Source organism: Enterococcus sp. AZ188 (genome assembly GCF_050544075.1).
Lineage (GTDB): Bacteria > Bacillota > Bacilli > Lactobacillales > Enterococcaceae > Enterococcus_D > Enterococcus_D entomosocium.
The window spans coordinates 3,323,402-3,410,000 of record NZ_CP172943.1 but is presented as its reverse complement, the minus strand read 5'-3'; the positions used below and the strand labels follow the sequence as shown (position 1 = coordinate 3,410,000).

81 protein-coding genes, 12 tRNA genes, 1 other RNA gene, 1 riboswitch and 1 other annotated feature (2 of these 96 cut by a window edge) are annotated in these 86,599 nt (G+C 44.8%); of the genes, 74 read left to right on the top strand and 20 right to left on the bottom strand.

Annotated features, from left to right (window positions below; genetic code table 11):
* The 15 genes from IGI86_RS15710 to IGI86_RS15640 form a co-directional block, all read left to right on the top strand.
* Positions 1-37: transfer RNA gene (locus IGI86_RS15710), tRNA-Asp, on the top strand; it begins 40 nt to the left of the window's first position.
* A 1-nt stretch (position 38) separates the two neighbouring features.
* Positions 39-109, top strand: a tRNA-Gly gene (locus tag IGI86_RS15705).
* Positions 110-126: 17 nt separating this feature from the next.
* Positions 127-200 (top strand) — tRNA-Ile (locus IGI86_RS15700).
* A 21-nt stretch (positions 201-221) separates the two neighbouring features.
* A tRNA-Ser gene (locus tag IGI86_RS15695) sits at positions 222-309 on the top strand.
* A 10-nt stretch (positions 310-319) separates the two neighbouring features.
* A tRNA-Glu gene (locus IGI86_RS15690) sits at positions 320-391 on the top strand.
* Positions 392-403: 12 nt separating this feature from the next.
* Positions 404-493 (top strand) — tRNA-Ser (locus IGI86_RS15685).
* Positions 494-559: 66 nt separating this feature from the next.
* Positions 560-633: transfer RNA gene (locus tag IGI86_RS15680), tRNA-Met, on the top strand.
* 39 nt (positions 634-672) lie between these two features.
* Positions 673-746: transfer RNA gene (locus IGI86_RS15675), tRNA-Asp, on the top strand.
* A gap of 8 nt (positions 747-754) precedes the next feature.
* Positions 755-827: transfer RNA gene (locus IGI86_RS15670), tRNA-Phe, on the top strand.
* Between the two features lie 7 nt (positions 828-834).
* Positions 835-905: transfer RNA gene (locus IGI86_RS15665), tRNA-Gly, on the top strand.
* A gap of 16 nt (positions 906-921) precedes the next feature.
* Positions 922-995: transfer RNA gene (locus IGI86_RS15660), tRNA-Ile, on the top strand.
* A gap of 15 nt (positions 996-1,010) precedes the next feature.
* A tRNA-Glu gene (locus IGI86_RS15655) sits at positions 1,011-1,082 on the top strand.
* A 91-nt stretch (positions 1,083-1,173) separates the two neighbouring features.
* Positions 1,174-1,255: riboswitch (SMK box riboswitch) on the top strand.
* Positions 1,253-2,437, top strand: coding sequence for a methionine adenosyltransferase (gene metK, locus IGI86_RS15650; protein ID WP_005233362.1), 1,185 nt, complete (start codon positions 1,253-1,255; stop codon positions 2,435-2,437). It overlaps the preceding riboswitch by 3 nt.
* A gap of 66 nt (positions 2,438-2,503) precedes the next feature.
* Positions 2,504-3,961: an MDR family MFS transporter gene (locus IGI86_RS15645; protein ID WP_086298745.1), complete on the top strand. Its 1,458-nt coding sequence runs from the start codon at positions 2,504-2,506 to the stop codon at positions 3,959-3,961.
* A 22-nt stretch (positions 3,962-3,983) separates the two neighbouring features.
* Positions 3,984-4,763: an alpha/beta hydrolase gene (locus IGI86_RS15640; RefSeq protein WP_086316636.1), complete on the top strand. Its 780-nt coding sequence runs from the start codon at positions 3,984-3,986 to the stop codon at positions 4,761-4,763.
* Between the two features lie 24 nt (positions 4,764-4,787).
* On the opposite strand, the gene IGI86_RS15635 is transcribed toward IGI86_RS15640, so the two are convergent.
* From IGI86_RS15635 to IGI86_RS15625, 3 genes are read right to left on the bottom strand one after another with little or no spacing between them, the layout of a single operon-like run.
* Positions 4,788-5,366, bottom strand: a complete 579-nt coding sequence (locus IGI86_RS15635; RefSeq protein ID WP_176273436.1) for a tRNA (mnm(5)s(2)U34)-methyltransferase — start codon at positions 5,364-5,366, stop codon at positions 4,788-4,790.
* Positions 5,341-6,324, bottom strand: a complete 984-nt coding sequence (locus IGI86_RS15630; RefSeq protein WP_430617532.1) for a TIGR01212 family radical SAM protein — start codon at positions 6,322-6,324, stop codon at positions 5,341-5,343. Before IGI86_RS15630 ends, IGI86_RS15635 begins: the two co-directional genes overlap by 26 nt.
* Before the next feature lie 14 nt (positions 6,325-6,338).
* A complete protein-coding gene (locus IGI86_RS15625) occupies positions 6,339-6,989 on the bottom strand; it encodes a phosphatase PAP2 family protein (protein WP_086372401.1) in 651 nt (216 codons plus the stop codon).
* 291 nt (positions 6,990-7,280) lie between these two features.
* Between IGI86_RS15625 and IGI86_RS15620 the strand changes: the two genes are divergently transcribed.
* Positions 7,281-8,804 carry a LysM peptidoglycan-binding domain-containing protein gene (locus IGI86_RS15620; RefSeq protein ID WP_430617531.1) on the top strand — a complete coding sequence of 508 codons (1,524 nt, stop codon included), beginning with the start codon at positions 7,281-7,283 and terminating at the stop codon, positions 8,802-8,804.
* Positions 8,805-8,846: 42 nt separating this feature from the next.
* Positions 8,847-9,066, top strand: a binding site (T-box leader).
* A gap of 86 nt (positions 9,067-9,152) precedes the next feature.
* Positions 9,153-11,567, top strand: a complete 2,415-nt coding sequence (gene leuS / locus IGI86_RS15615) for a leucine--tRNA ligase (protein ID WP_144331056.1) — start codon at positions 9,153-9,155, stop codon at positions 11,565-11,567.
* Positions 11,568-11,673: 106 nt separating this feature from the next.
* On the opposite strand, the gene IGI86_RS15610 is transcribed toward leuS, so the two are convergent.
* Entirely contained in the window at positions 11,674-11,904 is a 231-nt protein-coding gene (locus IGI86_RS15610) for a hypothetical protein (protein WP_005233376.1), read from the bottom strand.
* A gap of 220 nt (positions 11,905-12,124) precedes the next feature.
* On the opposite strand from IGI86_RS15610, the gene IGI86_RS15605 reads away from it, so the two are divergent.
* A complete protein-coding gene (locus IGI86_RS15605) occupies positions 12,125-12,424 on the top strand; it encodes a DUF5960 family protein (RefSeq protein ID WP_008382014.1) in 300 nt (99 codons plus the stop codon).
* A gap of 72 nt (positions 12,425-12,496) precedes the next feature.
* Here the strand turns inward: IGI86_RS15605 and murE are convergent, their stop codons facing one another.
* Complete coding sequence (murE, locus tag IGI86_RS15600) at positions 12,497-14,017, bottom strand: UDP-N-acetylmuramyl-tripeptide synthetase (RefSeq protein ID WP_430617530.1); 1,521 nt, start codon at positions 14,015-14,017, stop codon at positions 12,497-12,499.
* Positions 14,018-14,216: 199 nt separating this feature from the next.
* Between murE and IGI86_RS15595 the strand changes: the two genes are divergently transcribed.
* Both IGI86_RS15595 and IGI86_RS15590 read left to right on the top strand, forming a co-directional pair.
* On the top strand, positions 14,217-15,863 hold the full coding sequence (locus IGI86_RS15595) for a putative polysaccharide biosynthesis protein (RefSeq protein WP_008382016.1): 1,647 nt from the start codon (positions 14,217-14,219) through the stop codon (positions 15,861-15,863).
* A gap of 69 nt (positions 15,864-15,932) precedes the next feature.
* A complete protein-coding gene (locus IGI86_RS15590; protein ID WP_008382017.1) occupies positions 15,933-16,652 on the top strand; it encodes a pseudouridine synthase in 720 nt (239 codons plus the stop codon).
* A 68-nt stretch (positions 16,653-16,720) separates the two neighbouring features.
* On the opposite strand, the gene IGI86_RS15585 is transcribed toward IGI86_RS15590, so the two are convergent.
* The gene (locus IGI86_RS15585; protein ID WP_196043840.1) at positions 16,721-17,674 is read right to left on the bottom strand and encodes a GNAT family N-acetyltransferase; all 954 of its coding nucleotides are present in this window, start codon (positions 17,672-17,674) and stop codon (positions 16,721-16,723) included.
* Between the two features lie 310 nt (positions 17,675-17,984).
* On the opposite strand from IGI86_RS15585, the gene IGI86_RS15580 reads away from it, so the two are divergent.
* Complete coding sequence (locus IGI86_RS15580) at positions 17,985-19,061, top strand: M23 family metallopeptidase (protein WP_016620004.1); 1,077 nt, start codon at positions 17,985-17,987, stop codon at positions 19,059-19,061.
* Positions 19,062-19,157: 96 nt separating this feature from the next.
* Here IGI86_RS15580 and IGI86_RS15575 read toward each other — a convergent pair whose 3' ends face one another.
* A complete protein-coding gene (locus IGI86_RS15575) occupies positions 19,158-20,012 on the bottom strand; it encodes an RluA family pseudouridine synthase (protein WP_016620005.1) in 855 nt (284 codons plus the stop codon).
* A 191-nt stretch (positions 20,013-20,203) separates the two neighbouring features.
* Between IGI86_RS15575 and IGI86_RS15570 the strand changes: the two genes are divergently transcribed.
* From IGI86_RS15570 to IGI86_RS15550, 5 genes are all read left to right on the top strand, one after another.
* Complete coding sequence (locus IGI86_RS15570; RefSeq protein WP_008382020.1) at positions 20,204-22,366, top strand: PBP1A family penicillin-binding protein; 2,163 nt, start codon at positions 20,204-20,206, stop codon at positions 22,364-22,366.
* Between the two features lie 70 nt (positions 22,367-22,436).
* Positions 22,437-22,778 carry a YlbF family regulator gene (locus IGI86_RS15565; RefSeq protein ID WP_005227708.1) on the top strand — a complete coding sequence of 114 codons (342 nt, stop codon included), beginning with the start codon at positions 22,437-22,439 and terminating at the stop codon, positions 22,776-22,778.
* 193 nt (positions 22,779-22,971) lie between these two features.
* Entirely contained in the window at positions 22,972-24,162 is a 1,191-nt protein-coding gene (locus tag IGI86_RS15560; protein WP_430617529.1) for a metallophosphoesterase family protein, read from the top strand.
* Positions 24,159-26,834 carry an AAA family ATPase gene (locus tag IGI86_RS15555; protein ID WP_430617528.1) on the top strand — a complete coding sequence of 892 codons (2,676 nt, stop codon included), beginning with the start codon at positions 24,159-24,161 and terminating at the stop codon, positions 26,832-26,834. Before IGI86_RS15560 ends, IGI86_RS15555 begins: the two co-directional genes overlap by 4 nt.
* A 16-nt stretch (positions 26,835-26,850) precedes the next feature.
* Positions 26,851-27,795 (top strand): 3'-5' exoribonuclease YhaM family protein, encoded by a 945-nt coding sequence (locus IGI86_RS15550; RefSeq protein WP_430617956.1) that lies wholly within the window; start codon positions 26,851-26,853, stop codon positions 27,793-27,795.
* A gap of 169 nt (positions 27,796-27,964) precedes the next feature.
* On the opposite strand, the gene IGI86_RS15545 is transcribed toward IGI86_RS15550, so the two are convergent.
* From IGI86_RS15545 to IGI86_RS15535, 3 genes are all read right to left on the bottom strand, one after another.
* Entirely contained in the window at positions 27,965-28,999 is a 1,035-nt protein-coding gene (locus tag IGI86_RS15545) for a peptidylprolyl isomerase (RefSeq protein WP_218193034.1), read from the bottom strand.
* 115 nt (positions 29,000-29,114) lie between these two features.
* On the bottom strand, positions 29,115-29,489 hold the full coding sequence (locus IGI86_RS15540) for a YtxH domain-containing protein (protein ID WP_005227717.1): 375 nt from the start codon (positions 29,487-29,489) through the stop codon (positions 29,115-29,117).
* The gene (locus IGI86_RS15535) at positions 29,490-29,915 is read right to left on the bottom strand and encodes an HIT family protein (protein WP_005233401.1); all 426 of its coding nucleotides are present in this window, start codon (positions 29,913-29,915) and stop codon (positions 29,490-29,492) included. It lies immediately after the preceding gene.
* Positions 29,916-30,126: 211 nt separating this feature from the next.
* On the opposite strand from IGI86_RS15535, the gene IGI86_RS15530 reads away from it, so the two are divergent.
* From IGI86_RS15530 to IGI86_RS15460, 15 genes are all read left to right on the top strand, one after another.
* Positions 30,127-30,606 carry a hypothetical protein gene (locus IGI86_RS15530; protein WP_005233404.1) on the top strand — a complete coding sequence of 160 codons (480 nt, stop codon included), beginning with the start codon at positions 30,127-30,129 and terminating at the stop codon, positions 30,604-30,606.
* 84 nt (positions 30,607-30,690) lie between these two features.
* Positions 30,691-31,425, top strand: coding sequence for an ABC transporter ATP-binding protein (locus IGI86_RS15525; protein ID WP_005233406.1), 735 nt, complete (start codon positions 30,691-30,693; stop codon positions 31,423-31,425).
* A complete protein-coding gene (locus IGI86_RS15520; RefSeq protein ID WP_430617527.1) occupies positions 31,422-32,633 on the top strand; it encodes an ABC transporter permease in 1,212 nt (403 codons plus the stop codon). The genes IGI86_RS15525 and IGI86_RS15520 overlap by 4 nt, the downstream gene beginning before the upstream one ends.
* Positions 32,634-32,737: 104 nt before the next feature.
* On the top strand, positions 32,738-33,517 hold the full coding sequence (locus tag IGI86_RS15515) for a phosphotransferase family protein (protein ID WP_005233409.1): 780 nt from the start codon (positions 32,738-32,740) through the stop codon (positions 33,515-33,517).
* Between the two features lie 57 nt (positions 33,518-33,574).
* Complete coding sequence (gene trmB / locus IGI86_RS15510; protein ID WP_005233410.1) at positions 33,575-34,231, top strand: tRNA (guanosine(46)-N7)-methyltransferase TrmB; 657 nt, start codon at positions 33,575-33,577, stop codon at positions 34,229-34,231.
* 88 nt (positions 34,232-34,319) lie between these two features.
* Positions 34,320-35,282, top strand: a complete 963-nt coding sequence (comGA, locus tag IGI86_RS15505; protein WP_061053364.1) for a competence type IV pilus ATPase ComGA — start codon at positions 34,320-34,322, stop codon at positions 35,280-35,282.
* Positions 35,236-36,264 (top strand): competence type IV pilus assembly protein ComGB, encoded by a 1,029-nt coding sequence (comGB, locus tag IGI86_RS15500; RefSeq protein ID WP_016612983.1) that lies wholly within the window; start codon positions 35,236-35,238, stop codon positions 36,262-36,264. Before comGA ends, comGB begins: the two co-directional genes overlap by 47 nt.
* On the top strand, positions 36,261-36,566 hold the full coding sequence (comGC, locus tag IGI86_RS15495) for a competence type IV pilus major pilin ComGC (RefSeq protein ID WP_005233413.1): 306 nt from the start codon (positions 36,261-36,263) through the stop codon (positions 36,564-36,566). Before comGB ends, comGC begins: the two co-directional genes overlap by 4 nt.
* Positions 36,550-37,014 carry a competence type IV pilus minor pilin ComGD gene (gene comGD / locus IGI86_RS15490; RefSeq protein WP_430617526.1) on the top strand — a complete coding sequence of 155 codons (465 nt, stop codon included), beginning with the start codon at positions 36,550-36,552 and terminating at the stop codon, positions 37,012-37,014. Before comGC ends, comGD begins: the two co-directional genes overlap by 17 nt.
* Positions 36,995-37,309 carry a hypothetical protein gene (locus IGI86_RS15485; RefSeq protein ID WP_005233415.1) on the top strand — a complete coding sequence of 105 codons (315 nt, stop codon included), beginning with the start codon at positions 36,995-36,997 and terminating at the stop codon, positions 37,307-37,309. Before comGD ends, IGI86_RS15485 begins: the two co-directional genes overlap by 20 nt.
* Positions 37,299-37,724: a competence type IV pilus minor pilin ComGF gene (gene comGF / locus IGI86_RS15480; RefSeq protein ID WP_005233416.1), complete on the top strand. Its 426-nt coding sequence runs from the start codon at positions 37,299-37,301 to the stop codon at positions 37,722-37,724. The genes IGI86_RS15485 and comGF overlap by 11 nt, the downstream gene beginning before the upstream one ends.
* The gene (comGG, locus tag IGI86_RS15475) at positions 37,687-38,058 is read left to right on the top strand and encodes a competence type IV pilus minor pilin ComGG (protein ID WP_008382038.1); all 372 of its coding nucleotides are present in this window, start codon (positions 37,687-37,689) and stop codon (positions 38,056-38,058) included. Before comGF ends, comGG begins: the two co-directional genes overlap by 38 nt.
* A 167-nt stretch (positions 38,059-38,225) precedes the next feature.
* Entirely contained in the window at positions 38,226-39,230 is a 1,005-nt protein-coding gene (locus IGI86_RS15470; protein WP_005233418.1) for a class I SAM-dependent methyltransferase, read from the top strand.
* A 24-nt stretch (positions 39,231-39,254) separates the two neighbouring features.
* Positions 39,255-40,439, top strand: a complete 1,185-nt coding sequence (locus tag IGI86_RS15465) for an acetate/propionate family kinase (protein WP_005233419.1) — start codon at positions 39,255-39,257, stop codon at positions 40,437-40,439.
* A 357-nt stretch (positions 40,440-40,796) separates the two neighbouring features.
* Positions 40,797-42,257, top strand: a complete 1,461-nt coding sequence (locus IGI86_RS15460) for a peptide MFS transporter (RefSeq protein ID WP_194199183.1) — start codon at positions 40,797-40,799, stop codon at positions 42,255-42,257.
* 95 nt (positions 42,258-42,352) lie between these two features.
* Here the strand turns inward: IGI86_RS15460 and abc-f are convergent, their stop codons facing one another.
* Positions 42,353-43,936 carry a ribosomal protection-like ABC-F family protein gene (abc-f, locus tag IGI86_RS15455; RefSeq protein ID WP_430617525.1) on the bottom strand — a complete coding sequence of 528 codons (1,584 nt, stop codon included), beginning with the start codon at positions 43,934-43,936 and terminating at the stop codon, positions 42,353-42,355.
* 313 nt (positions 43,937-44,249) lie between these two features.
* Positions 44,250-46,250 carry a KUP/HAK/KT family potassium transporter gene (locus tag IGI86_RS15450; RefSeq protein ID WP_008382045.1) on the bottom strand — a complete coding sequence of 667 codons (2,001 nt, stop codon included), beginning with the start codon at positions 46,248-46,250 and terminating at the stop codon, positions 44,250-44,252.
* Positions 46,251-46,520: 270 nt separating this feature from the next.
* Between IGI86_RS15450 and IGI86_RS15445 the strand changes: the two genes are divergently transcribed.
* A complete protein-coding gene (locus IGI86_RS15445) occupies positions 46,521-47,276 on the top strand; it encodes an ABC transporter ATP-binding protein (RefSeq protein ID WP_005233426.1) in 756 nt (251 codons plus the stop codon).
* Entirely contained in the window at positions 47,277-48,857 is a 1,581-nt protein-coding gene (locus IGI86_RS15440; RefSeq protein WP_194199184.1) for an ABC transporter, read from the top strand. It abuts the gene before it with no gap.
* Positions 48,858-49,142: 285 nt separating this feature from the next.
* Here the strand turns inward: IGI86_RS15440 and IGI86_RS15435 are convergent, their stop codons facing one another.
* From IGI86_RS15435 to IGI86_RS15420, 4 genes are all read right to left on the bottom strand, one after another.
* Positions 49,143-49,622: a universal stress protein gene (locus IGI86_RS15435; protein ID WP_008382048.1), complete on the bottom strand. Its 480-nt coding sequence runs from the start codon at positions 49,620-49,622 to the stop codon at positions 49,143-49,145.
* A gap of 64 nt (positions 49,623-49,686) precedes the next feature.
* On the bottom strand, positions 49,687-49,977 hold the full coding sequence (locus IGI86_RS15430) for a hypothetical protein (RefSeq protein WP_005233435.1): 291 nt from the start codon (positions 49,975-49,977) through the stop codon (positions 49,687-49,689).
* A gap of 168 nt (positions 49,978-50,145) precedes the next feature.
* Positions 50,146-50,340, bottom strand: a non-coding RNA gene (gene ssrS / locus IGI86_RS15425) — 6S RNA.
* 85 nt (positions 50,341-50,425) lie between these two features.
* Entirely contained in the window at positions 50,426-51,703 is a 1,278-nt protein-coding gene (locus IGI86_RS15420) for a replication-associated recombination protein A (protein WP_008382049.1), read from the bottom strand.
* 216 nt (positions 51,704-51,919) lie between these two features.
* Between IGI86_RS15420 and IGI86_RS15415 the strand changes: the two genes are divergently transcribed.
* From IGI86_RS15415 to IGI86_RS15295, 25 genes are all read left to right on the top strand, one after another.
* Positions 51,920-52,618 (top strand): DNA-3-methyladenine glycosylase, encoded by a 699-nt coding sequence (locus tag IGI86_RS15415; RefSeq protein WP_430617524.1) that lies wholly within the window; start codon positions 51,920-51,922, stop codon positions 52,616-52,618.
* Complete coding sequence (locus IGI86_RS15410; protein ID WP_034872159.1) at positions 52,554-53,042, top strand: DUF3013 family protein; 489 nt, start codon at positions 52,554-52,556, stop codon at positions 53,040-53,042. The genes IGI86_RS15415 and IGI86_RS15410 overlap by 65 nt, the downstream gene beginning before the upstream one ends.
* Before the next feature lie 11 nt (positions 53,043-53,053).
* Positions 53,054-54,001: a 50S ribosomal protein L11 methyltransferase gene (gene prmA / locus IGI86_RS15405; RefSeq protein ID WP_005233456.1), complete on the top strand. Its 948-nt coding sequence runs from the start codon at positions 53,054-53,056 to the stop codon at positions 53,999-54,001.
* 1 nt (position 54,002) lies between these two features.
* Positions 54,003-54,758 carry a 16S rRNA (uracil(1498)-N(3))-methyltransferase gene (locus tag IGI86_RS15400; protein ID WP_430617523.1) on the top strand — a complete coding sequence of 252 codons (756 nt, stop codon included), beginning with the start codon at positions 54,003-54,005 and terminating at the stop codon, positions 54,756-54,758.
* A gap of 4 nt (positions 54,759-54,762) precedes the next feature.
* Complete coding sequence (locus IGI86_RS15395; protein WP_194199187.1) at positions 54,763-55,428, top strand: deoxyribose-phosphate aldolase; 666 nt, start codon at positions 54,763-54,765, stop codon at positions 55,426-55,428.
* Positions 55,429-55,615: 187 nt separating this feature from the next.
* Positions 55,616-57,826: a RelA/SpoT family protein gene (locus IGI86_RS15390; RefSeq protein ID WP_087664552.1), complete on the top strand. Its 2,211-nt coding sequence runs from the start codon at positions 55,616-55,618 to the stop codon at positions 57,824-57,826.
* Between the two features lie 6 nt (positions 57,827-57,832).
* Positions 57,833-58,279, top strand: coding sequence for a D-aminoacyl-tRNA deacylase (gene dtd, locus IGI86_RS15385; protein ID WP_008382058.1), 447 nt, complete (start codon positions 57,833-57,835; stop codon positions 58,277-58,279).
* Positions 58,280-58,592: 313 nt separating this feature from the next.
* Positions 58,593-60,143 carry an ABC transporter permease gene (locus IGI86_RS15380; RefSeq protein ID WP_140966116.1) on the top strand — a complete coding sequence of 517 codons (1,551 nt, stop codon included), beginning with the start codon at positions 58,593-58,595 and terminating at the stop codon, positions 60,141-60,143.
* Positions 60,144-60,155: 12 nt separating this feature from the next.
* Positions 60,156-60,830: an ABC transporter ATP-binding protein gene (locus tag IGI86_RS15375; RefSeq protein WP_005227776.1), complete on the top strand. Its 675-nt coding sequence runs from the start codon at positions 60,156-60,158 to the stop codon at positions 60,828-60,830.
* On the top strand, positions 60,823-62,370 hold the full coding sequence (locus tag IGI86_RS15370; RefSeq protein WP_430617522.1) for a PASTA domain-containing protein: 1,548 nt from the start codon (positions 60,823-60,825) through the stop codon (positions 62,368-62,370). The genes IGI86_RS15375 and IGI86_RS15370 overlap by 8 nt, the downstream gene beginning before the upstream one ends.
* A gap of 186 nt (positions 62,371-62,556) precedes the next feature.
* Positions 62,557-64,296, top strand: a complete 1,740-nt coding sequence (locus IGI86_RS15365; protein WP_034878268.1) for an ABC transporter ATP-binding protein — start codon at positions 62,557-62,559, stop codon at positions 64,294-64,296.
* A complete protein-coding gene (locus IGI86_RS15360) occupies positions 64,235-66,157 on the top strand; it encodes an ABC transporter ATP-binding protein (protein WP_422709003.1) in 1,923 nt (640 codons plus the stop codon). Before IGI86_RS15365 ends, IGI86_RS15360 begins: the two co-directional genes overlap by 62 nt.
* A 201-nt stretch (positions 66,158-66,358) precedes the next feature.
* Entirely contained in the window at positions 66,359-66,853 is a 495-nt protein-coding gene (locus IGI86_RS15355; RefSeq protein WP_005233483.1) for a methylated-DNA--[protein]-cysteine S-methyltransferase, read from the top strand.
* Between the two features lie 103 nt (positions 66,854-66,956).
* Positions 66,957-68,462, top strand: coding sequence for a phosphomannomutase/phosphoglucomutase (locus IGI86_RS15350; RefSeq protein ID WP_194199190.1), 1,506 nt, complete (start codon positions 66,957-66,959; stop codon positions 68,460-68,462).
* Between the two features lie 19 nt (positions 68,463-68,481).
* Entirely contained in the window at positions 68,482-68,685 is a 204-nt protein-coding gene (locus IGI86_RS15345) for a hypothetical protein (protein ID WP_005227790.1), read from the top strand.
* Between the two features lie 159 nt (positions 68,686-68,844).
* Positions 68,845-69,519, top strand: coding sequence for a two-component system response regulator SapR (gene sapR / locus IGI86_RS15340; RefSeq protein WP_005227794.1), 675 nt, complete (start codon positions 68,845-68,847; stop codon positions 69,517-69,519).
* Positions 69,516-70,553, top strand: coding sequence for a two-component system sensor histidine kinase SapS (gene sapS, locus IGI86_RS15335; RefSeq protein ID WP_016621950.1), 1,038 nt, complete (start codon positions 69,516-69,518; stop codon positions 70,551-70,553). The genes sapR and sapS overlap by 4 nt, the downstream gene beginning before the upstream one ends.
* Positions 70,554-70,668: 115 nt before the next feature.
* A complete protein-coding gene (locus IGI86_RS15330) occupies positions 70,669-71,535 on the top strand; it encodes a GRP family sugar transporter (protein WP_008379298.1) in 867 nt (288 codons plus the stop codon).
* Positions 71,536-71,558: 23 nt separating this feature from the next.
* Positions 71,559-72,944: an APC family permease gene (locus IGI86_RS15325; protein ID WP_005233503.1), complete on the top strand. Its 1,386-nt coding sequence runs from the start codon at positions 71,559-71,561 to the stop codon at positions 72,942-72,944.
* Positions 72,945-73,216: 272 nt separating this feature from the next.
* Positions 73,217-74,671: an ABC transporter permease gene (locus tag IGI86_RS15320; protein WP_060792591.1), complete on the top strand. Its 1,455-nt coding sequence runs from the start codon at positions 73,217-73,219 to the stop codon at positions 74,669-74,671.
* 12 nt (positions 74,672-74,683) lie between these two features.
* Positions 74,684-75,358, top strand: coding sequence for an ABC transporter ATP-binding protein (locus tag IGI86_RS15315; protein ID WP_008379303.1), 675 nt, complete (start codon positions 74,684-74,686; stop codon positions 75,356-75,358).
* Positions 75,351-76,664 carry a PASTA domain-containing protein gene (locus IGI86_RS15310; protein WP_061053358.1) on the top strand — a complete coding sequence of 438 codons (1,314 nt, stop codon included), beginning with the start codon at positions 75,351-75,353 and terminating at the stop codon, positions 76,662-76,664. Before IGI86_RS15315 ends, IGI86_RS15310 begins: the two co-directional genes overlap by 8 nt.
* A 40-nt stretch (positions 76,665-76,704) precedes the next feature.
* A complete protein-coding gene (locus IGI86_RS15305) occupies positions 76,705-76,863 on the top strand; it encodes a hypothetical protein (RefSeq protein ID WP_005233508.1) in 159 nt (52 codons plus the stop codon).
* A 74-nt stretch (positions 76,864-76,937) separates the two neighbouring features.
* Positions 76,938-77,624: a response regulator transcription factor gene (locus IGI86_RS15300; protein WP_016612966.1), complete on the top strand. Its 687-nt coding sequence runs from the start codon at positions 76,938-76,940 to the stop codon at positions 77,622-77,624.
* Entirely contained in the window at positions 77,618-78,949 is a 1,332-nt protein-coding gene (locus tag IGI86_RS15295) for a sensor histidine kinase (RefSeq protein WP_430617521.1), read from the top strand. The genes IGI86_RS15300 and IGI86_RS15295 overlap by 7 nt, the downstream gene beginning before the upstream one ends.
* A gap of 84 nt (positions 78,950-79,033) precedes the next feature.
* Here the strand turns inward: IGI86_RS15295 and IGI86_RS15290 are convergent, their stop codons facing one another.
* Together IGI86_RS15290 and IGI86_RS15285 are read right to left on the bottom strand one after the other, a co-directional pair.
* Positions 79,034-80,227 carry a toxic anion resistance protein gene (locus tag IGI86_RS15290; RefSeq protein ID WP_005233515.1) on the bottom strand — a complete coding sequence of 398 codons (1,194 nt, stop codon included), beginning with the start codon at positions 80,225-80,227 and terminating at the stop codon, positions 79,034-79,036.
* A 97-nt stretch (positions 80,228-80,324) separates the two neighbouring features.
* Complete coding sequence (locus IGI86_RS15285) at positions 80,325-80,966, bottom strand: 5-bromo-4-chloroindolyl phosphate hydrolysis family protein (RefSeq protein WP_008379306.1); 642 nt, start codon at positions 80,964-80,966, stop codon at positions 80,325-80,327.
* A gap of 218 nt (positions 80,967-81,184) precedes the next feature.
* Here IGI86_RS15285 and IGI86_RS15280 point away from each other — a divergent pair, with 218 nt between their 5' ends.
* Positions 81,185-81,763, top strand: a complete 579-nt coding sequence (locus IGI86_RS15280; protein ID WP_008379307.1) for an NUDIX hydrolase — start codon at positions 81,185-81,187, stop codon at positions 81,761-81,763.
* Positions 81,756-82,052: a cell wall synthase accessory phosphoprotein MacP gene (macP, locus tag IGI86_RS15275; protein ID WP_005233519.1), complete on the top strand. Its 297-nt coding sequence runs from the start codon at positions 81,756-81,758 to the stop codon at positions 82,050-82,052. Before IGI86_RS15280 ends, macP begins: the two co-directional genes overlap by 8 nt.
* Before the next feature lie 57 nt (positions 82,053-82,109).
* On the opposite strand, the gene IGI86_RS15270 is transcribed toward macP, so the two are convergent.
* Complete coding sequence (locus IGI86_RS15270; protein WP_008379308.1) at positions 82,110-82,712, bottom strand: class I SAM-dependent methyltransferase; 603 nt, start codon at positions 82,710-82,712, stop codon at positions 82,110-82,112.
* A gap of 152 nt (positions 82,713-82,864) precedes the next feature.
* Between IGI86_RS15270 and IGI86_RS15265 the strand changes: the two genes are divergently transcribed.
* Genes IGI86_RS15265 through IGI86_RS15255 form a run of 3 tightly spaced genes read left to right on the top strand, consistent with a single transcriptional unit; the run spans position 82,865 to position 84,467 of the window.
* The gene (locus IGI86_RS15265) at positions 82,865-83,560 is read left to right on the top strand and encodes a 5'-methylthioadenosine/adenosylhomocysteine nucleosidase (protein WP_005227823.1); all 696 of its coding nucleotides are present in this window, start codon (positions 82,865-82,867) and stop codon (positions 83,558-83,560) included.
* Between the two features lie 43 nt (positions 83,561-83,603).
* Entirely contained in the window at positions 83,604-84,167 is a 564-nt protein-coding gene (locus tag IGI86_RS15260) for a cysteine hydrolase family protein (protein ID WP_144331041.1), read from the top strand.
* The gene (locus tag IGI86_RS15255) at positions 84,168-84,467 is read left to right on the top strand and encodes a hypothetical protein (protein WP_430617520.1); all 300 of its coding nucleotides are present in this window, start codon (positions 84,168-84,170) and stop codon (positions 84,465-84,467) included. It begins immediately after the preceding gene.
* 50 nt (positions 84,468-84,517) lie between these two features.
* Here the strand turns inward: IGI86_RS15255 and IGI86_RS15250 are convergent, their stop codons facing one another.
* The gene (locus IGI86_RS15250; RefSeq protein ID WP_430617519.1) at positions 84,518-86,410 is read right to left on the bottom strand and encodes a M13 family metallopeptidase; all 1,893 of its coding nucleotides are present in this window, start codon (positions 86,408-86,410) and stop codon (positions 84,518-84,520) included.
* 140 nt (positions 86,411-86,550) lie between these two features.
* Here IGI86_RS15250 and IGI86_RS15245 point away from each other — a divergent pair, with 140 nt between their 5' ends.
* Positions 86,551-86,599 carry the 5' portion of a C39 family peptidase gene (locus IGI86_RS15245; protein ID WP_005233534.1) on the top strand. 491 nt of this gene lie beyond the right edge of the window, so only the first 49 of its 540 coding nucleotides appear in the window; the start codon lies at positions 86,551-86,553; its stop codon lies beyond the right edge, outside the window.

Sequence of the window (86,599 nt, the reverse complement as noted above, 5' to 3'; positions counted from 1 at the left end):
CAGGAGGTCGCGGGTTCGAGTCCCGTCCAGACCGCCATGCGGGTGTAGTTTAGTGGTAAAACCACAGCCTTCCAAGCTGTTGTCGCGAGTTCGATTCTCGTCACCCGCTTTAGCTTTTATTTTTTGGGGCCTATAGCTCAGCTGGTTAGAGCGCACGCCTGATAAGCGTGAGGTCGATGGTTCGAGTCCATTTAGGCCCATCAAAATGTAGTCATACATTTGGGGAAGTACTCAAGTGGCTGAAGAGGCGCCCCTGCTAAGGGTGTAGGTCGGGAAACCGGCGCGAGGGTTCAAATCCCTCCTTCTCCGTTTTTTTATTGGTCCGTTGGTCAAGTGGTTAAGACACCGCCCTTTCACGGCGGTAACACGGGTTCGAATCCCGTACGGATCATTTTTTACTTTTGGAGGATTACCCAAGTCCGGCTGAAGGGAACGGTCTTGAAAACCGTCAGGCGGGTAAAACCGTGCAAGGGTTCGAATCCCTTATCCTCCTTAACTGTCTCTTTTGTTGCGAGCAAAAGAATCACAGTCCTTTAATTACTGAAAAGTAATTACTTATCGCGGGATGGAGCAGTCTGGTAGCTCGTCGGGCTCATAACCCGAAGGTCGTAGGTTCAAATCCTGCTCCCGCAATCGCTTTGTTTAACGGCAAAGCAGCAATACAAAGCTTCTGGTTTGGTAGTTCAGTTGGTTAGAATGCCTGCCTGTCACGCAGGAGGTCGCGGGTTCGAGTCCCGTCCAGACCGTTGTTTTTGGCTCGGTAGCTCAGTTGGTAGAGCAATGGATTGAAGCTCCATGTGTCGGCAGTTCGATTCTGTCCCGCGCCATAGGAATGCGGGTGTAGTTTAGTGGTAAAACTACAGCCTTCCAAGCTGTTGTCGCGAGTTCGATTCTCGTCACCCGCTTTGCATTTTTTATTTGGGGCCTATAGCTCAGCTGGTTAGAGCGCACGCCTGATAAGCGTGAGGTCGATGGTTCGAGTCCATTTAGGCCCATTACATTTTCAAACTGGTCCGTTGGTCAAGCGGTTAAGACACCGCCCTTTCACGGCGGTAACACGGGTTCGAATCCCGTACGGATCATGCAAACACTCTTGAGAGTGTTTTTTTATTACCCAAAAATGATCTTTTTTATCATTTTTCAACTACGAAGGGTCAAAATTTGTTATAATCAGTCCGTTGCAAGTTCCCGAAAGGATTCGCAGCTGCGAAGATGCCTTGTAACCGAAACATATATTAGGGGGAATACAAAAATGACAGAGAAACACTTATTTACATCAGAGTCCGTTTCAGAAGGACACCCAGACAAAGTAGCCGACCAAATCAGTGATGCCATCTTAGATGCGTTGCTTGCCGAAGATCCAATGGCTCGGGTTGCTTGTGAAACGTCAGTTACCACCGGATTGGTTTTAGTTTTTGGAGAAATTTCTACTTCTGCTTACGTAGATATCCAAAAAGTCGTCCGTGAAACCATCAAAGAAATCGGCTATACACGAGCAAAATTCGGATTTGACGGCGATACGGTTGCTGTTTTAGTAGCGATCGATGAGCAATCACCAGATATCGCTCAAGGCGTTGACGATGCTTTAGAAAGTCGGGGAGAAACGGATAAAGAAGATATCGGTGCCGGTGACCAAGGCTTGATGTTTGGTTTTGCCGTTGATGAAACACCTGAATTGATGCCTTTACCAATCGCATTGAGTCATCGGTTAGTCCGTCGATTAGCAGAGTTGCGTAAAAACAATGAACTAAGCTACTTGCGTCCAGATGCAAAATCGCAAGTAACTGTTGAGTATGATGATAACGATCAACCACAAAGAGTGGACACCGTCGTTATTAGTACCCAGCATGATGATGCGGCTGATAATGAAACGATCCACCGTGATGTCATTGAAAAAGTGATCAAAGAAGTGATTCCTGCCGATCTTTTAGACGAGCAGACAAAATATTATATTAATCCTACTGGTCGTTTTGTGATCGGCGGTCCTCAAGGGGATGCCGGTTTGACAGGCAGAAAAATCATCGTTGATACTTATGGCGGCTATGCTCGTCATGGTGGCGGTGCGTTTTCTGGAAAAGACGCAACCAAAGTTGACCGTTCAGCCAGCTATGCGGCTCGCTACATTGCCAAAAACATCGTAGCAGCAAAGCTAGCCAAAAAAGTGGAAGTCCAATTAGCCTATGCGATCGGTGTGGCACAACCCGTGTCGATCAGCATCAACACTTTTGGTACAGGAACCGTCAGTAACGAGCGCTTGATTCAAGCGGTGCGGGAAAACTTTGATTTGCGACCAGCAGGAATTATTGAAATGTTAGATTTGCGCCGTCCGATTTATCGTCAGACTGCCGCTTACGGACATTTCGGTCGTACAGATATCGATTTGCCATGGGAACGCACCGACAAGGTGGCGGCACTTTTGGCAAGTGTGAAGGATTAAAAGAGGCGACCTCTATTGATGACTATCAATAGGGGTTCTTTTTTTTGGAGTAAAAGGAGGAGTTACATGCGAACCAATGTAAAATTAGTCACTATTGCGGTCTTTGTCGCAACGTTTATGACCGCGATCGAAGGAACGATCATTACGACAGCGATGCCTACCATCGTTAGTTCATTGAAAGGAATCGAGATCATGAACTGGGTCTTCTCGATCTATCTTTTGACCAGTGCGATGTTGACCCCGATCTACGGCAAGTTTGCCGATAACATCGGCCGCAAACCAGTCTTTCTATTTGGTACGCTGCTGTTTATTATCGGGTCGGCTTTTTGTGGGATGGCCAACACAATGTTGACGTTGATCATTGCCAGAGCATTGCAAGGATTAGGCGCAGGGGCCATGATGCCCGTTGCCCTAACGATCATTGCGGACCTGTATCCCGTTGAAAAGCGGGCGAAAGTCTTAGGGCTCAATAGTACTGCTTGGGGGATCGCCAGTGTCGTTGGTCCCTTAGCCGGTGGATTGATCGTAGATACGATCGGGTGGCATTGGATCTTCTTTATCAACGTGCCCATCGGATTAGGGTTGATCGCCTTAATTTGGTTTTATTTTCATGAAGAAAAAAAGGCCTTTGCTGCAGTCAACATTGATTATGCAGGCAGTCTCTTGTTGATGTTGACGTTAGTAGGGCTCCTGCTAGGCTTCCAATTGCTTGGAGATTATGGGGTAAGTCTGCCTGTTATCGGTCTGTTCGTTTTTTCTGTCCTCACGTTTATCGGCTTCATTCGTGTGGAGAAAAAAGCAGCAGATCCGATTATTGATCTGAAGCTGTTCCACTCAAAATTGTTTGTGGTGGTCAACATCGTAGCAGCTTTGGCTAGCGGCTTCCTGATGGGGATCGATGTTTATATCCCAATGTGGATGCAAGGGGTCTTAGGCATGAGTGCGGGGATTGGCGGGCTTGTGTTGGCACCGTTGTCGATTTTATGGATGATTGGTTCCTTCTTAGCCAGCCGTTGGTTGACACAGCACAGTGTCAGCTGGGTCTTGACGGTTAGCTTGTTGATCACGGCTACCGGTGCTTTGTGGTTGTTTTTGACACCGGCACAGACTTCATTCTGGTTGTTCTTGGTGATTTCTTCTATTACGGGCGTCGGATTAGGGGCAACGATGGTGGTTTGTACCGTTACTGCCCAAACCAGCGTTGCACCCACCCAAGTCGGCGTGGCGACTTCTTTTAATACCCTGCTGCGAACGATCGGGCAAACCATTATGGTGGCGGTCTTCGGTATCGTTTTAAACACCAGCAATAGCGTGGGCTTGGCACAGGCGCAAGTCACTGATAGCAGTGTCATGAATCAGCTGGTAGATCCAGCCGCCGCGCGTCAGCTGCCAACAGCCTTATTAGGGCAATTACGGGAGATTCTTTATAGCGGTCTACACTGGGTTTTTGGGATCGGTGTTTTGTTGATTGTTTTAGCGATTGGTTTGACCCGCACGATTTCGCGAGAATCTGGTACAATATAAAAAAAGGATCGCAGGTGATTGTATGGCTTTTTTACAAGCAAATATCTATTCAAATGTTCTTGAAATGGAGGTAATGATCGATGTGATCTTGCCTCAAAGTACCAAGAAAAAAATCGGCACCCAAAGCCAATCGACGGGCACAGATCTCCCGGTGCTTTATTTATTGCATGGGATGAACGGAAATCATAGTGTCTGGCAGCGACGGACGTCAATCGAGCGATATGCCGCAGAGTATCAACTAGCGGTCATCATGCCGTCTACAGATCTGGGCTGGTATACCGATACGACCTACGAAATGAAGTATTGGACATTTATCGCCGAAGAATTACCACAAATTTGTCATGAACTGTTTCCTCAACTGACGCAAAAACGAGAAAAAACTTTTGCAGCAGGTCTCTCGATGGGGGGCTATGGTGCAGTAAAACTTGGGCTGCGCAAGCCTGACCAGTTTGCGGCGGTAGCGTCTTTGTCTGGCGCGTTAGCGCTGGCTGAAAGCATGGATTCCTTGCTGCAGCTGCGAAGCCAAGCTTATTGGGAAGGAATCTTTGGCCCTTTAGAGCAATTCAAAGGGTCAGAAAATGATTTGATCCATCTGATTGAGACCATCGATCCAAGCACCGCGCCGCGCTTTTTTATTAGCTGCGGAACCGAGGATCAACTGTACCCGGCAAGTGAGTATGCGGTGGACAAGCTGCAAAAACGCAAAATAGCCGTAACGTTTGAATCGGGAACTGGGGATCATGATTGGAATTTCTGGGATCAATGGATCCAACGAGTCCTGCAATGGCTTTTTAGTGAATAAAAAAACCATCAGTCGATCGACACCTTAACGTGCCGAGGACTGATGGTTTTTTCGTTCGATACAAAATAAGATCGGCGGCTGGTTGCGCTGATTGATAAATTGATAGGAAAGGACATTGTATTCCTCTTGCGGCAGCTGCTGACAAAAGGAGTGGACTTCTTTCAGCTCTGCTTCGCCGCCAGCGTGTCCATAATAGCAGACGAGGATGATTCTACCTTTCGGGGCTAAACGTGTCAGTAAAGCTTCTAAAGCCGTTTTCGTTGTATCAGGCAGCGTGATGATCGCTTTGTCCCCTTTCGGCAAGTAGCCTAAATTGAAAATGGCGGCGTGAACCGGACCGCTCACAACATCTGCCAACGTCTCATGGCCTTGATGGATCAGCTGGACTTGCGCCAACAGCTCTTTTTCAGTCAAACGTTTTTTGGTGGCTTGGAGGGCTTGTTCTTGAATATCAAAAGCAAACACCTGACCAGTCGGCCCAACTAAGGAAGCCAGTAATTCCGTGTCAAAGCCGTTGCCCATCGTGGCATCAACAGCGGTATGTCCCGGTTGCACAACTTCTTTTAAAAGGGTGTGGCTATAGCGCATGGCGGTCGGCAGCATTGACAAGCTCCTTTCGCACGTTGAATTTCCCTTGATAGGAGTTGCGGCGTAGCATTTCTTGATCAATCTCATTCAAGACTTCCCATTTTTTCAAACTCCACATTGGACCTACCAGAGAATCCCATGGTGCATCGCCTGTCAAGCGATGAATGATGATCTCTGGGGGGATTATTTCTAACTGATCGCAGATCAATGACACATAGGTATCGCGCCGCATCAATTGCAAACGTCCCTCATGATAATCCCGCAGCATCCGAGTATTGCGCATCAAATGCAGCAGGTGCAGTTTGATGCCTTGGATATCAGAATCTTGAATGGTGCGTCGGACGTTTTCTTGCATCATCTCGATCGTCTCGCCTGGCAGGCCATTGATCAAATGGGTACAGACACGAATATTGTGTTTGCGCAGGCTGGCGACGCCGTCTAAGTAGGTTTGATAATCATGGGCGCGGTTGATGGCATTGCTCGTGGTTTCAAAAGTCGTTTGCAGTCCTAATTCGACCCATAAATAAAAGCGTTGATTGAGCTCTGCCAGATAGTCAACGACATCTGCTGGTAAGCAGTCTGGTCGGGTCCCAATGGAGATCCCGACAACACCAGGTAGTTTCAGTACTTGCTCGAAGCGCTCGCGGATCACTGCCACCGGTGCGTGGGTGTTCGTAAAATTTTGAAAATAGACAATGTATTTGTCCACTTGCGGCCACTTTTTGTGCATCATGGCGATCTCTTTTTCAAACTGCTCTGGTAGCGGGGCTTCAGGTGCTACGATCATATCGCCAGAGCCGGACACACTGCAAAATGTACAGCCGCCTTTGGCAACGGTGCCGTCACGATTGGGGCAGTCGAAGCCCGCATCGATGGGAACTTTAAAGATTTTTTCGCCAAATTCTTGCCGCAAAGCAAAGTTCCATGAATGGTATCGTTTGTTTTTATCTTCTGCATAAGGAAATGGATTCATTTTTTTACCTTCTTTTATAATTGTTTACGCGTGAAGCGCCAGACAAAACGTTTTTGCAAGTAGTAAGGGTAGGTCAACAGTAGCCAAGACAGGCCGACACAAAAACCGCCTAACACATCACTGGGAAAATGCACGCCAACATAGATGCGGCTGATGCCGATACAACTGATCAATAGGCCTAACAGAATACGGAGTCCCCATTGCCAAAAAGGCTGCTTGAAGAAAACCGGGACCAAGAAGAGCAATGTCCCATAAAAAACCATACTGCCTGTCGAGTGTCCGCTGGGGAAACTAAAACTTGATTCCGTGACTAAGTGTTCAAGGGTTGGTCGCTCCCGTAAAAAAACCAGTTTGATCAATGGATTAAAGAGCCCGGCAATCCCGATGGTGCCGATACTGAGCCATAGTGCTTCTGTATAATATTTATTGATCACTAAAACGGCTAAAACAGCAAGAAAGAGCAAGATGATCGTGGTAGGATTCGCAAATTTTGTGACCCATAGAAAAAACGGTGTCCAAAACGGATAGCCGGTACGGATGATGCGAGTCAAGGTTTCGTCAAAGGAGACCAACCAAGTAGGATAAAATTTCACGAGATAGCCGAGAAAAACGAACAGCAGTAAAAAGCAACTGCCGGCAAATTGAAAATAAAGTTTTTTATGCATGGAAAAGCCTCGTTTCTAGAGAATTTCTGCCCCTTCAAGCAAAGAGACATCTAGAAGGTATTATAGCATTTATCGCAAGACGGAAAAAGCAGGGAACCATTCAGGGAGCATCCCACTGCCAAGGAATATTTTTCGTTGGGTTAAATACAAACTCTTCATTTCAATAAATGTTCGTTTGATTACAAAGAGTTTACAGTTTCTGAAATCGGCTCAAATACCTTTTATAAATTCTTAAGAAATTGTATACTAAACCTACGTTCACTATAAGGAAAAAACGGAGGAATAACGGACATGAACACGAGTCAATCAAGAAAAGTACATCGTCAAGCAGACCAATCGGGCGATAAGTATCGAGTGATCAAAAAAAGTGCAGTTGTTTTAGGAACGACACTGACTGCTTGCTCTGTTGTAGCTCCATTGGTGTCATCGGTTCAAGCAGAAGCCGTAGAGACCTCGATCGCCCAAGTTTCTACTAGCAATTTTGCCGCGCCGAATACTTCCGCATTTATTGCCGAAATCGCTACTTACGCTCAGCCCGTGGCACAAGCCAACGATTTATATGCTTCTGTGATGATCGCACAAGCCATTTTAGAAAGTGGTTGGGGCCGAAGCAGTTTATCAAAAGCACCGAATTATAATCTATTCGGGATCAAAGGCAGCTACAACGGTCAAACCGTTTATATGAGTACTTTGGAGTACTTGAACAATCAATGGTTGACTATGAATGAACCCTTTAAGCGCTACCCATCATACACGCAATCATTCGAAGATAACGCACGTACTTTACGCTCAACCTCTTTACAAAGCGGCGTTTCATATTATTCTGGCGCTTGGAAAAGCAATACGACTTCATATCTTGATGCAACCGCATGGCTAGCAGGCCGCTATGCGACTGCACCCAATTATGCTTCTTCCCTGAATGCAGTGATCCAACAATTTGGTTTGACGCAATACGACACACCTGCTTCTGGCAATGCCGGTGGTGGTGCCACAGCTAGCGCATCAACCAATACTACGACTACAACGGCGGCTGTCAGCACGAGCGGCAGTCAAACGTATACAGTCGCTTCGGGCGACTCTGTATGGTCGATCGCTAACAAATATGGCATCTCCATGGACCAGTTGCGCAGCTTGAACAACATCAAAAATGATTTTGTTTATCCAGGGCAAACGTTGAAAGTCAACGGCAGCACCCAAAGCACTTCGGCAACTTCTACGGTATCGATCGTCAATCGTAATACTTCAGCAACTACATCAGGCAACACCTATACCGTAGTTTCTGGTGATTCAGTCTGGTCGATCGCCAATAAACATGGGATCTCAATGGATCAATTCCGCAGTTTGAACAATATCAAAAATGACTTTGTCTACCCAGGACAAAAAGTTGTCGTCAGCGGTGGTTCGTCTACGAATACCAGCAGTACCACGACCGTCAGCACTGCATCAACTGCTAGCCAAAGCAGTGGCGGTACCTATACAGTTGCAGCGGGTGATTCAGTCTGGTCGATCGCCAACAAACATGGGATCTCCATGGATCAATTTCGCAGTTTGAACAATATCAAAAATGATTTTGTCTACCCAGGACAAAAAGTTGTCGTCAGTGGTAGTTCCGCAACGAGTACAAGTACAACAACGAGCACGACCGTCAGCAGCCAAACCAGCAGCAGTGCTGCAGGCAACACCTATACGGTGGCAGCGGGTGATTCCGTTTGGGGGATCGCAGATAAGTTTGGCATCACGACGGATCAATTTATTCAATGGAACAATATTCAAAATAACTTTATTTACCCAGGACAAACAGTTAGGGTAAAATAGATTGCTATTCCTAATGATTTTTGTTAGGATAAGTGCAAAGAAACTTTCACGTTTGAGAAGGAATAGTAGAATTACGGTGGGACTTTTAGAGAGTGCATGGTTGGTGGAAATGCACAGCACACCTTTCGAACTCGTCTTCGAGTGATATCTGACTGAACCTGATTTGGCTAGGCAGATACGGCGATGGCCGTTAAAACATCGAGGTCTGCTTTTTTGAGGAGCAGATAAACTTAGGTGGTACCACGTTGATAACGTCCTATAAAAATCATAGCGATTTTTATAGGACTTTTTTTAAGTTTTGCTGGTTGATTTGACGAGCAAAGCACCAATTTTTAGGAGGAGTCCATCGTGAATTACAATCACAAAGAAATCGAAAAAAAATGGCAAAAATATTGGGCAAAGAAAAATGAGTTCAACACCCATGATGAGCCGGACAAACCAAAATTTTATGCGCTAGATATGTTCCCATATCCATCCGGACAAGGATTACATGTCGGACATCCAGAAGGCTATACGGCTACGGATATCTTGAGCCGCTTCAAACGCAGCCAAGGGTACAATGTACTGCACCCAATGGGCTGGGATGCCTTTGGTCTGCCTGCCGAACAATATGCACTAGATACAGGAAATGATCCAGCGGAATTTACGAAGAAAAATATTGAGACCTTCCGCCGTCAAATCAATGCGCTAGGGTTCAGCTATGACTGGAATCGTGAAATCAATACGACAGATCCTGAATATTACAAGTGGACGCAATGGATCTTTACCAAGCTTTATGAAAAAGGGTTAGCTTATGAAGCCGAAGTTCCGGTAAATTGGGTACCAGAGCTTGGAACTGTGATCGCCAATGAAGAAGTCATTGACGGCAAGAGCGAACGGGGCGGCTATGATGTGATCCGCAAACCGATGCGCCAATGGATGCTAAAAATCACGGCATATGCTGATCGTTTATTGGACGATTTAGAAGAAGTTGATTGGCCAGAAAGCATCAAAGAAATGCAACGCAATTGGATCGGACGTTCTGTCGGAGCCAACGTAACGTTTAAAGTGGCAGGGATGGAAAAAGACTTTACCGTCTTTACGACTCGACCAGATACCTTGTTTGGTGCGACCTACGCTGTATTGGCACCAGAACATGAGCTAGTGGCCCAAATCACTACCCCAGAACAAAAAGCAGCCATTGATGCCTATGTAGAAGAAGCATCGAAAAAATCTGATTTGAACCGAACAGATTTGGCCAAAGAAAAAACCGGTGTCTTCACTGGTGCCTATGCCATCAATCCCGTGAATGGCAAAGAGATCCCGATTTGGATCGCCGATTACGTTTTGGCTTCTTATGGAACAGGTGCGATCATGGCGGTTCCTGCCCATGACGAACGTGACCACGAATTTGCCAAAACATTTGGCTTAGAGATCATTCCTGTATTGGCAGGGGGCAACGTGGAAGAATCTGCCTATACCGAAGATGGACTGCATATCAATTCAGACTTTTTGGATGGGCTAGACAAAGAGACAGCCATTGAAAAAATGGTCGCATGGTTGGAAGAAAACCATGTTGGGAAAAAAGAAGTCAGCTATCGTCTTCGCGATTGGTTGTTCTCTCGCCAACGGTATTGGGGTGAACCAATCCCAATCATCCATTGGGAAGATGGGACGACCACAGCGCTTTCTGAAGATCAGCTGCCATTGCGTTTGCCAAAAACCGACAATATCAAACCAAGCGGTACTGGGGAATCGCCATTAGCTAATGTCACGGATTGGGTCAATGTCACCGATCCAGAAACTGGGAAAAAAGGACGTCGCGAAACCAATACGATGCCACAATGGGCAGGAAGCTCATGGTATTTCTTACGCTTTATCGATCCTCATAATAAGTCTGTTTTGGCAGACTATGATAAATTGAAACGCTGGATGCCAGTCGATATTTATATCGGTGGGGCGGAACACGCTGTCTTGCATTTGCTTTATGCTCGCTTCTGGCATAAATTCTTGTATGATATCGGTGTCGTACCAACGAAAGAACCATTTGAAAAATTGTTCAACCAAGGGATGATCCTTGGGGAAAACAATGAAAAAATGTCGAAATCCCGCGGCAACGTCGTCAATCCAGATGATGTCATCAATCAATACGGTGCAGATACTTTGCGTCTATATGAAATGTTTATGGGACCATTGGATGCATCGATCGCCTGGAATGAGAATGGCCTTGAAGGCAGTCGCAAATTCTTGGATCGCGTGTGGCGCTTGATCGTCGATGAAAATGGCAAAATGCGCGACCGCATCACGACATTCAACGATGGAAAATTGTCGAAGGTGTATAACCAAACGGTTAAAAAAGTGACGGAAGATTATGAACAGCTGCATTTCAATACAGCGATTTCCCAATTGATGGTCTTCGTCAATGAAGCGTATAAAGCTGATGCCTTACCTTACGAGTATGTCGAAGGATTTGTGCAGCTATTGGCTCCAATCGCACCGCATATCGGTGAAGAGCTCTGGTCGATCCTCGGGAATGACCATGGGATCTCTTATGTGCCTTGGCCAACCTATGACGAAAGTGCCCTAGTGGAAGATGAGATCGAAGTCGTCTTTCAAGTCAACGGCAAAGTTCGTGCTAAAGCAATGGTTCCAGCAGACGCAGAAAAAGCTGTGCTTGAACAATTGGCCCAAGAAAACGAACTTGTCCAAGAACAGCTGCAAGGAAAAACAATCCGCAAAGTGATCGTCGTACCCAATAAATTGGTCAATATCGTTGCAAACTAAACGCTAAAAAAGTAGCTGCCTAACAGGTCAATGGTCTGTTAGGCAGCTTTTTGGTAGCGACAAAGAAAAAAAGTGTTACTGAGTGGTTCTCAGCAACACTTTTTTGTTATTTTTTGCGAATGATACCATAGAACAAAGCGGCTGTTGCGACCAATGGAATCAAGATCACTAGTAGAAAGCCGTTTGGATACGTAGCGCGAGTGAAAATTTCTGATGAAGCATCACTTCCGCCAAATAGATGATTGGAAATCATGAACTGAGCCATCATAGCAACGATTGCGACAAAACCAATTGCAGCACCAGTACCGACGAATAATTTTTTCTTTGCGTTGTTCATTACATTTGCCCCTTTTATAGTCTCTATGTATCATTATACAAAATTTGGATACGTGTTCAATCTGATTTTGTCAAATAATTGATTCGTAATACACTTGAAATGTTTCTGACATATTTAAGCGCTAAAAAAGCCAAATTTCCGCTTGTTAGCGATCATATTATTCGCTGATCCTCACAGACTCTCGTATAATAAAGAAAGAGAAAAGAAAGAGGGGACTTACATGGAGTATCAATCATTTGAAGGCCAAACGGCTTTTTTTGAAGATTATGCACGGATTGCCAAACCTGGCTATGAAGAAGAGGCAGTCACTGCCGATGTCTTGGAACAGTTGAATCAACAATTAACAGAAGAAGAGCTGTTTTACCGTTTAGCAGCCGAAGATGCCAAAGAAGGGCAAGTCTTTTTGTTTCCTTTCAGCAAGCGAATGTTTACCGAAGACCTTGACGCTGCCATTTCAACAGAATTCCGTTATGATGGCGCACCCTATGTCTATGAGACTTACGAAGATGAACAACCTTAATCACACAGGAAAAAAGCTTTCAGATGATTTAATGGATCATCTGAAAGCTTTTTTTGTTGAGACAACTTGTTGCTATTGGTGCTTGGCTTGCTGCTGCGCTAAGGTCAAGTCACCGATGTAAGGGACTTTTTTTCCAGCGACTTTCAAGTATTGTTCGGCGCCTTTGCCCGCAATAATCACGATATCACGACCGTCTGCTTCAGCGATCGCCAATTTGACGGCTTGAGCCCGATCCATCTCATGAATGATGGCAACTTCAGGATTGGTGATAGCATCTGCAATTTCTTTTGCGATCGCAGCTGCTTCTTCAAAATCAGGATCATCGCTGGTCAGGTAGACTTTGTCCGCATATTCTCCTAGCGCTCGTCCCATATCTGCTCGGCGAGATTGGGCTTTTCCGCCAGCACTGCCAGTGACAAAAAGCAGGCGGCCATCTGGGCGTAATTGACGGGCAAGTTCACTTAATGATTGGAAGCTCAGGTAATTGTGGGCATAGTCAACGATCATGACGGCGCCATTTTCTTTTTCTAAAACGATCATTCGTCCAGGGATGATCACTGTCGGCAGGACTTTCTGAGCGTCCTTACGAGAGGCACCCGCTAAGCAGGCAGCCAAAATCGCCGCTGCGGCATTCTCATGGTTGAAAGAACCTAAGATCCCCAGTTGATATTCACCAGAGACCTGCAAGACATCAGAAGCAGCTGTCAGGGCAAAACTCTTTAGGTCCATTCCTTCTTGGACGACATAATCGGCGTCTGAACGTCCGTAGGTGATATAAGGAACTTGATGGACTTCACAAGTTTCTCGCAGCAAGTGGTAGTGATCGCTTTGACGATTTAAAATCATTTGTTTGCTGTTGCGGATCAGTTCCCGTTTGCAGTAAAGGTAATCATCATAAGTCGGGTGTTCCACCGGTCCAATGTGATCAGGCGAAATATTCAAGAACGCGCCAATATCAAAGGTAATGCCGGCGACCCGTTTGGTTTTATACGCTTGAGAAGAAACTTCCATTACAAGATGGGTCATGCCGTTTGCAACAGCCTCAGCCATCATTTTATAAAGATCCAGTGTTTCGGGAGTCGTCAACACTGCTTCATTAAAGGTTTTTCCATCGACTGAGTTTTCCTCCGATGAAAAGAATGCTACTTTTTGACCCGTCGATTCTGCTAAAATCGCCCGAGCAAAATAGGCGCAGCTGGTTTTGCCTTTTGTGCCAGTGATGCCGATGGTCACTAGCTGTTCTTGCGGGTTACCATAAAACGCTTGAGCGATCACTGCCATCGTTTCTCGAATGTCCGTAACAATGATCCCGTAGGTTGCGAAGTTGTCATAAGGTATTTCTGAAATGTAGCACTGAATGCCTTGATCAATGGCGGCGGCCAGGTAGCTTTCTTTAAAAGAAGCCCCTTTACAGAAAAAAAGCGTTGCCGCATTGGCCGTTCGCGAGTCGTAACTTAAGGAGGTAAAGGCAATATCAGTCATTTCTTGCGGCACGGTATAAACCCAATCAGTGGGGGTGATGATTTCTTTTAGTAGGTTTTCCTGCAATAAGAGTTTGCGGATCTGTGGCACGGTAATGAGTTCCTTTTGCATCGTTGTTCTCCTTCATTCCTCTAAAGATTTCTCTTATTATAGCATAACTCCTAAAAACCGCCGTTTAGGAGGGAAAAGTTTTCTTTTTTTTCTTCTTATTTTGAAGAAACTTTAAGATGTTGCAAAAATAGATTGCGACCAACTCTTTTTCGAATTAAAATGGAAGGGATATGTTTGTAGAAAGTTGGAGATAATGGCGATGGATAATCACATGCGTTCAGTGTCAAAAGAATTAACTACACAAGAAAAAATGGCTCAAGGATCTGCTTGGATGACAATGGGCAATATCGGTTCACGTTTGCTTGGCGCCATTTACATTTTACCTTGGTATTATTGGATGGGGGCAAATGCAGATAAAGCAAATGCGTTATTTGGGATGGGCTATAATGTTTACGCCTTATTTTTAATGATCTCAACTGCTGGGATTCCATCGGCAATTGCCAAGCAGATTTCTTTTTATAATTCTCGCCAAGAATACCGCACCAGCCAGAAGCTCTTTTTAAGGGCCTTCCAATTGATGGCAGGCTTTGGCGTGGTGACCGCCGGAATCATGTATTTGGCAGCCCCATGGTTGGCAACGGCTTCAGGTGGCGGGGAAGAATTGATTCCTGCAATGCGCTCATTGAGCATTGCACTATTGGTCTTTCCTTGTATGAGTGTTATGCGAGGATACTTCCAAGGAAACCAAGACATGAAACCTTTTGCGATCTCGCAAGTTGTCGAACAAATCGCCCGCGTCTGCTATATGCTTTTGGCGACCTTCATCATTATGCGGGTTATCGAAGGCGAATACACGGCGGCTGTGACGCAATCGACCTTTGCCGCCTTTATCGGTGTCTTAGCCAGTATTTTGGTTTTAGGCTATTACTTCCAAAAGCAACGGGTACGGATGGACGTCTTAGTCGATATGAGCAAAGAAGAAACCGTGTTGCAAACCAAAGAATTGGTTTTAGCGACCATCAAAGAAGCGATCCCTTTTATTATCGTTGGTTCTGGGATCACGATTTTAAAATTGGTGGATCAATACACCTTTGTGCGGATCATGAGTAGTTTTACTGAATTTTCAAATGATCAGCTCTTAGAATTAATGGCGATTTTCGGTAGCAACCCTGATAAGTTGACGATGGTGGTTATCGGATTAGCTACTTCCATGGCTTCAACAGGCTTGCCTTTGATCAGTGAAGCAGTCGCCAAAAAAGACAAAAAGAACTTAGCTAAATTGATCAGCAATAACTTACAATTGTATTCCTTTGTAATGTTCCCAGCGACCTTTGGGATGATCGTGCTGTCTTATCCCTTATACACCTTGTTTTATCGTCCAGATGCGTTAGGAGCGAGCGTTTTAGTCGCTGCCTGTCTGTCTGGTCTGGTCTTGGGCTTGTTTATGCTTAGTTCTAGTATGCTGCAAGGAATGTACCACAACAAAGAAGCCGTTGTTTTCTTCTTTGTAGGGTTGCTGGTGAAGTTGATCCTGCAGTATCCAGCGATTCGGTTGTTCCAAGTTTATGGCCCATTAGTTTCCACGACGATTGCTTTAGGGATCGTCTGCTGGCTGAACATTCGCAAGATGATACGCAAAGGCCATTTCAATGTAAACTTAACGTTGCGACGGACGTTATTGATTGGCGCGATGACGATCATTATGGTGATCGCAGCGTTGATCGCCCGCCAACTCTTTGGTCTCATCTTTAGCTCTGAAAGAAAAGTCCAAGCCTTTATCTTGAGCTTGCTAGTAGCAGGAGTCGGTGGCAGTGTGTACATCTACATTGCGCTGAAATTGCGTTTAGCTGAAAAACTACTCGGCTCATCAATGGTTCGTTTACGCCAGAAATTACACATCAAATAAAACTAGAAGCAGCCGCTGAGCCTCCTTTGTGAGACCTTGGCGGCTGTTTTATATGAAAGGAAGAAACCGATGCGTTTAGACAAGTTTTTAGCGGATATGGGTTATGGCTCCCGCAAAGAAGTGAAACAGTTGATCAAAAAAGGTCTCGTGACCGTCAATGGACAAGTCATCAAGAGTGACAAAGCGCAAGTACTAGAAACACAAGATACCGTTTGTTTTGAGGGGGAACCCATCGTCTATCAAAGCCAGTTTTATTATTTGCTGAATAAACCCGCTGGAGTGATTTCGGCAACCGTCGATTCCTATGAAGAGACGGTCTTAGATTTGTTTTCTGAAGAAGCGTTTCGCGAAGATTTGTTTCCAGTAGGACGGTTGGATAAAGACACCGAAGGCTTTTTGCTGATTACGAACGATGGCGGATTGGCGCATCAATTATTGTCGCCTAAGAAGCATGTGGAAAAAGAATATTATGCCCAAGTCGAGGGAATCATGACAGCGGAGGATCAAAAAACCTTTGCCAAAGGCATCAAATTAGACGGCGAGTGGACCTTGCCGGCTGAACTGCAGATCCTCAACGTCGATGAAGACGAAACGCGCAGCGAAATCAAACTGATCCTCCATGAAGGCAAGTTTCATCAAGTCAAACGGATGGTCCATGCAGTAGGAAAAGAAGTCGTTTATTTGAAACGGATTCGCATGGGAGGCCTGTCCCTGCCAGATGATTTGGCATTAGGCGAGTATCGGGAATTGACTCCTGAGGAATTGGCGAAGCTGCAAGAGCGAGGATAAGTATACGCTTTGATAGAGATACTAAATGATTAAAAGCCTCAAACTCATTGCAGAGTTTGAGGCTTTTATTAAAATAGTATTTTTTTCATCAAAATTTTGTTTACACCTTGGTGTCCCACATGAACAAAACCGAATTTTTGATAAAAGTCTTTGGCTTGTTCGTTAGAGGCGTTGATCGATAAAGTTATGTCTGGTACTCCTCGATGGAGAAAGTGATTGATGATTATAGGCATTACTTTTTCAGCATAGGCTTTACTTCGATCACTTTTCTTAATAGTATACTGGCATAACCAGTTTCGATTCTCTGATTTTAAATCAGTTTCATCGAAAGCAAGAGAAGTATAACCGACCACTTCGTTATTTAAGCAAATCAAGTATGAGATCATAGTAAGATTTTTACTCGCTTCTTTGATTGCCTCGGGTACGGATAATGCAAAAGTAGCATCTGTTTGTTTTTCTGAAAGAATCAGTTCACTTCTCGATAAATTATTTACTCTTTCAAAAGGCAGCAGAAGGACAATATCCTTCTCATGAAATGAATAATTTTTTTGTAGTTCAAGTTCTGTTGAAAACGACCCAATTTCGTCGGGCTTATAAACATCGATGATTTTGTCAAAACCGACTGATTGCCAGAACTTTAGACCAACAAAGTTTACGCCAGATACGACCAATTCAGCTGTTTTTAATTGTTGATTGTAGTAGCTGTTTTCAAGTTCCCTAAGAGCAAGTTTGCCAAAACCTAAATTTCTATATTGTTCACTGATATAAAAATGCAGAATATAGAAACTTGTCGGAGAGTCATCAAATACCCATAAATAACCGATCAGTTGCTCAAAGTAGTAAATACTCAAACAGTGACAGGCTTCTTTGGGAATCTCGGGAATGACTTTGTTAATATCAACTAAGGGAGCAAGAGGCTCGCGTCCTTCTATTTTAAAAAAATGTTCTTTTGATTCAATAAACAATCGTTTTAATAATTTATTCTCAGATAAAGTAGATTCATTAAGTGTTATCAGTTTCATGTCGTTTCTCCTTGTTAAATAATGTGGAATTATTTAACAGAAAATGTTGGTCTATCCATATTTTTCTCCTTTCAACGTGATCTCTTTCCCCATTCTACGATACCCATGACCTTTTGAAAACCTTTTCTTTTCCAGGTGTTAGAATATTCGTTTTTCATCGATAAGAAAGACCGTTAGGCGAGCTAAAGAAATTCTTATGAAAGTTGTTATTCGGCTGCAATATTTGTAAAAAAAGCCCGTTTTATAGGTGATTTACATGAAAGTTTGCAACAATAGACTTTAAACTGTTGGAAAAACCCTCTTTTTTTTCATGAATAAGCATGTTAAAGTAGCCAAGCTACTAAAAAAAGAAGGAGTTACCTCATTGAAGAAAAAGATTTTTTTATTGCTCGCCCTTACGTTGCCGCTTTTCCAGCCAGCTATCAGTTATGCTGCTGAAACCAAGAGCAGCGAGGAACTGACGGTTTTGACCACAGAACTAGCCTCTTATGAAGACGAAGTCACCACCAGCCAACAGAAAGTCACAGCGTTGGAAAGTCAATTAGCGGATTATCAGGAAGAATTAAGCCAATTGGCAGAAGAAAGCAAGGAAGTTCAAACGCAGATCACTGCACTAAATGATCAAAAAGCCCAGCACCAAGGAAGCCAAGCGCAAAGCAGTCTGGTAGTCGATGGACCGCAAGCCACGATCCAGCAACTACGCAAGTTTAGTGAACAACAAGCGGCTTTACGGGAAGTGAACCAACAATTGGCGGAAAAAGAAGCCGAACAACAACGAATCACTTCGTACCAAACCTTGACGCAAGCCCAATTAGTACATAGCGAAGAACAATTAGCAACAGCCAAAAAAGAATTGCAGTCCCAACAAGAGCAGCTGCAGCAGACGCAAGCCCAAGTGCAAGACCTACAAGAAAAAGTGGAGCAAGAAGCAAAAGCAGCTGAAGAAGCGAAACAAAAAGCCAAAGAAGCAGCGGAGAAAGCGGCAGCCAGTGAATTTTCACTGCCAATCACTGGCTCCGTGTCGATCTCCAGCGGTTTTGGTACTCGAGCAGACCCGACTGGTTTTTCAGGGACGCAGCATGACGGGATCGACTTCACAGGTCAAGCGGGGGAGAAAATCGTCGCCGCTCGTGATGGACAGGTAGAAGATGCTGGCTATGGCCCAAGCACTGGAAATTACGTGATTTTGGCTCACGATAATGGCTTTTACTCGTATTATTTTCATTTAACAGCTGTCAGTGTCTCAAAGGGGGCGACCGTTGCAGTCGGCGACCAAGTCGGTACGATGGGGACGACTGGAAATTCGACAGGCGTCCATCTGCACTTTGGACTGAGTAAGACGTTGTGGTCAGATTTCGTTGATCCAGCAGCTTACTTACCGCTATAAACCAAAATACCAAGTAGAAGCATGGAGAAAATCATCTGAAACCAAAAAGCATGACTGACAAGAGGGATTCCTCAAGTCGTCATGCTTTTTGGTTGCTTACCACAAGCCCGGTTGAGCGATGATCACTAACTGTTCTTTGGTAAAAGGATGCTCTAGATGCAATTCGTAGCCATGCAGCAGCAAACGTGGCGCTGGTTTGTTTTGGTAAAGCGGGTCGCCAACGACTGGATGACCGATGCTGGCAAGGTGGACGCGAATTTGGTGGGTCCTACCAGTTTCTAACACACAATACACATTGGTTGTCTTTTGTTGGGCGTGGGCGATGGTTACATGGGTGACGGCTGACTGACCGTTGCGGGAGTCAATGATCCGCTTGCGACGATCGTGACGGTCACGACCGATTTTTTTGGCGATCGTTTGATCTTGCGTAAGTTTCCCCAAAACAGTGGCTTGATAGCGACGGAAAATCTGTTTGTTTTCCAGCATTCGGCCCAAGATCGGCAACACCAAAGGATTTTTTGCAAATAAAACCACACCGCTGGTTTCTTTGTCTAGACGATGGACCACATAAGGCTGCTGCTGTTTCGGCGCAAGGTAAGCAGCTGCATCATTCAACAGAGTATCGGCTTCTAATGGCTGATTTGGGTGCGTCTTGACCCCGGCCGGCTTGTTCAGCACCAATAAGTGTTCATCTTCAAAAAGTACGTCGACTTTGTCCGCTTGGCCTAACTGGATCGGCTGGTAGCTGTAATCACTGTCTTCAATGATCAAAGTGATTTGATCGCCGCCACGAACTTCTTGATGAAACATCGCGGGCTGCTGATTGACGGCCACATTTTTCCGTGTGCGCAGAAAATGGCGCACTTTTCGTGGAACGAGCCACTCCTGTTCCAACAAATCGCGAAGCGGCATGGGCGGGTGATTTTCGGGTAAAGTCATGGTGTATTCCATAATAACGTCCTTTCTTTGCTATTCGCTACCGACTATTATAGCATCTTTAAGCTTTTCTTATAAAAAAAACAATAAAAAACAGAGTATTCAATGCTAGAATAATAAAGCATTCTTTTCGAATGAAATTACGTCTAGAGCCGTATAACAAAGAAAGTCATTTATGCTACACTTAACCAAAGGAGCGTGAAGTAATGGATTGGAAACACATCCTTCACAAAATAAAGACCGGTTGGCTGACCTTTTGGCGCTGGTTAAAACCGTATTTGCAGCAATTTCATCAATGGCGCAAGCGGGTTTGGAAAAAATACCACGTAAATAAAATTTTTATTTTACTTAGTTTAGTTGCTATCTTAATCATGAGCGGGTATTTATTTTATATCGCCAAAAATACGAAAGTCAGTGAATTAGAGTCAGGTCTGAAAGAATCGACGGTGATTTTTGATGCCAATGGTGATGAAGCAGGGCAGTTGTACTCGCAAAAAGGCACGTACGTTTCTCTTGATGCCATCTCCAGTGATGTGGTCAACGCCTTGATCTCAACTGAAGACCGCAACTTCTATAATCACCACGGGTTTGATATCAAAGGGATCGCTCGGGCAGCCCTACGTATGCTGGTCAACCGCAGTGCCGAAGGCGGTGGGGGAAGTACCATCACCCAGCAGCTTGCTAAAAATGCCTATCTGTCCTTGGATCAAACCTTTAGTCGAAAAGCCAAGGAGCTTTTCTTAGCGATCGAGATCGAGAAGAAATATTCTAAAGATGAGATTTTAGAAATGTATTTGAACAGTTCCTATTTCGGTAACGGGGTTTGGGGCATTCAAGATGCCTCGCTAAAATATTTCGGTGTCAATGCTTCTGAACTAAGCGTGGGAGAAGCTGCGACGTTGGTGGGGATGCTCAAAGGTCCTTCGATCTATAACCCGATCGACAATCTGGAAAACGCCACGAACCGTCGCGACACTGTTTTGAGTTTGATGGTGGATAACGGCAAGTTGGACCAGTCCGTTGCTGACCAAGAATCACAAGTTGCCTTAGCCAATTTACTTTATGATGGATTTGGCAATTCAGAATCTGGCTATAAGTATCCTTATTATTTCGATGCGGTCATCGACGAAGCCGAATCCTATGGGTTGGACGCCGATGATGTCATGAATCGCGGCTACAAGATCTATACAGCCCTGGATCAAAACTACCAAGCACAAATGGAAGCTGCCTATAAAAACGATGCCTTGTTCCCTGAAAATGCCGCTGATGGCACGATGGTGCAATCTGGCTCTGTCGCACTTGATCCGAATACCGGTGGGGTGCAAGCGGTGGTGGGTCGTCGTGGTGAGCACGTCTTTAGAGGATTTAATTTTGCCACGCAAATGAAACGTTCACCAGGTTCCACGATCAAACCGATCAGCGTCTTCGCCCCTGCCCTAGAAGCTGGGTTTGAACCGGACAGTGTCCTGAAAGACGAGCCCCTTGATTTTTATGATGCTCAAAACTTTGACGGGACCTATGCTGGCGAAGCAGTCATGTATCAAGCCCTCGCCCAAAGTTTGAATCTGCCAGCAGTTTGGCTGCTGCATGAGATCGGCTTAGATCGCGGGTATAGCAAAGCACAAGAATTCGGTCTTTCCTTGACCGAATCCGACAAATATTATGGCTTAGCATTAGGTGGTTTGGAAAAAGGGGAATCTCCAATGACGATGGCAGCAGCGTATGGCGTTTTCGCTAATGGCGGGTATTACTACAAACCGCATTTGATCACCAAAATCGTTGATTCAACTGGTGCCGTGATCGTTGACAATACGTCTGTGCAAGGCAAACGCGTGATTTCTAAAGAGACCGCTGATAAAATGACGAGCATGATGCTAGGAACCTTCTCTAACGGGACGGGGGTTAGTGCTAGTCCGTACGGCTTTACGATCGCCGGTAAGACGGGTACGACAGAGACCAACTTTGATGCTTCTAAGGTCAATGACCAATGGATCGTCGGCTATACTCCTGATATGGTTCTGTCAACCTGGCTAGGATTTGAACATGTGAGTGAAGATCATTACTTAACGGGAACTAGCGGACAAGTTGTTGGGAAAATATTTAAAGCAGAGGCCGAAAGCTTACTGCCTTATAGTCAAGGCACCCAATTCCAAGTTGCAGACGCTTATTGGACAGGCGGAAAATTAATGGCAGCCGATGAGGTACCAGATCCTGATAGCAGTACGTCACAAAATAGCAATGATTGGCAACAAACCATCGATGACTTTGCCGAAAGCGCCAAAGAAGGTATGAAGGAATTCGGCAGCAAGATCAAAGAAGGAACGAAAGAATTGTTTGGCGGCTTGTGGAATTCCATTAGTGGAAATTAAAGGAATTAGGCAACTGCTAGTCTAGAACCTGAGAAGAATGGTATACTAGAAAAAAAGAGGAGGCGTCAAAATGGCAAATATTTATGATACAGCAAACCAATTAGAACGTGAATTACGGGAGTCAGAACAATTTCAAGATCTGAAAGGTTCTTTCGACCGTTTGAAAGCAAATGAAGAAGCGTACGCGTTATTCAAAGAGTTTCAAGAGTTGCAACAAAGCCTGCAACAAAAAATGATGGCTGGCGAAGAAATGACGGAAGAAGAAGCGCAAAAAGCCCAAGAATTATCGCAAAAAATTCAACAAGACGGCATCGTTTCTGACTTGATGCAAAAAGAGCAAGCCTTCAGTTTAGTGGCCAATGACTTGAACCGCATCATCATGGGTCCTGTAAGAGATCTATACGAAGCGTAATCGCCAACAAACAAAGACCAAAGAAGCAAGTGAAACTTCAGAGAAACCGGCTGCAACTGCAAGAGTCGTTTCCAAAGAAGTTTCAAAAGCGCTTCTTTGGTTTTTTTTATGAAAAAGGCGAACAAATTTTCGTATTTTGCTGACGAAATGACTGATAAATGTTATGATAGAAGCATTAAGGAGGGAGAAAGAAATGCGATTTTTACATAGTGCAGACCTGCATATCGACCGGTCATTTGAAGGGGTCCATCTGTTATCTGAAAAAGTGAAGACCCAACTCCCTGCTATCAATCAAAAAATCATCCGTAATTTGGTGGATGTTGCTTTAGAAAAAGCGGTCGATTTTGTTTTGCTGGCTGGGGATACATTCCATCAAGCACGGCCGAGTCTAAAAGTGCAGCATGACTTTTTTGCCCAACTGCAACGACTGGGAGAAGCAGAGATCCCAGTCTATATGATTTTCGGCAACCATGATTATTATGATCCGCAACGGTATTGGTTTGCTTTTCCAGAAAACGTCATTCTCTTTTCATCGGAAGAAGTTCAAACGGTACAAGGAACAACGAAAAACGGTGAAACCTATGCAATCAGTGGATTTAGCTACCAACATCCTTGGATCGCTGAAAATAAAGTAACAGAATTTCCCGCAAGAGCAGCGGTGGATTACCATATTGGGCTTTACCACGGGGATCAAGCCGGTGAACGGTATGCCCCCTTTTCAATCAGTGGAATGAAGCAAAAAGGCTATGATTATTGGGGCTTGGGGCACATCCATGTACCTAAGACGCTCTCAGAGCAACCACCGATCCTCTATCCCGGTACGCCTCAAGGAAAGACCAAGAAAGAGCAGGCGACTGGGGTGATTTTGGCAGAATTATCGCCACAAGGACCAACAATCGAGCGCTTGGAGATTGCGGAAATCGCTTGGCAAAAGCAAGTGGTCTCCTTAGCGGATGTGACCGCCTCGAATGCCGTATTGCCAGCGATCATCGAGCGCTTAAAAAGTCCTCGTTCGCGCTTGCTGCATCTGGTGTTGACCGATGTGCAGCAGCTGCCGCCAGATTGGTTTCCAGCTGCGGAAAAAAATGAATGGCTGACCTACCTCAATGAACGGTTGGCACAAACAGAGCCGCTGCAAGTAATCTATGCCCTTGAAGTCGAGCAAGCCAATGAAGACAAGATCGCATTGGCGGTACCACAAGACTATATGCTGCAGTTTTTAGCGATGTATGAGTCACCAGAGATCTTTGCGGACCGACTGTCCGATCTATTGCAGCATCCGCTGATCCAGCGGGGGATCACCCATGAATCATTTCAAGAAGAAGTCTTGCAGCAAGCCAAGCAATTGTTGAAAGACGACTTTCAATGGGAGGAGCAGTCATGAGAATTTTAAAAGCAGAGATTACCGGTTTTGGGAAATACCATGAACAAAGCTTTGCCTTTCATCCGCAAAATCAGCTGCTCTTTGGGCACAACGAGATCGGAAAATCGACATTGTATCAATTTATTGCCGCCATCTTATTTGGCTTTCCGAAAAAGACAGCCAAGAAAAAAGACTATACCCCCAAAAACGGTGCAGCTTACGGTGGCAAGTTATGGTTGGCGCTGGAACCCTTCGGCGAAGTGATCGTGGAACGCTATCGGCATGTAGACCGCGGTCGTGCCAAAGTCCATGTCGCTGGTCAGACGGTCGATGAGCAATGGCTGGCACAACACCTGCAGCCCCTCAATCGAGCATTGTTCTTCGATGTCTTTACCTTTCAGCAAGAGCAATTGACCCAGATCGATAAGCTAGAAGAAAATGAGCTGCACCAAGCGTTGATTTCTCTGGGAATCAGCGGCAGTCAAAAAATGCTGCAGCAAGTGGCACAATATGAAACCATCAATCAGCAGCAATACAAGCCACGGGGGCAAAAGCTGCCTTTGAATCAGGCGTTAAAACAATTAGAAAAACTGCAAAAAACGATTGCGGAAAAAGAAAGCGAAGAAAGCCGCATCCAACAGCAGTATCAGCAGATCGCCCAGTTGCAAGAACAGATCCAAGACTTGCGACACCAGTTTCAAGCATTGAATGAAGCCTATCAGGAAAATCAGCAGCAGATGAGTCATTGGGGTCTTTATGAAGAGTGGCAGCAAATGGCACCAGCAGATACGTTAGCCGATCCTCAGCAAGTCCAAGCCATCAAACAGTTTTATCAGCAGTATCAGCAGCTGACGGAAGAAATTCGCAAAAAAGAAGCTGAATTAGATCAGTTGGAGCAAGGAAAAGAATCAGATAAGTATTTCTTTTACCTTGATCACGAGCACCAAATCAATCACTTGCTGCAGCAGCAAGTGACGATGGTGCGTTTGGCAGATCGTGAAGCAGCGGCCAATCATCAAGAAGCCGTCGCCATCACGGAGCTGAATCGCTTGGTCGAAAAGCGCCAATGGAGCAGAGAATCGCCGCCGCTAGTAACGGCTTCGATCCATGAACAAACCACACGTTTACTACAAGAACGTGTGCAGTTAGAAGAGCTCGAAAAGCGCATGATGCGTTTAGAAGAAAAAGCGCAGCCTTTGCAAGCCACCGCAGCTCGCTTAGAACAGCAGCATCCTCAATTGATTGGCCGCAAGCCGGTTTCTCGCCCGCTATGGCCGCTAGGGATCGTCGGTGGGCTGCTAGTAGTGATCGGTATCTTTTTGCCGAGTCCGTGGCGCTGGCTTGCTCTAGGTGTAGGGATCGCAGCGATCATTGGCAGTGTTTTGCCGTTGATGAAAGCAGCGCCAAACAAACAACAAGGCATCAAACAGGAATGGCAGACGGTTCTCATGCAGCTGGATCTGCTGGGCGAAGAGTTGGCGCAGCTGGGAAATGAACAGCAGCAAAAGCAGCAGCAGATCGATCGTGCCCACCAAGCCCTGACACCCTTTTTTGGTAATTTGCCGGTGGAAAGCTGGCAGTCGTATTTATTAGCCTATGATGAAGATGTTGCTAGCTATCAAGCCTACTCACAGCAGCGCAAACAAGCCTATCAAGAACGGCAAGCCGTCGCAGAAGAACTGGCACCCTTTGACGAGCAGTTCCGACCTTATGCTGAGTGGCTGCCGTTGCAAAACAAAACCTTGTTAGAAAAAGCAGCGATCTTGCAGAGGTTTAATGAAGAGATGCAAACAATCAAGCTTTCACGACTGCAACAACCTAGCACGCTGCTGGCCCAACAGTTGACCCGCACCCGCAATGAACGCGACCAGCTGCTTTCCCAGGCCAGTGATCTCTTACAGCAACAAGGCTTAGATCACCCTGCAGAAATCAGCCTCTGGTTGAAGCAATGGGAAGCGGCGCAACGCACGCAGCAGCGAGCAGAAGAATTGGCGGTGATGTTAACACCGATTTATCCTAAACCAGTGACGCAAGCAGAATTGCTGCAGCAAAAAGACCAGATCAAGCAGCAGCAAACACAGCTTCAGGCACAAATACAGCAGTTGACGGAGCAAAAACAGCGTTTGGAATTAGAAGCAGCAGCTAGTCAAAAAAATGGCACCTTGAATCAGCTTTATCAAGAAGAAAGTGAGCTAAAGGCGGTCATTGAAGAACTTGCTGTGGCATGGGGGAGTCGTCAGTTGGCGGCTTCGATTTTAACGGATGTTACGACCGAGTTGTCAGAACAGCAATTGCCGCAGCTATTGTCGGCTGCTTCAACCTATTTTGAACAGCTTTCAAACGGACGTTATCAAAAGATTCTTTTGGAAAATGGCTTGTTGGTAGCGGCAAATGCCAGCGAGACGTTTTCGATCATCGACCTGTCCACAGGCACGAAGGATCAGTTAATCATGGCGTTACGCTTCGGTTATCTAGCGCTGCAAAAAAATCACCCATTGTGTCCAATCATTATTGATGATGGTTGGTTGCATTATGACAGTGTTCGTAAGGAACGCTTTGCCGCACTGTTAAAAGAGTTTGGGCAAAGTTATCAAGTAATTTGTTTGTCTTCTGACCAAGAAATGGTAAGCTATTATCAGAAGTACCAGCAGCCTATCCAGGATCTGAGTAAAGGAAGTGAAAGATTTGGCTGATCGGCCAAATAAGCCCATGAAAAAAATTCGTGAATTAACTGTTGATGAAACGTTTCAACTTTTCTTGCTGATCAAGAATGCCGATGTGCGGATCGCGAAAAACGGCAAAAAATTTATTGCCTTCACCTTTCAAGATACATCCGGCACGATCGACGGAAAGTTCTGGGATGCATCAGATGAAGAAATCGCCCGTTTTGAACCCGGGAAAGTAGTACTGCTAGATGGAAAACGGGAGGTCTACCAAGGCAATCCGCAAGTTAAAATCATGCATTTGCGTTTAGCGAAACCGGAAGAGCCCCATGAACCAAGCCAATACATGGAAAAAGCACCCTTGCGAAAAGAAGAGATGGAAGAAGAAATCAGTCAAACCTTGTTTGAGATCACGAATCCTCACTGGAATCGGATCGTCCGTTTCTTAATGAACAAGTATAAAAAGGAATTCTTTGACTTTCCAGCTGCGAAGCGCAATCACCATGCCTTCGCTAGTGGATTGGCGTATCATACGACCACTATGCTGCGGTTAGGAAAAGCAATCGTCAAAGAGTATCCTGAATTGAATGCTTCACTACTGTATGCGGGTATCATTTTGCATGATTTAGGAAAAGTGATCGAGTTGACAGGTCCGATGACGACAGAGTATACCTTGGCGGGGAATCTAGTAGGGCATTTGGTCTTAGTGGATGAAGAAATCACGCAAGCCTGTATGGCTTTGAAATTTGATGACAAAGAAGAAGATATCGTTGTTTTGCGGCATATGGTTTTAGCCCACCATGGCTTATTAGAATATGGGTCACCTGTTCGCCCCCGCATAATGGAAGCGGAGATCCTCCATCAGATCGATAATTTGGATGCTTCCATGCAAATGATGCTGACGTCGATTCGTTTAACGGAACCAGGTCAATACACAGACCGAATTTTTGGCATGGACAATCGGAGTTTTTATGTACCGAAAGAAGTGTAGCCGTGACCTTGTAGCACGATCAACCAAAGTGAATGACGGAAAGAACAAAAACCACGCTAGGCTTGCTTAGCGTGGTTTTTCAGATGTTGGAAAAAGTAGCTGAATCGGCAATATTAACCTAATTAGCATAAAAAAAGAAGCGCCGCTACGACGGCACTTCTTTTTTCGTTTATTCAGCAGAAGAATCTGTAGCACTTTCACTCGTTGCAGTAGAATCATCGGTTGCATCAGTAGCAGAAGAATCTGCCGCTGAGCTGTCCGTTGCATCGTTAGCAGAAGAGTCAGCAGTTGAATCTTCTGTTTCGGCCGCTGTGATGTAATCAGAAAGCAAGTCTGCTAAGTCAGAGTCTTTCATTTTCACATTAGCTGCTTGCAATTCTTGACCGATCGTTGCTGCCATAAAGGTTGAATCATTCAACAAAGTGTTTTGAGCAATTTCAGTCAATTCATCTTTGTATTTATCCATATCGTTGCCTTTGTCTTGGTTTTTCACCATTTTCACAATATAGTATTCCGTCGTGTAAGTTGACGTGTTGGTTGCAGAGATCACTTCAGAGATTTCACCATCTTTTAAGTCAAAAGCGGCTGTTTTTACTTCACTTGGTACAGCTGATGAAGTAGAATCGAATTTGATCGTTCCGCCATCTTCTTTTGTTGCCGCATCCGTTGATTTTTCTTTAGCGATTTCGCCAAAGTCTGCATCATCTTTTTTCGCTTCTTCTAAGACGTCTTTGGCATCATCTTCACTTGCTACTTTGATGATTTGTGCTTCTACTTCAGGGTGGAAAGAATCCCAAGCAGTTTTCATGTCTTCATCAGTGATATCCATGTTGGCTTTTAAGCCTTCACGTAACGCAAGTTGTTGTTTCAATTCTGCACGGTAAGATTTCACCGTATAACCAGAGGCAGTCAATGTTGATTCAAAGGAATCACTGCCGCCATATTGTTCAGCCACATTATTGAATTGTTCGTCGATCATTTCTTCTGTTACGTCATCACCGTATTTTTCATCAAACACTTTTAAGACGATCATTTGACGCAACGCTTGTTGATTTTCTGAACTTGTTTTTGCTTGGTCATAAAAATCTTGAACAGTGATTTTACCGCCCTTCATTGTTGCGATTTCCTCACTTGAGTTACCACAAGCCGCTAATGCAAAAAGACTCATTGCACTGACTGCTACTAAAATTAATTTTTTCTTCATTCGTTTAAGCACTCCTAATTCTAAAAAGATTCATAATAATCACTGCACCTACTATACCACTTCTAGAAATGGTTGGAAAGAAAACAGCGGATGTTTCAAACAAAATTCATAAAAACTACAAATTTTCGATTTGTTTGTCATCCTCGGCGCTTTGAGCTTGAATCGTCGTGATGTGCTGATTCAATTGTTCCATTTGGGTTTTTATCCGAGCAAGGCGCGGTTGTGCTTGGAATTTGAAGGCTTCCAAATCTTTCGTGAAAGATTCGGTCACAACTGGGATCGTTTCGTCGATCGTTTTGCGGGTTACCATCACAGCATCTTTGAGCTGTTTGACACTGTCATTGAATTCTAAGGTCGCTTCTGTCGTGTCATCTAAATAGCGAATCAATTCTTCACGGGTTTCATTGCCGCTTTTTGGTGCAAAAAGCAAACCGCCTAAACCGCCGGCGATGGAACCGAACAAAAGTCCTTTAAGAAAATTACCGATCATTTAGTTCACCTGCTTTCCAATTTTTTCGGCGATTGCCGCCAGCTCTTCCCCCGTGTAATTCTCTGCATGATTGCCAAAATGGATCTTGAAATCATCGTCTTTGCTGTAGCGAGGAATCAAATGGACATGGGAATGGAAGACGGATTGGTACGCCAATTCTTTATTGTTGTTGATGATATTTAAGCCTTCGATCTCAGGGAATGCTTTTTCGATCGCCCGAGCAATCTTAGGGATACGGGCAAAAACCGCTGCTGCCAACGTTTCATCGTACTCGAAAATATCCGTCACATGCGTTTTGGGAATGACCAATGTATGACCAGGGGTGACTTGGGAAATATCTAAAAAGGCATAGACTTGCTCATCCTCGTAGACTTTGTAGCTAGGAATCTCACGATTATTGATTTTACAAAAAATACAATTTTCCATTGTAAAAAACCTCCTTGATCTATTACCTCTACTTTACCATATTTTGCTTTTTTTCGTCTGGTTTCCTCTTTGAAAAAGTCGCAACAAGGCAACTGTTCCTTCAACAAAGGCGCTTTTTTAAAGAAATGCGAAAAGCGAGCGAGAAACGCTTGCATTTAGATTCCAACAACCCTAGACTTAATATCAGAAATCATTTGGAAAGAAGGAACCTATGAAACCGATCATTAAAGAAACCTTACAGAAAAAAACAACGACTTCAGCGAAGCTTCGCTACTTAGCCTATGCCTATAAAGAGTGGTTGATCGCGATCACGCTGTTTGTGGTGTTTGCTGGTTCAATCACTTATTCTCTGACACGTCCGCAAGAAGAAGTAGTCAATGCCGCCATTGTCACTGAAACAGCAATGGACCCTGCGGTGCAAAGTGAATTGGAAGCAGCCGTTGAAGCATGGGCAATAGACCAAGGGTATCAAAAAGAAGAGCTGAGGATCAGCCTGGTTTCTTATGCCGAACCAGCCGCTGTCCAAGCCTTTACCACCCGTCTTGCCGCTGGTGCGATCCAAATGGTCGTTTTTCCAGCCAGCGAAGCACAAACGTGGCAAGAGCGCTTTGGCAGCCAAGAACTAGCGCAAGAAATCATTACAGTGGGAGAAAATGAATTTATCCTGCAAGTCACGAATAAAGAAAAATAAACAACTGTTTTGCCAGCTGACTGAATTGAACAAAAAGAGCCTACGTTGACAAAGAGCCATAATCAGGCGAATCGGAGGGAAAAAATGACTTTACAAGTAGCAAACGTGACAGGCGGCTATAATCAGCTGCCAGTCTTAAAAAATATTGATTTTACGATCGGCGATGGGGAGCTCGTTGGCTTGATCGGCTTGAACGGGGCAGGGAAGAGTACGACGATCAAAGAAATCATCGGTTTACTGCAACCTCACAGCGGCACCATCACGATTGACGGCTTGACCCTTAAAGAAAACCCAGAGCAATACCGCAAACAAATCGGGTATATCCCCGAAACCCCTTCTTTATATGAAGAATTGACCTTAAGAGAGCACATTGAAGTGACGGCGATGGCCTACGATCTTCCACAAGAAGAAGCCATGAAGCGAGCAGAACGCCTGCTAAAAACCTTTCGCTTAGAAAACAAACTCGATTGGTTCCCGGCAAACTTTTCAAAAGGGATGAAACAAAAAGTCATGGTACTGTGTGCCTTTTTGATTGAGCCGAGTGTCTACATCATTGATGAACCCTTTCTAGGATTAGATCCTTTAGCGATCAATGCGTTATTGGAACTGATGAATGAGATGAAACAAACCGGGGCATCTATTTTGATGTCCACCCACATTTTAGCAACCGCAGAGAAGTATTGTGACAAATTCATCCTCTTGCATAACGGTGAGATCCGCGCACAAGGGACATTGGCGGAACTAAGAAGCCAATTTCAAGCACCAGAAGCCTCCCTTGATGATCTGTACCTCGCACTGACAAAGGAGAGTCAAGCATGAAGCAGTTTTTCTCGCAACGCTTACAGCGGCATCAAAAACAGATGACACGCTATTTGCGCTATGTCTTCAATGATCATTTTGCTTTGATCAGCACCTTCTTAGTCGGAGGTCTGGGGCTCTATTATTCTGAATTGCTAAAAACATTGCCGCGGCCGTTTCCATTAGGCGGCATCATCGTGGTCGCTGTTTGGCTCTTTGTTTTACCGCTGGGACGCTTAGCGACACTGACGAAACCGGCAGATTTGATTTTTCTGTTAGCCAAAGAAGGACAAATGACAAGTTATCTCAGCCAAGCGTTACGTTATTCCCTCTGGCTGCCCTTTGGGGTTTTATTTTTAGCCGTAGGGGCAACGATGCCTTTGGTCGTGGTCACAGCAAACAGCACCTTTGCCTCATTCCCATACTTTTTAGGGATGATGTGGCTCTTAAAACTGGGGGATCTTTCACTACAACGGATTCGTTTGTATCAAGAAACTCAGCAGCAAGTCAAACAGCAGCGAGGCATCTGGTTCGCAAGTATGTTTGCTGCCACACTTGCCAGTATTTATGTAGCACCTTGGCTAGGATTGGGGATCAGCATCCTCCAAGCAATCTGGTTCCTCTTTGGACTGAAAGCCAATAGCCAGCTTTTGGATTGGGACTATATGATCCAAGCCGAACAGTCGCGCTTAATGCGTATCTATCGTTTTATCAACTTATTTACAGATGTTCCCCAAATCACGACGGAAGCCAAACGGCGCAAATACCTCGACTGGCTGCTGGCAAAGATCAAACCAGTGCACAGCAATACGTACCTCTATCTTTACTTGCGCCGAGTGATCCGTGGGGGGCAATATGGCGGGCTTTATGTCCGTTTGACTTTGATTGGTGGGTTCGTCTTATTCTTTGTCGATGAGCTTTGGATCAGTCTGCTGATCGGCTGCTTGTTTCTTTATCTGATCGGTTTCCAACTGATTCCTTTGATCAATGAGTTTCAATACATGGTTTTGACACATCTGTATCCCGTGCCAGAAAAACAAAAAGCCGCAGCGATCAAAAAAATTCTTGGGGCACTCTTACTGGTGACCGCAGTTCTTTTCGGTGTGATCTGTTGCTTGCGCTTGCCTTTTGTTTGGCAAGGCGGTATCGCGTTTCTTGGCTTCTTAGGGTTTGCGGGTCTTTTTTTAGGCATCTACTTGCCAGAGCGATTAAAGAAAATGCACGCCTGATCCACAAGTGGCCTCTCTTACAAAAAGCGAACGCATATGCGCTTGACGGCGACCCATTAGGAAGCTAGAATAAGAGGTACTGCGAAATAAGGAGAGAAGCTAGGATGGATATTCGCTTGGATCAAGATTGGCGTATGCGGCCAATCAAAGGCGACACCGGGAAAGCCTATATCGGGCTCAAGGACAACGACAAAGTCTTTATCAAACGAAATACGACCCCGATGCTTGCGGCACTCTCTAAAGAGGGCATTGCACCCAAACTCGTCTGGACGAAACGGACGGGAAATGGGGATACGCTCTCCGCACAAGAATGGCTGGATGGACGGGTCTTAGATCCCGATGAAATCGGCCAAAGAAATGATGTCATTGATGTGTTGTATCACTTGCATCATTCAAAAACGTTGGCACAGATGCTAAGCAAAATCGGCGGACAAGTCAGATCGCCTGAACAGATGCTGATGGATTATCAGGATCAGCTGCCTTCTGCGGTCGCCCAAAACCGTTTTATTCATTTGGTCACCGAGTATTTAAAAACCAATATTCCAGCTTTTGACGAGCAGAAAGCCGCGGTCGTCCATGGCGATGTCAATTATCGAAATTGGCTAGTTTGTCAAAACTATTTGTATTTAGTCGATTGGGATTCCGTGATGTTTGCAGATCCGGCAATCGATATCGGCACTATTTTAGGTCACTATGTGCCATTATCTGGCTGGTCTCATTGGCTCGTGCGCTATGGTATCCACAGCAGCAGCGAAGTGATCGAAAAGATTTATTGGTACGCATTGTTGAGTATGCTGCAAGAGGTCAAAAAATATTATCTGCGAGGCGATTACAAAGCCATGAATGCAGAGATTTTACAATTAAAACGAATTTATAGCGAATGAAGAGAAGATGGAGCGAGGCAATTTGGTTCCATCTTGTTTTTTCGGAAAGGAAGAAACATGAGAGTAAGAAAACGTGCAGGTGCAAAAGAGCTGATTGACGCTCATCCAGAATACGTCGTGGCAGAGCCTACTGAATGGAAAGGGCGTTGGCATGAACGCTTTGGCAATGATCACCCGCTGCATATCGAAATTGGAATGGGAAAAGGCCAATTTATTACGGAAATGGCGAAAGCTCATCCCGAGATCAATTATATTGGTGTGGAAATGCAGATTAGTGTCGTTTCGATCGCATTAGATAAAATGATCGAGCAGGAGATCCCGAACTTGCAACTGCTGCATGTCGATGGTTCCGCATTGACCAACTATTTTGCAGACAATGAAGTAGACCAGATCTATTTGAATTTTTCTGATCCATGGCCTAAGAAGAAGCATGAGAAGCGCCGTTTGACTTCCAAAGCCTTTTTAGCAGTCGACGAGCAGATTTTACGTCCCAACGGCGAGATCCATTTCAAAACGGATAACCAAGGATTGTTTGAGTATTCCTTAGCGAGCTTTTCTCAATACGGCATGATTATCAAACAAGTTTGGTTGGACTTGCATAACAGTTCCTTTGAGAACAATATCATGACGGAATATGAAGAAAAATTCTCAAGCCGCGGGCAGCGGATCTATCGGGTGGAAGCCCAATTTGTGGCAAAAGAACCACAGAAATAAACGAATGATGAAAGATGAAGCAAATTTGCTTCATCTTTTTTTTCTATTCTCAAAGCGTTTGCGTATTTCTTTTTAGGAGGGATAAGTCGTGGATATTCGAGCATTCTCAGACGAGTTGATTCTTTATGGAAGACAAGAACGCATGCAGGATCTGACCATTTTGCCTAGCGGTACACAGATGGAGGTGATTTTCAGTAAAAGCTATCTCAGAAAGACCTATCAAGTACTGACCAACGAAGAAGCTCAGCAGCTGATCACCCGCTTCAAATTTTTAGGAGGAATGGAGGTGGGAGAACGGCGCAAAGCTCAGTTAGGCGCAGTCAGCTATCTGTTAGGCGATCAGCTACAGCGGTTGCGCGTCTCAACGGTGGGTGATTATCAAGGGCGTGAAAGTCTCGTGATGCGGTTTCTTTATCCTTTGAACAAGGAGCATCTGCGCTATTTTTTTGCAGAAGACGTCCAGCAGATCCAACAGACAACCAAACAAAGAGGCCTATATTTATTTTCTGGTCCCACTGGCTCAGGAAAATCGACCCTCATGTATCAATTAGCACGGGCAACCAAGGGACAAGTCATTACCATCGAAGATCCTGTGGAGATTGAAGAGCCGCATTTTTTGCAGCTGCAGACCAATTTGAAAATCGGACAAGACTATGATGAATTGATTCGCTTGTCTTTACGGCATCGTCCGGACCTGCTTTTGATTGGCGAGATCCGTAACAAAGAGACGGCGCAAGCCGCTGTACGAGCCGCTCTGACAGGTCATCGAGTATTTGCCACGATCCATGCACGAGGCGTAGCAGAAACCAAGACACGGCTGCTGGAATTGCTAGGGGCAGACGATCTTCTGGCGCACGCGTTGCAAGGGATCGTTTATCAGCGATTGTTGCCGAATGAAGTCAACGAACCCCATGGATTGCTGGCGTATCACTTTTATGAGGGGCAAGTGGAAAAACAGTGGCAGCACGTATTAAAACGAGTGAAAGAAAGTGGGTGGATCACCGATGAAGTTTATGAAAAAGAAGCCCCAGCTACCACGCCGTGCAACTGAAGCCCTCTTGGTCACCTTCACGGTGTTATTGGAGAGTGGCTTTTCCCTACAAGAAAGCCTCCAAGTGTTGCTGCGCAGTCGCCAGTTTTCTGAACCTGTGATCGAACAGCTGATTGCCCATCTTGCCCAAGGGCAAAGCTTGGCAGCAGCAGTAGCGCCGTTGTCTTTATCGGCTACCGAAAAAAATCAGCTTTATTTAGCAGAAAGTCATGGGAATCTCACGACGACCTTGCGGCGGATGGTCGACTACCACAAATTGGTCAACAAGCAAAAACAGCTGCTGTACAAAGTAGCGGCCTATCCGCTTTTGCTACTGGTCTTTTTAGTGGCGGCTCTCTTTGGCATGCATCGCTTTTTAATGCCTCAATTGTTAGCCTCTGGCATGATCGACGAAGGTCATTGGGGCATTCGCGCCATCACTTGGGCACCAGCAGTACTTATCCTCTTCTTGTTGGTAAGTGTGCTGCTTTTTGTGATCAGCCGCTGGGTATTTGCCCGCCGCACTGCCTTGCAAAAAGCTGTATTCTTCAGCCACCTGCCATTGTTCGGAGCATTGTACACGAGTTATCACACGAGTTTTTTCGCATTGGAATGGGGCAAGTTGTTTCAGCAAGGGTTAGATATCCAACAGATCATTGAGTGTATGGAGCACACCAATAAAGCTACCTTGATCCAAGAATTAGCGCGAGAGTTGCGAGTGACCTTGACACTTGGCGGAGAACTCCCAGAAAAACTTCGTCATTTCTCGTTTCTCACACCAGAATTTTCTTTGATCGTCTTTCAAGGAGAAGTACGGGGAAAGTTAGGAGAAGAGCTTTTTTTATACAGTCAATTATTGATGGATCGCTTGTTTCAACGAATCGAAAAAGCTATTCACTGGGTTCAGCCTCTGATTTTTTTGTTGGTTGCTTTAATGATCGTTGGGATCTATGCCGCTATGTTTTTACCAATCTATGGAAATATCCAAGGAGTGATCGAATGATAGAAAAGAAAGTCGCATCTTCTCGCAAGCAGGGGATTTGGCGTGTCAAAAAAGGCTTTACATTGGTTGAAATGTTGGTTGTTTTATTAGTGATCAGTATTTTGGTTTTGTTGTTTGTCCCAAATCTTGCCAAGCAAAGAGGAATCATTGATGAGAAAGGAAATGCGGCCATCGTGAAAGTGGTGGAAACCCAGATCGAACTCTTTCGTCTGAATGAAAATCGGGAGCCCTCGAGAGAAGAATTGATCGCTGAAGGGTATGTATCTGAGGAGCAATATGCGATTTATGAGCAAGGGGACTAAGGGCTGTCGACGTTGCTCTTTTGCTGGTTTTACTTTAATAGAAAGCCTTTTGGTCCTCATGGTCAGTAGTATGTTTCTCTTTTTTCCCGTCGTGGCCATCGAGTACTATCAACGATCTGCTGAAGTCTTAGGCTTTTGTGCACGCTTAGAAAAAGGCCTCTATACCATACAGCAATCGGCCATCATCGATAACACACAAACCCGAGCCGTTTATCAAGCAGCGCCAACGCCAACTGTTTCATTTTATGGCGCTGCAACTGAGCCGGTCACCAAGATCGAAGTCCCTCCTCAACTAGCGATGCAGGCGTTTCCCGATATTCTTTTTAGTAGTCAGTCCGGCAACAATAGCAGTCTGCGAAGGATCATTTTCTATTGGCAGGAGAAAAAGCAAACCATCAGCTATAAGTTTTTATTTGGGAGCGGACGCTATGAAAAAATCGTTGAATAGCGGGTTCATCTTAGCAGAAAGCCTGATTGGCTTTGGGGTGTTGGCAACCTGTGTGTTATTGTTTTTAGCGATGCAGACCGCTTCACTGACGCAAAGTGCGGCATTGCAGGAAAAAGCCCAAATGCTGCGGGTGCTGTATGAAGAAGTCCAGAACCACTCCTTTGATGCGTCAACCATTACCTACACGACGCAGCGTCAGACGGTCTATCAAGTTCGCTTTTGGCAAGCAGCGCAGCATCAACAGGCACGCATCCAAAGTGGCGAACAGCTCTGGGAGATTGTGTATGAAGAGTAAAGGCTTTACTTTGTTGGAGTGTCTGTTGTCTTTATGGGTATTGGCGATCTGCTTATTGATGATCAGCGGGATCGTCAAGCACCTCGCACCGGTCAATCAGCAGATCATGGCTCGCAAAGATCAAGAATGGCATGTTTTTTTGTTTCAGTTGGAACGGGAATTAAGTACCTGTGTCTATCTATCAGTCAGCGAGAACACGCTATATTTGCGAAGCAGTCAAAACAATTCGGTAACGATCGATCGCATCAACCGCGTGTTGCGGAAACGGGACAACAATGGCTATCAACCGTTGTTGACAGAAGTGGCAGATGTGTCTTTTGAGAAAATTGGCGCAGCGATCCGCTTTACCGTTTCCTTTGAGAATGGAGACCAGAAAATTGGACAATGGAAAATACACTCACAAGAGGCGGCATAAAGGCGGTATTTTACTCACAGCATTGTTGTTTGTGCAGCTGTTGAGCTTGATGTTATTGCTGGTGTTAGAAAACAGCCGCACAACAGCCCTTTTTTATACAAAAACCATTGAAACCTATGAAGCCCGTATTATGAGTGAACTTTTCCATGCGGAATTCTTGCAAAACGAGTTGGAAGATCGAGGGACACGGTTTTATAATGTAGGAAAGTTGACTTATGAACGGCAAGGACAGAGCTTACAGATCGAATGCTATGTCAAAAGTCGGCGATTTACTTTTACCTTTTTGTTGCCTGAAGAGCAGCCTGAAATAGACACAGATGACCAAGAAGAATAGTACAGGAAAAGGATGGTTGTTTCGACCATCCTTTTTCATACAGAAATAGAAAAAGAATGTTTACAGCTTCACAAATTATTCTAAACGAAAGCGATTGATTATTTTGGATGAATCGGCTAAAATTAAACAGGTATATATGTTGTTATAGTTTTGAAAAGAGGTGCAAGATGTCCGCAGAAAAAATGGAAACGTCTTTTCATTTGACCGTTGAAGCGATCCAACTGCTTCAAAACGCATTGGAAACGTCTTTTTTTGATGCTTACGTAGAGACGATCGAAAATTTTGTTGATCAATACCAAGTTCGCGTGATCGATGGGGTACCAGATGAAGCAACTGCTGCTCGTTTAGAAACCATCTATCAAGAAATTCGAGCAATGGAACTATCGGCAGAAGAAAAACGCAAGCTTGCGCAGTTGGTTTTGTTGAAAGGCAGCCAAACGGAGCGCCTGCAGGCCAATCACCAACTGACACCAGATAGTCTTGGGTTTTTATTCGTCTATTTGATCGAGCAGTTGAGTAGTGCCGATCAACCAGTGAAACTTCTTGATTTATCGGTAGGCATGGGGAATCTCTTATTGACAGTCTTGCTGAATCTGCAATTAGCCAAGCGTCCAGTAGAAGGAACCGGTGTGGATATTGACGAAACCTTGTTGGCGATCGCAGCTGCAACTGGCGAATGGACCAAAGCGCCCTTGCATTTGTTCCATCAAGATGGCTTGCAAGAGCTTTTGATCGAACCGATGGATCTGGCGATCAGCGATCTACCGGTGGGCTATTACCCACAAGATGACAAAGCCCGCAGCTTTATTACGGCGGCTCCAGAAGGACACAGTTACGCCCATCATTTGTTGATGGAACAAGCGATGAACTATGTCAAAGCTGGCGGTTACGGTTTGTTCTTACTACCAAGCAATTTCTTGGAAACGGAACAGAGTGAATTTTTGAAAAAATGGCTGAAAGAAAAGGTTTATTTGCAAGGAATGATTCAGCTTCCTGAAGAACTCTTTAAAAATGAACATTCACGTAAAAGTATATTGCTTTTACAAAACCACGGAGGGACAAGCAAACAAGCAGAAGAAGTCTTGCTGGTCAAGCTAGCCTCACTGAAAGAACCAAAGAACATCACAAAACTTTTTGAACAATTTGCGGCTTGGAAAGCAGCAAATCTGTAATATAATTCGGATAAGGAGATCATCATGTCAAAAACAATCGCAATCAATGCTGGAAGTTCAAGTTTAAAATGGCAATTATATCAAATGCCAGAGGAAACAGTTGTCGCTAAAGGAATCGTTGAACGAATCGGTTTGAAAGATTCTATCTTTACCATCAAATATGGGGAAGATCAAAAATTCGAACAAATCATCGATATCAACGATCACGAAGTAGCTGTAAAAATGTTATTGGATCAACTGATCGAATTAAACATTTTAGGTGCTTATGATGAAATCACTGGCGTCGGTCACCGCGTCGTTCACGGCGGAGAAGATTTCCCTGATTCAGTTGTGATCACAGACGAAGTGATGGAACGCATCCAAGCATTGGCTGAATTTGCGCCATTACACAACCCAGCAAACTTGATGGGGATCACTGCTTTCAAAAAAATCTTGCCTGAAATCATCAGTGTCGCTGTTTTTGATACTTCTTTCCATGCAACGATGCCAAAACACAATTACCTATACAGCTTGCCATTAGAGTACTATAACGAGTTTAAAGTACGTAAATACGGCTTCCACGGTACAAGCCACCGTTATGTTTCTGAGCGTGCGGCAGAAATGTTAGGCAAACCAATCGAAGAATTAAAAATCATCACTTGCCATCTAGGGAACGGTGCGTCGATCACTGCAGTTGACGGCGGAAAATCAGTAGATACATCAATGGGCTTCACGCCGTTAGCTGGTGTAACGATGGGAACACGTTCTGGTGACATCGATCCTGCTGTTTTGCCTTACTTAATGGAAAAATTAGATTTGAACATCGATGAAATGGTGGATGTTTTAAACAAAAAATCTGGTTTATTAGGCTTAACTGGTATTTCCAGCGACATGCGCGATCTAGAAGCAAACTACGACAAAGAAGAAGTCAAAGTTGCTTATGACGTCTTTACTGACCGCATCCGTAAATACATCGGTGGCTATGTAACGACCATGAACGGTGTCGATGCGATCGTCTTTACTGCTGGTATCGGTGAAAATGATGCCCACGTCCGCAGCGAAGTTATCAAAGGCATGACTTGGTTTGGTTGCGAATTAGATGCCGATCAAAATGCAAAACGCGGCGAAGAATTAGTGATCTCAACTGAAGAGTCAAAAGTCAAAGTACTTTTGATCCCAACAGATGAAGAATTAATGATCGCTCGTGATGTGGAACGTTTACGCGGCTAAGCGAAAACATTTCTTAGAATAGAAGCTGAAACACATGCAAGAGAAATGCTTGCATGTGTTTTTTTGTAGGAAAGTCCGCAAAACGGGACTAGAGAGAAAAATTGGTGAAGACCATTTTCTAATTTTTTAAACAGAAAATTTAATAATTATACATATGAAAATTGGCTCATACTGCACCTAGGTGGATGGCTTCTCATTTTGCTTTCATTTGAATTTAAATTTCCTTCCTTTTTTACAAGATGTTCTCAGGGAAATACCCTTGTAAAAGTTGCCAAATGGGAATAAACTGGCATTTGTGAATTTTCAGAAAAATTCCGCTATTTTATTTTCATTAATTTTTATAAGGGGCCATTACATATGGAAAAAGAAAAAACATTCTTAGGTCAGCCGCGAGGGCTGTCGACGTTATTCTTCACGGAAATGTGGGAACGATTCAGTTATTATGGTATGCGGGCGATTTTGGTGTACTTCATGTACGATGCAGTTGCCAACGGCGGCTTAGGGTTGCCAAAAGGAACGGCTGTGGCGATCATGTCGATTTACGGTTCCTTAGTGTATATGTCAAGTATTGTTGGCGGTTGGATCTCGGACCGTCTTTTAGGATCAAATAAATCCGTCTTTTATGGTGGAATCTTGATCATGTTAGGACACATCGTCTTGGCAACACCTTTAGGGATTCCAGCGTTGTTTGTGTCCATGATGCTGATCGTCATCGGAACCGGACTCTTGAAATCCAACGTGTCGGGTATGGTGGGGCATTTATACAGCAAAGACGATATCCGTCGGGATGCTGGTTTCTCAATTTTCTACATGGGGATCAATATCGGTGGCTTGTTAGCACCGATCATCGTCGGGATCTTAGGACAAGAGGTCAACTACCACTTAGGCTTTTCGATTGCTGCTATCGGGATGTTTATCGGTTTGGTGCAGTATTATGTGCAAGGAAAAACCACGTTGAAAAGTGTAGCGATCGCGCCAACGAATCCCTTATCGGCAGCCGAAAAGAAAACCTTCTTCCGAGCAGTCGTTCTGGTTCTTCTCGCATTGGCAGTGTTGTTTGGCGCAGCTGCTGCAACGGGCCATCTGACGGTTGATTTCTTCATCAACTTCATCAGTGTTCTAGGTATTTTCTTGCCGATCTACTACTTTACCAAAATGCTGCGTTCGAAAGATGTCACACCAGATGAAAAGAAAAAAGTGTTGGCCTACATTCCGCTGTTCTTGTCAGCGATCGTCTTTTGGTCCTTAGAAGAACAAGGCTCATCGATCTTGGCATTGTTTGCCGCTGACCGTACGCAATCAACGTTATTCGGCATCAATATTCCAGCAAGTTTGTATCAAACCTTAAATCCACTTTTTGTCGTCTTACTGACACCTGTCTTTGTCTGGTTGTGGACCAAACTAGGTTCTCGTCAACCCCGGACAGAAGTGAAGTTTGCCATTGGTTTGGTCTTAGCCGGTTTGTCCTTTCTATTGCTAATGCTGCCAAGCCTCTTGTTTGGAGTAGAAGAACGGGTCAGCCCATTATGGTTGGTATTGAGCTTCTTCATTATGATTGCGGGGGAAATGTGTCTTTCACCTGTGGGCTTGTCGGTGACGACCAAACTAGCGCCGAAAGCTTTCGAAGCACAAACCTTGGCGATTTGGTTGTTAGCAGACGCTTCTTCACAAGCCATCAATGCGCAAATCGCTCGGTTCTATACACCACAAACAGAAGGGATGTACTATGGCATCGTCGGCGGAATAGCCGTTGTTGTCGGCATCATCTTGTATTTAGCTAGAAAACCGATCCGCAACTTGATCGGCAACATTCATTGATCAAAAAATAAAAACTTGATTTTCCGCCTATGCATGGATTGAACAACCCATGCTTACTGTAGGAAAATCAAGTTTTTTTGTTGCGAATCAATGTCTTAGTCAATCAATGGGCTTAGTGGCTGGCGTGTGATCTGCTGCTGTGCAATGACCAGGGCTTCTTGGAAGTGCTGCTGCAAAAAGTAGCGGTCATGGCTGACTGCCAGCAGGGTCCCTTGATAATCTTGCAGCATTTCTTCAATTTCTTCTCGGGCATAGCTGTCGAGGTGATTGGTTGGTTCATCCAAAATCAGGACGTTGATTTTTTCTAAAAAGAGTTTCAGTAACGCCAAACGGATTTTTTCACCACCAGATAAATCTTTGATTCGTTTGGCCACATCACTTTGATAAAACCCACTTTTGGCCAATTGCCGACGAGCAGCCTCTTCGTTTCCTGTCAACGTCTGTACGTAGGCCAACAAGCGGCTCTCAGGATCGGCAAACTGTAGCTGTTGGGGCAAATAGCCGATTTGTAAGCTGCTGCCGCGCTTGATAGTGCCGCCGCTAGGAAGCTCCTCACCGAGAAGTAATGTGAGTAAGGTTGATTTTCCGGTACCATTGTCGCCGATGATGGCTAGATGCTCCCCACGGTAGATTGCAAAACTGCTGTCTTTGAATAGGAGCTGATCGGCATATTGCTGGTGCAAGTCGCGAACGATGAACACCTCTTTACCTGATTTTCCGCCATTTGCCAAGCCTTGCAGCCGATTTTTCGGGGGCGCTGGCGGTTTGACCAGTGTAAGTTTCGCTAGGCGGCGTTCCAATTCTTTGGCTTTTTTGAAGAAGGATTCATTGTCTCCTTCATGGCCCCACTGACGAAATCGACGAATCATGACTTTCAGTCGCTGGACTTCTTTTTGCTGCAGTTCGTAATTTTTGGTCAGCTCCGCCAAGCGAGCTTCTTTCAAGACACGAAATCGGCTATAGTTCCCAGGATACTCAATCAGGGCGCCTTCTTCCAGTTCCCAGGTCTTGGTGGTGACTTGATCGAGAAAGTGTCGATCGTGAGAAACGACTAGAACCGCTTTTTTCGTATTCTGTAAATAATTTTCCAACCAGCGGATACTTGAAAGATCCAAGTGATTGGTTGGTTCATCCAGTAACAGCAAGTCAGCATCGGTGACTAACACTTTGGCTAAAGCGACTTTGACCCGTTCACCCCCGCTAAGGTCTGTTAACCGTGCGTCCTGCCGATGGGGAATTCCTAACCCTTGTAAGATCGCGGAAATTCGGTCTTCTAATCCATAACCGCCCAGCTCTTCAAAGCGCTGCTGCAGCTCGCCATAACGGATCAGACACTTCTCTAAATCAGTATCGGGTTCTGCCATCAAGGCTTCGTAATGGGTCATTTGCTGTTTGAGTTCTTGAATGTTAGCTGCAGAATGGAGCAGGTAGTGGGTAACGGTTGCTTCAGAAACTGTCAGCTCTTGCTCGACCGTCCCGATCCTCAAGCCTTTTTGGCGGCTGATAACGCCGCTATCGACACCTTCACTGCCAGTCAAGATTTGTAAAAAGGTTGATTTGCCCGTTCCGTTGATGCCGACTAGGGCAATTTTTTCCCCAGCTTCGATTTGGCAGGATAACTCCTCAAATAACGGATTCCCGCCGATGGTTTTTTTAATAGCAATTGCTTGTATGATCATGATCTCTCTCCTTGAGACCACTCAAAAAGGCCATGGATATCCATGGCCAGTGTTATTTAAACTCAGATTTTTTTGAGAAAAATACCTTGAGATGGCCATTGATTTTACGTAAATTTAACTGTTTTGGACAGACTCGTCCCGTCAACAGCAACTGTAAAACCAATTGCATGGCTAAATGCGATATGGTATCGTTGGTAATTTTCATTACTTGTTATTTTAGTCATGCGCATCATGGTCGTTTTCCCTCCTTTGTGTCTTTGTCTTTTCAGTGTACCTGAAAGTATCAGAAAGTTCAACCAGTACTGGCGGTTTCTTAGCGTTCCTCGATGCGTAATTCTGTCAGAGAGCTTTCTTTCATCTGACCGATGACCAAAGGAACGGTCTCATGAACCACATCGCTGTATTCTAAGCCGAACCAGCGTTCAGGTGAAATAGTATGGCGTTTGATAAAAAGCTTCGTCTGCATGACTTGCTTCTGCCATTTGCTTAATGCAGTTGCATTCGACAGCTCTTCTTCGATCATCACGAATTGGAAATCACCCACATTGCGTCCAGGCGTTAAGGAATAGCGTTGCGGCTGCAGCGGCAAGCGACCATCTTTCATCAATTCTTGAATGATTTGGCGAATGTAGAGATTGACTTCTTGCGGCACCCGAAAGCCGAGATAAAGCTTTAGTTTAACGATAAAATCGGTATCTGCCATCGAAACTTCATATTTTTTCGTATAAGGTTCATCGGTGACTTCCACATTGACGAACCAATACACTTTGGCACGCTTCGGCCGTTTGTCTAAAATGGAATAGATGAACTGCTGACCGATCTGATCGTCTTGCAGTTTAGGAACCATGAAGACGACGTTCGTCTGAGATAATGGCAAAGAATCATCTTCCCGCAACTGTTTCAATTGAGGGATGTAGGTAGAAAGTGCAACTTCTTCGGCAGCATTTTCTTGAATACGATTGCCCCATTCCCAAATCAGCATCACACCGATGATCACGCTGGCTAATAAGATGGCAACGTAACCGCCATGGAAAAATTTCGTCGCACTAGAGATAAAGAAAATGCCTTCGATCGCTGCAAAAAAGAGCGTGATGAACGGTGCCAAGAAACGGGTCTTCTTGTTTTGGTGCAAGTAGAAATACAGCAAAATAGTGGTCATCAACATCGTTACCGTAATGGCCAATCCATAAGCGGCTTCCATCCGAGTAGAGGTCTGGAAGAATAAGACTACGCCGGAACAGGCGATCCACAGCAAGGTGTTCAAGGCAGGAATATACATTTGCCCGATAGACGCACCCGGATAGATGATTTGCATCCGCGGCAATAGTTTCAACTTGATGGCTTCAGAAACCAAGGTAAAGGAGCCAGACAGCAGAGCTTGCGAAGCAATGATGGCAGCGAGTGTGGCGAAGCTGACACCAAAGACTGTCCACCCTTGCGGCAACGCTTGGAAAAATGGATTCAAGTTTTCGATTTCTTGATAAGTCGGGTTTTGATAGACTTGCAGCAGCCACGCCGCTTGACCAAAGTAATTCAGCATCAAGCAGATTTTGATATAGGGCCAGCTAGCATAAATGTTTTTCTTACCCACATGACCTAAGTCCGAGTAGAGGGCTTCCGCACCAGTAGTCGCCAAAAAGATATTGCCGAGAATAAAGAGACCAGCGCTGTTATCGGGACTAAAGAGCAAATTGATCGCATACCGGGGATCAAGGGCCCGAATCACCGAAAGGTCACCGGCAAAGTTCATCACACCGACGATGCCCAAGAAGGTGAACCAGCCTAGCATGATCGGTCCGAAGGCTTTGCCGACAAACTCAGTCCCAAAGCGCTGCAGGGCAAAGAGGACCAATAAGATTGCTAAGGTGATGCCGACGATGATCGATTGGTCATTGCCGAAGCGATCAAAAAAGGCTGGAATCCCCCGTAATCCTTCGATGGCAGTGGTTACGGTCACGGCTGGCGTCAATACCCCATCTGCTAGCAGGGCTGCGCCCCCGATGATCGCTGGAATAATCAAGTAGCGGCTGTTTTTACGAACTAAGGTATAAAGGGAAAAAATCCCGCCTTCTCCATGGTTATCCGCGTTTAATGCGATCAAGACGTACTTGATCGTCGTTAACAAGGTCAGCGTCCAAAAGACGAGTGAGACGCTGCCTAAGATAAAATCGGGCGTTAAGGTGCGGAGTCCGCCATTATCCTCCACCAGGGCTTTCATTACGTAAAGTGGGCTCGTACCGATATCACCGTAGACCACCCCCATGGCGACTAAAAGTCCGCCGGCGGTCACTTTTTTCATTTTACTTGAACTCATTGACTGTTTTCCCTCCATTTTAAACTGCAAAAAGACCTAAGCGGCCCCTTGCCACTTAGGTCTTGCAAGAAACATCTTAAACCAGCGGATTCCCGCTTGCTGTTGATCTAAGATCATGGAACGATCCATGTGCTACTCCCCTAAAGTGTTCTTATTATCTTTGTTTTTGCAGCTCCTGTCAATTGATTTGATAAAAATGGCAATAAACATTTTTCTTTTACTACGTTTCAGCGTAAGATAACAATAGGTATGGAATAAGGAGGCAGGAAAATGATTGAGATCAAGAATCTGACGAAACAATATGGACCCAAAAAAGCATTGTCTGATCTTTCCCTGACGATTCGTCAAGGGGAGATCTTTGGCTTTCTGGGACACAACGGGGCAGGGAAGTCGACAACGATCAAAAGCTTAGTTAGTATTTTACAACCGACGAGTGGGGAAATCTTTTTTGACGGTCAATCCCTCGTGGAACATCGGGAAGCGATAAAAAAACAAATTGCCTATGTGCCGGACACGCCAGATTTGTTTTTACAGCTGACGGCTGGGGAATATTGGGACTTGATTGCAGCAGCGTATGAAGTACCGACAGCTGAAAAGGCCGAGCGTTTGCAAAAATTAGGGCGCTTGTTTGATATGCTGTCTCATGAAGAAGAGACCATCGCTAGCTTTTCCCATGGAATGCGGCAAAAAACGCTGCTGATTGGGGCATTGATCCCCGATCCGGACATTTGGATCTTGGACGAACCATTGCAAGGCTTAGATCCCCAAGCAGCGTATGATTTAAAAGAAATGATGAAACAGCATGCTGCCAAGGGCAAGACCGTGATTTTTTCTACCCACGTCTTAGACACCGCCCAGCAGTTGTGTGATCAATTAGCGATTTTGAAAAAAGGTGAGCTGCTGTACAATGGCTCAGTGGCAGATTTGCTGGCACAGCATCCGTCGCTTTCTTTGGAAACAATCTATCTGCAAATGACTGGGAGAAGTCAAGAAGAAGCGATTCTTGCAGAAGCGGAGGAAGCGTAGATGCGAAAACAACAATTTCTGACGCTGACCTCCGTTAATTTGCGGTATGCCAATCCCCAACTAACAGACAAAGCCCGCAAAAAAGGCAAGGCTGGTTCGACCTTGACCAGTTATTTGTTGTTTCAATATGCGCTTTCTGGAGTGGTGTTTCTGCTAGTCTATGGTTTGACGATGATCACATTGGATTTTAGTCAGATGCCGGGCTTTTTTACCTATTATGTCGCTTTGTTCGGGATTTTAGGCTTTTCCCAAGGGATTTCGTCTATTTACAATGTCTTTTTCGAGAGTCAAGACCTGCCAGCGTATTTGCCGCTGCCCTTTCGACAGAGTGAAATTTTTCTGGCAAAGATCGTGGTGGTGTTTCTCACCGTTGCGCCGTTTATTTTTCCCCTGCTGGTCTTATTTCTCCTGACAGGGATTCGGGCAAACGTCTTTTTCTTACTGACGATTTTATGGGCGTTCTTGCTGTTCGGCTTGTTTTTAGTCTTGATCTTCAGCATTTGCAGCTTGATCGTCTTCAGCCTGACCCGCACCAAGTTTTTCTTGAAGCATAAAAAATTGGTCACTAGTTTATTGCTAGGCGTGACGATGCTGGTTGTTGTGATCGGGGTCTTAATGATGAATCAGGTGAATACTTATGAGACAGACGTGGTAGACCGGGGAGCGATCACCTTTTTATTGCCCTTTTATTATGTGATGGTGGCGCCGTTTCAATCCACCGGTTTGCTTAGCTTGCTAGGGATCATCGTCACAGCAGGCGTGCTGCTTTTTGCCCTCTATCGGTTGATCTTGCCGAAGTTTTATGAGCAAGTGGCAGCCGCGGCGCCTAACCAAGGAAGTGTTCGCCGCAAACATAAACCTAATCAAGGATTAAGTAAGCTACTGTTCAATTACAATTCTCAGCTGATTCGTGATCCAAATTTGATCATGCAAGTCTTTTCTTCTTCGTTGCTGATGCCCATCATTTTCTTAGTGTCCTTTGTGTTTACAGGAGCGGTTCAGTTAAGTGAATTGGATGAGCGATTTATCGGTGTCGTTTTTGTGGCGGGGATCGCCTTGGCGGCACTGATGGTCAACCCGACTTCTTTTATCAGTAATTTGATCTCATTGGATCAGGAGAATTTCTTGTTTGTCCGCTCCTTGCCGTTATCGATGAAGCGCTACTTGCGGGAAAAATTCCGCTTTGGCGTCGTTTTGCAGCTGAGCTTAACGGCAGTCATCGTGCTGGCAGCAGTGCTTTTATTCAAAATGCCGCTGATTTTGGCTATCTCTTTCCTAGTAGGAGCACTTTGGAGCAGTTTTCTTTTGTGCTTGAAATATTTTGCTCGTGATTATCGATTGCTGCTTTTGGATTGGACCAATATCAGTCAATTGTTTACGAGAGGGGCGGGGAGTCTTGGGTTAGCCATTGGAACAGTCGCAACGCTATTTCTTTCCGTCATTGTTATCATCCTTTATGGCTTTGCTGCGACTTCGATTGATTTTTGGTTATTGAATGGTCCGGTTTTCTTTGTGATCCTCTTGACCAGCGTCCTTTGGATAGCCCATTATGACCATAGATTTTGGCGTCGTTTTTCCTAAGGGAAGCGACGCTTTGCTTTTTTTTATTTAAGGATGGATAAATTAACTATTTATTCAGAAAATTCAGAAAAACTATTTACAATCAAAAGGAAACATGGTTAGATAGGAGTACCTATTACTTTGCTTTCATTTTTTGCTGTACAAGTTTGGATAACCGACTTGTCAAAGAGCTGTGACCAAAGGCAAAAAGACCGATGAGACCTAAGTGCTCGTTGACTCTTTTGCTTTTGTCACGGTTTTTTTTGCACAAAAAAACCTGCCGTTCGTCGGCAGGTCGTCTAGCTATCAAGCTTTGGTGTGGTCTTTTTCTGGGATTTTGTTTTCTAGATCTGTCCGCACAACTAACACATCACAGCCAGCATGGCGAATGACATACTCAGACACGGAACCGATAAAGATTCGTTCCACGGCATTTAAACCAGTGGCACCGATCATAATCAAATCGATGTTGTGATCTTCGGGCAATTGTTTGGCAATGATTGGTTTTGGCGAGCCGTATTCAATCACTGTTTTGACTGCAGTTACTTGGTGTTTGCGGGCATAATCCTCATAGTCTTTCAAAGTTTGTTTGGCCATTTCGGTTGCTTGCTCAGCAAGCATGCCGTCAAAAGAAGAAACGGTTTGAAAGGCCCGAGTGTCGATCACATGTGCTAAAACCAATTCAGAATCATTCCGCTGTGCCACGTTCACGGCTTTTTTGAAGGCTAATTCTGACTCGCTAGACCCATCGACGGCTACCATGATTCGTTGATATTGTTGTAACATAAGAAACACTCCCATCTGTTATCTTCTACTTTTATTGTAATGCTTTTTTCTGGAAAAAGAAAACCTAATCTTCCTTTTTTTTCATTTTTTGTGCCAGCAAGATGCTGAACGAAGCGGAAGAGAGCAGCAACAACGCCAAATAAAACAAGGCAATCAGCTCTCTATCGACAAAGCCCACAACCAATGCCACTACGCCTAAAAGGAAATGAATGAGGCTATAGGTTTTTAAGAAGACTTTATTCGCCTCAGTAGTAGGGATCAAAGTGAAAAAAATCGCTTGTTTGGCATAAAGCAAATAACTGGTGCCGAATAATACGAGTGCCACGATCGTAAATAATAGAAGAATCATAAACATACGCCATCCTATTCTAAGTTGATAGGTTTAGTATAGCGAACCCTAGAAAGAATAGCAAAAGCCACCCTTACTTTGATATCAGATGGAGGACGTTGCACGGTTTCTAACGGCTAGAAAACACAAAAAAGCCATCTGTTAAAAACAGATGGCACATTCTAAAAAGAATGGGTAATATCCGTTGATGCCGTTCTTTTTCCCATAGTATTGATCCCGCAAATTCTAGCAGGTGGGTTCCACGGTCTAAGCTTCGAACTACCAAAGGAAAAGGCATGTTACCAGCATTGACACAAGACGGATCCCAAGATATCAATAAAAATGTTCGGTCAACACACAAAAGGGACAACTCGTACATCACAGAATTCCCACCCTTATAGTAGCATAGGAATGACGAAGGTGCAATAAAGTTGTTTGAAAACGATACCAAAAAGTCACTATTTTTTCTAAGCACCTAGTTTTTTTTCTTTCGTTGCTGCAATTGTTGGTACCGTTGGCCCAACGCTTGCTCATATTTACCGGTGGCTTTCGGTTGATAATAGTGGGTACCTTTTAGCTTATCAGGTAAATATTGCTGATCGACCCATGCATCATCAAAATTATGTGGGTATTGATAGCCAACTCCTCGATTCAAGCTTTCGGCGCCTTTGTAATGACTGTCTCGTAAATGATCCGGGACATCGCCAGCTTTACCGCTACGAATATCTGCGATCGCTGCATCCAATGCCATGTAGGCCGAGTTGGATTTTGGTGACAAACATAGATCGACCACCGTATCGGCCAAAGGGATCCGAGCTTCCGGCAAGCCCAAACGTTCAGCGGCTAACACAGCATTGACGGTTCGAGCAGCGGCTGCTGGGTTAGCTAAACCGATGTCTTCATAACCGATGACCATCAAGCGCCGACAAATGATCGCCAAATCGCCTGCCTCTACTAAACGACCTAAGTAATGCAGCGCACCATCCACATCGCTGCCGCGAATCGATTTTTGAAAAGCAGAGATCACATCATAGTGCGCATCCCCATCTTTATCATGGGTCAATGCTTTGCGCTGTACGCACTCTTCGATGATCGCTAAGGTCAAATGAATAATGCCGTCTGGTCCTTTTGGTGTGGAACGGGCAGCGAGTTCTAAGCCATTGAGGGCGCTTCGTAAATCACCGTTGGTCGCTCGCGAAAGATGCAAGCGGGCATCATCGGTCAATACGATGGTTTCTGATCCAAGTCCGCGAGTTTCATCTGCTAAAGCTTGATCAATGGCGGTCAAAATATCTTCTTCTTGGAGCGGTTTGACTTCAAAAATCTGTGTCCGACTGCGAATCGCTGGATTGATCGTAATGTAGGGATTTTCCGTCGTGGCACCGATCATAATAATCTTGCCGCTTTCTAAATGGGGCAGTAAAAAGTCTTGTTTTGTCTTGTCTAGTCGATGGACTTCATCAAGCAATAAAATGACAGTACCGCTCATTTTTGCTTCCTCTGCCACGATTTGCAGGTCTTTTTTTGTATCTGTGGCGGCGTTCAGCATGCGAAACGCATAGCGTGTCGAGCCGGCGATCGCACTGGCAATGCTGGTTTTTCCGGTTCCCGGCGGTCCGTATAGAATCATCGAAGAAAGCATTTTGGCTTCGACCATTCGGCGAATGATTTTCCCCGGGCCAACCAAATGCTGCTGTCCGACGACTTCATCTAAGTTCCGTGGCCGCATTCGATAAGCAAGTGGCTGCTGCATAAAACGATCCTCTCCTTTTCCTGTAAGTATAACATAAGAACGTACATTCTCATAAACAAGCTGATTTGCGTCCTTACGAAAACAAAAGGGCGCGTATTTTCCACTCAGTCAGCAAAAAACAGGTTCGTTGAAAAGAAATCGTTGAGATCACCGCAACTCTGTAGTCAAAGATAGTAAGTTGACCGAGAATTGTGTAGAATAAAGAGGGTGATGAGAATGGATGAATTAATGGCACTATTTGCGACACAGCCGACAACGACCATCGCACGTGCCTTATTAGGAATGTATTTGGAACATGAGACCCCAGAAGGAACATTAGGTGGGTATATCGTGGATTGTGAAGCGTATCTAGGTCCCGATGATCTGGCGGCTCATAGTGTGGGCATGCGAAACACACCAAGGGTTCGGGCGATGTATCAGGAACCCGGCACGATTTATTTATATACGATGCATACGCATCGAATTGTCAACTTTATTACGCAACCAAAAGGCATCCCACAAGGAATCATGATTCGCGGGCTAGAACCGGTGGATGGGATTGACTTGATGGAACAACAGCGACAAAAAACGGGACCGGATGTAGCCAATGGCCCCGGGAAACTAGTACAGGCACTACAGATTCCAGCTGAGCTTTACGGCGAATCGATTTTTACGAGTCCGCTGCATTTGGTTCCTGAGCGCCGACGTACCCCAAAAGAAATTTTGGCATTGCCTCGAATTGGTATCCCGAACAAAGGGGAGTGGACTCAGATGCCGCTTCGATTTGCGGTAGCTGGTAATCCTTATTTAACAAATATACGAAAAGCCGCTGTTCAGCAAGATCATGGCTGGCTAGAAAGAAGGAATAGTGATGGCGAAAGAAACGATATTGACTTACTTAGATCAGCGATTAACGAAAAAAATTTCCGATTATGATGTGGCGATCGATTGGGATGCCAAAAATCATACCATCGAATTGGTGTTGCGCTTGTTTGCCGAAAATCCTCAACAAGTCCAAATCGACGATGCGCAAGGTGTGGCATCAGAGGAAGCGATCATTGAATTTGAAGATGGGATTTTGTTGTATGATCCACAAAAATCAACGTTTGATGAAGAAGATTATTTAGCGACGATTCCTTATGCAGGAAAAAAAGGGATCCAAAAAGCGTTGTTAGACGGATTGGTTGATTACATTCAAGAAATTTTAGAAGAAGGCCAAAGCGATCTGCTTGATTTCTTGAACGATGACAGTGAAGAAGCGATCTTTGAATTGCGATTCAACGAAGAAGCATTTGTGGAGAAAATGACGAACTATCAAGCCGGGGCTGGGGAAACCATGATCCCGTACCCTAGTTACTAAGGAGAACGAACATGAAATGGAATGAAGTAACCGTAGCGACAGCTAGCGAAGCAGTGGAAGCAGTCGCCAATATTTTAATGGAACACGGAGCAAGTGGGGTAGCGATCGAGGACGTTTTAGATGTCGAAAATTTTAAAAGCGATGCGTATGGCGAAATTTTGGATAAAGAAACCTATACGACCTTAGAAGAAGGTGCGCAAGTCAGTGCCTATTTCCCAGAGACGATTTTTTTGCCAGAAGTGCTGCCGACGATCAAAGCAGCCATCGACCGTCTGCCGGAGTATGGTTTGGCAATCGGCAAAAACACCATCACAACGAGCGAGGTCGTGGAAGAAGCATGGGCAACGGCCTGGAAAAAATATTACCATCCAGTCCGTATCTCCCGCTATCTGACGATCGTGCCGAGCTGGGAAAACTATCAACCGCTGCAAGAAGATGAAAAGATCATCACCCTTGATCCGGGAATGGCTTTTGGGACCGGCACGCATCCTACGACACGCTTGACATTACAAGCCCTAGAAGTCTACTTGCGGGGCGGTGAAACCGTCTTAGATGTCGGGACGGGCTCAGGGGTGTTAAGTATCGCCAGCAAATATTTAGGTGCCAAAGACGTGTTTGCTTATGATCTAGATGAAGTCGCTGTGAGGTCCGCCCAAGAAAATATGGCGATGAACCCCATTGCTCACGATGTGACCGTGCAAGCCAATGACCTTTTGCAAGGGGTGACGGTCCCTGCTGATCTTATCGTTGCCAATATTTTAGCGGATATCATTTTATTGATGATCCCTGATGCATGGCGTTTATTGAAGCAAGAGGGCACCTTGATCGTTTCTGGGATCATTGAGACGAAAAAACAATTAGTGATCGATGCCATGATCGCACAAGGCTTTGAGATCGATCAATTGTTCAATCAAAAAGACTGGTATGCGATCGCCTTTAAAAAACCAGAGGTAGAGTAAGATGCAGCGATATTTTTTACAGGAGCCTTATGAAGCAAAAGCGGTGTTTGCCGTTTCGGGAGAACCCTTCCACCATATGATCCGAGTGATGCGCATGACTCCCGGCACGAAAGTCGGTTTAGTTTTTGATGATCATTTGGCGATCATCGCCAAGATCAAAGAGGCCGATGAAGAAACGGTTTACTTAGAGGAAGTCGAAAAAGAACAGCAGGACAAGGAATTGCCGCTGCAGGTCACGATCGCTAGCGGCTACCCGAAAGGCGACAAGCTGGACTTGATCGTTCAAAAAGGCACGGAACTTGGGGCGGCAGCATTTATCGGTTTTCCTGCGCAAACTTCGGTCGTGAAATGGGATCAAAAGAAGTTACAGAAAAAGCAGCAGCGGCTGCAAAAAATCGCCCAAGAAGCGGCGGAGCAATCCCAACGGCAGATCGCACCAGCCATCACACTGCTGGATAACGCCAAAGCATTTTGGCAAAGCCTCAGTCAGTACGATGCGGTCCTAGTGGCTTATGAAGAATCAGCCAAGCAAGGAGAAGCAGCGATGCTGCTGCAAGTGATCACCGAATTGCCCGTTGGTAGCAAAGTTTTAGCGATCTTTGGCCCAGAAGGCGGTCTGACCCCCTCCGAAATCGAAGGAGCCCAGGAAAACAACGCTAAATTATGCGGGTTAGGCCCTCGGATTTTACGAACAGAAACAGCACCGTTTTATTTTTTAAGTGCTGTCAGTGTGCTAACGGAATTAAAGAGGATGTGAGTTGATGAATAAGAACCAAGAAGCAATCAGTGTCCGTTTGTTGACGGCCGATCTGACCGACTGGGTCTTGAAGGATTTTATCAATCAATATAAAACGGCTTTAAAGGAAGTCGTCGTTTTGCCTAGTGCCATTCGGCGGGCGAAAATCTTGGCACAAGGCTCTTCCTTACAAATCGGCGCAGTGATCGATTACCCCCTTGCCCAAGGAACACTGGCAAAGGTAGCGTTTGAAATCGGTCGGGCGTTTATGGAAGGTGCCGATTTTTTGGAAGTCTGGCTACCGGCTTCTTCCTTCATGGAAAATGATCGTGGCTTTGCGGAGTTGACCGAAACGATCCGCTCCTTGACCTTGACAGGAGGGGAGATCCGCTTAGCTGTGCAAACCGAGATCATGAATGAATTGACGAAGATCCAAGTGGCACAACGCTTGAAAGAAGAAGCATGGCCAAAGATCGTGTTAGGACAAAAACAACCACTAGCAGAAGCATTGCATGACGTGAGCTTGTTTTCCTTAGATGGTGGCAGTCAACTGTCGATCCAGATCAATCCCGATACGGTCGATGAACAATCTCTGGAATCACTACAGGCTGCCGGCGCTGAGAAAATCGGGCTCTCGTATCATGTTTTTGAAGAATTGCTTAAGGACCAGCCAGCACCCGATATGCTTTGAACAACAGCGATTGAAAAATAGCTGAAAAATTTGTATAATAATACTACTAAATAAGAACTGCAGGTTAGACAGGAGTCCCATGCTTAGAACGTTTGTCCGCAAGGCTTTGGGTGCGTGACGAAACGTTAACAGTGACTTCTGTCTGCCTTTTTGATAGCACAAAAAAGAAGAGCAGGAGGCGGAATGAATGGCAAAAGAAGTTATATTGACCGGGCCCAATGTCATCAAATTGGTCGCTCATTATATGAGTGAAGAACACGTTGCCTTTGTCCAAAAAGCATTAGATTACGCGACAGAAGCCCATAAAGAACAATTCCGTAAATCCGGCGAGCCTTACATTATTCATCCAATCCAAGTTGCGGGGATCTTGGCAGAATTGCAGATGGACCCTCATACCGTTGCAACTGGTTTTTTGCATGATGTCGTCGAAGATACCGATGTGACGTTAGCCGATCTGAAAGAAGAATTCGGTGCCGATGTAGCTATGCTAGTGGATGGCGTGACCAAGCTGGGTAAGATCAAGTACAAATCTCATGAAGAACAATTAGCAGAAAATCATCGGAAAATGTTGATCGCCATGGCGCAAGATTTACGGGTCATCATGGTCAAACTGGCTGACCGTTTACATAATATGCGTACGTTGAAACATCTGCGGGAAGACAAACAACGCCGCATCGCCCAAGAAACGATGGAAATCTATGCCCCATTGGCTCATCGTTTAGGGATCAGCCGAATCAAATGGGAACTAGAAGATATTTCTTTGCGTTACTTGAATCCACAGCAATATTACCGAATCGTGCATTTGATGCAGACCAAACGAGAAGAACGGGAATCCTACGTTTCCGAAACCGTGGAAGAGATTCGGATCGCTACGGAGGAACTAGATATCTATGCTGAGATCTATGGTCGACCAAAGCATATTTACTCGATCTATCGCAAAATGAAGGACCAAAAGAAACAGTTCAATGAAATTTATGATTTGTTGGCGATCCGAGTGATCGTTGACTCCATCAAAGATTGTTACGCGGTTTTGGGAACGATCCATACAAAATGGAAACCAATGCCTGGGCGGTTCAAGGACTATATCGCTATGCCAAAAGCCAACATGTACCAATCGCTGCATACGACGGTCATTGGTCCCAAAGGCAATCCTGTCGAGATCCAAATTCGGACCCATGAAATGCATGAGATCGCTGAATTTGGGGTTGCTGCGCACTGGGCCTATAAAGAAGGTAAGACGGAAAAAGTCAAAGCCGACAAGATGACCCAACAAGTTGGCTGGTTCCGCGAAATCTTGGAACTACAAGATGAAAGCTATGATGCTTCTGAATTTATGGAAGGTGTCAAAGGGGACATTTTCAGCGACAAAGTCTATGTATTTACGCCAAAAGGTGATGTGACGGAGTTGCCTCAAGGCTCCAGTCCACTGGATTTTGCCTATAGCATCCATACCGACATCGGCAACAAAACTACTGGTGCCAAGGTCAACGGCAAAATGGTCCAATTAGACTATAAGCTGAAAAATGGCGACATTATTGAGATTCTGACATCACCGAATTCCTTTGGGCCAAGCCGCGACTGGGTCAAACTAGTTGCTACCAGCAAAGCGAAGAACAAAATCAAACGATTTTTTAAAGCCCAAGATCGTGATGAGAATATCATCAAAGGACATGAGGCAGTGGTTCGTACCTTACAAGATATGGGCTTTGTGCCAAAAGAATTCTTGACGAAAAGCAAAATGGCGGAAGCTTGCGAACGATTCAATTATCAAACAGAAGATGACCTGTTTGCCTCTGTCGGCTATGGGGAAGTCAGTCCCACGACCTTAGCCAACCGTTTGACCGAAGAAGAACGGCGCGAGAAACAAATCGAGAAGCAAAAGCAGCAAGTCCAAGAGATGATCAATCAACCGGCGAAAAAAGAACCAGAAAAAATGAAGGTTCGTCACGAAGGCGGCATTGTCATTGAAGGGGTCGATAACTTGTTGATCCGCATCTCCCGCTGCTGCAATCCGGTTCCTGGGGATTCGATCGTCGGCTATATTACTAAAGGGCGGGGAATCTCGATCCACCGCAGCGATTGTCCCAATGTTCAAAACAAAGAGGCAGCGAACCGTTTGATCGATGTTGAGTGGGAAGATGCCACCGACATCAACAAAGAATACGATGCCGATCTTGAGATCTACGGCTATGATCGTTCTGGGTTGCTCAACGATGTCTTACAGACGGTCAATAGCGTCACGAAACGCTTAGTGAGTGTCGAAGCCAAAACCAATAAAGACAAAATGGCAACGATCCGTATCACGGTGGCGATTCAGAATTTGACTCATTTGAAATCGATCGTTGATAAAATCAAGCAGATTCCAGATGTTTACAGCGTCAGACGTACGAAGGGGTGAGAAAGAATGCGGGCAGTGATCCAGCGAGTCAGTCAAGCAAGCGTGTCGATTGAGGACAATATCGTCGGTGCGATCCAACAAGGGTTCATGGTTTTGTTGGGGATCACCCATGAGGATACAGGCGACGATGTGGCTTATCTCGTAAGAAAAATCAAAAATCTGCGGGTTTTTGAAGACGAAGAGGGCAAAATGAATCGGTCACTGGAAAGCATAAACGGCGCGGTCTTGAGTATTTCACAGTTCACCCTTTATGGGGAGACCAAGAAAGGCAATCGCCCTAGTTTCATTCAAGCGGCACCGCCAAGTATTGCGACCCCGCTTTACGAAGCCTTTAATGAAGGTTTACAAGCCGAAGGCATCACTGTTGCTACTGGAAAATTTGGCGCAGATATGCAAGTCGCCTTGGTCAATGATGGCCCGGTGACGATCGTGATCGATACGAAAGAAAAATAGGGAATACAAAACGAAGGATTTTCTCGCTGGAAAAGAGTGGGAGAATTCCTTCGTTTTTTTTATACTCTCGAAAGCGCTAAGCATTTTTGATGGAATCCAAGTGAAATCTAAGTTGAAATCGGGAAATCTTACAAAACTGTTAGCAAAAATCCCATTCTTTTATTTGTTATTTAACATCTTTTTCTTGTTCTTTTATAAGGGTTATTAAATGGAAATATCTTTTTCACCCGTTTTTTAATATTTTAAATTCGAAAAACGATCCTTTATTGCGATTGTTCTTGAGGGAGAAGTATGGAATAATTGTTAAAAAATAATGTCACTGGAGGAAATAACAATGAACTTTTGGCAGCGTGCATTAAAGAGTATCACCAGAAGAAAAGGGAAATCATTTATTTTATTTTTAGTTCTATTTATTTTAGGCAATGTGATCGCTGGTGCTGTAGCAATTCAACAATCCACTGCCAACGTGGAGCGAGAGACGAAACGCAAAATGGGGAACGTAGCTACGGTGGAAATGGATTGGGAAGGTTTTGAAAAAGACCATGCGGATGCTTCGGAGGAAGAGCAGTCACAAGAAGATTTTTATCCGAAACCACCAGCGCTGGATCTTTATGAGCAAATCGGTCAATTAAGCTATGTGAAATATTTTGATTACCAAAATCAAGCTTGGTTAGAAACAACAAAATTGAAAGCCTATACGCCGGAGGATGGATCGGTCGGCATGGGTGGCAACTACTTCTCTTTGAAGGGCGGAAATTTGGTTGAGCCATTAGACATGCAAGAAGGCTTGATTCGCTTGGAGGAAGGCGAGGGATTGACAGAAAAAGATGTCAGTGAATTGACGAACGCGGTATTGATCAGTAAAGAGATCGCAGAATTGAATAACCTGAGTGTCGGTGATCAATTGGTATGGGATACACGGGCAGAAGTCATGATGGAAGGTGGTTCAAGCGAGGGAGTAAGTGATGATAGTGAGGATGCGACGGACGAAACGGCTGAGAGTGGCAATCGTGTCGCGACCTTTGATTATCCCGTGACCATTGCAGGGATCTTTTCTGTAATTAAAAAGGATCAAAGCAATCAAAGTAGTTCATCAGATCAAAGTGATTCACAAAATAGTGATCAGGTATGGCAAGTGATGGAACAAATCAATACCTTTTATGCTAGCAATAATTTAGTGCAAGATTTTAACAAATTGCAGTCTGAAAAACTTTGGGGTCAAGAAGTGATCGAAGAAGAGTCAGACGCCTATTATCAACCGATCTTTGTCCTAAATTCAACGGATGACGTCGAAGCCTTTAAACAAGAAGCCGGTGCGTTATTGCCCCAATATTATCGTATCATTGCTAATACGGATCAATACGAGCAGATCGCCGGTGGCTTTACTCGGTTAGGGGTGATCGCAAATTACATCGTGATCATTGCGTCGATCGCAACCATCTTTATTATTTCCTTAGTGGTCTTGCTTTTCTTACGAGATCGGAAACAAGAATTGGGCATCTATCTCTCCTTAGGGGAAAGCCGTGGGAAAGTCATTGGACAGATCGTGATTGAAGTCTTGCTGGTTAGTTTAGCCGCACTGCTATTGTCCTTAGTGACCGGGAACTTATTAGGTGGTGCCGTTTCAAATACCTTGATGCAAAACGATTGGATGAGCAATCAAAATGATATGGGCGGTGTTTATTCTGGCGGTTTGATGGCAGCTGATATTGATTACATGGATATCAAGAATGCCTATCAAGTGTCCTTCTCAGCAGGCTACATCATTACGTATCTGCTGTTAGGTTTAGGAACCGTCTTGTTCTCAGCTATTTTACCGCTGTTGTATATTTTACGCTTGAATCCAAAGAAAATCATGATGTAGGAGGAACCAACGATGACTTTATTAGAAACCAAAGCAGTCGATTACTATTACCAAGACGGCGATCAGCGCCGCTATATACTGAAAGAGACCTCTGTTTCTTTTGAAAAAGGGACTTTCTATGCCATCTTAGGGCAATCTGGTTCAGGAAAAACGACGTTTTTATCCTTGATCAGTGCGTTGGATAGTCCGAAAAGCGGTCAAGTACTTTATGAAGGCACCGATATCGAAAAAATTGGGCATGAAAATTATCGCCGCGACGACATCAGTATCATTTTCCAAAGCTATAATCTGATTCCCTATTTGAGTGCAGTTGAAAATGTCTTAGTGCCGATGGCGATCACGAAAAATCAGCTGCCAGACAATCAGCGAGAAGTGGCATACAATTTGCTGGATTATATAGGCATCACCAAAGAAAAAGCCGATCGGCTCGTCAATCAATTATCTGGTGGAGAACAACAGCGGGTAGCGATCGCCCGGGCGTTAGCCACCAATGTCGATATCATTTTAGCGGACGAACCAACCGGGAATTTGGATGAAGAAATGGAACAAGAGATCATCGATATCTTTAAGGAGCTGGCACATGTCCACAACAAATGTGTGATCGTCGTGACCCACGCTAACGAGATCGCTCAACAAGCGGATGAAGTCTTGTATTTACGTAAAGGTGTGTTGAGTAAACATGAGTGATTTTTTATCAAATTTTAGCCCGGACAACTATGATGGCAAAAAGAAATCCGCTGGCAATAGCGAGAAAAAAACTAGCGAACCTGTCGGAGATCAAAATGCAAGAGGCGCGGAGCAAGCGAGCAAACCAGCGGAGCCAACGACGGTTCACCAATCAGAAGAGCCGACAGCTAGTGAGCCGATGAGTCGCTCGGCAGCCCGTCAACAAACACAGACGACTGAAGCAAAAGCGGCGAGTTCTGCGACTGAGAAGGTAGCATCAAAGGAACCAGTCAGCCGTTTTGGTAAAGAAGAAACGGAATTTGATCCGACCTACAAAAAGCGTCAGCAGAAAAAAATCTTGCTGATTGCTTTACTGACCGCCTTGGCGGTTGCCGTGATCGGGATCGTCTATTATCAGATGACCCATGTGAAGGTGCCGGATTTCACTGCCCAAGATCTGTCAGAAGCGCGGACGTGGGGCATGGAAGAAGGCGTCGCTATCAAAGTGGAGCAAGAATATGACTTTGACAAAGACGTCAACCAAGTAATCGACCAAAGTGTCGACCCTGAGAAAAAAATCAAGAAGGGTGCCACACTGACACTGACGGCGAGTCTCGGGCCTGATCCTGAAGAACGCTTAGAGCTACCGGATTTTTCAGCGATGCAAGTGACCGAAGCAAAAGATTGGATCGCTAGCAATAAAGCCGAAAACCTCTCTTTGATCGAACAATTTGACGACAATGTAGCAGCAGAAGCTTTTATCAAACAAGAGGCGGCCAACAAAGAGCTTGATTTAGCCGAATACAAACGCAAAGACCGTTTGAGTGTCTACTATTCAAAGGGCAAAGAAGTCTTTGAAAAAAATATTGAAGTACCTGATTTTACAGGCAAAGCCAAAAGTGAAGCTTCTGAATGGGCGAAAAAGAATGACTTGAAATACAAAGAAGAAACCGTCTTTTCTGACAGTGTCGCCCTGGATCTGGTCGTTTCACAAGAACCAGTCAAAGGTAGCAAACTTGCGAAAAAAGAAGAATTTGTGGTGAAGGTCTCAAAAGGCCAAGCTTTGACCGTTCCAGATTTTTCACAATACACGATCGAAGAAGCCCAAGGACTAGAATCAAAAATCCCGCTGCAAGTCAGCACGGTCTATTCCGATCAAGTGGCGTATGGTAGTTTCTTGAGTCAGTCGGAGGAAGCGGGCAAAGAATACAGCGAAAGCGATACTTTGCCAACTGTCAAAGTCGTCTACTCATTAGGCAGACCGTATTTGAAAGACATCCGTTTCCAAGCAACGGAAGGCGACTTGCCAAAACTATTCTTTGATGAATACAAATCAAAAGGCGCCAATGTCTATTACGAAATCTACTATGTCGATTCGGCGGAACCAAAAGGAACCGTCGTTGAAATGAGCAGCTACGGCGAGTTCATTCCCCTAGAAACGTGGATCACCATCGGTATCAGCCGCGGCAATCTGCAAGGCAGTACCCAAACACCGCCGGCAGAGGATGGCGGGGAGGCGGATGAACCGGTCAGTACCGCTGGTTCATCTGCTGCCGAATAATCTCGCAACCGACACTTTTTCACACAGCATCAAAAGGTAAGCACCCTTCTTTGGAAGGGTGTTTTTACTTACTAATTGTAAAAAAAACACGAGCGAGCCGCTTGAAATCGCTGGATCGATAAAGTAAACTTGATGGTAATGATAAAAAATGGCTCCGCAGTGCCATCTATAGAAGGGACGAAACAAATGATAAAAAAATTACTCGCGAATGTTGGCAGCTATAAGAAGGACAGCTTGCTGACCCCTGTGTATGTAGCAGGAGAGGTTGCCTTAGATGTCATTATGCCCCTGATCATGGCAATGATGATCGACCAAGGGATCGAAAAAGGAGACGCCGGTGTGATTCTAAGAGATGGCGGCTTGCTTTTTTTATGTTCCTTGATCGCGTTACTTTTAGGAACGCTTGGCGGACGAACGGCAGCGATCGCTTCGGCTGGTTTTGCCCGCAACCTGCGGCACAATCTATTTCGCCGAATCCAAGATTTTTCCTTTTCAAACATTGACCGCTTTTCTTCCTCCAGTTTGATCACCCGCTTGACCACTGACGTGACCAACGTCCAAAATGCTTATCAAATGATTATTCGTATTCTGGTCCGCAGTCCGTTAGTTCTGATTTTCTCACTTGCAATGGTTAGCACCATCAGCCCAGAGCTTATGACGATCTACTTAGTTGTTTTACCGATTTTAGCGATTGGCCTTGCTTTAGTGATTCGTTTTGCCCACCCGCTGTTTCTAAAAGTATTCCGCATTTATGACCGCTTGAATAATGTGGTGCAAGAGAATCTACAAGGGGTTCGCGTCGTGAAATCGTATGTCCGGGAAGAACAACAAGAAGAACTGTTTGGCGAAGTGTCCACCGATGTTTATCGGAATTTCACTCTTGCGCAACGAATCGTCTCTTTTAACATGCCATTGATGCAATTTGCAGTCTATACATGTATGTTGCTCTTGTCATGGTTTGGTGCCCAGTTGATCGTGGAACAAAGTAGCCTGACGACTGGTGAATTAGTCAGCATGTTCAACTACACGATGCAGATTTTGATGAGCTTGATGATGATGTCGATGGCTTTCGTGCAGATTTTGATCGCACGAACGTCGGCAGAACGGGTCGTGGAAGTATTAGATGAAGAAAGTGACTTGAAAAATCCCGCCGAGCCAGTCAAAGAAATCAAAGACGGCTCCATCATTTTTGAAAATGTCGGCTTTAGTTACGCCAATGACAAAAACAAGTTGGCGCTGACCGATGCGAATCTACGCATCGAATCCGGTGAAGTCATTGGGATCATTGGTGGAACCGGGAGCGGGAAATCCACCCTCGTCCAGCTGATCCCGCGCTTATATGATGTGATTGAAGGGCGTGTCATCGTCGGCGGTCATGATGTTCGAGACTATGATTTAGAAGCATTGCGGGACCAAGTAAGTATGGTCTTGCAAAACAATGTACTCTTTAGCGGCACCATCAACGACAATTTACGTTGGGGCAATGAAGAGGCGTCGGATGAAGAGATCCAGCGCGTGGCGACGATTGCACAAGCCGATCCCTTCATTCAAGAGTTTCCTGATAAATATGAAACGCAGATCTCACAAGGAGGGAACAATGTTTCCGGTGGGCAAAAACAACGGTTGACGATTGCTCGCGCCTTATTAAAGAAACCGAAAATCTTGATTCTCGATGATTCTACTAGTGCCGTCGACACCAAAACCGATCGCAGTATCCGCGAAGGCTTGAAACGAGAAATTCCGGGAACGACGACGATCATTATTTCCCAACGGATCAATTCGATCGAAGACGCCGACCGGATCATCGTAATGGATGATGGCAAAATCAATGGCATCGGTACCCACGAAGAATTGTTGGCAAACAATGCCATCTATCAAGAAGTGTACCATTCGCAGCAGAAAGGATTTGGTGAAGGTGAAGAATAGACAAGCAGCAAATCCCAAGCGTACATTAAAACGTTTATTGCGAACGATGTTTGGCGACTACAAAGGACAACTCCTATTCGTCGTTGTTATGATCTTGTTAAGTGCTTTTGCCAACGTTCGTGGTTCGTTGTTTTTACAAGTCGTGATCGACGATCATATCACACCGCTTTTAGGGCAAGCCAATCCTGATTTTGGCGGCTTGTTTCGGGCGATCGTCCAAATGGCGATCATCTACCTGATTGGGATCTTGGCCGCACTGATCTATAACTTTATGATGGTCAAGATCAGTGAGGGCACGCAGAAAAAAATCCGTGACCAAATGTTTACACATATGCAGTCTCTACCAGTCGGCTACTTTGATGCCCGCTCAGATGGCGACATCATGAGTCACTTTACCAACGATACGGACACGTTGCGTCAAATGATCTCCCAAAGTATTCCAAACTTGATGATGGCGACGGTAACCTTTTGTTCTGTCTTTATCGCCATGTTCTCCATCAGTGTTCCATTGACTCTGTTCGTGATGCTGTCGGTTATTTTGATGCTGAATGTGATCCGCATCATTTCTCGCCGCAGCGGCCGCTTCTTTGGCGCACAGCAACGAGATTTAGGCGCTGTCAACGGGTATATCGAAGAAATGATGCACGGACAAAAAGTCGTCAAAATCTTCAATCATGAAAAAATCGTCATGGAAGAATTTGATGCCTTAAATGATCAACTGCAAGAAAGTGCCACTAAAGCCAATGTCAATGCCAATACCTTGATGCCGATCATGATGAACTTACTAAATGTCCAATATGTCTTGATCGCCATCATTGGTGGCCTGTTTGCCATCAATGGTGTTTCTGGACTGACGGTCGGGATGATCGCTTCTTTCTTGCAACTGAGCCGTTCATTGAATGGCCCTATCAGCCAAGTATCACAACAAATCAACTTTGTGATCATGGCATTAGCCGGTGCTGAGCGAATTTTCAACCTATTAGATGAAACGCCAGAAATCGATCATGGCTACGTCACACTGGTCAATGCCAAATGGTCGCAAGGTCAACTAGTTGAAACCAAAGAACGAACAGGCACGTGGGCGTGGAAACATCCCCACGAGGATGGAACCATTACCTATACGGAAGTGACGGGAGACGTGCGGTTTGAAGATGTTGATTTCGGCTATGTCGATAATCAACTGGTCTTACATGAGATCAATCTGTATGCAGAGCCTGGGCAAAAAGTTGCCTTTGTTGGTGCAACAGGTGCTGGTAAGACAACGATTACCAATCTGATCAATCGGTTCTACAACATCCAAGATGGGAAGATTCGCTATGATGGTATCAATATTGAAAAAATCCATCTGGAATCCCTCCGTCGCTCATTAGGAATCGTTTTGCAAGACACCCATTTGTTTACTGGAACGATTCGCGAGAATATTCGCTTCGGAAAACTGGATGCTAGTGATGAAGAAGTGCTGGCAGCAGCGAAACTAGCCAATGCCGACATGTTTATCAACCATTTGCCAGAAAAATACGACACCGTGATCACGGGCGATGGCGAAGGGCTTTCCCAAGGTCAACGGCAGCTGTTGGCAATTGCTCGCGCAGCGATCGCTGATCCGCCAGTGATGATCTTAGACGAAGCCACCTCAAGCATCGATACCCGTACAGAGCGTATCGTCCAATCAGGGATGGATCGTTTGATGTCTGGACGGACCGTGTTTGTGATCGCCCATCGATTGTCTACAATCCAAAACTCCGATGCCATCATGGTGATGGATCATGGCCGTATCATTGAGCGGGGGACCCATGAAACGCTGTTGGCAGAAAAAGGCACCTATTATCAGCTATATACTGGGAAAATCGAATTGGATTGATTCTGCCATTGCTACGGCTTGAAGCTGCAGCGACTGGCGATCTGCCTATTTTCCCCTTGTTTGCAACGACCGATTGGCAGTAAGCCAGTCGGTTTTTTTGCGCAGCTCGAAAAAATGGTATACTGTCACTGAGACAGCCGTAGAACGGCGGCAGCACGTAAGCAGTTGTGCTGCGGAAAATGGATTCCACGAGGTGAAAATATGAAACTAGCATTGGCAAAGATCGTTTTAGACGAAGAATGGTATGAGGTGGTCCAATCGGAAAAAGGGCTAGTGTATTTTGGTCGGCAGCAGGATCATCATGAATTACTCAAATTCTTTCCATTGGCTGAAATCAGTAGTATAGCTGACCTTGATCCAGTAATTGAAACGCAGCTGCAAGCTTATTTTGCAGGGGAACCAGTGACGTTTACTTTTGCGTTTGATTTTGTAGGGACACCGTTTCAACAAACCGTTTGGCAAGCACTGACCCAAATTCCTTATGGTGAAACCACTACGTACAGTGACTTGGCGCTGCGCATTCAACGTCCGACCGCTGTCCGAGCTGTCGCCAACGCAGTGGGGCGTAACCCAATGATGATCGTGGTTCCTTGTCATCGGGTGTTAGGAAAAAACGGCCGCTTGACGGGGTATCGGGGCGGGTTAGCAACCAAACGCCGACTACTGCAACTGGAAGGGATTCCGTTTAAAGAATAAGGAAAGTAAACTATTTATAGTAAAAAATACTAAAAAGCAATTTCATTTCCTTTTTTCTCTGGTATAATAAAATTGATTCCGGTTACAAGAAGGGGTGGAGGAAATGAACATCGTTGATTTGCAAAATGGTTCTGATATCCGAGGGATTGCGATCGCAACAGAAAAAGAACAGGTGACGCTGACGGAGCAAGCGGTTCGGCAAGTTGCTTCGGGCTTGCGCAACTGGTTGGAAACAAAGGGCAGCGGACCTTTTCGCGTGGCGGTCGGTCGTGACAGTCGCTTGAGTGGCGAAGCACTGCAAGAAGTGTTGATGGCACAGCTGCAGCAAGAAGGCGTGGCAGTGATCGATTGTGGCTTGGCAACGACACCAGCCATGTTTATGAGCACACAGTTTGCGGATTTCGACTGTGATGCTGGTGTGATGCTGACAGCGAGTCATTTGCCTTATTACTTTAATGGAATAAAAATTTTCAGCCGCCAAGGCGGTGCCGAAAAAATGGATATCCACTATATTTTGACCCACACTACCGTTCATGAGGCAGCGGAAAAAGGAAGCTATCAGCAAAAAGACCTGCTGACGCCTTATGCCCAAGATCTACTGCAAAAAATTCGCCAAGGGATGGGAACCAGTGAGGAAAAACCTTTGGCTGGATTAAAGATCATTGTTGATGCAGGCAATGGTGCCGGCGGCTTTTTTGCTGAAAAAGTGTTGCTGCCGCTAGGGGCAGATACGAATGGCTCGCAATTTTTAGAACCGGATGGGCATTTTCCCAATCATATCCCTAATCCAGACAATAAAGAGGCGATGGCAAGTATTCGTGAAGCCGTCTTACGAGAACAAGCCGATCTAGGCATTATTTTCGATACCGATGTCGACCGCTCGGCTGTCGTGACCAAAAGCGGTGAGCCATTGAACCGCAACAATATGATTGCTGTATTAAGCAAGATCATCTTAGCGGAACACCCTGGCACGCGTATCGTCACTAATTCACCAACCTCTAATCATTTAAAAACCTTTATCGAAGCACTGGGAGGGCAGCAAGTACGCTATATTTCTGGCTATCGTAATGTGATCAACAAAGCGATCGAATTGAATGAAGCAGGACTGGACACACAGTTAGCCATCGAAACCAGCGGGCATGCCGCGTTTAAAGAAAATTTCTTTTTAGATGACGGGGCGTACGTGATCGCCAAGCTCTTGATGATGCTGCCACAATTGCAACAGCAAGGCACGACACTGGATGAGCTGATCGCGGCGTTGCAACAACCCGCCGAGACCCAAGAATTGCGCTTTGCGATCCAAAAAGCCGACTATCAAGACTATGGTCGCCAAGTGATCGCGGATTTAGCCGATCATTTGCTACCGGGCTGGCAGATCGATCCAGAAAACGAGGAAGGCATTCGCATCAACTTGACAGCGCCCTATGGCCAAGGCTGGTTCTTGCTGCGAATGAGCTTGCACGAACCACTGCTGGTGCTGCAGATCGAAAATGATGAAGCGGGTCATCTACCGGCAGTCGTTCAAGCAATCGGTCGCTTCCTATCGCAGTATGAAGCCATCGATCAAAGTAAACTGACACAGTTTTTAGCACAGCAACCAAAAATTTGAAGAAAAGCAGGGAACTAAAATGGTGATCTTGATGCTGCTGATCATGGCAGTGACGTATGGTGTGAATTTTTTCTTGTTTCGTTATTTGAACAAACGACCAAAAATCGATGTCGTTGAACGGTTATCAATGCTATTAGGTGTCAACATGAGTGTGCTTTTTTTCGATGGGATTTTATTGTTTATCGGAAAACTACTAATTGAGACTGTTGAGATCATCGAGTAACCTAGTCGTCCGTTTTTTGTTTGCCTCTTCACTGATTCCTCAGGACAGTGAAGAGGTTTTTTAGGGTTTGCTAAAAACGGCGATTAATGTTCGCATTCGTTTTTGATATTTGATAAAGTAAAGAGGAGAAAATTACGCAAAGTGAGGGAATTCACGGATATGGCAAAAATAATGGTAGTAGAAGATGAAGCGGTGATTCGCCAACTGATTATCGAAGAACTAGAAAAATGGCAGTTTGAGACCTTTGGCACGACGGATTTCCATCAAGTGTTGACTGACTTTGAAGAACAAGAGCCCCAACTGATTTTACTGGATATTAATTTGCCGGTTTTTGATGGCTACTATTGGTGTCAAAAAATCCGCGAAGCTTCCAAAGTACCAATCATTTTTATTTCCAGTCGCAATACCAATATGGATATGATCATGGCCATGAATATGGGGGCGGACGATTTTGTGACAAAACCTTTTGAGATCGACGTTCTGATTGCAAAAATCAATGCCTTATTGCGCCGTTCCTACAACTATGTAGAAAGCAGCAGCGAGACGTTAGTGCATAACGGTTTGACCCTCAATATCGACAACAGCAGCATGTATATCAATGGCGAAAGCATCGATCTTAGCAAAAACGAATACCGCCTGCTGTATATTTTGATGAAAAATCACGGCAAGATTTTAAGTCGTGAAAAACTCTTGCGGGCCTTATGGGATGACGAGCGTTTTGTAGATGACAATACCTTGACGGTCAATATCAATCGTTTGCGACGAAAAATCGAACAAGCGGGGATGAATGGCTACATTGAAACCAAGGTTGGTCAAGGGTATATCGTACCATGACAAAGTGGCGGGTTTTGCGCAGTTTTTTGAAAGATCGTTGGCTGCTGTTTATTGGCTGGCTGGTCTTTTTCGTGTTGACGGTCTTAGTTTTTTGGCTGACTCCTCATTCCCCGATGGATTGGGGTACAGTCGGCTATCTCTTTTTGATGCAAAGTGTCTTGATGGTGTTCTTTTTGGCAATCAGCTACTTATCTAAGCGGCGTTTTTGGCAAAAAATCACCCCCAAGCCCGGAGACAGCTTGCTGCAAAACTACTTGCAAGGAGCACGCTCGGCGGAAGAAGAACGGATCGAATCTTACATCAATCAGTTGATCCGAGAGCACCAAGAATTGATGCAGCAAGTCGTCAGCAATCAAGAAGAACAAAAGGAATACATCGATTCGTGGGTCCATGAAATCAAAGTACCTTTAGCCGCATCACGATTGCTTTTGCATTCGATCGAATTTGATATTCCAGATGAAAAATTCATCTTACTAGAAAATGAATTGAACCGCATGAACGAATACGTCGAGCAAGTCTTGTACGTCGCCCGTTTGGACAGCTTTTCAAAAGATTATCTGGTCCAAGAAATTTCATTGAAAGCCGTCATCCAGCCGGTTTTACGCAGTCAGGCAAATTATTTTATCCAAAAGAACCTGCACTATGCCGTTGAAGGTGAGGATCAGCAAGTGTTGACCGATGAAAAATGGCTCGGCTTTATCTTTCGACAATTGGTCAGCAATGCCGTTAAGTACACACCACAAAATGGGCAGCTGACAATTCGGATCGAAAAAGATGCCCAAGGAACCTATCTCCACTTGCAAGATAGTGGGATCGGCATTCCTAAAGAAGACATGCGTCGCATCTTTGATAAAGGCTTTACGGGCGAAAATGGGCGCCAAACGGACACCCACTCGACGGGATTAGGGCTCTTTTTAGCGAAAAGTTTAGCGAAGGAATTAGGCATCGAGCTAACGGCTTCGTCGACAGTTGGAAAAGGAACCACCATGACGCTGTTCTTTCCCTTGTTGAGTTATTATGAGGAAAAACGCTAATCTGCTTTTTTTCGAGTATCTTTTTGTGTTTTTTGACAAAAATCACTTGTCCCTAGAACGTTTTCACTGATACACTAAAGCCTGTGTTTAAAATTGAATGGTAAGGATGAATGAAATGGAGATACTCGTTGCATTAGTACCAATGTTTGCGTGGGGCAGCATTGGTTTAGTAAGTGCCAAACTTGGCGGGGATGCGAACCAGCAAACGCTAGGAATGACGATTGGTGCCTTTTTCTTTTCTCTGGTCGTATATTTTGTGACGATGCCAGTGATTGATGGAAAGGTGATTTTGATCGGTCTTTTGTCTGGTCTCTTTTGGTCCGTCGGTCAAAACGGTCAATTCCATGGCATGAAATATTTAGGTGTGTCTGTTGGACTGCCGCTTTCAACCGGCATGCAGCTGATTTTAAATACGGTCGCCGGTGCATTGTTTTTTGCGGAATGGACCCAGACCCGCGATTATGCATTAGGTGTTAGCGCGTTGATCTTATTGGTGATCGGGGCTTATCTGACCGCTCGCCAAGATGGTGAAAGTCCGGTAGAAGCCGGCAGCAAGATGCTTGATTTTCCTAAAGGATTTCGGGCATTGATCTCATCCACTATTGGGTACGGCGCCTATACGATTTTGATTACTTGGGCAGGATTGGACCCATTGGCGATCATTTTGCCACAAAGTGTCGGGATGCTGATCGGTGCCAGCCTATTTGCTTTAAGAAAGACGAAGGTCGACCGTTTTGTAGGGAAAAATACCTTGTCAGGATTGTTATGGGGCATCGGCAATGTCTGCATGCTGATCACGGTTCAGCAAGTCGGACTAGCGGTGGGCTTCTCATTGTCGCAGATGGGAATCATCATTTCAACGCTAGGCGGGATTTTTATTCTCGGCGAAAAGAAAACCAAAAAAGAACTGCGGTATGTGGTGATTGGTTGTCTGCTGGTGATTATCGGCGGTGTTTTGCTGGGGTATATGAAAGCAACATAAACGTATATTTTTGAGGAGGAGTTATGGATTTATTTCGAAAAAAAGTCATACAACGGGAAAGTGTGACGAATTTAAAAAAAGAGTTGAAGTTAAAAGATTTGATTATGTTGGGGATCGGCGCCATTATCGGCACAGGTATCTTTGTTGTTACAGGGACTGCTTCTGCTGAGTATGCCGGACCGGCATTGATTCTTTCCTTTGTTGTAGCTGGTATCGTTGTTGTGTTATCAGGGCTTTCTTTTGCGGAATTTGCTTCTCGGATCCCCGTTTTAGGGGGCGCCTATTCGTATCTGTATGTCGTTTTTGGTGAATTTACCGCGTGGCTGGCAGGCTGGTTTTTGATTTGCGAGTTCTTATTGGCCGTTTCTTCGGTGGCATCTGGCTGGTCAGGCTATGTGCAAGGCTTTTTGGCCAGTGCGGATATCCATTTACCAACCGCGTTGACGGGCGGTTATGACCCAAGCAAGGGGACCTACATTGATTTGATCGCTGGTTTAGTCATTATTTTTGTAACCTTGTGGGTCAGCCAAGAAGCGAAAAAAGCGTTACGTTTGAACAATGCCATGGTATGGGTCAAATTCGGCGTGATCCTCTTGTTTATCGTCTTTGGTGCCTTTTTCGTGGAACCAGACAACTGGCAGCCCTTTATGCCCTTTGGTTTTTCAGGCGTCTTTAATGGTGCAGCGTTAGTCTTCTTTGCTTTTCTTGGCTTTGATGCCGTCGCAATGGCAGCGGAAGAAGTCGAAGATGCCAAGAAAAATGTCCCTCGAGGAATCATTGGTTCCATTGCGATCGCAACTGTCCTTTATATCATTGTCACACTGATCATGACGGGAATCGTTCCGTTTGCGGAATTAGGAGTCAATGATCCGGTAGCTTTTGCGATGCGTTATGTCGGTCATGGGGTTGTCGGATCAATCATTTCTGTGGGTGCGATCTTGACCTTATTAACAGTGACGATCGCTATGATGTACTCCTTGGCGCGTCTGTTATATGCCATCAGTAAAGATGGGTTATTGCCAAAAGCGATGCAAGCCATTGATCCAAAGCATCAAACACCAAAGAAAGCGACCTACATCGCGGGTGTTTTTGCTTTCTTCTTTGCGGCAGCTTTCCCATTGAATATCTTGGCAGAATTGACCAACATTGCGGCATTGTCGTATATGATCTTAATGTCTTTAGGAATCATCAAGCTGCGGAAGATGATGGGCCCACCTGCTAAAGGCGAATTCAAAGTACCACTGGTACCGTTATTGCCTTTGTTGTCCGTTGCCAGCTGTCTCTTCTTGATGACCCGTCTACAAACGGCGACCTGGATCGTTTTTGGGATCTCCTTAGTGATCGGAATCGCGATCTATTTTGTATATGGCTATCGTAATAGCGAATTAAATGAGAAAATTGACGAATAGGATTGTGAAAAGGCAAAGACCCGGATGCGGTTTTTGTCTTTTTTTATGTAAATATAGCCGAGCTTCCTATAAGCAGCGTTTTAGGAGGCTTTTTTTGTTATTCAAATAGTAGTCATTTCTGGTGCTGATCATTGCAATGACAGTCTTTCTTGATCAAAAGTCCTCTATGAATCTGCTTTTTTTGAGAAATTTTCCAAATGACAGATTCGCTAAAGGTTCATCCAGTATGCTTTTGTTAGAGAAAAAAGAGAGGATGTTGGCAATTGAATTATATGAAACGGGCATGGCTGAGTGTGACGAGAAAGCGAGGAAAATCTGCAATATTGTTTGCTGTTATTCTAATTTTAGGAAATGTAATCGCTGGAGCAATTGCGGTCAATCAGTCGACTCAAAATGTCGAAAAGCAGATCAAAAACCAATTAGGTTCCCTCGCAACGATCGATATCGACTATGAAGCCTTGATGGCAAATAGTGAGGGCGGCACAAGTATGGAGGAGATTCAGCCGCTGCCGGAGGAGCTGATCAAACAAATTGGCGAGCGCTCGGAAGTCAAACAGTATGACTATTTGCGAGAAGCAATGATTGCTGTTGATAAATTCAAACCCTATAGTTTTAGACCAGAAGTTGAAAACGAGAATATCATGGTTTCTGGAGGTATGGATTCTTGGGTCTATTTAACAGGAACCAATCTCTTACAACCGTTGGATTTTGAAGAAGATACGGTGAATTTAACACAGGGACGCTTCTTTACAGAAGAGGAACAGCGTACCGGAAAACGTGTAGGGTTGATTTCTGAAGAGGTGGCTCAGGAAAACGGCTTGACCGTTGGTGACACCATGGTATTAGATGGACAGTTTATCGATTATTCATCTGGTGGAGATCCAGAGAAACAAAAAGGCAATGATTATCCTATAGAAATCGTCGGGATCTTTAAAAATACCAGCTTAGAAAAAGCGAATGAACAAGGACAAGAGGGGGGAGTCAGCTCGTTTGCTTTTGATGATCGTCCCTTCAATCGGATCTATATGCCAAATGATGCTGTGAAAACGATTGTTGAAGAGGAACGTGCGGGGCGACAAGCGGCGTTTCCAGCGACAGACCCCGGATCTGACGAGGATTTCTTTACCCCGCAATTTATTTTGAATCAACCAGAAGATGCAGAACAATTCAAACAAGAGGTGACACCACTCTTGCCAAATGGCTATAAGGTCAATGCTTCTACGGATGAGTATGACCGTGTGGGAACCAGTATGAATCGCTTATCACAAATTTCCTCGTATGTCGTAGTGATTGCGGTGATTGCTTCCTTGATTATTATCTCCTTGATCATTGTGTTGTTTACCCGTGATCGTAAATATGAGTTAGGCATCTACCTTTCGTTAGGGGAACGCCGGAAATACGTGTTTGCACAGATTGTGATCGAACTCCTGTTGATTGGTGTCAGTGCAATGCTGATCTCCTTGGTTACAGGGAATATGCTGGGCAAGATGGTTTCTGAATCTTTGTTAGCCAGCAGTATGCTAGAGGCAAACCAGGCAGGGATGGAACAATTCTTTGTGGGGGCACCGAAAATCGACCAAGCGACGATCAACGAGGCGTTTCGCGTTCAATATACCTTATCTTATGTGATCGCCTTTTTAGCGACTGGGATCGTGACGATCTTGCTTTCGGCAGTGGTGCCGCTGTTGTACATTTTACGGTTGAATCCGAAAAAAATCATGCTGTAAGGAGCGATGAACATGGCAATTTTAGAAACAAAAGACATGACGTATTACTACCAAGATGGCGAGAATCGCCGGAAAATTTTAGATAAAACCAATATCTCCTTTGAAAAAGGCAAATTTTACACGATCTTAGGAAAATCAGGCTCAGGAAAGACCACTTTTCTTTCCTTGATCAGTGCATTGGATCAGCCAACCGATGGGGAAGTGTTTTTTGAAGAAAAAAATATCAAAACGATCGGTTATGAAGAATATCGCCGCAACAAAATCAGTCTGATTTTTCAAAGTTACAACTTGATCCCTTATTTGACGGCTTTAGAAAACGTCCTTGTTTCGATGGCGATTTCAGACAACAAACTCCCGGATCAGCACGATCAAATTGCGTATCGTTTGCTGGACTATATCGGCATCAATTCCACGAAAGCCGATCGTTTCGTCAATCAGCTTTCCGGTGGGGAACAGCAGCGGGTCGCCATCGCTCGTGCTTTAGCGACCAACGTTGATATCATTTTAGCCGATGAACCTACCGGGAATTTGGATGAAGGCATGGAACAAGAAATCGTGGATATTTTTAAAGAACTAGCGGCGATCCACAACAAGTGCATCATCGTAGTGACCCATTCGACCGAGATCGCCAAGCAGTCAGATCAGACTTTTTACTTAAAAAAAGGTGCGTTGACGGCCTATGAGTGATTTTTTATCGAAGTTTGAAGAAGAACCGAAACAGCCAGACAAGGAATCAGCAGCAGCCGAAGTACCTTCTTCCCGTGCTTCCCGAAAAGAAAAAGGTTCAGCTTCTTTAGAAGAGGGGATCGAACATGATCCCTCCTTCAAAAAGAAGCGGCGAAAAAAACGACTGCTAGGGTTAGCTGCCTTGCTTGGACTCTTTATACTCAGCGGCTTTTTATTTTTCCAATTGGCGTATGTCCGGTTGGATAACTTTGTGGACAAAGAGATCTCAGAGGTCAGAGAATGGGCAGCGGAACATGATCTTGCGGTTGATGTCACACCAGCCTATGATGAAGCCCCAGCCAATCAAGTGATCGCCCAAGCAGAAGCTGCCAGAAGTCGAGTCAGAAAAAGAAGCACTCTGCATCTAACCGTGAGCCAAGGACCTGATCCAGAAGAGAAATTGGCATTGCCAGACTTTATGGAAATGACGAGGGACGAGGCAGCAGAGTGGATCGAAAAAAATCAAGCAAGCAATTTGACGATCGTCGATGAATACCACGATGAGATCGAGGAAAAAGCACCGATTCGAGTAGAATTTACCAATAAAGAAGTCTCACGAGAGAACTATCATCGTCGAGATGTCGGACGAGTCTTTTATTCCAAAGGCGAAGAAACCTTTGAAAAAGATATTGAAGTACCAGACTTTAGTGATAAAACCCGTGCAGAGGTAGAAACATGGGGGAAAGCCCATGAGCTGGAGCTTGAAGTCAAAGAACAGGCTTCGGATACTGTGGAAGAAGGCAAAGTCATTGAACAAAGCGTGGCACCAAAAGAAAAAATCGCGAAACGGGATGCGTTTCAAGTAACGATTTCCCTAGGGAAAGGGGTCACCGTACCAGACTTTTCAACGATTTTACCAGATGATGCCCAGGCCGCTGTTGAGGGTGTCACTGTGCGGATGCGGATGCAGTTTACTCAGAGTCTGCCCTATGGACAATTGATCTCGCAAAGTGAGACCGCCGGGACCGTCTTAACCAGCAAAGATGACAAAGGCATTGAAGTCGTCTATTCGGCAGGTCAACCTTATATCAAAGATTACCGTCGAAGCGAGATCCTTGAAGGGGATCTGCAAAAACTCTTCTTTGATGAATTCCGTTCAAAAGGGGCGAACATCAGCTATCAAGTCCGTTATGTCAATTCAGCAGAACCCTACGGGACAATCGTGGGGATGAGCAAGTTCAATCAGTTTTTACCGTTAGAAGATACGATTACCTTCGATATCAGCTTAGGCAATCAGACAGCCCCAGCGGCATCTGATTCTGAATAGTCGCTTTCTTTTTTAGTCAACCTGCAAAAGGAGGAAACCCATGCGTCATCAAGAGAATTTTCAAGACCTTAGGAAAAAGCTGTTTGTGTTTTTACTAAGCGGTATGGTAGCATTGTTGCTACACATGTGGATTCATCAATCCAGCGAACACGTGCGGATCGTTTCAACAGAACGTTTTATTGGAGAACAATTGGAATGATCCTACAGGAATGATTGTGCTTACCGAAAAGTGATTGAAAAAAGAAATGATGAGTGTAAAAGGGGGACTGACCGATGCGGATCTTATTCGTAGAAGATGAGCCATCGATCGCAGAAGCGGTTGCCAGCTTATTGAAGAAACAACATTATTCCGTCGATTTGGCCTTTGACGGCGAAACCGGATTAGATTATGCAGCGAGTGGTGTATATGACATTCTCGTTTTGGATATCATGCTGCCCAAAATCGATGGAATCACATTGCTAAAGACGTTACGCAAGCAAAATATTCGCACGCCGATCATTATGTTGACGGCCAAAAGCGAAGTCGATGACAAAGTACTCGGCTTGGATGCAGGGGCAGATGATTACTTGACGAAACCCTTTCAAATGAAAGAGTTGCTGGCACGGATTCGTTCGCTAGGCAGAAGAAAAGATTTGGATTATCAAGAAGACCAGTTAGCCTTTGGCAACGTGGGCTTAGATCGTAATGAGCTGCAGTTAGCCACGCCTAGCAATCAAGTGGTGTTGTCACCCAAAGAAATGAAACTGATGGAACTGTTCTTATCTAGACCCAAAGTGATCTTATCAAAAGAAACCATCATCAATAAAATTTGGGGCTTTGATCCCGATGTGGAAGAAAACCGCGTTGAAATCTATGTGTCTTTGCTGCGGAAAAAACTGACGCTGCTTGAAGCGGATATCGGCATTCGCACGATCCGCAATGCGGGGTATATTTTGCAGAGCAAGGAGCCGCCATGTTAAAAAAATTGCGAAATAAAATGCTGTGGTTCAATATGGCGTTGATCTCAATCATTGTCTTAGGTGCCTTTACCTTTATCTATATTTTGAATGCCACCCAAATTGAAAACGAGATCCAATCATTGATCTCGCAAGAAGCAAACACCCTAGCTGCGGTACCTTTGGATGAGGAGGAAGTGCGGCAATCACTGACAGAGCCTGAGTATCCAATGATGTTGACCATCACGAATAGTACCAGTGAGCTCAGAGAGATCGCTCTACTTGACATTAGCCAAATGGATGTCGTGATTCAAAGTATTGATGAGAGCGTCGATCAAAACGAGCTTTATGAAGCCTTGGTCGATGCAGCGGCGAAACAAGGGGAGATTCCTAACGAAGTGAAGGTGAATGGTCGAAATTGGCGGTATGCGCTCTTTTTAGTGACTTCTTTCAATCAATACTCAATCGATTACGATGCAATAGGGGAATATTCCACCAGTATCAATAATTACGAGCCATTTTATCAAGTGCTGTTCTTTGACGTCACCGACTACAAAACCAGTCTAAGCAACTTAAGAAACACGCTTTTGCTCATCGGCGTTTTAGCTTTAGCCAGTATTTATATCGCTAGTTTTTATGTGGCCAATCGAGCCTTGCGACCGGTGGAACTGGCTTGGCGCAAACAAAAAGAGTTTGTTTCTAACGCTTCCCATGAGTTGAAAACACCACTGGCGATCATTCAAGTCAATGCTGAGGTATTAGCTGGCAGTCCAGAAGAAACCTTGGAAAGCCAAATGAAATGGCTGGAAAACATTCAGTTAGGTTCCGAACGGATGGATGAGCTAGTAAATAGCTTATTGATGTTGACCAAATTTGAAAGTGCCGAGCAAGAAATGGTGCGTTCGGTGATCGATGCCAGTCAAGTCGTGCAAAGTGTTTATCAAAGCATGGAGGCGATTGCGCTGGAAAAAGGGATCCACTATCAGGAACAGATCTCTAAACAGGTGCGCCTTGAAAGCAATGAGCAAGCCTTGCGGCAATTGACCATGATATTGGTAGACAATGCCTTGAAATACACGCCCGCTGGAGAAACAGTCAAAGTGGCCCTAATCGAACGGCAACGAAAGACAGTATTGCAAGTCTCCAACAGTGGTTGTCTGATCCCCGAAGAAAAAATTCCCTATGTCTTTGACCGCTTCTACCGCGGGGATCCTTCTCGCAACCATCAAGACGGTGGCTATGGGTTAGGTTTAGCCATCGCCAAAGCCATCACAGAAATGCTGGAGGCGCAAATCAGTTTGACGGTGGATCAAGACGGCGTCAATCACTTTGAAGTTTCATTTCATTGAGATTTGATTGCTGCCTTCACTTAAATCAATTTTTTCAAAAAAAGAGGACTCCGGGAATGGAAGTCCTCTTTTGATAGGTGAAATTTACTTGTTGCTAGTTAAATCCAATAAGCGGTCTTTCAAGTCTTCTTCTAGATGACCTAATTCCACTTCGGCAGCACGACGTTTTTCTTTTCCTTCTTTTTGGATCCGTAATGTTTCTTGGATCGTTTCCACAAGGTCGTTTTGTGTTTTTTGCAATGTTTCGATGTCGACGATGCCGCGCTCGTTTTCTTTCGCTGTTTCAATAGCAGAAACTTTCAACATTTCTGAGTTTTTCTTCAATAGATCATTGGTGGTCTCAGAAACTTGGCGCTGTGCCGTAACTGCATCTTTTTGACGCAATAAAGTCAAGGCAATGACCACTTGGTTTTTCCATAGTGGGATCGCTGTATTGACAGAAGCTTGGATTTTTTCTGCTAGCGCTTGGTTCGTGTTTTGGATCAGGCGAATTTGCGGTGCCTGTTGGATCGTGATTTGACGTGCCAAGCGCAAGTCATGAGTCCGTTTGTCTAAACGATCTAGGAATTGCGTGTAATCGTTGGCGATCTGTACGTCCATTTGATCATTCGTTTCTTCTGCTTTTTTCATAGCTTCAGGAATGATTTTGGTTTGCAATTCTTGCATCTTCAACTCGCCAGCGGCAATGTAGATGTTCAATGCATCGAAGTAATCTTTGTTCTTTTGATACAACTGTTCCAACATCAGGTTGTCTTTTAGCAAACCGTCTTTTTCTTTATCCAATTTGACGGCGATCTTGTCGATTTGGGCACCGATTTTTTGGTATTTAGCGGTGATTTCAAAAATGGATTGTTTTACTTTACCAAACATCCGCTTGAATAAGTTGCCTTCACCTGCACGCAGTTCATCTGGATTAGCTTCTTGCAAGCGATACATCAACTCAGTCAATGAGTCGCCCACAGGGCCGATATCAGCTGCTTGGACATGGTTCAACATAGATTGGGAAAACTCCCCAAGTTTGGTTTGGGCAGCTGCACCATAGGTGATGACTGCTTGCTGGTCAGTTGCATCGATCTTGCTGGCTAATTCTTGGGCCTGTGCTTGACGCTCTGGCGGTAATTTGTCAATCAAACGCGGTGCTGTTTGCTGTTCTTTCAGCTGACTGATCTCCGCTTGTTGAGTAGTGGTCAAAGTGTCGACAGGGGTTGAAAATGGGTTGTTCAATAAATCGTCAAGCGTATCCGTTACGGGTTTTACTTGATTTGGTGTGTCACTCATAATAACTCCTCCTAATAATTGTCTGCTTTCGAAAAAAATCTAGCCTGGGCTAGATTTTTTTTTAGATTCTTTTTTTGTTGCCAATCAGAATCTATCCCTATTCATTATCTCGTTTTATGCTTTGTTTGGCAATGGATAACTCAATATCCATGTCATCAAGATCGTCTGCTACAAATTGGGAGTAGTCTTTGGCGATCAAGGAAGCCATTTGCTCGATAATTTGTGTGCTTTCTTCGATTTTATCATAGGTCTCACGACTTTTGATCTCATGGCTATTGATTTCAATGAACTTATCGGTCAAATCGACCATATTGGGCAAGTGGGTATAAAGGAAATGACTTGCCAAAGGCAGTTTAGTTGGTTCTTTTACGAGTTCTTTGAAAAGAGCTTTTGAGGCACGCAAGGCATCGTGACGCAAGTCAATGGCTTTTAACTTGTTATTGCTAGTGATATTTTTTTGGTATTTATCGATTTGGTGTTTCGTCTGATTCATCGTTTCACGGAACAATTCGATCTCACGAGCAGTCATTCCGCTTTTCAAGTAATGGGCTTCTCGTTCTCTCGTTAAAGAAGGCAAAACTTGTGGATCCGCTGCCGGAACTTTACGTCCTCTGATACCGACGTAGACTAAAATCGCACCGACGATTAATAATAGGCTCGCAAATGAATCGCCTACTACGTTAAAAATAATACTGATGAGGACGATCGCACCAACGATCAGCCAGATGTTTTTTTTCATTTTTCCTCCTCCTAAAAATCTCTTGGACAAGTAGATTGGGTTATTCGACATCTTTATTTTAGCATGTTCACTAAAAGAAAAATATCAGACTTGGGGTGGATTTTCCGATTTTTAGTAAATTCATAAGCTTTCTTGCTATTTCTTAAGAAGATATTTTTTCTAAATTATGCTAAAGTGTTTGATAGATAAGACGTATGAGGAAAGTTAGGTGTCGATAGATGTTAGAATTTAAAGATTTTGAAGAAAAAACGATCCAACGGAATGAAATTTTCCATGGCAAAATCATTGATGTGGTGGTTGATGATGTCTCCTTGCCCAATGGTGGAACCAGTAAACGCGAACTAGTCTTCCACCCAGGTGGGGTGGCCGTGATCGCCTTGACGAGTGAGAACAAAATGCTGTTCGTTCGCCAATTCAGAAAGCCATTAGAGCGAGTGATTTTAGAGATACCAGCAGGCAAAATCGATCCAGGAGAAGGCGCACGTCCAGATTTGACTGGCGCCCGGGAATTGGAAGAAGAGACTGGCTATCGCGCAAAAACGCTAGAGCATGTTTCTTCTATGTACCTTTCACCAGGATTTGCGAATGAAATCTTGCACGTCTATTATGCGAAAGAGCTGGAAAAAGTGGCAAATCCCTTACCGCAAGACGAAGACGAAGTGCTGGAAGTCTATGAATTGAGCTTAGAGCAAGCACAAGCCGCTATCGCTGATGGAACGATCTGTGATGCGAAGACCGTGTTTGCGATCCAATTTTGGGAGTTGCTGGAATTGAAACGGAGGAACGGACTTGCCTAAAGAACCATTGATCACCCGCAGTGAACTTCGACGCCGACGCGAAGAAGAACAAGCGGCGTCTGAACGTAATCAGCAAATCGTAGAAAAGCAAAGCAAGAAAGAATGGAAACAAAAAGAAAAACAAATTGATAACCACTACCGAAAAGTGCGCAAGAAAAACAAAGAAATCACGAAGACCCGTGCCGGTGAGAACCAGAAATCTCGGGATCTGAACCGTTTTTTAATGAAAGCCATTGTGATCGTCACTTTATTGTTAGTCGTCGTCGGTTTGGCGATCTTTTTGTTGTGATTCATCTAGTACTAAGAAAAAGCCGCCCCTGCATCTTCTGCAAGTGCGGCTTTTTTGTTATTCGGTCGGCTTTTTCAAAATAGCTAAAAACATGGCCGCTGGCTGATTCATGAACAAATGATCCGCTTCATGAAAAACGGTAAAGGAAGTGTCGGTAAACCCAATCGCCTCTGTCAGTTGAGTCAATGCAGCAGGGTCAAACCCATTATGAACCAGCGGGTGAGACACGGCGGGATTTTTGAGGAAATCCACTAGGTAAAGGGTTCCTCCTGGCTGCAGCAAGGCGTATAGTTTTTCCATCATAGCGGCTGTGTCAGGAATATGCAGCAAGACGAGGGATAGCAGCACAGCGTCTGCTTTTGCTTGTAAGGATTCTTGCAGCAGATCGTGGACAGTTGCAGAAGCATTGGCCAGCTGCAGTTGGTTGATTTTTTTTTCAGAAACCTCGATCATGCCAGGGGCAGTATCCCAGATGGCTAAGTGCTGGACATAAGCTGCTAAGGGCAGACTTACTAGGCCGGTACCGCCGCCGATATCGATCAGAGTTTGGTGCTGGTTGTCTTTAAAATAAGGTTCAAGGGTTTGGGTGACTAATTGTGCTAACGCGATCCGTTCAGGGGTATCGTATTTTGCTGCCATGGCGTTGAAAATTTCAGACATAAGTGCCTCCTTTGATAATGACAAAAAACTGTTCGTTTCGTCAAAACTAGTTTATCATGAAAGGAGAAAAAACACGTCAGTAGATACGTGGGAATTTCTGTTGTTTTTCATTTTAAAGGATGAAAAATAAACGAGAAGCAGGAGGCAAACACATGAAAATTGGTATTATTGGTGCAATGGAGGAAGAAATCAAGGCGTTGCGGGAACAGTTGATTTCACCGCTTTCTTGGGAACGCGGCGGCGCACTATTTATTTCAGGAAGTATCGGCAATCATGAAGTGATCGTCGTTCGTTCAGGTATTGGTAAAGTTCTGGCATCGATCACCACTAGTTTACTGATCCAACAATACGGGGTCAATATGGTGATCAATACTGGATCAGCTGGTGGGATCGGTGCCGGTTTACAAGTAGGGGATTTAGTGATCTCAGATAAAGTGGCCTATTTTGATGTCGATGTGACGGGCTTTGGTTATGAATATGGCCAGTTGCCTGGTGGGATGCCTTTGTATTATGAAGCCAGCCGCTATTTGATCAGTGAGATGACAAAAGCCGCAGAAGCGACCCATCATACCGTGAAAAAGGGACTGATCGTTACTGGTGACAGCTTCATTCATGACCCGCAAAAAGTACAGGAGATTTTAGGACATTTTCCAGATGCCTTGGCTTGTGAGATGGAAGGAGCCGCGATCGCACAGACTGCGCAGCAATTCAATATTCCTTTCTTAATCGTGCGCGCGATTAGCGACACCGCCGACCACGCAGCAACCGTCTCTTTTGATGAGTTTATCTTAGAAGCTGGCAAGCGTTCCGCTGAAATGGTCTTGGCATTCGTTGAAACATTAAAGTAACTTAAAAAACAGGAGAGCCGATCCGTAAGAGGAGGAAGGAAGCATGAGAGCATTACTATCCATTGATTATACGTTTGATTTTGTTGCAGATGAGGGACGATTGACGACGGGTGCTGCTGGGCAAGCGATTGAAGCTGCCTTAGTGGCTCGGACGCAAGCCTTTATCGAAGCCGGTGAGTATGTCGTTTTTGCCATTGATCGTCATGAGGAAACAGACAACTATCATCCTGAAAACCGCTTGTTCCCACCCCACAATCTTGCGGGCAGTGCGGGGCGACATCTTTATGGTTGTTTAGCCCCGCTTTATGAAAACTATCAGGATGCGCCAAATGTCTATTGGATCGACAAGCGCCATTACTCAGCGTTTAGTGGTACCGACTTGGACATCCGACTCCGGGAAAGAGGGATTACGGAATTGTACCTGACCGGTGTTTGTACCGACATCTGCGTCTTGCATACAGCAGTGGATGCCTATAATTTAGGCTACCAACTGGTGATCGATGCAGATACCGTTGCTAGCTTTGACGCGGTCGGACATGAATGGGCACTACGCCATTTTGAAAATACCCTTGGTGCGAAAATCATTTCTGCGAAGGAGGAAGCATAAATGGGATGGATGGATCAATTAAAAGCAAATTTCAGTTTCAGTGAACTGACTAGCCTTTATCAAGCGTATCAAAAAGGGGATCTTGATGTGAAGGCGTTGTTGAACAATGACTTCTTACAAAAGTATACGGATTTTCAGAACTTGGATGAGTTTATGGCTAAATTAGGCATCCAGAATAAAAACCAAATCTTCGACTTTCTAAAAGACCGCCCCAATCGGCAAAAAGCCGATCAAGTCGTCAATGAGCATTCCCAATTTGATTCTGTGATCAGTATGATGAAAAAAGCTTTACAGAAATAAACAATTGGCGAAGAAAAAGCGCAAGCAGAAAAATCTGCTTGCGCTTTTGTTTACCAGATCTGCACACGATCTTCTGGTGCACGATACATAGGGTCACCAGGTTTGATATCAAAGGTTGTATAAAATTCATCGATATTTTGGACTTGGATATTGGCCCGTAGTTTAGCTGGTCCGTGGACATCGATCGCCAGTAAGAGCTGTTGGTATTGTTCTTTGGCTTTTGTACGCCAAATCTTCGCCCAATTGGTGAAGAAGTCTGTTAAAGAAACATCGCTTTCTTTTTGCGCTGCTTCTAGCGCACAGCTTAGTCCGCCTGCATCGGCGATGTTTTCAGAAACAGTCAATGTTCCGTTGATGGTACCGCCGGCAAAGGGCAGGCCATCAAACTCGTCGATCATCGCTTGAGCTAAGCGTTCAAAGTGGGCCAGATCTTCTTCTGTCCACCAATTGTTTAAATTACCATATTCATCAAATTTTGCCCCGTTGTTGTCAAAGGCGTGGGAGATCTCATGAGCAATGACCGCGCCGATCCCCCCATAATTTGCGCTGGTGGATTGCTCCAAACTATAAAAGGGCGCTTGTAAGATTGCTGCTGGGAAAACGATCACGTTCTTAAATGGGTGATAGTAGGCATTCACGGTAGCGGCGGACATTTCCCATTCCTCGCGATCCACGGGCTGCTGCCATTTTTTGAAGCCATCTTCTCGGAACAAACGATTGAAATGCAGGGCATTTGCCAGCAGACTTTTCTCTTCATCGGTATGCAATTGATCATAAATAGCAGGAACTTGATCAGGGTACCCGACATGGATGCCTAAACGATTCAATTTGATGATCGCTTTTTGGCGGGTTTCTTCACTTAACCACGTGTTGTTGCGCAAACGATCTTGGTAGACAGCAATCATTGTTTCCACCATGTGTTTGACGTCTTTTTTCGCCATTTCCCCAAAGTACTTGCGTCCATAATAATCACCGATCACTTGACTAAAATGACCCATCGTTAAGTAATAAGCCGCTTTTTGTTGGGGAGCCGCTTCATCGATCCCTGATAAGTAGCGACTGTAGGTTCCGCCTAACTGACGCAATTCTTCACTCAGATAGCTAGTATAGCGCAAGCTTTGGTTGACGATCATCCAGCCTTTCAAGAGTTCAAAATGGCTATCAGAAACAATAATGTCAAAGGCTTCAAAGTAAGCGGGTTCCGTTATGATCAGCTCTTCTGGTGTACCTGGTAAAAGGGCTGTCAAGAGTTGTGTAAAATCGATCTTGCTAGCTTGCTTTGCAAATTCCTCCAAGGAGCGAGGATTGTAGTTTTTACTATAATCCGCACTTTCTTCCGCACTGCGGACGTGAGGGGCGATCAATTTATCAAATGCGATCGCTTGCTCTACCAACGATTCCGCTTCTGCTTGGTCTTTTCCGTAAGCAACTAAAACGTTGACGGCCATCTCAAAGTAGACTTGCAGCATTTCGCCTGCTTGGGGATTTTCTGTGTAATAGGTTTTATCCGGCAAAATAGTAGCAGGCGGATAGACCGACAAAGTATTCATTTGCGCATTTTTCATGTCTGCATCGACATCCAGTTGGAAAGGCAAGGCAATGCCCTCTAAAACGAAACTTGCCAGTTGCTGATTCAATTCCTCATAAGAACGCAACGCTTCGATTTTTGCTAATAGTGCATTTGCTTCAGTAGCGCCAGCTGCCTCTCGTTGGGCAAAATCGCTGGCTAAGCGGTAAAAAGCCACAGCATCCTTCATGCGGCCTTTTGGCGTAGCATGGGGATCGTGTGCCATATTTTCAAATTCTGCGATCATTAAGGAATCGATTCCGTCAACGAGATCTTGGAATCCACCCGTAGCGGGTTTATCTGCTGGAATAACAGCGGTCTCCAGCCACTCACCATTTACATAGTCATAAAAATCATCTTTTAACAAGGTTGTCATGTCTTTCGCTCCTCTCGCTTTCTACTATTATGAAACAAAATCTGTAAGGACGCAAAGAAAAGTTTTCTAGACGAAAAAGGGTTTTGATCCAAGTAGGAGGAGAATCTAAGGTATAATAAGAAAAAAGGCAGGTGAACGAGATGGAACAAGTAGAGTGGAAAGGGATCGCCGAAGAGCGGTTTCGTCCGT

Excerpts from the sequence above, each read along its gene's own strand:
- comGC (WP_005233413.1), top strand. The coding sequence starts at position 36,261 with ATGATAGAAAAGAAAGTCGCATCTTCTCGCAAGCAGGGGATTTGGCGT.
- IGI86_RS15360 (WP_422709003.1), top strand. The coding sequence starts at position 64,235 with ATGCCATCTATCAAGAAGTGTACCATTCGCAGCAGAAAGGATTTGGTG.
- IGI86_RS15550 (WP_430617956.1), top strand. The coding sequence starts at position 26,851 with ATGAAAAAAATTCGTGAATTAACTGTTGATGAAACGTTTCAACTTTTC.
- IGI86_RS15280 (WP_008379307.1), top strand. The coding sequence starts at position 81,185 with ATGTTAGAATTTAAAGATTTTGAAGAAAAAACGATCCAACGGAATGAA.
- IGI86_RS15645 (WP_086298745.1), top strand. The coding sequence starts at position 2,504 with ATGCGAACCAATGTAAAATTAGTCACTATTGCGGTCTTTGTCGCAACG.
- IGI86_RS15305 (WP_005233508.1), top strand. The coding sequence starts at position 76,705 with ATGCGTCATCAAGAGAATTTTCAAGACCTTAGGAAAAAGCTGTTTGTG.
- dtd (WP_008382058.1), top strand. The coding sequence starts at position 57,833 with ATGCGGGCAGTGATCCAGCGAGTCAGTCAAGCAAGCGTGTCGATTGAG.
- IGI86_RS15375 (WP_005227776.1), top strand. The coding sequence starts at position 60,156 with ATGACTTTATTAGAAACCAAAGCAGTCGATTACTATTACCAAGACGGC.
- comGF (WP_005233416.1), top strand. The coding sequence starts at position 37,299 with ATGAAGAGTAAAGGCTTTACTTTGTTGGAGTGTCTGTTGTCTTTATGG.
- prmA (WP_005233456.1), top strand. The coding sequence starts at position 53,054 with ATGAAATGGAATGAAGTAACCGTAGCGACAGCTAGCGAAGCAGTGGAA.
- IGI86_RS15415 (WP_430617524.1), top strand. The coding sequence starts at position 51,920 with ATGGATGAATTAATGGCACTATTTGCGACACAGCCGACAACGACCATC.
- metK (WP_005233362.1), top strand. The coding sequence starts at position 1,253 with ATGACAGAGAAACACTTATTTACATCAGAGTCCGTTTCAGAAGGACAC.
- IGI86_RS15300 (WP_016612966.1), top strand. The coding sequence starts at position 76,938 with ATGCGGATCTTATTCGTAGAAGATGAGCCATCGATCGCAGAAGCGGTT.
- IGI86_RS15395 (WP_194199187.1), top strand. The coding sequence starts at position 54,763 with ATGAATAAGAACCAAGAAGCAATCAGTGTCCGTTTGTTGACGGCCGAT.
- IGI86_RS15585 (WP_196043840.1), bottom strand. The coding sequence starts at position 17,674 with ATGAAACTGATAACACTTAATGAATCTACTTTATCTGAGAATAAATTA.
- IGI86_RS15350 (WP_194199190.1), top strand. The coding sequence starts at position 66,957 with ATGAACATCGTTGATTTGCAAAATGGTTCTGATATCCGAGGGATTGCG.
- IGI86_RS15540 (WP_005227717.1), bottom strand. The coding sequence starts at position 29,489 with ATGATCGGTAATTTTCTTAAAGGACTTTTGTTCGGTTCCATCGCCGGC.
- IGI86_RS15270 (WP_008379308.1), bottom strand. The coding sequence starts at position 82,712 with ATGTCTGAAATTTTCAACGCCATGGCAGCAAAATACGATACCCCTGAA.
- IGI86_RS15610 (WP_005233376.1), bottom strand. The coding sequence starts at position 11,904 with ATGAACAACGCAAAGAAAAAATTATTCGTCGGTACTGGTGCTGCAATT.
- comGB (WP_016612983.1), top strand. The coding sequence starts at position 35,236 with ATGAAGTTTATGAAAAAGAAGCCCCAGCTACCACGCCGTGCAACTGAA.
- IGI86_RS15260 (WP_144331041.1), top strand. The coding sequence starts at position 83,604 with ATGAGAGCATTACTATCCATTGATTATACGTTTGATTTTGTTGCAGAT.
- IGI86_RS15390 (WP_087664552.1), top strand. The coding sequence starts at position 55,616 with ATGGCAAAAGAAGTTATATTGACCGGGCCCAATGTCATCAAATTGGTC.
- IGI86_RS15420 (WP_008382049.1), bottom strand. The coding sequence starts at position 51,703 with ATGCAGCAGCCACTTGCTTATCGAATGCGGCCACGGAACTTAGATGAA.
- IGI86_RS15310 (WP_061053358.1), top strand. The coding sequence starts at position 75,351 with ATGAGTGATTTTTTATCGAAGTTTGAAGAAGAACCGAAACAGCCAGAC.
- IGI86_RS15460 (WP_194199183.1), top strand. The coding sequence starts at position 40,797 with ATGGAAAAAGAAAAAACATTCTTAGGTCAGCCGCGAGGGCTGTCGACG.
- IGI86_RS15250 (WP_430617519.1), bottom strand. The coding sequence starts at position 86,410 with ATGACAACCTTGTTAAAAGATGATTTTTATGACTATGTAAATGGTGAG.
- IGI86_RS15520 (WP_430617527.1), top strand. The coding sequence starts at position 31,422 with ATGAAGCAGTTTTTCTCGCAACGCTTACAGCGGCATCAAAAACAGATG.
- abc-f (WP_430617525.1), bottom strand. The coding sequence starts at position 43,936 with ATGATCATACAAGCAATTGCTATTAAAAAAACCATCGGCGGGAATCCG.
- IGI86_RS15265 (WP_005227823.1), top strand. The coding sequence starts at position 82,865 with ATGAAAATTGGTATTATTGGTGCAATGGAGGAAGAAATCAAGGCGTTG.
- IGI86_RS15470 (WP_005233418.1), top strand. The coding sequence starts at position 38,226 with ATGTCCGCAGAAAAAATGGAAACGTCTTTTCATTTGACCGTTGAAGCG.
- IGI86_RS15370 (WP_430617522.1), top strand. The coding sequence starts at position 60,823 with ATGAGTGATTTTTTATCAAATTTTAGCCCGGACAACTATGATGGCAAA.
- IGI86_RS15320 (WP_060792591.1), top strand. The coding sequence starts at position 73,217 with ATGAAACGGGCATGGCTGAGTGTGACGAGAAAGCGAGGAAAATCTGCA.
- IGI86_RS15530 (WP_005233404.1), top strand. The coding sequence starts at position 30,127 with ATGAAACCGATCATTAAAGAAACCTTACAGAAAAAAACAACGACTTCA.
- IGI86_RS15565 (WP_005227708.1), top strand. The coding sequence starts at position 22,437 with ATGGCAAATATTTATGATACAGCAAACCAATTAGAACGTGAATTACGG.
- IGI86_RS15560 (WP_430617529.1), top strand. The coding sequence starts at position 22,972 with ATGCGATTTTTACATAGTGCAGACCTGCATATCGACCGGTCATTTGAA.
- IGI86_RS15635 (WP_176273436.1), bottom strand. The coding sequence starts at position 5,366 with ATGCTGCCGACCGCCATGCGCTATAGCCACACCCTTTTAAAAGAAGTT.
- sapR (WP_005227794.1), top strand. The coding sequence starts at position 68,845 with ATGGCAAAAATAATGGTAGTAGAAGATGAAGCGGTGATTCGCCAACTG.
- IGI86_RS15410 (WP_034872159.1), top strand. The coding sequence starts at position 52,554 with ATGGCGAAAGAAACGATATTGACTTACTTAGATCAGCGATTAACGAAA.
- IGI86_RS15315 (WP_008379303.1), top strand. The coding sequence starts at position 74,684 with ATGGCAATTTTAGAAACAAAAGACATGACGTATTACTACCAAGATGGC.
- IGI86_RS15575 (WP_016620005.1), bottom strand. The coding sequence starts at position 20,012 with ATGGAATACACCATGACTTTACCCGAAAATCACCCGCCCATGCCGCTT.
- IGI86_RS15380 (WP_140966116.1), top strand. The coding sequence starts at position 58,593 with ATGTCACTGGAGGAAATAACAATGAACTTTTGGCAGCGTGCATTAAAG.
- IGI86_RS15595 (WP_008382016.1), top strand. The coding sequence starts at position 14,217 with ATGGATAATCACATGCGTTCAGTGTCAAAAGAATTAACTACACAAGAA.
- murE (WP_430617530.1), bottom strand. The coding sequence starts at position 14,017 with ATGCAAAAGGAACTCATTACCGTGCCACAGATCCGCAAACTCTTATTG.
- IGI86_RS15605 (WP_008382014.1), top strand. The coding sequence starts at position 12,125 with ATGGAGTATCAATCATTTGAAGGCCAAACGGCTTTTTTTGAAGATTAT.
- IGI86_RS15465 (WP_005233419.1), top strand. The coding sequence starts at position 39,255 with ATGTCAAAAACAATCGCAATCAATGCTGGAAGTTCAAGTTTAAAATGG.
- IGI86_RS15285 (WP_008379306.1), bottom strand. The coding sequence starts at position 80,966 with ATGAAAAAAAACATCTGGCTGATCGTTGGTGCGATCGTCCTCATCAGT.
- IGI86_RS15545 (WP_218193034.1), bottom strand. The coding sequence starts at position 28,999 with ATGAAGAAAAAATTAATTTTAGTAGCAGTCAGTGCAATGAGTCTTTTT.
- IGI86_RS15290 (WP_005233515.1), bottom strand. The coding sequence starts at position 80,227 with ATGAGTGACACACCAAATCAAGTAAAACCCGTAACGGATACGCTTGAC.
- IGI86_RS15430 (WP_005233435.1), bottom strand. The coding sequence starts at position 49,977 with ATGTTTATGATTCTTCTATTATTTACGATCGTGGCACTCGTATTATTC.
- IGI86_RS15555 (WP_430617528.1), top strand. The coding sequence starts at position 24,159 with ATGAGAATTTTAAAAGCAGAGATTACCGGTTTTGGGAAATACCATGAA.
- IGI86_RS15445 (WP_005233426.1), top strand. The coding sequence starts at position 46,521 with ATGATTGAGATCAAGAATCTGACGAAACAATATGGACCCAAAAAAGCA.
- IGI86_RS15640 (WP_086316636.1), top strand. The coding sequence starts at position 3,984 with ATGGCTTTTTTACAAGCAAATATCTATTCAAATGTTCTTGAAATGGAG.
- IGI86_RS15580 (WP_016620004.1), top strand. The coding sequence starts at position 17,985 with ATGAATAAGCATGTTAAAGTAGCCAAGCTACTAAAAAAAGAAGGAGTT.
- IGI86_RS15325 (WP_005233503.1), top strand. The coding sequence starts at position 71,559 with ATGGATTTATTTCGAAAAAAAGTCATACAACGGGAAAGTGTGACGAAT.
- IGI86_RS15570 (WP_008382020.1), top strand. The coding sequence starts at position 20,204 with ATGGATTGGAAACACATCCTTCACAAAATAAAGACCGGTTGGCTGACC.
- IGI86_RS15435 (WP_008382048.1), bottom strand. The coding sequence starts at position 49,622 with ATGTTACAACAATATCAACGAATCATGGTAGCCGTCGATGGGTCTAGC.
- IGI86_RS15330 (WP_008379298.1), top strand. The coding sequence starts at position 70,669 with ATGGAGATACTCGTTGCATTAGTACCAATGTTTGCGTGGGGCAGCATT.
- trmB (WP_005233410.1), top strand. The coding sequence starts at position 33,575 with ATGAGAGTAAGAAAACGTGCAGGTGCAAAAGAGCTGATTGACGCTCAT.
- IGI86_RS15515 (WP_005233409.1), top strand. The coding sequence starts at position 32,738 with ATGGATATTCGCTTGGATCAAGATTGGCGTATGCGGCCAATCAAAGGC.
- comGD (WP_430617526.1), top strand. The coding sequence starts at position 36,550 with ATGAGCAAGGGGACTAAGGGCTGTCGACGTTGCTCTTTTGCTGGTTTT.
- IGI86_RS15535 (WP_005233401.1), bottom strand. The coding sequence starts at position 29,915 with ATGGAAAATTGTATTTTTTGTAAAATCAATAATCGTGAGATTCCTAGC.
- IGI86_RS15440 (WP_194199184.1), top strand. The coding sequence starts at position 47,277 with ATGCGAAAACAACAATTTCTGACGCTGACCTCCGTTAATTTGCGGTAT.
- IGI86_RS15485 (WP_005233415.1), top strand. The coding sequence starts at position 36,995 with ATGAAAAAATCGTTGAATAGCGGGTTCATCTTAGCAGAAAGCCTGATT.
- IGI86_RS15355 (WP_005233483.1), top strand. The coding sequence starts at position 66,359 with ATGAAACTAGCATTGGCAAAGATCGTTTTAGACGAAGAATGGTATGAG.
- IGI86_RS15295 (WP_430617521.1), top strand. The coding sequence starts at position 77,618 with ATGTTAAAAAAATTGCGAAATAAAATGCTGTGGTTCAATATGGCGTTG.
- IGI86_RS15590 (WP_008382017.1), top strand. The coding sequence starts at position 15,933 with ATGCGTTTAGACAAGTTTTTAGCGGATATGGGTTATGGCTCCCGCAAA.
- IGI86_RS15345 (WP_005227790.1), top strand. The coding sequence starts at position 68,482 with ATGGTGATCTTGATGCTGCTGATCATGGCAGTGACGTATGGTGTGAAT.
- IGI86_RS15525 (WP_005233406.1), top strand. The coding sequence starts at position 30,691 with ATGACTTTACAAGTAGCAAACGTGACAGGCGGCTATAATCAGCTGCCA.
- IGI86_RS15400 (WP_430617523.1), top strand. The coding sequence starts at position 54,003 with ATGCAGCGATATTTTTTACAGGAGCCTTATGAAGCAAAAGCGGTGTTT.
- IGI86_RS15450 (WP_008382045.1), bottom strand. The coding sequence starts at position 46,250 with ATGAGTTCAAGTAAAATGAAAAAAGTGACCGCCGGCGGACTTTTAGTC.
- IGI86_RS15625 (WP_086372401.1), bottom strand. The coding sequence starts at position 6,989 with ATGCATAAAAAACTTTATTTTCAATTTGCCGGCAGTTGCTTTTTACTG.
- IGI86_RS15255 (WP_430617520.1), top strand. The coding sequence starts at position 84,168 with ATGGGATGGATGGATCAATTAAAAGCAAATTTCAGTTTCAGTGAACTG.
- IGI86_RS15620 (WP_430617531.1), top strand. The coding sequence starts at position 7,281 with ATGAACACGAGTCAATCAAGAAAAGTACATCGTCAAGCAGACCAATCG.
- sapS (WP_016621950.1), top strand. The coding sequence starts at position 69,516 with ATGACAAAGTGGCGGGTTTTGCGCAGTTTTTTGAAAGATCGTTGGCTG.
- IGI86_RS15365 (WP_034878268.1), top strand. The coding sequence starts at position 62,557 with ATGATAAAAAAATTACTCGCGAATGTTGGCAGCTATAAGAAGGACAGC.
- IGI86_RS15630 (WP_430617532.1), bottom strand. The coding sequence starts at position 6,324 with ATGAATCCATTTCCTTATGCAGAAGATAAAAACAAACGATACCATTCA.